The 114,207-nt window shown below is 49.4% G+C and carries 115 protein-coding genes, 8 tRNA genes, 3 pseudogenes and 1 riboswitch (1 of these 127 running past the window's edge); of the genes and pseudogenes, 74 read left to right on the top strand and 52 right to left on the bottom strand.

Annotation, left to right across the window (positions count from 1 at the left end; translation table 11 throughout):
- The first annotated feature begins 336 nt into the window (after window positions 1-336).
- The 7 genes from pduF (at window position 337) to ldtA (ending at window position 6,697) form a co-directional block, all read left to right on the top strand.
- The gene (pduF, locus tag D9734_RS15465) at window positions 337-1,146 is read left to right on the top strand and encodes a propanediol diffusion facilitator PduF (protein WP_130208653.1); all 810 of its coding nucleotides are present in this window, start codon (window positions 337-339) and stop codon (window positions 1,144-1,146) included.
- A 204-nt stretch (window positions 1,147-1,350) separates the two neighbouring features.
- Window positions 1,351-2,265 (top strand): regulatory protein PocR, encoded by a 915-nt coding sequence (pocR, locus tag D9734_RS15460; protein WP_130208651.1) that lies wholly within the window; start codon window positions 1,351-1,353, stop codon window positions 2,263-2,265.
- 83 nt (window positions 2,266-2,348) lie between these two features.
- Window positions 2,349-2,524: riboswitch (cobalamin riboswitch) on the top strand.
- Window positions 2,525-2,741: 217 nt separating this feature from the next.
- Window positions 2,742-3,176 (top strand): cobalamin biosynthesis protein, encoded by a 435-nt coding sequence (locus tag D9734_RS15455; RefSeq protein ID WP_130208649.1) that lies wholly within the window; start codon window positions 2,742-2,744, stop codon window positions 3,174-3,176.
- Between the two features lie 134 nt (window positions 3,177-3,310).
- Window positions 3,311-3,856 (top strand): bifunctional adenosylcobinamide kinase/adenosylcobinamide-phosphate guanylyltransferase, encoded by a 546-nt coding sequence (gene cobU, locus D9734_RS15450; protein WP_130208647.1) that lies wholly within the window; start codon window positions 3,311-3,313, stop codon window positions 3,854-3,856.
- On the top strand, window positions 3,853-4,596 hold the full coding sequence (gene cobS / locus D9734_RS15445; protein WP_130208645.1) for an adenosylcobinamide-GDP ribazoletransferase: 744 nt from the start codon (window positions 3,853-3,855) through the stop codon (window positions 4,594-4,596). Before cobU ends, cobS begins: the two co-directional genes overlap by 4 nt.
- 24 nt (window positions 4,597-4,620) lie before the next feature.
- A complete protein-coding gene (gene cobT / locus D9734_RS15440; protein WP_130208643.1) occupies window positions 4,621-5,700 on the top strand; it encodes a nicotinate-nucleotide--dimethylbenzimidazole phosphoribosyltransferase in 1,080 nt (359 codons plus the stop codon).
- A 61-nt stretch (window positions 5,701-5,761) separates the two neighbouring features.
- Window positions 5,762-6,697 (top strand): L,D-transpeptidase, encoded by a 936-nt coding sequence (ldtA, locus tag D9734_RS15435; protein WP_130208641.1) that lies wholly within the window; start codon window positions 5,762-5,764, stop codon window positions 6,695-6,697.
- 55 nt (window positions 6,698-6,752) lie between these two features.
- On the opposite strand, the gene D9734_RS15430 is transcribed toward ldtA, so the two are convergent.
- Window positions 6,753-6,828, bottom strand: a tRNA-Asn gene (locus tag D9734_RS15430).
- Between the two features lie 324 nt (window positions 6,829-7,152).
- Here D9734_RS15430 and nac point away from each other — a divergent pair.
- Window positions 7,153-8,070, top strand: coding sequence for a nitrogen assimilation transcriptional regulator NAC (gene nac, locus D9734_RS15425; RefSeq protein WP_130208639.1), 918 nt, complete (start codon window positions 7,153-7,155; stop codon window positions 8,068-8,070).
- A 101-nt stretch (window positions 8,071-8,171) separates the two neighbouring features.
- The gene (gene cbl, locus D9734_RS15420; RefSeq protein WP_130208637.1) at window positions 8,172-9,122 is read left to right on the top strand and encodes an HTH-type transcriptional regulator Cbl; all 951 of its coding nucleotides are present in this window, start codon (window positions 8,172-8,174) and stop codon (window positions 9,120-9,122) included.
- A gap of 36 nt (window positions 9,123-9,158) precedes the next feature.
- Here cbl and D9734_RS15415 read toward each other — a convergent pair.
- Window positions 9,159-9,234 (bottom strand) — tRNA-Asn (locus D9734_RS15415).
- 160 nt (window positions 9,235-9,394) lie between these two features.
- Between D9734_RS15415 and yeeO the strand changes: the two genes are divergently transcribed.
- Together yeeO and D9734_RS15405 are read left to right on the top strand one after the other, a co-directional pair.
- Window positions 9,395-10,852, top strand: coding sequence for a toxic metabolite efflux MATE transporter YeeO (gene yeeO / locus D9734_RS15410; RefSeq protein WP_280954286.1), 1,458 nt, complete (start codon window positions 9,395-9,397; stop codon window positions 10,850-10,852).
- A 130-nt stretch (window positions 10,853-10,982) separates the two neighbouring features.
- Window positions 10,983-11,058, top strand: a tRNA-Asn gene (locus D9734_RS15405).
- A gap of 94 nt (window positions 11,059-11,152) precedes the next feature.
- On the opposite strand, the gene amn is transcribed toward D9734_RS15405, so the two are convergent.
- The 3 genes from amn to D9734_RS15390 form a co-directional block, all read right to left on the bottom strand.
- On the bottom strand, window positions 11,153-12,607 hold the full coding sequence (gene amn / locus D9734_RS15400; RefSeq protein ID WP_130208633.1) for an AMP nucleosidase: 1,455 nt from the start codon (window positions 12,605-12,607) through the stop codon (window positions 11,153-11,155).
- 101 nt (window positions 12,608-12,708) lie between these two features.
- Window positions 12,709-14,025: a shikimate transporter gene (gene shiA / locus D9734_RS15395; RefSeq protein WP_130208631.1), complete on the bottom strand. Its 1,317-nt coding sequence runs from the start codon at window positions 14,023-14,025 to the stop codon at window positions 12,709-12,711.
- Window positions 14,026-14,334: 309 nt separating this feature from the next.
- Window positions 14,335-14,424: transfer RNA gene (locus D9734_RS15390), tRNA-Ser, on the bottom strand.
- A gap of 93 nt (window positions 14,425-14,517) precedes the next feature.
- Between D9734_RS15390 and mtfA the strand changes: the two genes are divergently transcribed.
- Window positions 14,518-15,315, top strand: coding sequence for a DgsA anti-repressor MtfA (gene mtfA, locus D9734_RS15385; RefSeq protein ID WP_130208629.1), 798 nt, complete (start codon window positions 14,518-14,520; stop codon window positions 15,313-15,315).
- 100 nt (window positions 15,316-15,415) lie between these two features.
- Window positions 15,416-15,491, top strand: a tRNA-Asn gene (locus D9734_RS15380).
- An 83-nt stretch (window positions 15,492-15,574) separates the two neighbouring features.
- Here D9734_RS15380 and D9734_RS15375 read toward each other — a convergent pair.
- Window positions 15,575-16,639 carry a glycosyltransferase family 9 protein gene (locus D9734_RS15375; RefSeq protein WP_130208739.1) on the bottom strand — a complete coding sequence of 355 codons (1,065 nt, stop codon included), beginning with the start codon at window positions 16,637-16,639 and terminating at the stop codon, window positions 15,575-15,577.
- A gap of 291 nt (window positions 16,640-16,930) precedes the next feature.
- Entirely contained in the window at window positions 16,931-17,782 is an 852-nt protein-coding gene (gene hchA / locus D9734_RS15370; protein ID WP_130208627.1) for a glyoxalase III HchA, read from the bottom strand.
- A gap of 691 nt (window positions 17,783-18,473) precedes the next feature.
- Here hchA and D9734_RS15365 point away from each other — a divergent pair.
- Window positions 18,474-18,878 carry a universal stress protein gene (locus D9734_RS15365; protein WP_130208625.1) on the top strand — a complete coding sequence of 135 codons (405 nt, stop codon included), beginning with the start codon at window positions 18,474-18,476 and terminating at the stop codon, window positions 18,876-18,878.
- Window positions 18,879-18,967: 89 nt separating this feature from the next.
- On the opposite strand, the gene ompC is transcribed toward D9734_RS15365, so the two are convergent.
- Window positions 18,968-20,149 (bottom strand): porin OmpC, encoded by a 1,182-nt coding sequence (ompC, locus tag D9734_RS15360; RefSeq protein ID WP_130208623.1) that lies wholly within the window; start codon window positions 20,147-20,149, stop codon window positions 18,968-18,970.
- A gap of 648 nt (window positions 20,150-20,797) precedes the next feature.
- On the opposite strand from ompC, the gene drpB reads away from it, so the two are divergent.
- The 4 genes from drpB to D9734_RS15340 are packed head-to-tail and all read left to right on the top strand — an operon-like array spanning window position 20,798 to window position 23,750.
- Entirely contained in the window at window positions 20,798-21,079 is a 282-nt protein-coding gene (drpB, locus tag D9734_RS15355; protein WP_246769576.1) for a cell division protein DrpB, read from the top strand.
- Between the two features lie 39 nt (window positions 21,080-21,118).
- Window positions 21,119-21,838 carry a phosphohydrolase gene (locus D9734_RS15350; RefSeq protein WP_130208619.1) on the top strand — a complete coding sequence of 240 codons (720 nt, stop codon included), beginning with the start codon at window positions 21,119-21,121 and terminating at the stop codon, window positions 21,836-21,838.
- A 42-nt stretch (window positions 21,839-21,880) separates the two neighbouring features.
- Window positions 21,881-23,299, top strand: a complete 1,419-nt coding sequence (gene dcm / locus D9734_RS15345) for a DNA-cytosine methyltransferase (RefSeq protein ID WP_130208617.1) — start codon at window positions 21,881-21,883, stop codon at window positions 23,297-23,299.
- Window positions 23,280-23,750: a very short patch repair endonuclease gene (locus D9734_RS15340; protein ID WP_130208615.1), complete on the top strand. Its 471-nt coding sequence runs from the start codon at window positions 23,280-23,282 to the stop codon at window positions 23,748-23,750. Before dcm ends, D9734_RS15340 begins: the two co-directional genes overlap by 20 nt.
- Here the strand turns inward: D9734_RS15340 and yedA are convergent.
- Window positions 23,739-24,659, bottom strand: a complete 921-nt coding sequence (yedA, locus tag D9734_RS15335) for a drug/metabolite exporter YedA (RefSeq protein ID WP_130208613.1) — start codon at window positions 24,657-24,659, stop codon at window positions 23,739-23,741. The two genes, D9734_RS15340 and yedA, sit on opposite strands and share 12 nt — an antisense overlap.
- Before the next feature lie 171 nt (window positions 24,660-24,830).
- On the opposite strand from yedA, the gene D9734_RS15330 reads away from it, so the two are divergent.
- The 3 genes from D9734_RS15330 (at window position 24,831) to dgcQ (ending at window position 28,019) form a co-directional block, all read left to right on the top strand.
- The gene (locus D9734_RS15330) at window positions 24,831-25,748 is read left to right on the top strand and encodes a DUF808 domain-containing protein (protein ID WP_130208611.1); all 918 of its coding nucleotides are present in this window, start codon (window positions 24,831-24,833) and stop codon (window positions 25,746-25,748) included.
- 78 nt (window positions 25,749-25,826) lie between these two features.
- Window positions 25,827-26,009 (top strand): DUF2158 domain-containing protein, encoded by a 183-nt coding sequence (locus D9734_RS15325; RefSeq protein WP_130208609.1) that lies wholly within the window; start codon window positions 25,827-25,829, stop codon window positions 26,007-26,009.
- A gap of 315 nt (window positions 26,010-26,324) precedes the next feature.
- On the top strand, window positions 26,325-28,019 hold the full coding sequence (gene dgcQ / locus D9734_RS15320; RefSeq protein WP_130208607.1) for a cellulose biosynthesis regulator diguanylate cyclase DgcQ: 1,695 nt from the start codon (window positions 26,325-26,327) through the stop codon (window positions 28,017-28,019).
- On the opposite strand, the gene D9734_RS15315 is transcribed toward dgcQ, so the two are convergent.
- Window positions 28,016-28,831 (bottom strand): mannosyl-3-phosphoglycerate phosphatase-related protein, encoded by an 816-nt coding sequence (locus tag D9734_RS15315; protein ID WP_130208605.1) that lies wholly within the window; start codon window positions 28,829-28,831, stop codon window positions 28,016-28,018. The genes dgcQ and D9734_RS15315 overlap by 4 nt on opposite strands.
- Window positions 28,832-29,127: 296 nt before the next feature.
- A complete protein-coding gene (yodD, locus tag D9734_RS15310) occupies window positions 29,128-29,355 on the bottom strand; it encodes a peroxide/acid resistance protein YodD (protein WP_000844800.1) in 228 nt (75 codons plus the stop codon).
- Between the two features lie 168 nt (window positions 29,356-29,523).
- Here yodD and dsrB point away from each other — a divergent pair, with 168 nt between their 5' ends.
- Window positions 29,524-29,712 (top strand): protein DsrB, encoded by a 189-nt coding sequence (gene dsrB, locus D9734_RS15305; protein WP_000867217.1) that lies wholly within the window; start codon window positions 29,524-29,526, stop codon window positions 29,710-29,712.
- Between the two features lie 43 nt (window positions 29,713-29,755).
- Here the strand turns inward: dsrB and rcsA are convergent, their stop codons facing one another.
- The 14 genes from rcsA to fliF form a co-directional block, all read right to left on the bottom strand.
- On the bottom strand, window positions 29,756-30,379 hold the full coding sequence (rcsA, locus tag D9734_RS15300) for a transcriptional regulator RcsA (RefSeq protein ID WP_130208603.1): 624 nt from the start codon (window positions 30,377-30,379) through the stop codon (window positions 29,756-29,758).
- A 289-nt stretch (window positions 30,380-30,668) separates the two neighbouring features.
- Window positions 30,669-31,454 carry a flagellar biosynthetic protein FliR gene (fliR, locus tag D9734_RS15295; RefSeq protein WP_130208601.1) on the bottom strand — a complete coding sequence of 262 codons (786 nt, stop codon included), beginning with the start codon at window positions 31,452-31,454 and terminating at the stop codon, window positions 30,669-30,671.
- 8 nt (window positions 31,455-31,462) lie between these two features.
- Window positions 31,463-31,732, bottom strand: a complete 270-nt coding sequence (gene fliQ / locus D9734_RS15290) for a flagellar biosynthesis protein FliQ (RefSeq protein WP_000187358.1) — start codon at window positions 31,730-31,732, stop codon at window positions 31,463-31,465.
- Window positions 31,733-31,741: 9 nt separating this feature from the next.
- Window positions 31,742-32,479 (bottom strand): flagellar type III secretion system pore protein FliP, encoded by a 738-nt coding sequence (gene fliP / locus D9734_RS15285; protein WP_130208599.1) that lies wholly within the window; start codon window positions 32,477-32,479, stop codon window positions 31,742-31,744.
- Window positions 32,479-32,844 carry a flagellar biosynthetic protein FliO gene (gene fliO / locus D9734_RS15280; protein WP_130208737.1) on the bottom strand — a complete coding sequence of 122 codons (366 nt, stop codon included), beginning with the start codon at window positions 32,842-32,844 and terminating at the stop codon, window positions 32,479-32,481. Before fliO ends, fliP begins: the two co-directional genes overlap by 1 nt.
- 2 nt (window positions 32,845-32,846) lie before the next feature.
- A complete protein-coding gene (fliN, locus tag D9734_RS15275; RefSeq protein ID WP_130208597.1) occupies window positions 32,847-33,260 on the bottom strand; it encodes a flagellar motor switch protein FliN in 414 nt (137 codons plus the stop codon).
- Window positions 33,257-34,261 carry a flagellar motor switch protein FliM gene (fliM, locus tag D9734_RS15270; RefSeq protein ID WP_024212474.1) on the bottom strand — a complete coding sequence of 335 codons (1,005 nt, stop codon included), beginning with the start codon at window positions 34,259-34,261 and terminating at the stop codon, window positions 33,257-33,259. Before fliM ends, fliN begins: the two co-directional genes overlap by 4 nt.
- A gap of 4 nt (window positions 34,262-34,265) precedes the next feature.
- Window positions 34,266-34,730, bottom strand: a complete 465-nt coding sequence (fliL, locus tag D9734_RS15265) for a flagellar basal body-associated protein FliL (protein WP_130208595.1) — start codon at window positions 34,728-34,730, stop codon at window positions 34,266-34,268.
- Window positions 34,731-34,834: 104 nt separating this feature from the next.
- On the bottom strand, window positions 34,835-35,962 hold the full coding sequence (locus tag D9734_RS15260; RefSeq protein ID WP_130208593.1) for a flagellar hook-length control protein FliK: 1,128 nt from the start codon (window positions 35,960-35,962) through the stop codon (window positions 34,835-34,837).
- Window positions 35,959-36,402: a flagellar export protein FliJ gene (gene fliJ, locus D9734_RS15255; protein ID WP_130208591.1), complete on the bottom strand. Its 444-nt coding sequence runs from the start codon at window positions 36,400-36,402 to the stop codon at window positions 35,959-35,961. The genes D9734_RS15260 and fliJ overlap by 4 nt, the downstream gene beginning before the upstream one ends.
- 21 nt (window positions 36,403-36,423) lie before the next feature.
- Complete coding sequence (gene fliI / locus D9734_RS15250) at window positions 36,424-37,794, bottom strand: flagellar protein export ATPase FliI (RefSeq protein ID WP_130208589.1); 1,371 nt, start codon at window positions 37,792-37,794, stop codon at window positions 36,424-36,426.
- A complete protein-coding gene (gene fliH, locus D9734_RS15245; protein ID WP_130208587.1) occupies window positions 37,794-38,480 on the bottom strand; it encodes a flagellar assembly protein FliH in 687 nt (228 codons plus the stop codon). The genes fliI and fliH overlap by 1 nt, the downstream gene beginning before the upstream one ends.
- Window positions 38,473-39,468 carry a flagellar motor switch protein FliG gene (gene fliG / locus D9734_RS15240; RefSeq protein ID WP_032184453.1) on the bottom strand — a complete coding sequence of 332 codons (996 nt, stop codon included), beginning with the start codon at window positions 39,466-39,468 and terminating at the stop codon, window positions 38,473-38,475. The genes fliH and fliG overlap by 8 nt, the downstream gene beginning before the upstream one ends.
- Window positions 39,461-41,119, bottom strand: a complete 1,659-nt coding sequence (gene fliF / locus D9734_RS15235) for a flagellar basal-body MS-ring/collar protein FliF (protein ID WP_130208585.1) — start codon at window positions 41,117-41,119, stop codon at window positions 39,461-39,463. The genes fliG and fliF overlap by 8 nt, the downstream gene beginning before the upstream one ends.
- 214 nt (window positions 41,120-41,333) lie before the next feature.
- On the opposite strand from fliF, the gene fliE reads away from it, so the two are divergent.
- Window positions 41,334-41,648, top strand: a complete 315-nt coding sequence (gene fliE, locus D9734_RS15230; protein WP_130208583.1) for a flagellar hook-basal body complex protein FliE — start codon at window positions 41,334-41,336, stop codon at window positions 41,646-41,648.
- 111 nt (window positions 41,649-41,759) lie between these two features.
- Here fliE and D9734_RS15225 read toward each other — a convergent pair whose 3' ends face one another.
- The 4 genes from D9734_RS15225 to yedE all read right to left on the bottom strand — a co-directional run bounded on the left by D9734_RS15225 (window position 41,760) and on the right by yedE (window position 44,674).
- Window positions 41,760-42,239, bottom strand: a complete 480-nt coding sequence (locus tag D9734_RS15225) for a GNAT family N-acetyltransferase (protein ID WP_130208581.1) — start codon at window positions 42,237-42,239, stop codon at window positions 41,760-41,762.
- 405 nt (window positions 42,240-42,644) lie between these two features.
- Window positions 42,645-43,049 (bottom strand): DUF1398 domain-containing protein, encoded by a 405-nt coding sequence (locus D9734_RS15220; RefSeq protein ID WP_130208579.1) that lies wholly within the window; start codon window positions 43,047-43,049, stop codon window positions 42,645-42,647.
- Window positions 43,050-43,238: 189 nt separating this feature from the next.
- Window positions 43,239-43,472 (bottom strand): sulfurtransferase-like selenium metabolism protein YedF, encoded by a 234-nt coding sequence (yedF, locus tag D9734_RS15215; protein WP_000790504.1) that lies wholly within the window; start codon window positions 43,470-43,472, stop codon window positions 43,239-43,241.
- Window positions 43,469-44,674 (bottom strand): selenium metabolism membrane protein YedE/FdhT, encoded by a 1,206-nt coding sequence (gene yedE / locus D9734_RS15210; RefSeq protein ID WP_130208577.1) that lies wholly within the window; start codon window positions 44,672-44,674, stop codon window positions 43,469-43,471. Before yedE ends, yedF begins: the two co-directional genes overlap by 4 nt.
- A 185-nt stretch (window positions 44,675-44,859) precedes the next feature.
- On the opposite strand from yedE, the gene yedD reads away from it, so the two are divergent.
- Window positions 44,860-45,273, top strand: a complete 414-nt coding sequence (yedD, locus tag D9734_RS15205) for a lipoprotein YedD (protein WP_064529329.1) — start codon at window positions 44,860-44,862, stop codon at window positions 45,271-45,273.
- 120 nt (window positions 45,274-45,393) lie between these two features.
- Here the strand turns inward: yedD and amyA are convergent, their stop codons facing one another.
- From amyA to fliD, 4 genes are all read right to left on the bottom strand, one after another.
- The gene (gene amyA / locus D9734_RS15200) at window positions 45,394-46,881 is read right to left on the bottom strand and encodes an alpha-amylase (RefSeq protein WP_130208575.1); all 1,488 of its coding nucleotides are present in this window, start codon (window positions 46,879-46,881) and stop codon (window positions 45,394-45,396) included.
- A gap of 70 nt (window positions 46,882-46,951) precedes the next feature.
- A complete protein-coding gene (fliT, locus tag D9734_RS15195; protein WP_130208573.1) occupies window positions 46,952-47,350 on the bottom strand; it encodes a flagella biosynthesis regulatory protein FliT in 399 nt (132 codons plus the stop codon).
- The gene (gene fliS, locus D9734_RS15190) at window positions 47,350-47,760 is read right to left on the bottom strand and encodes a flagellar export chaperone FliS (RefSeq protein WP_130208571.1); all 411 of its coding nucleotides are present in this window, start codon (window positions 47,758-47,760) and stop codon (window positions 47,350-47,352) included. Before fliS ends, fliT begins: the two co-directional genes overlap by 1 nt.
- 15 nt (window positions 47,761-47,775) lie before the next feature.
- Complete coding sequence (gene fliD, locus D9734_RS15185; RefSeq protein WP_130208569.1) at window positions 47,776-49,191, bottom strand: flagellar filament capping protein FliD; 1,416 nt, start codon at window positions 49,189-49,191, stop codon at window positions 47,776-47,778.
- A 246-nt stretch (window positions 49,192-49,437) separates the two neighbouring features.
- Between fliD and D9734_RS15180 the strand changes: the two genes are divergently transcribed.
- The 4 genes from D9734_RS15180 (at window position 49,438) to tcyJ (ending at window position 53,291) form a co-directional block, all read left to right on the top strand.
- Window positions 49,438-50,769, top strand: a complete 1,332-nt coding sequence (locus D9734_RS15180; protein WP_130208567.1) for a FliC/FljB family flagellin — start codon at window positions 49,438-49,440, stop codon at window positions 50,767-50,769.
- 317 nt (window positions 50,770-51,086) lie between these two features.
- Window positions 51,087-51,806, top strand: a complete 720-nt coding sequence (fliA, locus tag D9734_RS15175; RefSeq protein WP_064529323.1) for an RNA polymerase sigma factor FliA — start codon at window positions 51,087-51,089, stop codon at window positions 51,804-51,806.
- Window positions 51,807-51,851: 45 nt separating this feature from the next.
- A complete protein-coding gene (gene fliZ / locus D9734_RS15170; RefSeq protein WP_130208735.1) occupies window positions 51,852-52,403 on the top strand; it encodes a flagella biosynthesis regulatory protein FliZ in 552 nt (183 codons plus the stop codon).
- Between the two features lie 87 nt (window positions 52,404-52,490).
- Complete coding sequence (gene tcyJ / locus D9734_RS15165; protein ID WP_130208565.1) at window positions 52,491-53,291, top strand: cystine ABC transporter substrate-binding protein; 801 nt, start codon at window positions 52,491-52,493, stop codon at window positions 53,289-53,291.
- Between the two features lie 21 nt (window positions 53,292-53,312).
- Here tcyJ and D9734_RS15160 read toward each other — a convergent pair.
- The 3 genes and pseudogenes from D9734_RS15160 to D9734_RS23550 all read right to left on the bottom strand — a co-directional run.
- Window positions 53,313-53,558, bottom strand: a pseudogene (locus D9734_RS15160) (integrase core domain-containing protein); the annotation flags it as partial.
- Window positions 53,559-53,581: 23 nt separating this feature from the next.
- Entirely contained in the window at window positions 53,582-57,556 is a 3,975-nt protein-coding gene (locus tag D9734_RS15155; protein ID WP_130208563.1) for an autotransporter outer membrane beta-barrel domain-containing protein, read from the bottom strand.
- A gap of 444 nt (window positions 57,557-58,000) precedes the next feature.
- Window positions 58,001-58,117: pseudogene (locus D9734_RS23550) on the bottom strand (integrase); the annotation flags it as partial.
- Window positions 58,118-58,357: 240 nt separating this feature from the next.
- Here D9734_RS23550 and dcyD point away from each other — a divergent pair.
- The 4 genes from dcyD (at window position 58,358) to sdiA (ending at window position 61,728) form a co-directional block, all read left to right on the top strand.
- A complete protein-coding gene (gene dcyD, locus D9734_RS15145; RefSeq protein ID WP_130208561.1) occupies window positions 58,358-59,344 on the top strand; it encodes a D-cysteine desulfhydrase in 987 nt (328 codons plus the stop codon).
- Window positions 59,345-59,358: 14 nt separating this feature from the next.
- Entirely contained in the window at window positions 59,359-60,027 is a 669-nt protein-coding gene (tcyL, locus tag D9734_RS15140; RefSeq protein WP_130208559.1) for a cystine ABC transporter permease, read from the top strand.
- A complete protein-coding gene (tcyN, locus tag D9734_RS15135; RefSeq protein ID WP_130208557.1) occupies window positions 60,024-60,776 on the top strand; it encodes an L-cystine ABC transporter ATP-binding protein TcyN in 753 nt (250 codons plus the stop codon). Before tcyL ends, tcyN begins: the two co-directional genes overlap by 4 nt.
- A gap of 229 nt (window positions 60,777-61,005) precedes the next feature.
- Complete coding sequence (gene sdiA, locus D9734_RS15130; protein WP_130208555.1) at window positions 61,006-61,728, top strand: transcriptional regulator SdiA; 723 nt, start codon at window positions 61,006-61,008, stop codon at window positions 61,726-61,728.
- 66 nt (window positions 61,729-61,794) lie between these two features.
- Here sdiA and yecF read toward each other — a convergent pair whose 3' ends face one another.
- Entirely contained in the window at window positions 61,795-62,019 is a 225-nt protein-coding gene (gene yecF / locus D9734_RS15125) for a DUF2594 family protein YecF (protein ID WP_000106474.1), read from the bottom strand.
- On the bottom strand, window positions 62,006-62,140 hold the full coding sequence (locus D9734_RS23545) for a hypothetical protein (RefSeq protein WP_240780545.1): 135 nt from the start codon (window positions 62,138-62,140) through the stop codon (window positions 62,006-62,008). The genes yecF and D9734_RS23545 overlap by 14 nt, the downstream gene beginning before the upstream one ends.
- 338 nt (window positions 62,141-62,478) lie before the next feature.
- On the opposite strand from D9734_RS23545, the gene uvrY reads away from it, so the two are divergent.
- The 7 genes from uvrY (at window position 62,479) to yecA (ending at window position 66,881) form a co-directional block, all read left to right on the top strand.
- The gene (uvrY, locus tag D9734_RS15120) at window positions 62,479-63,135 is read left to right on the top strand and encodes a UvrY/SirA/GacA family response regulator transcription factor (protein WP_064529316.1); all 657 of its coding nucleotides are present in this window, start codon (window positions 62,479-62,481) and stop codon (window positions 63,133-63,135) included.
- Entirely contained in the window at window positions 63,132-64,964 is a 1,833-nt protein-coding gene (gene uvrC, locus D9734_RS15115; protein ID WP_130208553.1) for an excinuclease ABC subunit UvrC, read from the top strand. The genes uvrY and uvrC overlap by 4 nt, the downstream gene beginning before the upstream one ends.
- Window positions 64,965-65,020: 56 nt before the next feature.
- Window positions 65,021-65,569 (top strand): CDP-diacylglycerol--glycerol-3-phosphate 3-phosphatidyltransferase, encoded by a 549-nt coding sequence (gene pgsA, locus D9734_RS15110; protein WP_001160187.1) that lies wholly within the window; start codon window positions 65,021-65,023, stop codon window positions 65,567-65,569.
- Window positions 65,570-65,720: 151 nt separating this feature from the next.
- Window positions 65,721-65,796: transfer RNA gene (locus tag D9734_RS15105), tRNA-Gly, on the top strand.
- A 54-nt stretch (window positions 65,797-65,850) separates the two neighbouring features.
- A tRNA-Cys gene (locus D9734_RS15100) sits at window positions 65,851-65,924 on the top strand.
- A gap of 11 nt (window positions 65,925-65,935) precedes the next feature.
- Window positions 65,936-66,022, top strand: a tRNA-Leu gene (locus D9734_RS15095).
- A gap of 193 nt (window positions 66,023-66,215) precedes the next feature.
- Entirely contained in the window at window positions 66,216-66,881 is a 666-nt protein-coding gene (yecA, locus tag D9734_RS15090; RefSeq protein WP_130208551.1) for a UPF0149 family protein YecA, read from the top strand.
- A 93-nt stretch (window positions 66,882-66,974) separates the two neighbouring features.
- Here the strand turns inward: yecA and tyrP are convergent, their stop codons facing one another.
- Window positions 66,975-68,186, bottom strand: a complete 1,212-nt coding sequence (gene tyrP, locus D9734_RS15085; protein ID WP_130208549.1) for a tyrosine transporter TyrP — start codon at window positions 68,184-68,186, stop codon at window positions 66,975-66,977.
- A 189-nt stretch (window positions 68,187-68,375) separates the two neighbouring features.
- Here tyrP and D9734_RS15080 point away from each other — a divergent pair, with 189 nt between their 5' ends.
- Window positions 68,376-68,615 (top strand): YecH family metal-binding protein, encoded by a 240-nt coding sequence (locus D9734_RS15080; protein ID WP_130208547.1) that lies wholly within the window; start codon window positions 68,376-68,378, stop codon window positions 68,613-68,615.
- Between the two features lie 37 nt (window positions 68,616-68,652).
- Here the strand turns inward: D9734_RS15080 and ftnA are convergent, their stop codons facing one another.
- Window positions 68,653-69,150: a non-heme ferritin gene (ftnA, locus tag D9734_RS15075; protein ID WP_000917207.1), complete on the bottom strand. Its 498-nt coding sequence runs from the start codon at window positions 69,148-69,150 to the stop codon at window positions 68,653-68,655.
- 178 nt (window positions 69,151-69,328) lie between these two features.
- Window positions 69,329-69,652, bottom strand: coding sequence for a YecR family lipoprotein (gene yecR / locus D9734_RS15070; protein ID WP_130208545.1), 324 nt, complete (start codon window positions 69,650-69,652; stop codon window positions 69,329-69,331).
- A 253-nt stretch (window positions 69,653-69,905) separates the two neighbouring features.
- On the opposite strand from yecR, the gene azuC reads away from it, so the two are divergent.
- Together azuC and yecJ are read left to right on the top strand one after the other, a co-directional pair.
- Window positions 69,906-69,992 carry a stress response protein AzuC gene (gene azuC / locus D9734_RS15065; RefSeq protein ID WP_010723106.1) on the top strand — a complete coding sequence of 29 codons (87 nt, stop codon included), beginning with the start codon at window positions 69,906-69,908 and terminating at the stop codon, window positions 69,990-69,992.
- A 115-nt stretch (window positions 69,993-70,107) separates the two neighbouring features.
- Complete coding sequence (gene yecJ / locus D9734_RS15060) at window positions 70,108-70,359, top strand: DUF2766 family protein YecJ (RefSeq protein WP_064529310.1); 252 nt, start codon at window positions 70,108-70,110, stop codon at window positions 70,357-70,359.
- An 82-nt stretch (window positions 70,360-70,441) separates the two neighbouring features.
- On the opposite strand, the gene D9734_RS15055 is transcribed toward yecJ, so the two are convergent.
- Window positions 70,442-70,945, bottom strand: coding sequence for a non-heme ferritin-like protein (locus D9734_RS15055; protein WP_130208543.1), 504 nt, complete (start codon window positions 70,943-70,945; stop codon window positions 70,442-70,444).
- A 791-nt stretch (window positions 70,946-71,736) separates the two neighbouring features.
- On the opposite strand from D9734_RS15055, the gene araF reads away from it, so the two are divergent.
- From araF to otsA, 5 genes are all read left to right on the top strand, one after another.
- A complete protein-coding gene (araF, locus tag D9734_RS15050; RefSeq protein ID WP_130208541.1) occupies window positions 71,737-72,726 on the top strand; it encodes an arabinose ABC transporter substrate-binding protein AraF in 990 nt (329 codons plus the stop codon).
- A 70-nt stretch (window positions 72,727-72,796) separates the two neighbouring features.
- Window positions 72,797-74,311, top strand: a complete 1,515-nt coding sequence (araG, locus tag D9734_RS15045; RefSeq protein WP_130208539.1) for an arabinose ABC transporter ATP-binding protein AraG — start codon at window positions 72,797-72,799, stop codon at window positions 74,309-74,311.
- Between the two features lie 14 nt (window positions 74,312-74,325).
- Window positions 74,326-75,312, top strand: a complete 987-nt coding sequence (araH, locus tag D9734_RS15040; RefSeq protein ID WP_130208537.1) for an arabinose ABC transporter permease AraH — start codon at window positions 74,326-74,328, stop codon at window positions 75,310-75,312.
- A gap of 162 nt (window positions 75,313-75,474) precedes the next feature.
- Complete coding sequence (gene otsB, locus D9734_RS15035) at window positions 75,475-76,278, top strand: trehalose-phosphatase (protein WP_130208535.1); 804 nt, start codon at window positions 75,475-75,477, stop codon at window positions 76,276-76,278.
- Window positions 76,253-77,677 carry an alpha,alpha-trehalose-phosphate synthase gene (gene otsA, locus D9734_RS15030; protein WP_130208533.1) on the top strand — a complete coding sequence of 475 codons (1,425 nt, stop codon included), beginning with the start codon at window positions 76,253-76,255 and terminating at the stop codon, window positions 77,675-77,677. The genes otsB and otsA overlap by 26 nt, the downstream gene beginning before the upstream one ends.
- 6 nt (window positions 77,678-77,683) lie before the next feature.
- Here the strand turns inward: otsA and uspC are convergent, their stop codons facing one another.
- Window positions 77,684-78,112 carry a universal stress protein UspC gene (gene uspC / locus D9734_RS15025; protein WP_130208531.1) on the bottom strand — a complete coding sequence of 143 codons (429 nt, stop codon included), beginning with the start codon at window positions 78,110-78,112 and terminating at the stop codon, window positions 77,684-77,686.
- A gap of 780 nt (window positions 78,113-78,892) precedes the next feature.
- On the opposite strand from uspC, the gene flhD reads away from it, so the two are divergent.
- From flhD to flhe, 15 genes are all read left to right on the top strand, one after another.
- Window positions 78,893-79,243, top strand: a complete 351-nt coding sequence (flhD, locus tag D9734_RS15020; protein WP_130208529.1) for a flagellar transcriptional regulator FlhD — start codon at window positions 78,893-78,895, stop codon at window positions 79,241-79,243.
- Window positions 79,244-79,245: 2 nt separating this feature from the next.
- Window positions 79,246-79,824: a flagellar transcriptional regulator FlhC gene (gene flhC / locus D9734_RS15015; RefSeq protein ID WP_064529301.1), complete on the top strand. Its 579-nt coding sequence runs from the start codon at window positions 79,246-79,248 to the stop codon at window positions 79,822-79,824.
- A gap of 125 nt (window positions 79,825-79,949) precedes the next feature.
- On the top strand, window positions 79,950-80,837 hold the full coding sequence (gene motA / locus D9734_RS15010) for a flagellar motor stator protein MotA (protein WP_130208527.1): 888 nt from the start codon (window positions 79,950-79,952) through the stop codon (window positions 80,835-80,837).
- On the top strand, window positions 80,834-81,760 hold the full coding sequence (gene motB, locus D9734_RS15005; protein WP_130208525.1) for a flagellar motor protein MotB: 927 nt from the start codon (window positions 80,834-80,836) through the stop codon (window positions 81,758-81,760). Before motA ends, motB begins: the two co-directional genes overlap by 4 nt.
- A 4-nt stretch (window positions 81,761-81,764) precedes the next feature.
- A complete protein-coding gene (cheA, locus tag D9734_RS15000; RefSeq protein ID WP_130208523.1) occupies window positions 81,765-83,729 on the top strand; it encodes a chemotaxis protein CheA in 1,965 nt (654 codons plus the stop codon).
- Between the two features lie 21 nt (window positions 83,730-83,750).
- Entirely contained in the window at window positions 83,751-84,254 is a 504-nt protein-coding gene (cheW, locus tag D9734_RS14995; protein ID WP_130208521.1) for a chemotaxis protein CheW, read from the top strand.
- A 145-nt stretch (window positions 84,255-84,399) separates the two neighbouring features.
- Window positions 84,400-86,055, top strand: coding sequence for a methyl-accepting chemotaxis protein II (tar, locus tag D9734_RS14990; RefSeq protein ID WP_130208519.1), 1,656 nt, complete (start codon window positions 84,400-84,402; stop codon window positions 86,053-86,055).
- Entirely contained in the window at window positions 86,055-86,192 is a 138-nt protein-coding gene (locus D9734_RS23250) for a hypothetical protein (RefSeq protein WP_165383289.1), read from the top strand. The genes tar and D9734_RS23250 overlap by 1 nt, the downstream gene beginning before the upstream one ends.
- Window positions 86,189-87,049, top strand: coding sequence for a protein-glutamate O-methyltransferase CheR (gene cheR, locus D9734_RS14985; protein WP_130208517.1), 861 nt, complete (start codon window positions 86,189-86,191; stop codon window positions 87,047-87,049). The genes D9734_RS23250 and cheR overlap by 4 nt, the downstream gene beginning before the upstream one ends.
- A 2-nt stretch (window positions 87,050-87,051) precedes the next feature.
- Window positions 87,052-88,101: a protein-glutamate methylesterase/protein glutamine deamidase gene (cheB, locus tag D9734_RS14980; protein ID WP_130208515.1), complete on the top strand. Its 1,050-nt coding sequence runs from the start codon at window positions 87,052-87,054 to the stop codon at window positions 88,099-88,101.
- Window positions 88,102-88,115: 14 nt separating this feature from the next.
- On the top strand, window positions 88,116-88,505 hold the full coding sequence (gene cheY, locus D9734_RS14975; protein ID WP_000763855.1) for a chemotaxis response regulator CheY: 390 nt from the start codon (window positions 88,116-88,118) through the stop codon (window positions 88,503-88,505).
- A 10-nt stretch (window positions 88,506-88,515) separates the two neighbouring features.
- Complete coding sequence (cheZ, locus tag D9734_RS14970; protein ID WP_130208513.1) at window positions 88,516-89,160, top strand: protein phosphatase CheZ; 645 nt, start codon at window positions 88,516-88,518, stop codon at window positions 89,158-89,160.
- A gap of 207 nt (window positions 89,161-89,367) precedes the next feature.
- Complete coding sequence (flhB, locus tag D9734_RS14965; protein WP_130208511.1) at window positions 89,368-90,516, top strand: flagellar biosynthesis protein FlhB; 1,149 nt, start codon at window positions 89,368-89,370, stop codon at window positions 90,514-90,516.
- Window positions 90,509-92,587, top strand: coding sequence for a flagellar biosynthesis protein FlhA (gene flhA, locus D9734_RS14960; protein WP_130208509.1), 2,079 nt, complete (start codon window positions 90,509-90,511; stop codon window positions 92,585-92,587). Before flhB ends, flhA begins: the two co-directional genes overlap by 8 nt.
- On the top strand, window positions 92,587-92,982 hold the full coding sequence (gene flhe, locus D9734_RS14955; protein ID WP_130208733.1) for a flagellar protein FlhE: 396 nt from the start codon (window positions 92,587-92,589) through the stop codon (window positions 92,980-92,982). The genes flhA and flhe overlap by 1 nt, the downstream gene beginning before the upstream one ends.
- Before the next feature lie 52 nt (window positions 92,983-93,034).
- Here flhe and argS read toward each other — a convergent pair whose 3' ends face one another.
- Entirely contained in the window at window positions 93,035-94,768 is a 1,734-nt protein-coding gene (argS, locus tag D9734_RS14950; RefSeq protein WP_130208507.1) for an arginine--tRNA ligase, read from the bottom strand.
- Between the two features lie 215 nt (window positions 94,769-94,983).
- On the opposite strand from argS, the gene D9734_RS14945 reads away from it, so the two are divergent.
- From D9734_RS14945 to torZ, 4 genes and pseudogenes are all read left to right on the top strand, one after another.
- A complete protein-coding gene (locus D9734_RS14945; RefSeq protein ID WP_130208505.1) occupies window positions 94,984-95,550 on the top strand; it encodes a VOC family protein in 567 nt (188 codons plus the stop codon).
- Between the two features lie 13 nt (window positions 95,551-95,563).
- Window positions 95,564-96,310 (top strand): copper homeostasis protein CutC, encoded by a 747-nt coding sequence (cutC, locus tag D9734_RS14940; RefSeq protein ID WP_130208503.1) that lies wholly within the window; start codon window positions 95,564-95,566, stop codon window positions 96,308-96,310.
- Window positions 96,311-96,697: 387 nt separating this feature from the next.
- On the top strand, window positions 96,698-97,798 hold the full coding sequence (locus tag D9734_RS14935; protein WP_130208501.1) for a NapC/NirT family cytochrome c: 1,101 nt from the start codon (window positions 96,698-96,700) through the stop codon (window positions 97,796-97,798).
- 24 nt (window positions 97,799-97,822) lie between these two features.
- Window positions 97,823-100,252: pseudogene (gene torZ, locus D9734_RS14930) on the top strand (trimethylamine N-oxide reductase TorZ).
- A gap of 164 nt (window positions 100,253-100,416) precedes the next feature.
- Here torZ and cmoB read toward each other — a convergent pair.
- The 5 genes from cmoB to D9734_RS14905 are packed head-to-tail and all read right to left on the bottom strand — an operon-like array spanning window position 100,417 to window position 103,998.
- Entirely contained in the window at window positions 100,417-101,388 is a 972-nt protein-coding gene (cmoB, locus tag D9734_RS14925; protein ID WP_000564757.1) for a tRNA 5-methoxyuridine(34)/uridine 5-oxyacetic acid(34) synthase CmoB, read from the bottom strand.
- On the bottom strand, window positions 101,385-102,128 hold the full coding sequence (cmoA, locus tag D9734_RS14920; RefSeq protein WP_130208500.1) for a carboxy-S-adenosyl-L-methionine synthase CmoA: 744 nt from the start codon (window positions 102,126-102,128) through the stop codon (window positions 101,385-101,387). The genes cmoB and cmoA overlap by 4 nt, the downstream gene beginning before the upstream one ends.
- Window positions 102,129-102,168: 40 nt before the next feature.
- Window positions 102,169-102,564 carry an MAPEG family protein gene (locus D9734_RS14915; RefSeq protein WP_130208499.1) on the bottom strand — a complete coding sequence of 132 codons (396 nt, stop codon included), beginning with the start codon at window positions 102,562-102,564 and terminating at the stop codon, window positions 102,169-102,171.
- 52 nt (window positions 102,565-102,616) lie between these two features.
- Window positions 102,617-103,435, bottom strand: coding sequence for a DUF72 domain-containing protein (locus D9734_RS14910; protein ID WP_130208498.1), 819 nt, complete (start codon window positions 103,433-103,435; stop codon window positions 102,617-102,619).
- On the bottom strand, window positions 103,432-103,998 hold the full coding sequence (locus D9734_RS14905) for a hydrolase (RefSeq protein WP_130208497.1): 567 nt from the start codon (window positions 103,996-103,998) through the stop codon (window positions 103,432-103,434). The genes D9734_RS14910 and D9734_RS14905 overlap by 4 nt, the downstream gene beginning before the upstream one ends.
- 310 nt (window positions 103,999-104,308) lie before the next feature.
- Here D9734_RS14905 and aspS point away from each other — a divergent pair, with 310 nt between their 5' ends.
- From aspS to ruvC, 4 genes are all read left to right on the top strand, one after another.
- Window positions 104,309-106,081 (top strand): aspartate--tRNA ligase, encoded by a 1,773-nt coding sequence (gene aspS, locus D9734_RS14900; RefSeq protein ID WP_130208496.1) that lies wholly within the window; start codon window positions 104,309-104,311, stop codon window positions 106,079-106,081.
- Window positions 106,082-106,198: 117 nt separating this feature from the next.
- Window positions 106,199-106,651, top strand: a complete 453-nt coding sequence (gene nudB / locus D9734_RS14895) for a dihydroneopterin triphosphate diphosphatase (RefSeq protein WP_130208731.1) — start codon at window positions 106,199-106,201, stop codon at window positions 106,649-106,651.
- Between the two features lie 28 nt (window positions 106,652-106,679).
- Complete coding sequence (locus D9734_RS14890; protein ID WP_000907234.1) at window positions 106,680-107,420, top strand: YebC/PmpR family DNA-binding transcriptional regulator; 741 nt, start codon at window positions 106,680-106,682, stop codon at window positions 107,418-107,420.
- A gap of 34 nt (window positions 107,421-107,454) precedes the next feature.
- A complete protein-coding gene (gene ruvC, locus D9734_RS14885) occupies window positions 107,455-107,976 on the top strand; it encodes a crossover junction endodeoxyribonuclease RuvC (RefSeq protein ID WP_010350951.1) in 522 nt (173 codons plus the stop codon).
- Between the two features lie 4 nt (window positions 107,977-107,980).
- Here ruvC and D9734_RS14880 read toward each other — a convergent pair whose 3' ends face one another.
- On the bottom strand, window positions 107,981-108,580 hold the full coding sequence (locus tag D9734_RS14880) for a YebB family permuted papain-like enzyme (protein ID WP_130208495.1): 600 nt from the start codon (window positions 108,578-108,580) through the stop codon (window positions 107,981-107,983).
- A gap of 273 nt (window positions 108,581-108,853) precedes the next feature.
- Here D9734_RS14880 and ruvA point away from each other — a divergent pair, with 273 nt between their 5' ends.
- Both ruvA and ruvB read left to right on the top strand, forming a co-directional pair.
- Entirely contained in the window at window positions 108,854-109,465 is a 612-nt protein-coding gene (gene ruvA, locus D9734_RS14875) for a Holliday junction branch migration protein RuvA (protein WP_000580323.1), read from the top strand.
- Between the two features lie 8 nt (window positions 109,466-109,473).
- Window positions 109,474-110,484 carry a Holliday junction branch migration DNA helicase RuvB gene (ruvB, locus tag D9734_RS14870; RefSeq protein WP_000568522.1) on the top strand — a complete coding sequence of 337 codons (1,011 nt, stop codon included), beginning with the start codon at window positions 109,474-109,476 and terminating at the stop codon, window positions 110,482-110,484.
- A gap of 338 nt (window positions 110,485-110,822) precedes the next feature.
- Here the strand turns inward: ruvB and znuB are convergent, their stop codons facing one another.
- Both znuB and znuC read right to left on the bottom strand, forming a co-directional pair.
- Window positions 110,823-111,608, bottom strand: coding sequence for a zinc ABC transporter permease subunit ZnuB (gene znuB / locus D9734_RS14865; protein WP_130208494.1), 786 nt, complete (start codon window positions 111,606-111,608; stop codon window positions 110,823-110,825).
- Window positions 111,605-112,360 (bottom strand): zinc ABC transporter ATP-binding protein ZnuC, encoded by a 756-nt coding sequence (gene znuC, locus D9734_RS14860; protein WP_130208493.1) that lies wholly within the window; start codon window positions 112,358-112,360, stop codon window positions 111,605-111,607. The genes znuB and znuC overlap by 4 nt, the downstream gene beginning before the upstream one ends.
- A gap of 78 nt (window positions 112,361-112,438) precedes the next feature.
- Between znuC and znuA the strand changes: the two genes are divergently transcribed.
- Both znuA and mepM read left to right on the top strand, forming a co-directional pair.
- Window positions 112,439-113,371, top strand: coding sequence for a zinc ABC transporter substrate-binding protein ZnuA (gene znuA, locus D9734_RS14855; RefSeq protein WP_074399578.1), 933 nt, complete (start codon window positions 112,439-112,441; stop codon window positions 113,369-113,371).
- 15 nt (window positions 113,372-113,386) lie between these two features.
- On the top strand, window positions 113,387-114,207 hold the 5' portion of the coding sequence (gene mepM, locus D9734_RS14850; RefSeq protein WP_130208492.1) for a murein DD-endopeptidase MepM. 502 nt of this gene lie beyond the right edge of the window; the window shows 821 of its 1,323 coding nt (coding positions 1-821); its start codon is at window positions 113,387-113,389; its stop codon lies off the right edge, out of view.

Raw genomic sequence — 114,207 nt, 5'->3', positions numbered from 1 at the left:
TTGCGTTGGCTGAAGGGTTTAATCGCGAATAATATTTCGTTGGGTTTGGTTCGCGGAAAGGAACTGTGATATTTGTTTAAATTTTATTATGTCATGATGACAATTTTTTATTGTGAAAGTTTGGCGGTAATTATTACTTTCAACACTGATTAACGCTGTGTTGCATGCTTCTGCAATGACAATAATTTGCTATGTCAGCACGATTTTTCCACGAGTCTGTCATGCATGTTGGCAATATTTTCCGCAGAGCAATTTTTATAGTTGCGCTCGATATACACAACAATCAGCAATTCTGTTGGCTGATGAAGAAACAAACTCCGCAAAGAAGGTGTCACTATGAATGATTCACTCAAGGCGCAATGCGTTGCCGAGTTTTTGGGCACCGGACTGTTCCTCTTTTTTGGCATTGGTTGTTTGTGTGCCCTCAAACTTGCTGGGGCAAGTCTGGGGCTGTGGGAAATTTGTATTATTTGGGGGTTAGGGATTTCGCTTGCTGTTTACCTTACGGCAGGTATTTCCGGTGCTCATCTCAACCCGGCAGTTACCATTGCTCTGTGGCTGTTTGCCTCTTTCCCAGCCCGTAAAGTGCTGCCATTTTGTGTGGCGCAATTAGCGGGTGCCTTTGGTGGTGCGGTTCTGGCATATTTTTTATACAGCAATTTGTTTACCGATTTTGAATCTGCCCACAATATGGTTCGTGGAAGTGCAGAAAGTTTACAACTCGCCAGTATCTTCAGTACTTACCCGGCAGCGGCAATAAATGTATGGCAGGCGGCACTGGTTGAAATAGTCATCACGTCTATGTTGATGGGATTGATTATGGCGTTGACCGATGACGGCAACGGTGTACCGAAGGGGCCTCTTGCACCTTTACTGATTGGTATTCTGGTTGCTGTTATTGGTGCTTCTACTGGACCATTAACCGGTTTTGCCATGAATCCAGCGCGTGATTTTGGGCCAAAAATTTTCACCTGGCTTGCGGGTTGGGGAGAAATAGCGATGACTGGCGGACGCAATATTCCTTATTTTATTGTACCCATTATTGCCCCGGTCATTGGTGCCTGCGTTGGTGCGGCGATTTATCGCTTTCTCATTGCACAAAATTTACCTGTCAATAGTGTTACGCCTAAAGATATCCGCGAATAGCGAAATAATCTGGCGGTTATAAACGTTTATTTTTTTACTGTTTGTGATCTGCTTTCCGAACTTATTAAAAAGTCTCCCGCTTCATGGAGGCTTTTGTTATTGTCCTTTGTGCTTCTCGTCAGTAAATCATCAGGGATGATGTGAAGATTAAATGTAAAACAATTGTTTTTTACAATAACAATAAATTAACTGGGAGGTTTTATCATGATTTCTGCGGCGACACTTAATTCAGAACTCATTAATAAAATCGCGCAGGATTTTGCGCAGGCGACCAGCCTTGCGGTTGTCGTGGTCAATATCCATGGTGATGAAATTTCCGAACTTTTTAACTTCACCCCGTTTTGTCAGATGATGCGGCAACATCCACAGCTTAGCACTCGCTGCCGCATGAGCGATCGTTGTGGAGGCCTGGAAGCTTCTAAATCCGATCAACCTTGTATTTACCGTTGCCATGCAGGATTAACCGATTTCTCTATTCCTTTGGTGATTGCCGGGCATTTAGTCGGCTTTGTGTTGTGTGGACAAGTCCGCCTGCGTAATGGTGATGTCGATTTGATCGATATTCTGAATGTCGATGATCGTTGGCAAGCAGATCCCGAATTACTTAATGAATTTCGCAAAGTCCCGGAGATGGATTACTCGCGAGTTATGGCCTCTGCTGATTTGTTGAAGTTGATTGTGGAAAATTGCCTCAAAAAGCAACTCAATTTTGTCGTTATTAAAGAGAATAAACCTCATTCGGATTCAGTTCGTCAGACCCGTGCGTCTAATCCCCACGATAATAAAATGAAAAAAGCATTGCGCTATATTGATGCGCATTTATCAGACGATTTACGCCTGGAGGATGTTGCCTCGCATGTTTATCTAAGCCCTTATTATTTCAGTAAATTGTTTAAGAAATATCATGGGATTGGTTTTAATGCATGGGTAAACCAACAACGCATGGCCAGCGCCCGTGAGTTGCTGTGCCATAGTGACTGGAGCATCGCCAGCATTGCGCGTAATTTAGGCTTCTCTCAAACCAGTTATTTTTGCAAAGTTTTTCGACAGACCTATCAGGTAACGCCGCAGGTTTACCGTCAGCAAATTAGCGAAAATATGGCTGCGGAAACGGCATAAATTCAATGTAAAAAATGAGGGATGATTAAATATACTCTGGCAGTAATAATTCATTTACGTGTTATGGGAAAATTGAAATCAGCTCATAACATACGCTGACAGGTTTGGCACATTTGTGCCTGGGAAGAGGGTGGAAATCCCTCGCAGCCCCCGCTGCTGTAATGCTGACAACCCCGAAAATGCCACTGATCGTGAGATCGGGAAGGTCGGGGGAGGATGACGCTAAGCCAGAAGACCAGCCTGTCAGTTAATACCAACAACTTCGGTGGGAAGTGGGTTGTCTGGAAGCGCCCGGTTGAGCACTGGCGCGTCTTTATACCCCTACCACCCTGAAAGGATCAGGGGATGGCGGCAGCATTTATTTCATTCATCGTCGTGTCGACAGGCACCAGGGCTGCACTTATGGTGTGGCAATCTTTTTTTGTGGCATATCAACCTGACCGTTATTACAGGAAACTAAGCGGAGGGTGGTGGTCATGAAAACGATAAAACCTGAATCGATAGCTCTTTTTTGCCTCTCATCTGGCGATATTGAACTCGCTAAACATCTGGCTGAAATGTTGCCTATTACCTGTTTTGTCGGTGAGGATTGGCAGCAAGGTTTCCTGCCTTTTAACGGGGGGCCAGAACAATCATTATCAGATGCGTATAGCGATTATTCAGTGCTGTTATTGATTGCTGAAAGCGAGACGCTCATCCCAGAAAGGCTCCCTCTGCCTGATGGCGTGACGGTAATCTTAATAGCAGAGCACAATGCTCGTTTGCTGAATGGCACGGCTGGTGGGGCTGTAGCGTTACTCCATTATCTGAATGAAATGTGTCAATTCAGAGAAACCGTTGCTAATGACACATTTTGTCGGTCGTTAACGCAGGAGAATTGGGCTATTTCACAATGCCTCCCCCATTCGTAATGGATTGAGAATGCTGGATTTTTATTTTTAATACGCGCAGTATTAATCGAAGAAATGTTATTACGGTCAGTAACAGTGGAACATCCATTGCTCTGGTCAATGAATACCATCATACAATTGAACCGGGAGTCCGTATGATGATTTTGGTGACGGGGGGCGCACGGAGCGGGAAGAGCCGGCACGCCGAGGCGCTTATTGGGGACACTCCACAGGTCCTGTATATCGCTACTTCGCAAATTTTTGATGATGAGATGGCCGCACGGATTGAACACCATCGGCAAGGCCGCCCGGCGCACTGGCACACGGTGGAACGCTGGCAAAATCTTGATGAGTTAATTAACACAGACATTAACCCGCAGGCTGCCGTATTGCTGGAATGCATTACAACAATGGTGACTAATCTTTTGTTTGAATATAGCGGCGATAAAGATTCTGAAAAATGGGATTATGGCGCGATGGAGCAGGCGATTAACGGTGAGATTCAGTCGTTGATTGCCGCCTGTCAACGTTGTACTGCAAAGGTCGTATTAGTGACCAATGAAGTGGGCATGGGGATTGTGCCGGAGAATCGTCTGGCGCGACATTTTCGTGATATTGCCGGGCGGGTAAATCAGCAGCTGGCCGCTGCGGCAGATGAAGTATGGCTGGTGGTTTCGGGTATTGGAGTAAAAATCAAATGAGTAAATTATTTTGGGCGATGCTCTCTTTTATTACGCGTCTGCCTGTACCGCGTCGTTGGTCCCAGGGGCTGGATTTCGAGCATTATTCTCGCGGTATCATTACTTTTCCCTTAATTGGTTTATTGCTTGGCGCCATTAGTGGACTGGTCTTCATGGCGTTGCAGGCATGGTGTGGCATACCGCTGGCGGCACTGTTTAGCGTGCTGGTGCTGGCGCTGATGACAGGGGGATTCCACCTGGACGGCCTTGCAGATACCTGTGATGGCGTATTTTCTGCACGTAGCCGCGATCGCATGTTGGAAATCATGCGTGATAGCCGTTTGGGTACTCACGGTGGTCTGGCGCTGATTTTTGTGGTTCTGGCAAAGATTCTGGTGCTAAGCGAGTTGGCACTGCGTGGCGAACCGATCCTTGCATCGCTGGCGGCTGCATGTGCGGTTAGCCGTGGGACTGCCGCATTGTTGATGTATCGTCATTGTTATGCCCGGGAAGAAGGGCTTGGTAATGTGTTCATTGGCAAAATTGACGGGCGACAAACCTGTGTCACCCTCGGTTTAGCCGCTATTTTTGCTGCCGTATTATTGCCGGGTATGCATGGTGTGGCTGCTATGGTGGTGACGATGGTGGCGATTTTCGTCCTCGGCCAGCTTCTCAAACGGACTCTGGGCGGGCAAACCGGCGATACGCTAGGAGCAGCCATAGAACTTGGTGAACTGGTCTTCCTGCTGGCACTGCTATAAGACTGATTACCGAAGAGACGCTACATGCAAACACTCGCCGAATTATTGAATACGATCCCTGCCATCGATCCTGCCGCTATGTCGCGTACCCAACGGTATATTGATGGGTTACTCAAACCTGTCGGTAGTCTGGGAAGACTGGAGGCGCTTGCCGTACAACTGGCAGGAATGCCGGGACTGAATGGTGTGCCTCATGTGGGCCAAAAAGCAGTGCTGGTTATGTGTGCCGATCATGGCGTCTGGGATGAAGGTGTCGCTATTTCTCCGAAAGCAGTGACAGCCATCCAGGCTGAAAATATGACACGTGGAACAACTGGTGTGTGTGTGCTGGCAGCACAAGCGGGCGCTAAAGTTCACGTGATTGATGTTGGGATTGATACCGTTGAGCCTATCCCTGGGCTTATTAACATGCGTGTCGCACGAGGTAGCGGTAATATTGCCTCGGGTCCGGCAATGAGCCCCTGTCAGGCTGAAGAGTTGCTTTTGGACGTCATACAATATACGCGCGAGTTAGCGAGAAATGGCGTCACGCTGTTTGGTGTGGGTGAACTGGGGATGGCAAATACCACACCGGCAGCGGCGATAGTCAGTGCGATTACTGGACGCGATCCTGAAGAAGTGGTCGGTATTGGCGCAAACCTGCCGACAGATAAACTGGCTCATAAAGTTGATGTTGTTCGTCGGGCAATAACATTGAATCAACCGAATCCACTGGATGGTATTGATGTGCTGGCCAAAGTCGGTGGGTTTGATTTGGTCGGAATGGCTGGCGTAATGTTAGGTGCCGCTTCCTGCGGTTTACCCGTGTTGCTGGATGGATTTCTTTCTTACGCCGCTGCACTTGCCGCCTGCCGGATGTGTCCTGCAATCAAACCGTATCTCATTCCTTCTCACCTGTCGGCAGAAAAAGGGGCGCGTATAGCGCTGTCACATTTGGGGCTGGAGCCTTATCTCAATATGGAAATGCGTTTAGGTGAGGGGAGTGGCGCAGCGCTGGCGATGCCCATCATCGAAGCCGCCTGCGCGATATACAGCAACATGGGAGAACTTGCCGCCAGTAATATTGTTCTACCGGGGAAGACGACTTCTGAATTGAACAGTTAAAAACGAAAAGTCAGATAAAAGCTATAATTATCGGATAGCTTTCGCGACTTAGGAAAGGGACATGATGCGTCGTGTAAATATTCTTTGTTCATTTGTTCTGCTTTTTGCCAGCCATAATAGTCTGGCGGTAACTTATCCACTCCCTCCAGAGGGTAGCCGTTTAGTCGGGCAACCACTGACAATAACGGTTCCTGATCACAATACCCAGCCGCTGGAAACCTTTGCTGCACAGTATGGGCAAGGTCTGAGTAATATGCTGGAAGCGAATCCGGGCGCTGATGTTTTCTTGCCGAAGTCTGGCTCGCAACTCACCATTCCGCAGCAACTGATTTTGCCCGCCACTGTTCGTAAAGGGATTGTGGTTAACGTTGCTGAGATGCGTCTTTATTACTACCCGCCAGACAGTAATACTGTGGAGGTCTTTCCTATCGGTATCGGTCAGGCCGGGCGCGAAACACCGCGCAATTGGGTGACTACCGTTGAACGCAAACAAGAAGCACCAACCTGGACACCGACCCCTAATACTCGCCGTGAATATGCAAAACGAGGGGAGAGCCTGCCCGCATTTGTCCCTGCGGGTCCCGATAATCCTATGGGGCTTTATGCCATCTATATCGGTCGGCTTTATGCCATCCACGGTACTAATGCCAATTTTGGCATTGGCTTACGGGTGAGTCAGGGCTGTATTCGTCTGCGCAATGATGACATAAAGTATTTGTTCGATAATGTTCCAGTCGGGACGCGCGTGCAAATTATCGATCAGCCGGTGAAATACGCAACGGAACTGGATGGCTCAAAGTGGCTGGAAGTTCATGAACCGTTATCGCGCAATCGGGCGGAATATGAGTCCGACAGAAAAGTGCCATTGCCGGTAACACCTTCATTGCAGGCGTTTATCAACGGACAAGAAGTTGATGTAAATCGCGCAAACGCAGCTTTGCAGCGTCGTTCAGGAATGCCAGTGCAAGTTAATTCTGGGGCGAGGCAGATGTTTTAAAATAGTTGTTACGTAGAAAGCAAAAAGCCTGCTTGAAAGCAGGCTTTTTTGAATTTGGCTCCTCTGACTGGACTCGAACCAGTGACATACGGATTAACAGTCCGCCGTTCTACCGACTGAACTACAGAGGAATCGTGTGAACGGGGCGCATATTAATGGCAGCGTTCCGCGATGTCAAAGGGGGAAATGCATTTTTTTGTTCGTTTGCTGGCAATTTCGACAAAGCGATGAACATTCAATCTTTTTTGTAATGTTCCATTGTAGTGCATGCCATCCTTTTATGGGGCAATGAACGCTCGTTCTGTAACCCGAACGAAAGGACAAAACAATCATAATCTCTTATTTGACAGGCGATTAGCTTTCGCATTAGTGCCAAACTTAAACTGGCAAGCATCTTGCAATCTGGTTGTGAGTAATACCGGCACTTGGGCCGATTCTTAAAAACCGGAGGCAACATGAACTTCAGACGCCTGAAATACTTCGTAAAAATTGTAGACATTGGTAGCCTGACTCAGGCTGCTGAAGTGTTACATATCGCGCAGCCTGCGCTCAGTCAGCAGGTCGCCACACTGGAAGGCGAGCTGGATCAACAACTTTTGATTCGCACTAAACGTGGCGTTACTCCAACAGATGCCGGAAAAATTCTCTATACCCATGCGCGGGCAATTTTACGTCAGTGTGAACAGGCCCAACTGGCAGTTCATAACGTAGGTCAGACATTATCGGGTCAAGTCTCAATTGGCTTTGCGCCAGGAACCGCCGCGTCGTCTATCACCATGCCCTTATTACAGGCGGTACGTGCTGAATTTCCGGAAGTGATTATCTATCTACATGAAAACAGCGGCGCTGTTCTTAACGATAAACTTATAAATAGCCAGCTTGATATGGCGATAATTTACGAGCATTCCCCTGTGGCAGGTGTATCCAGCCAGGCTTTATTAAAAGAAGATCTTTTTCTTGTCGGCACTCAGGATTTTCCAGGGCAAAGCGTTGATGTTAATGCTATAGCGCAAATGAATCTCTTTCTTCCCAGCGATTACAGTGCCGTAAGACTCCGCGTTGATGAGGCTTTTTCTTTACGGCGACTCACGGCAAAAGTCATCGGTGAAATTGAGTCTATCGCCACGCTTACCGCAGCGATTGCCAGCGGCATGGGGGTTGCAGTGTTACCCGAATCAGCCGCGCGCTCGTTATGTGACGCAGTTAACGGATGGATGTCACGTATTACCACACCGTCAATGAGTCTCTCTTTGTCATTAAATTTACCTGCCAGAGCAAAACTGTCGCCACAGGCACAAGCAGTGAAAGAGCTGTTATTGTCAGTGATCACTCCTCCAGTCATGGAAAAAAGACAATGGCAATTGGTTAGCTAAACGTTATATCTGGATGGAATAAGATGCGGGTTTTTATTATTTGTTATGCCGGGCGTTAGACTTTAACAATAGCGGAATGTCTGATCTGCCCGGAGTTTACCGTGAATTTCCAACAACTAAAGATAATCCGCGAGGCTGCACGTCAGGATTACAACCTGACAGAGGTTGCGAATATGCTTTTTACCTCACAGTCAGGTGTCAGCCGTCATATTCGAGAGCTGGAGGATGAGCTTGGTATAGAAATATTCGTTCGTCGGGGAAAACGACTGCTTGGTATGACTGAACCGGGCAAAGCATTGCTGGTAATTGCAGAACGCATTCTGAATGAAGCCAGTAATGTTCGTCGACTTGCCGATCTCTTTACCAACAATACATCTGGCGTTCTCACTATCGCAACGACGCATACTCAGGCACGCTACAGCTTGCCAAAGGTCATTAAAGCCTTTCGCGAACTTTTCCCGGAAGTGCGGCTTGAGCTTATCCAGGGAACACCACAGGAAATTGCGACGTTGCTGCAAAATGGCGGGGCCGATATTGGCATCGCCAGTGAGCGTCTGAGCAATGATCCGCAACTCGTCGCCTTCCCATGGTTTCGTTGGCATCATAGTTTGCTCGTTCCAGATAATCATCCCTTAACAAAAATTACGCCATTGACGCTGGAATCAATAGCGAAGTGGCCGTTGATCACTTACCGACAGGGGATTACTGGTCGCTCGCGGATTGATGACGCATTTGTCCGCAAAGGTTTGCTGGCAGATATTGTATTGAGTGCGCAGGATTCTGATGTTATCAAAACCTACGTAGCCCTTGGCCTGGGGATTGGATTGGTCGCCGAACAATCCAGTGGCGAACAAGAGGAAGAGAATTTAATCCGTCTGGAAACGCGCCATCTTTTCGATGCTAATACCGTCTGGTTGGGACTAAAACGAGGACAATTACAGCGTAACTATGTCTGGCGTTTTCTGGAACTGTGCAATGCAGGACTGTCGGTTGAGGATATTAAGCGACAGGTGATGGAAAATAGTGAAGAGGAAATTGATTATCAGATATAGCAAAAAGCCCGCTATAAAGCGGGCTTTTCAGAAATTTGGCTCCTCTGACTGGACTCGAACCAGTGACATACGGATTAACAGTCCGCCGTTCTACCGACTGAACTACAGAGGAATCGCTGTTGAGGCACATCTTAACGGCGAAAAATCTTTTGTCAAACCTGATTTTTAAATTTCTCAACCGTTTGCCGTTTCTATCAACAGTTTGTTGCATTTGCAGACAATTTGCTGGCGAAAATCTTTGCAGCTTTGCTGATTCTCCCTCATTATTTGAAATGTGGTTTCACTTTCTGCAATTAAGGTCAGTTTTGAATATCTCCTCAGCTTTACGCCAGTTTGTTCACGGCACTCGCTGGCACGCAAAACGTAAGAGCTACAAGGTGTTGTTCTGGCGTGAGATAACCCCGCTTGCTGTTCCTATCTTTATGGAGAATGCCTGTGTCCTGTTGATGGGCGTACTGAGCACGTTTCTGGTCAGTTGGCTGGGAAAAGATGCGATGGCAGGCGTTGGATTGGCGGACAGTTTTAATATGGTCATTATGGCTTTTTTTGCAGCTATCGACCTTGGTACTACAGTCGTTGTGGCATTTAGTCTCGGTAAGCGTGATCGACGGCGAGCGAGGGTAGCGACACGGCAGTCATTAGTGATCATGACATTGTTTGCCGTACTGTTGGCAGCGCTTATTCATCATTTTGGTGAGCAAATTATCGATTTTGTTGCAGGTGAGGCCACACCGGAGGTAAAAGCACTGGCGCTGACTTATCTGGAGCTGACAGTCATCAGTTATCCTGCGGCGGCAATCACCTTGATTGGCAGCGGAGCACTTCGCGGCGCAGGGAATACGAAAATACCGCTTCTTATAAATGGTAGTTTGAATATCCTTAATATCATCATTAGCGGCATATTGATTTACGGTCTTTTCTCCTGGCAGGGGTTAGGGTTTGTCGGGGCAGGACTGGGATTAACTATTTCCCGTTATATTGGCGCAGTCGCCATTTTGTGGGTTCTGGCGATTGGTTTTAATCCTGCGCTACGGATCTCGTTAAAAAGCTATTTTAAGCCATTGAATTTCAGCATTATCTGGGAAGTCATGGGGATTGGTATTCCTGCAAGTGTGGAATCCGTATTATTTACCAGTGGCCGGTTATTAACACAAATGTTCGTTGCCGGGATGGGGACGAGTGTTATTGCCGGGAATTTTATCGCTTTTTCGATTGCAGCTCTTATCAATTTACCAGGAAGTGCACTTGGATCTGCTTCTACAATCATTACGGGTCGAAGGTTGGGGGTAGGGCAGATAGCACAAGCAGAAATTCAATTGAGGCATGTTTTCTGGCTGTCCACTATTGGATTAACGGCAATAGCCTGGTTAACCGCCCCCTTTGCCGGGATTATGGCGTCGTTTTATACCCAGGATCCGCAGGTTAAACATGTCGTTGTGATTCTGATTTGGTTGAATGCTTTATTTATGCCGATTTGGTCCGCCTCCTGGGTACTACCTGCTGGTTTTAAAGGTGCTCGAGATGCTCGCTACGCCATGTGGGTTTCTATGCTGAGCATGTGGGGATGCCGGGTGGTAGTCGGTTATGTGCTGGGAATTATGCTTGGCTGGGGCGTGGTTGGCGTTTGGATGGGGATGTTTGCCGACTGGGCCGTGCGGGCGGTGCTGTTTTACTGGCGAATGGTGACAGGGCGATGGTTATGGAAATACCCTCGTCCTGAGCATAAATAGTATGAAAAAAAGCCAGATGTGTCGGAATAAACGACAAAGCGCAGATTATTTCAGCAAACGAATTCAAAATTAAAAAACAGGCTTTGACATTGTGGATGGGCATCGTTAATATTCGCCCCGTTCTCGCGATTCCTCTGTAGTTCAGTCGGTAGAACGGCGGACTGTTAATCCGTATGTCACTGGTTCGAGTCCAGTCAGAGGAGCCAAATTTCTGAAAAGCCCGCTTTTATAGCGGGCTTTTTGCTTTGTTACTTAATCAAATCCTTCACATCTTTTCCTGACGCAAAGGATCTGAACTCATTATCGGAACGGTGGTTCATTAAAGGTCCGCAGTTTACGCGAATGCAGTCGGTCGCCTTCTGCGCGCAGCAAGTCTATCGCCCGAATGCCAATTTGCAGGTGCTCGGAAATTGCGCCTTCATAAAAACGGTTAGCCTGACCGGGAAGTTTAATCTCACCATGCAACGGTTTATCTGAAACACACAGTAGCGTCCCGTATGGTACGCGGAAACGATATCCTTGTGCTGCAATGGTGGCACTTTCCATATCAATCGCCACGGCCCGACTTAAATTAAAACGAAGTGCAGAAGCTGAGTAGCGTAGCTCCCAGTTCCTGTCATCAGTGGTTACTACAGTTCCAGTGCGTAGCCGCTGTTTAACTTCCTCACCCGGCCTGCCGCTGACGAGTTTGGTGGCGTCATAAAGTGCACGTTGTACTTCAGCAATGCTCGGAATAGGAATATCGGGAGGCAGAACCGCATCAAGCACGTGGTCATCGCGTAAATAAGCATGCGCAAGTACGTAATCTCCAATAGCCTGGCTTTCACGTAATCCTCCGCAGTGACCAATCATCAACCAGACATCCGGGCGCAGCACCGCCAGATGATCGCAGATAGTTTTGGCATTTGACGGCCCCACGCCAATATTAACCAGAGTAATACCCTGACCATCGGTAGTGATTAAATGCCATGCGGGCATCTGGTGTTTTTTCCATGCGAGGTCGGAAATTGCTTCTTCAGGTGCTTCGGTTTCAGCGGTGATCCAGTTCCCGCCAGCACAAGAAAGGGCAATGTAGGGGCTATGAGGATCAAGGATCTGGCTGCACCCCCAACGTACGAATTCATCCACATAACGTGTGTAGTTGGTAAACAAGACGAACGGCTGAAAATGTTCGACTGGCGTACCCGTATAATGGCGTAACCGTGCTAGGGAAAAATCTACCCGGCGTGCATCAAAATGCGATAGCGGGGAGAATTCCGTTGGATGATAAATGCCGTCTGCCGTTTCATCGCCAATTTGTGCCAGTTCGGTTGTCGGGAAATAACGAGTTAATCCGGCGCTCATTGAGCGATCAAGCGTCAGCTCTGAGCCGTCGATGACATAGGGATAAGGAATTTCATGCTCTGACGGTTGCACGGAAATATGTGCACCATAATCCTGGTACAGCAGAGTTAATTGTTCATTAAGATATGAACGAAAGAGAGCAGGGCGGGTGATGGTGGTCGTGTAGCTGCCAGCGTGAGTAAAACGACCAAACGCGCGTGTTTTGGGAGGGTTTGTTGCGCTACCGTCCCAGGTCACGGTCAGCGATGGATAGACAAAAAGGCCGTGTTTTCGGGCGTTTTCATCAGGCAGTTCGCCACTTTTAATATATTTGCCAATGGCGTTGCGTAAAGCGACTACAGATTTTTCATATAGCGCGTCAAGTTTATCCAGTGCCTGAGCAGGGGTCAGACCGGAGCCCTTATTATTCATACGTCTCTCCTGTTCCATACAATTACCGCATTTCCGATAGTATGTCACAGGAATGTGAAACAAAAGTGTAAGGCGAAGATCGGACGATCTTCGCCAGGCTATCAAGCGTGTTGATTGTCTTTCATTAACAACGCAGTTATTGCGGAAATCAGGCAGCCTGCCAGCAAATAAATGGCGACGCTATGCCAGTCTCCTGCAAAATAAGTAATCAGAGCAGCAGCAATAAAAGGTGTAAATCCACCGCCTACCACGCTGGCAACCTGATATCCGACGCCAGCGCCGCTGTAGCGATAACTGGCACCAAACATCTCGGTGAACATCGGCTGTTGCACGCAAACCACCATGTCATGCGCAATGTTCGCCAGCATAATGGAGAAGAAAACGATCCAGAAAATGGACTGTGCCTCAAGCGCTATAAAAAAAGGAAATGCGCTTAACGTTCCGATTATTGCGCCGCTGATATAAACCCTACGGCGACCAAAACGATCGGCAAGCCAGGCAAAACAGGGAATTGTCAGGCAGCTTAATCCACCCACCAGCAAACCAATATTGAGGAATAATTCGCGCGGCAGCCCCATATTCTGGGTCGAATAGTTAAGTGCAAAGGCGGTAACGATATACATCGTCAGCAACTCGCACAGTCGCAGTGCAATAATCTTAAGGAAAGCACCGGGATGTCGTAACAGAGCTTCGATAACCGGGATGCGTTTTTGCACCGCCGCTTGATTATGCTGCTGTTGTTCAAATTCAGCGGACTCCTCCATGCCATTGCGCACCCACAATGCACCCAGCACCAGTACGATGCTAAACAGGAAAGGAATGCGCCAACCCCAGCTCAAAAATTGCTCGTCAGTTGTCGTCATACTGATCAATGAAACCAGTCCGGTTGAAAGGAGTAGACCTACTCCGTAACCAACCTGCACGCCGCTACTGTAAAAGGCTTTTTTGTTTTTTGGCGCGCTCTCAACGGACAGCAACGCAGCGCCTCCCCATTCTCCGCCAACAGCAAATCCCTGAATAGCTCGCAGTATCACCAGCAAAATTGGTGCCCACCAGCCAATAGTTGAAAACGAAGGGAGAATGCCGATCAATGCTGTGGCGATGCCCATCATCCAGACGGTAAGCATCAACATGCGTTTACGCCCCAGTCGGTCGCCGAAATGGCCGAAAATGACACCACCGAGCGGACGAAAAAGGAAACCGACACCAAAGGTAGCAAATGCAGCGAGCGTTCCCATTGCCGGGCTTACCTGCGGGAAAAACTCGCGATTAAACACCAATGCGGCAGTAATGCCATAGAGTAAAAAATCATACCAGTCGACGACGGCACCCGCGAAACTGCCTAACGCAGCGCGTCGGGCGCGACTTAACGAAAGCGTTCCTTCATCGGGACGCGTGGAGATGAGCGTGGAGTCCATAGTGATCCTGTTTGTACTGTCTTTTTATAATTAGTATGGAAAAGGTAACTCACATTGCCGTCGATCTATAAACGAACCTTATGAGACTACCGCGACAGAAAGCATCTGCAAATGTTTTTATGCCAGGAACTGAGGATGAAGGGCTGGGAGGGGGGCAGTTACATATCACAACCGCGTTGAACAGAAAAATGTGAACGCTAAAGCCGCAACGCATGCTCGGCTGATGCTATTTTTCTCTGATGGATTTTTTTGAATTTTCCTAATGGGATTTGTGTCACTGACACCAGGCGAGCTAATTGCTTGAATGATTGGCGGAGAGAGGGGGATTTGAACCCCCGGTAGAGTTGCCCCTACTCCGGTTTTCGAGACCGGTCCGTTCAGCCGCTCCGGCATCTCTCCGTTCAGATGGTTGCCATGATGCCAGGAAATTTGGCATTTTAACAGTCCCTGTCCGTGCAATTTTGTTCAAGTGACGAGTTTGCGAGCAAAACGATGATTAAGTGGCCCTGGAAAGTACAAGAAACAGATCATGAAGATACGCTGCCATGGAAGGAAGCTCTGGCGATACCTCTTTTGACATGTCTGACAGAGCAGGAGCAAAGCAAACTAGTCACTCTTGCCGAACGTTTTTTGCAGCAAAAAAGACTGGTCCCGCTGCAAGGATTTGAACTTGATGCATTGAAAAGTAGTCGCATCGCCTTACTTTTCTGCTTGCCTGTTCTGGAGCTTGGACTGGAATGGTTGGATGGTTTTCATGAAGTGCTAATTTACCCTGCGCCATTTGTGGTAGACGATGAATGGGAAGACGATATAGGGCTGGTGCATAATCAACGTATCGTTCAATCAGGACAAAGCTGGCAGCAAGGCCCAATCGTGCTGAACTGGCTCGATATACAAGATTCTTTCGATGCCTCGGGCTTTAATCTGATTATCCACGAAGTTGCACATAAGCTGGATACACGAAATGGCGATCGCGCCAGTGGGGTTCCCTTCATTTCTTTGCGTGAAGTCGCTGGATGGGAACACGATCTTCATGCGGCGATGGATAACATTCAGGAAGAAATTGAGTTAGTGGGCGAAAATGCCTCCAGCATCGATGCTTATGCTGCTAGTGACCCTGCAGAATGTTTTGCCGTACTTTCCGAATACTTTTTTAGTGCACCGGAACTTTTTGCGCCACGCTTCCCCTCGCTGTGGCAACGTTTCTGCCAATTTTATAAGCAGGATCCATTACAACGGCTACGAAATGCCAATGGGCGAGACACCAATTCAGTACAAAATGTTCATTAAATATAAATTTTGTTGCTTAATTAACCGATTGAAATGACTTACGAATTTTAGTGTTGACACTCGCTGCGCTGCTAAGTAATATTCGCCTCGTTCTCACGATTCCTCTGTAGTTCAGTCGGTAGAACGGCGGACTGTTAATCCGTATGTCACTGGTTCGAGTCCAGTCAGAGGAGCCAAATTCAAAAAAGCCTGCTTTCGAGCGGGCTTTTTGCTTTTCTGCAAACGTGCTTTAGTGTTTGAATTTTTGTTAGAGCTTTCATTACGCTGTGACTGAAATTTTCGCGATAATCCTTTTCAGCGTATTGCTGAATTCATCCAAATTTAGATGATCAATAGCCTTTCCTACCACAATCGTCTCTGAAATGTCGGCCATGGCAGGCCAGCGAGTCTTATAATCAGCATACACGGCGATGACAGGAACATTATAAGCACTTGCCATGTGTAAAATAGATGTGTCTGGCGTTATTGCAAGGAAGGCATCTCTTATGATTGCTGCAGACCGCATTATTGAAGGTGATAACGACAAATGATAAACGTTATCAAAATGCCGGGTTAGTTCCAGGGCTGTTTCCGAACCTTTCGGACCATGAACAATGACAATTGGCATGTCTGATTGCATTTTAATCATCTCAATGATTTTTTGTGCCATTGTTAATGAAAATGTTCTCTCTTGCACGCTACCTTCTAAATTAAGAGCAATATATGAACCTAATGAATGCATCTCACAACGTACTTCTTTTAGCACTATTTCGCTGAGGGGCAATTCAAATATGGGCGGGGGCGCCGGAAATCCTACTTCTCGCATCATGAAGGCCCATGTCAGCGGTACTGGGGCGCGTAGTGACTGATCCATTTTCGACGCTGACTTACATATCGGTGAATAACATTTCATTGTTAAACCCACAACCTGTAAATTTGTATTGGCTCGTAAATGGCTAATAAATAGCATCGTCTTCAGGTTTTTCTTGCGCATTGCTTCAATACAAAGATCAGGAGTTCCATATTGTTCATTGATGTTTTTTGCTAATTTTTTTATTTCTTTAATACTGGCATGATCCTGCATTGTCATACTGATCAATGTTAATTTTGTTTGTTCCAGATGAAGTGCATCAAAAACAGATTTATTAATTGTTGATGTGACAATTAATAAGTGTTTTATTTTATGCATTTCAAGCGATCGGATTATTGGGTAAATAGCCATTGCATCCCCAATTTGATCGGGAATGTGAATAACTACGAATTCACTTTTAGCAATATCAGTATTTTTGCAGCGATAATCATAATACGCAAATGCAATACGTCTGAAAAATGATACAAATGACATTTCCAACCTCGCTTCCATTCTGGTTAAAACGTGGTGAAGTTTAACAGAAATGATTGATTTCTAAAATCGATAAATAATAACGTGGAATATGCTATATATTTATTGTTTATGTGTTAATCATTTTCGAGAATTATCATTTTGTTTAAAAACAGCTTGTGTCGCATTCTTCAGTCTGGGGTGCATAAAGTGAAGGGAAGCGTTAAAACGTCAGTAATTGGAGGTGGTCGTTTTCATGTTTGTTAAGTGGGGGAGAGTTACCCCCACTTTTATTCCACAGTAAGTGTCAGCCGATTAACCTACGTATGCGGCCAGCATCTCCTGTGCTGCCAGTTTGCCTAACGCATTTGCTGCGAAAGGACTGTCACCGGTTAAAAGTTTACGATCTTTGTGTACCCGGCCGGTAATATCATCATTGACGATGTTCATGCCCATTTTCTTCAGTTCTTCACCAAAGTACCAGGTCAGATGACCCGGCATGTAGCCAATCTCTGGTGTTTGTTTGTCTGCAGCGTCAGGGAATGCGCAAATTGAATAACCATTTAATGGGTTATCGCCGTGGCGAAGCGCCAGAAAGGCTGCCGGACCGTGGCAAAGAGAGATAACAAAACGGTCATTTTCGATTGCCCACCGCAGAGCGGCAGCCACATCTTTGCTTTCTGGTAAACCAATGAGTGCACCGTGACCGCCAGGAACAAAGATTGCTGCGTACTCGCTGTCTGCGTTGAGGCTGGCGACAACATCTGCCAATTTTTTCGGATTGCGGAACAGAGATTTGTGCTGCTCAAAGAATGGCATCACTTTTTCATCTTTACTCGGCATAGCCCAATATTCAAATTTTGTCATCAGGCCAGAAAGCGTCGCAACCTCGAACTCGAAACCAGCAGCATGCAGATGATATAACGGCAGCAACGTTTCAATCGGATGGTTTCCTGTTGAGAAGAGCTTACCATTATCAGTTGGCAAATAGCGTTCATCGGCGGCGATTACCAGAATTTTTTGCTTTCCGCTATACGATTTTGGATAGTCTACCCCATCAAGATCAGAAATCGGGCTGGTATATTGGCCTAACGAATATTCTGACGGGAAGAAAGCATTATCTTCAGCCATATCGATTTGCGGATTCTTACTTTGTTGAACAGTCATAGTGTATTCCTTGTTGTTACTTATGTAGGTTAGTCACTATATTCGCGACTGAGCTGGTTGCTATTTTTAACCAGGTGGTAAATTGGAGTCAATATATCGAAAGCGGTATGCAAGGGGGGAATGTGCGATGGTTATGCTGCACTTGTGTCGAATATTAATCATGCCGATTTCTCCTTATTGCGTAAAGTGGTCGTAATTGGTGTTAATTTATTTTAGTCTATTTTTCAGAAATCAGGATATTGATTCACGGTAGCACAATTTTTAATTGTGGTGATTTTTTGTGCTCACGTGAAGTTTAGAGCGGCGCCAGATGTGCCTACAATAGGAGGATTCGCCTGAGGCCTGCTTAAAACAGGTAAATGCTGAAGCGAAGAATCTCGCCGGGCCATGCCATGAGAGTGTAAGTTAAGAAAATGAGATTATTAGCAAAAAAATAATCGTAAAACTGTCTGGCATGAGAGATTATCGCGAAAGAATGATGATCCAGATTAAGGTTTAACTGATGACAGATATGATTAATTACTTGTCATCAGATGTACTCTTTGCACAATTTGTCAGAGGGAATGGCCTGGAGACTAAAGTGGGGCAGCAACGATAACTTTTCCAAAAAAACGACTTAAATATAGTATTAGAAATATGCACTAATAATTCAAGTGCAGTTGATTGTATTGAATTTTTTCAGGGAATACCTATGTACCGAAATATTGTTATTCCGGTGAATGTTTTTTCTCGGGATGATAGAGAGCAAGCGTTTTTGCACGCGCAATTTTTCGCCAATGTTTCTTCTGGACATGTTCACTTACTTGGCTTTATACCGGAATATTTAAGAGTTCTCGAGCGTGGGTATATTTCTGATATGCATCGTTTTAAAGAAGGTCTACGTGGGCAGGCTGTGTGCCGTTTAGCTCATATAGCAGAACAACTGGTTTTGCCTGAAGGATTTATTCATACATATGTTCATTTCGGCACTCTTCCGGAAGGGATAAAGGAACTTGCTGAACAACAACTGGCTGATGTTATTGTGCTGGGAGCTACGCAGGAATTAGGGTTTATCGACATGCTACGGCAGTTTAGCGTGCCGCTGTTGGTGATTTGATGTGGGATATAAAAAAGCCTGAATTCGATGAGGGACGAACTCAGGCCGATATTATGTTTTACAGTTACGTGCCGCGGCGCGTTGGCGGATTAGAACTGGTAGACTAAGCCCACAGCAACGATATCGTCGGTCGCGATGCCGTTTTCTTTGTAGAAGTCGTCGCCGTTGTCCAGCAGGTTGATTTTATAATCAACATAGGTGGACATATTTTTGTTGAAATAGTAGGTCATACCGATATCAACATATTTAACCAGGTCTTTGTTGGTGTAATGATGATTACCCTGGCTGTCAAAGTTATCACTATTTACACCGCCTAAATCCTTACCTTTTGATTGCAGGTAAGCGATGGACGGACGCAGACCGAAGTCGAACTGATACTGAGCAACAACTTCGAAGTTTTGGGTTTTGTTAGCGATAGCATCAGCATCACCGTAACCAGTCATGTTACGGGTTTCAGCATACATGGCTGCTAAGTAAACGTTATTAGCGTCGTATTTTGCACCAACGGTCCATGCTTCTGCTGTTTGACCGCCAGCAGTTGCATCGAAGCGATCCCCGTAACGAGTATCATGCAAACCTTTGTGAACCTGGTTATCGGTACGGTCAGAGTTAGAATATGCAGCACCCAGACTTAAACCGAAGTCGAAGTCATAGGAAGTTGACATACCGAAACCATCACCATTTTCTTTGGTAATGCTACGTCCCTTACCAGAACCTTCCTGACCGAATGGTCCACTGCTTTCATTATTACTCTGATATTGCAGAGCAAAGTTCAGGCCATCAACCTGACCAAAGAAACCATTGTTACGGTAGGTTGCAACACCATTAGCACGACCGTTCATGAAGTTGTCGGCACCAGCGTAGGTATCGCCACCAAATTCTGGCAGCATATCGGTCCATGCTTCAACGTCATATACGACACCGTAGTTACGACCATAGTCGAAAGTACCGTTCTGACCGAAACCTAAGCCTGCAAATGCCAGACGAGTTGCGGTATTGCCCTTGTCGCTCTCAGCGCCATTTGCGCCAATGTTAAACTCCCACTGACCATAGCCAGTGAACTGGTCAACGATCTGGGTTTCACCTTTGAAACCGATACGGGCATATGACATGTCGCCATCACTGCCAGAGTCATCAGAGAAGTAGTGCAGACCTGCTACTTTTCCGTATAAATCCAGTTTATTACCATCTTTATTATAGACTTCAGCCGCATTTGCTGCGCCAGCAACTAATAACGCCGGGACCAGCATTGCCAGAACTTTTCTTTTCATTATGTATTCCCTTGTGATTATAATCTTCATGAATATATCAATAAGTGCCGTTATCCAAAAAAAAGCACATTTGGATACTATTCTATGAAGTTCATTTTATTTTAAAGATTACATGTAACAAATGTATTTAAAAGATTTCAAAATGTTTCTATTCTATTTAATATAATTCATAATTATGAATTTCAGACATAAGTATTCATCATATTTATATTTGTATATCAATTGGTTATTGTTCTTTTGGAAGGATGGATTACATCAATGATTGTTGAACTAAAGACTGAGTGTGATCTACTGCACATTAATGAACGCATAAAAAAAGCCGGCATCATGCCGGCCCAAAAAATATAAACAAGACGATAAAAGGCTAATAACGTAGTCATCATGACACAGAAAACAAAAAAGGTATAATTGTATTCAATGCCAATATATTCAAAATATGAATTAATCAATTATGCCCAAACAAAAAACAAATGCCTTCCGACTTGTTTTTTCTGCACATAATGTCAGTGGTTAAGATTCATATATTTGTTCAAAAAATGAGTGAGACTTGACTGGCTCGACCGATGTGGAAAAATGTGACTTTTATCACATAACAGTATAAGTCTGAATTTTCCGGGTTATCTCAAAATGGAGTATGGTTCGACAGCAATGGAAGAAAGACTCTCTCGTAGCCCTGGCGGCAAACTGGCTTTATGGGCTTTCTATACCTGGTGTGGTTATTTTGTCTGGGTAATGGCGCGTTACATCTGGGTAATGAGCCGCATCCCCGATGCCCCCGTGTCTGGATTTGAAAGTGATTTAGGTTCAACTGCGGGGAAGTGGCTAGGTGCGTTAGTGGGGTTTTTGTTTATGGCCATGGTCGGTGCGTTGTTAGGCGGCATTGCCTGGTACACGCGACCTCGCCCCGTACGTAGCAGACGCTATGAGTAAAAACTGCTAAGGTTGCGGCTCTTTGGCAGCGGAGCGCATATGGACTTACAACACTGGCAGGCACAATTCGAGAACTGGTTGAAGAGCCATCATCAGTATCAGGACGCGGCCCATGACCTGTGTCATTTTCGCCGCGTCTGGGCGACGGCACAAAAACTGGCGGTAGATGAAGACGTGGACATGCTGGTGATTTTAACCGCCTGTTATTTTCACGATATCGTGAGTCTGGCGAAAAATCATCCGCAACGGCAGCAATCTTCAATGCTGGCAGCAGAAGAGACGCGTCGCCTGCTATGTGAAGAGTTTGCGCAATTTCCAGCGGAGAAAATAGAGCCCGTTTGTCATGCTATTGCCGCACACAGTTTCAGTGCGCAAATTACGCCCTTAACGGCGGAAGCTAGAATCGTGCAGGATGCGGACCGGATGGAAGCATTAGGCGCGATTGGCCTGGCGCGTGTGTTTGCGGTTTCAGGCGCGTTAGGTGTGGCGCTGTTTGATGGCGAAGATCCGTTCGCGCAGCATCGCCCGCTCGATGATAAACGTTACGCGCTGGACCACTTCCAGACCAAGCTGCTAAAACTACCTCAAACGATGCAAACCACAAAAGGTAAACAACTGGCGCAACACAACGCCCGTTTTCTGGTGGAGTTTATGGCCAAACTTAGTGCTGAACTGGCGGGGGAGAATGAAGGTATCGATCACAACGTGATTGATGCGTTTTCGCCAGCTGACTGCGCGCGTGGCCCTAAACCGAGGTAATTATGTTAACCTGTCGGCCATCTCATATGGCCGGTTAAATCTATGCAGGAAAATATTTCAGTAACCGATTCATACAGCACCGGGAATGCCGCACAGGCAATACTGGAGAAACTGCTGCAAATTTATGATGTTAAAACGCTGGTGGCGCAACTTAATGGTGTGGGTGAGAACCACTGGAGCGCGGCGATTTTAAAACGTGCGCTGGCGAATGATTCGGTATGGCACCGTTTAAGTGAAAATGAGTTCGCCCACCTGCAAACGTTGCTACCCAAACCGCCAGCACATCATCCGCATTATGCGTTTCGCTTTATCGATCTCTTTGCCGGGATTGGTGGTATCCGTCGCGGTTTTGAGTCAATTGGCGGTCAGTGCGTATTTACCAGTGAATGGAATAAACATGCGGTGCGCACCTATAAAGCCAACCATTATTGCGATCCGGCAACTCATCATTTTAATGAAGATATCCGCGACATTACCCTGAGCCATAAAGAGGGCGTAAGTGATGACGCGGCGGCGGAACATATCCGTCAGCACATTCCTGAACACGATGTTTTACTAGCCGGTTTTCCTTGCCAGCCGTTTTCACTGGCTGGCGTATCGAAAAAGAACTCGCTTGGGCGGGCGCACGGTTTTGCCTGCGATACCCAGGGGACGTTGTTCTTTGATGTGGTGCGCATCATCGACGCTCGTCGTCCGGCGATTTTTGTGCTCGAAAACGTTAAGAACCTGAAAAGCCACGACCAGGGTAAAACGTTTCGCATCATCATGCAGACGCTGGACGAACTGGGCTATGACGTTGCCGACGCAGAAGATAACGGCCCGGACGATCCGAAAATCATCGATGGCAAACATTTTCTACCGCAGCACCGTGAGCGCATCGTGCTGGTGGGCTTCCGTCGCGATCTTAATCTGAAAGAAGATTTCACCCTGCGTGATATTAGCGATTGTTTCCCGGTGCAGCGAGTGACGCTGGCGCAGTTGCTGGACCCGATGGTCGAAGCGAAATATATCCTGACGCCGGTGCTATGGAAGTATCTCTATCGCTATGCGAAAAAGCATCAGGCGCGCGGTAACGGCTTCGGTTATGGGATGGTTTATCCGAACAATCCGCAAAGTGTCACGCGCACGCTTTCTGCCCGTTATTATAAAGACGGCGCGGAAATCTTAATCGATCGCGGCTGGGATATGGCGACAGGTGAGAAAGACTTTGACGATCCGCAGAATCAGCAACATCGCCCACGCAGATTAACGCCTCGCGAATGCGCGCGTCTGATGGGCTTTGAAGCGCCGGGAGAAGCGAAATTCCGTATACCGGTTTCTGATACGCAAGCCTATCGTCAGTTCGGTAATTCGGTGGTAGTACCGGTTTTTGCCGCGGTGGCAAAACTGCTCGAGCCAAAAATCAGACAAGCGGTGGCGTTGCGTCAGCGAGAAACACAGCATGGCCGACGTTCACGATAAGGCCACGCGCAGCAAAAATATGCGCGCGATTGCCACGCGCGATACGGCAATCGAGAAACGTCTCGCCAGCCTGTTAACTGAGCAGGGGCTGGCGTTTCGTGTTCAGGAAGCCAGTCTTCCCGGACGTCCGGATTTTGTCCTTGATGAATTTCGCTGTGTGATATTTGCCCACGGTTGCTTCTGGCACCATCACCATTGCTATCTGTTTAACGTCCCCGCCACGCGAACAGATTTTTGGCTTGAGAAGATAGGTAAAAATGTCGAGCGCGATCGGCGCGATATCAGTCGTTTGCAGGAACTCGGCTGGCGTGTGTTGATTGTCTGGGAATGTGCGTTACGCGGGCGGGAGAAATTAACGGACGCGGGACTTACCGAGCGTCTGGAAGAGTGGATCTGCGGCGAGGGCGCCAGCGCGCAGATCGACACTCTGGGGATTCATTTACTCGCTTGATGCATCCTGAATGACGGGAGCGACAACGGGTTTAGCCGGAAAGAGATATTTCCCCAACGTGACCAGTACCACGGCGAAAACAATCACTCCTAGCGCCAGCCATTCAATCTTCGACAGCGTTTCGCCGCCCAGACTCGTACCCAGCAATACCGCGACCACGGGATTAACATAGGCGTAGCTGGTGGCCAGAGCCGGACTGACATTGCGGATTAAATACATATAAGCGTTGATGGCGATAATCGAGCCAAACAGCGTCAAATAGCCGACTGCAAGGAAACCAGAAAGCGAAGGGACTGCTGTCAGTTTTTCACCCGCAATCATCGACGCAATCATTAACACTACGCCTGCTGCCAGCATCTCAATGGCGCCTGCCATCATCCCTACCGGCAAGGTAATGCGCGAGCCATAAACCGACCCAAACGCCCAGCTAATTGAGCCGATTAAAATCAGCATTGCACCCCACGGGTTACCGCTTAAATTACCGCCACTATTGAGCATGATGATCCCGGCAAGCCCAATGGCGATACCCACCCATTCCAGTTTGCGCGTTTTAATGCCAAACAGGCGGCTGAAGCAAAGAGTAAAGAGTGGCACCGTTGCTACCACCACGGCGGCAATGCCGGAAGGGACGTTTTGATGTTCGGCAACCGTCACCATACCGTTACCGACAGCCAGCAGTAACAGGCCAATAAGCGCGGCGTTGAGCAGGGGACGTAGCGGCGGCAATTTGTGCCCACGCAGCAGTAAAAATGCCATCAATAAAAGACCTGCTGCCAAAAATCGCACCCCCGCCATCATTAACGGTGGCCAGCTTTCAACGCCAATCCGAATGACAAAATAGGTCGAGCCCCAAATGATATACAACGCAAACAGCGCGCCAAAAAGCGGTAACAACTGGCGGAAACGTATAATCCCTCACGGTGGAAATAAAAAGGTGGTTCATAGTAAACGTGAAAATCATTCTGCTGGCGAGAGATATAATTGTGCTTGATTGTTAAAAAAATGTTGACCTGTGAAGCACAGTATCAGGCAAGCGGATTTTGCTTCATACTTAGCGCGTCAACGAAAAAATGAGAGGGAATGCTTTTGGCCGGGAGTAGTTTATTGACGTTGCTCGATGATATCGCCACTTTGCTGGACGATATCTCCGTGATGGGCAAGCTGGCGGCGAAGAAAACCGCTGGCGTATTAGGGGATGACTTGTCGCTCAACGCGCAACAAGTTTCAGGTGTGCGTGCCAACCGGGAACTTCCTGTGGTCTGGGGCGTGGCGAAGGGATCGCTAATCAACAAAGTGATTCTGGTGCCGCTGGCGCTGATCATCAGTGCATTTATCCCGTGGGCAATTACGCCACTGTTGATGATTGGTGGTGCGTTTCTCTGCTTTGAAGGGGTAGAGAAAGTGCTACATATGCTGGAGGCGCGTAAACACAAAGAGGATCCGGCGCAGAGTCAGCAGCGTCTGGAAAAACTGGCGGAGCAAGACCCGCTCAAGTTTGAAAAGGACAAAATAAAAGGGGCCATTCGCACCGATTTTATTTTGTCTGCGGAAATTGTCGCCATCACGCTGGGCATAGTGGCGGAAGCGCCGCTGATTAATCAGGTGCTGGTGCTCTCAGGGATAGCTCTGGTGGTAACGATTGGCGTGTATGGCCTGGTGGGGATTATCGTTAAGATTGATGACCTGGGCTACTGGCTGGCAGAAAAGTCCAGTACGTTGATGCAGGCGTTGGGTAAGGGGCTGTTGATTATCGCGCCCTGGCTGATGAAAGCATTATCGGTTGTCGGCACGCTGGCGATGTTTCTGGTTGGTGGCGGCATTGTGGTGCATGGCATCGCGCCGCTGCATCATGCCATTGAACATTTTACCGAACAGCAGAACGCGCTGGTGGCGATGATATTACCGACTGTTTTAAATCTGATTCTTGGATTTATCATCGGTGGCATCGTGGTGCTGGGAGTGAAAGTGGTAGCGAAAATGCGCGGCCAGGCACATTAAAATTCACATTGGCTGTTATGCAAAATTCGCCATCCTCGACTAAGGTGAACAAGTTTCACTCGAAAAAAGGAGGCGAGTATGAGCTTTATGGTTAGTGAGGAAGTCACGGTAAAAGAGGGCGGCCCGCGGATGATTGTCACCGGGTATTCCAGCGGTATGGTTGAGTGCCGGTGGTATGACGGTTATGGGGTCAAGCGGGAAGCTTTTCATGAAACCGAGCTTGTTCCGGGGGAGGGGAGTTGTTCGTCGGAAGAAGTTTGAAAATGTGTAATTAACACCAGGCCGGATGTGGCGTTCACGCCGCATCCGGCAGTTGTGCCAGCGTCTGTATGGAGTGCCTGATGCGACGCTGTCGCGTCTTATCATGCTTGGGTTATACAAATAATCGATATCTGGCGATAGAATCAAAAGTAGGCCGGATAAGGCGTTCACGCCGCATCCGGCAGTCCTGCCAGCGTCAATATCGAAGGCCTGATGCCTCGTATCATGCCAACATTATAAAATTATCGTTGTTTGGCGGTACGCTATCGCCAGGTTATGCCAGAATCATTAAAAAGCAGGTTGGGAGTCGTCAGGGTGCAGCACGAGACAAAAATGGAAAACCAGAGCTGGCTAAAAAAACTCGCGCGCCGCCTGGGGCCAGGTCATGTCGTTAATCTGTGTTTTATCGTGGTGTTGATCTTCTCCACTTTGCTCACCTGGCGTGAAGTCGTGGTGCTGGAAGACGCCTATATCTCCAGTCAGCGTAATCATCTGGAAAACGTTGCCAACGCGCTCGATAAGCAATTGCAATATAACGTCGATAAACTGATTTTTTTGCGTAATGGAATGCGTGAAGCCCTTGTTGCGCCGCTGGATTTCACCTCTATGCGTAACGCTGTTGTCGAGTTTGAACAACATCGCGACGAGCACGCCTGGCAAATCGAACTCAACAGACGACGCACTCTGTCAGTAAACGGTGTCTCGGATGCGTTAGTGAGCGAGGGAAATCAGCTTTCTCGCGAAAATGAATTACTCGACAATGAAATTACTGCCGCACTGGAAGTCGGCTACTTACTACGACTGGCGCACAACTCTACTTCGATGGTTGAACAGGCAATGTATGTCTCACGCGCCGGATTCTACGTTTCGACGCAGCCGACGTTGTTTACCCGAAATATCCCTACGCGTTACTACGAATTTGTCACACAACCCTGGTTTATCGGCCAATCAGAACGAGAAAATCGTCAACGTGGCGTACGATGGTTTACCTCTCAGCATGACCATAACAATGTTACTGAACCGCAGGTCACCGTAAGCGTACCGGTCGACAGTAATAATTACTGGTATGGCGTGTTGGGAATGAGTATCCCTGTGCGCTCGATGCAGCAATTTCTAAAAAACGCTATTGATAAAAAACTGGATGGAGAATACCAGCTCTACGACAGCAAACTAAAATTATTGACTTCATCTAACCCGGAACACTCGGCGGAGGACCTTTTTGATCCTCGAGAGCTGGCATCTCTGGCGCAGGCTATGGAACACGATACGCGCGGTGGTATTAGGATGAACAGTCGCTATGTTAGCTGGGAGCGACTGGACCATTTTGACGGCGCATTAGTGCGCATTCATACGCTTAGTGAAGGTGTGCGTGGTGATTTCGGCAGCATCAGCATTGCGTTAACCCTTCTGTGGGCGCTCTTTACGACGATGTTACTTATCTCATGGTATGTGATTCGCCAGATGGTCAGCAATATGTATGTCCTGCAAAGCTCGTTGCAGTGGCAGGCGTGGCATGACACCTTAACGCGCTTGTATAACCGTGGCGCATTGTTCGAAAAAGCGCGTCCGCTTGCCGAATTGTGTCAGATACACAAACATCCGTTTTCTGTCATACAGGTCGACCTTGACCATTTTAAAGCGATTAATGACCGCTTTGGTCATCAGGCAGGCGATCGTGTGCTGTCGCATGCTGCCGGATTAATCAGTCGTTCATTGCGTTCACAGGACGTTGCAGGCCGCGTGGGCGGCGAGGAGTTTTGTGTGATTCTGCCTGGCGCTAACCTGGCGCAGGCAACGGAAGTGGCCGAACGTATTCGCCTGAAGCTGAATGAAAAAGAGATGTTGATCGCCAAGAGCACGACCCTACGCATCAGTGCTTCGCTGGGGGTGAGTAGCAGCGAGGAAACCGGCGATTATGATTTTGAGCAATTACAGTCTCTGGCCGACCGGCGGTTGTATCTCGCAAAACAAGCGGGGCGCAATCAGGTCTGCGCGAGTGATAGCCTTTAACTGGCCGTGAAAAAGTGATCCAGCCCTTCGCACCAGCCTTCCGGTCCTTCTCGCTGTGTCCGCCAGACACGGGCCGGATCCTCATTTTGCAAATGCACGCCTTCCCGGTTTAGCCCTTTTACGATCACCGCATAATCCATCACTTCCAGTAATGGTGCGTCATTTGGGCCGTCGCCTAAGCCAAGCGTGGTCGGACGTTTTCCACGCGATTGCTGATATGCCGCAATGATCCAGTTGGCTGCCTGATCTTTCCCGGCTGAGACATCCAGCACATGCCAGAAACGCGCACCTTGCACAAACTGCAAGCCCAGTTCATTCAGGCGAGCGGTAAATTGTGCCATCCGCTCGTCACTGTCGCGCCAGATAAGCGTGACCGAAGCCTCATGCAACTGCGTCAGTGCGGCCTGGCTGCGGCTTAAGCCAGTCCATTCAGCGATGGTTGTATCATCGACGTCATCAAAGGTGGTGAATTTGAAGTGTTCTTTCTCACGCAGCGTATTTAATACCTGGCTGATCTCACTATGAGCAATACCCGAGATGATGCGCGGAAAATCGTCCAAATCCTGCCATTGTTGATCCAGTTGGATCACCGCGCCGTTCTCTGCAATGAGTGACAACCCTTGCAGACCTAACATCTTTTGCAGGTACAGCATTTCAGCCGAGGTTTTACTACTACACAGGATCACGGGGATCTCCGCTTCCCGCAGGCGGATTAACCAGGAGGCGGCAGGTTGCCAGTCATAGCTATGACTGTCCAACAGGGTGCCATCAAGATCGGTGAAAATCAGCAGCGGTTGATGAATTGAAAGCATGATCGCGCAGTACTCCCTTTGCCGGATATTTCTTAAAACAGCACGAATAATAAAAAATCGTTTTTTGGGAGCGATCACGTGAACGCCATAGCCTCCAAGGGGTGACGCGGATCACACTTCCATTCATTAGTGACGTTAATCATTCATATCAAGAATATTTTCTTGTCAGCCTAAAAAATTGCGGATAAGGTGATGAACGCATCAGATTTCCTGGTGTAACGAATTTTTTAAGTGCTTCTTGCTTAAGCAAGTTTGATCCCGACCCCAACAAGGGTCGGGATTTTTTTATCACGCATTTAGCGATTCACTTCAGAGACGCTAAAGTCATGAATATCAAGTTCAAAGGCATCGGCTAATTCACGCCATGTATGATATTCACGGCCATCGACGCTAACGTGTTCCGAATCGTTCTGGCTGCGATGAACTTCGCTTTCGCTAATTTCATTGATCGCCGCCAGCAGGGCATCGACATCGACGCTGACCTCACGTTTTGCGGTATCGCTGTACTCTTTTGCGGTTTTCATCATCTTTCCTCGCAACCGTTGCTTATATGTTGCTGCCGACACGTCACGTCATGTCAGCCAGGCATTTCTTAAGTATAGACCGTTGAGAAAATCAGCACTCGCACGCGCCCGGCGCTGTCAGAAAAACGAAATTGTTCTAAACTGGCACAAAGCCACAGGAGGAAAACGATGAAGGTGAATGATCGGGTAACAGTCAAAACGGATGGCGGTCCGCGTCGTCCTGGCGTGGTACTGGCAGTTGAGGAGTTTAGTGAAGGCACAATGTACCTGGTTTCGCTGGAAGACTACCCGCTCGGCATCTGGTTCTTTAATGAAGCAGGGCATCAGGATGGTATCTTTGTGGAGAAAGCCGAGTAATTTCTGCCAGCCTGACTGGTGGTATCCCACCAGTCAGTATGCCTTAGCGCATGTTAACAAAAATACCATTTGTCACATTATCCGTCAGTCGGACGACATGGTAGATAACCTGTTTATTATGCGTTTTGATCTTACGTTTAATATTGCCTTTATGCGATGAAACGGTCTTGGCTTTAATATTCATTTGGTCAGATATTTGAATCGTTCCCTGGCCAGCCATCCACATTCGCAACATACTTGATTCGGTCCGGCTTAATGATAACGTTGGCATATTTAAAATGCTGGCCATCGTTGTCTCTTTTTTCAGAATATCGCCAAGGATATCATCAAGAGATTCCGGCTTAATCGATTTTGAACTGATCAATAAATTTTTTCTGACCAATAGATATTCATCAAAATGAACATTGGCAATTGCCATAAAGACGATAAATAACGTATTGGGATGTTGATTAATGATGTGCTTGATACGTTGACTGTTAGAAGCATCGTGGATAAAACAGTCCTCATTAATAAACACCACTGAAGGGTGCTGTGAATCACAAGCGATGGCAAGGTCATCAACGGTTTCAATGTCGTTGATTTCTCTTTTTTTCACCCCTCTACTCAACAGATACCCGGTCAAACCCAACCGGGTGTAACTACATAAATCCATAATAATCGTTGACATGGCATACCCTCACTCAATGCGTAACGATAATTCCCCTTACCTGAATATTTCATCATGACTAAACGGAACGACATGGGTCACCTAATGCGCCACTCTCGCGAATTTTCAGGCGGACTTACTATCCCGTAAAGCGTTGTATAATTTGCCTGGAATTGTCTTAAAGTAAAGTAAATGTTGCGATATGTGAGTGAGGTTAAAACAAATATTTCGCCACGGGAGTATCCTGGAAGATGTTCGCTGGTATTATTTTTCGGATAATCCTTAGGATAACAAGATAAACATTAGGGGATCATATTACAGGTAATTCGCTGATAATATCTGCCAGCAAATTAAAAATTTCACTAAATAAATGTTCGCAAAAAGGAGCAATTAACGGCATTAATGCCGCCATTAATGAGATGCCGACAGTCAACGTTAATGGAAAACCAATAACAAAGATTGATAATTGCGGGGCCATACGATTCAGTAAACCTAATGCGAGATTCAGCGTCAGCAACAGGGTAATGAGCGGTAACGCCAGCATCAACCCGTTAAGAAAAATCAAACTCCCTGCCCTGGTGAGTGCCAGAAATGCATTGCTGTTCAGCGGTTCGCTACCAATGGGTAGAGTGTGAAATGTATCGACCAGCAACGAAATCAGCCATAAATGACCGTTAAATGTCAGGAACAACAGTAGCGCCAGCATATCCATAATGCGCGCTAAGACGGGCATATTGAGATGACTACCAGGATCGACAAACGTCGCAAATGACAGCCCCATTTGCAGACCGATAATTTCGCCAGCGGTGCGCACAGCGGCGAAGGCAAATTGCATGGTAAAGCCGAGAGCAATGCCAATCAGGATTTGCTGCACCGCCAGCCATAGGGCATAGAACGAAAAAATAGCCACATCGTTGGCGGGTATTGCCGGAGCAATGGCGAACGTGATCATCATTGCGAGGCCCAGTTTTACCCGTTTTGGCACGCTGCGTTCGCTCAAAATGGGCGCGGTGGAGATCAGCGCCAGCACGCGCAGTAATGGCCAGAAATACAGGCTTAACCAGGAAAGCCATTGATCGCTTGTTACCTGCAACATTACATCGATTACCCGATGATATACGGTAGGTTAGTGAATAAGGTACGAACGTAATCCAGCAACAAGTTGAGCATCCACGGTCCGGCAATAATAATGGCGATAAATACGGCGATGATTTTCGGAATGAACGACAGCGTCATTTCGTTAATCTGCGTGGCGGCCTGCAAAATGCTGATGATAAGACCGGTGACCAGCGCCACCAGCAACAGCGGGGCAGCCAGTGCCAGCGCGACTTTCATCGCTTCTGTCCCCATCATCATGACCGATTCGGGTGTCATTTGGCCTCTCTAGCTGTAAAAGCTTTGTGCCAGCGAGCCGACCAGCAATTGCCAGCCATCCACCAGTACAAACAACATCAGTTTAAACGGCAGGGCAATGGTCGCGGGGGGAACCATCATCATCCCCAATGCCATCAACACACTTGCAATAACCAGGTCGATAATCAAAAACGGAATGAAAATCGTGAAGCCTATCTGGAAGGCGGTTTTCAACTCGCTGGTCACGTAGGCCGGGAGCAAAATGCGCATCGGTACTGCTTCAGGTCCCTGCAACGGGCCGGTATTCGCCAGCCTGGCAAACAACCCTAAATCCGCCTCGCGGGTCTGGCGCAGCATAAACTCACGCAGTGGCTGCGCCCCTTTTTCCAGTGCCTCCTGCATTGAAATTTTCTCTTCGCTGAATGGCTGGTACGCATCGACATAAATTTTGTCGATTACCGGAGACATAATAAAAAAGGTCAAAAACAGCGCCAGCCCCAGCAAAACCTGGTTGGGCGGCGCGGAGGGCGTTCCCAGTGCGTTACGCAATAAACCAAAAACAATGATGATGCGGGTGAAGCTGGTCATCATCAGTAAAATTGCCGGAATAAAAGTCAGCGAGGTGATGAACACCAGCGTCTGCACTGGGAGTGACCAGCTTTGTCCACCGCCAGGCAGCGGCTGGCTGGTGATGCCAGGCAGTTGCGCAAAGGCGAGGGGAGTAAGCAGCCAGAGAAGGGCCGGTGCGACAGACAAGAGACGACGCATCAGGCTCTCCCGCCACGCTTAAGAAAATTTTTCATGACCGACTGAAAATCGGCTTGAGGTAACTCTTCCGTTGGCGCAGAAGGGGGAAGTTTATGCAGCAGATTGATTTGCCCGGCAGTAACACCGAGCACCAGTCGCGCATCTTCCACATCGACCACCACAACCCGTTCACGTGTCCCCAACGAGGCACTAGCGCTGACTTTCAGTCCGTTCGTGCCATTACGTTTGGGAGCAAATCCCAGCCTTTTTATCAGCCAGGCCGCAGCGAGGATCAGGACAATAATGGCAATTAGCGCGCCGCTCACCTGAAGGAGCGGAGCAGCAGAAACCGGCGCGGAAGGTTGTACAGTAGCGTGGTTATTCATCACTAACGGCTCAGGCGGCGCATCCGCTCGGATGGGGTAATGATATCGGTGATCCGCACGCCATATTTATCAGCGACTACGACAACTTCGCCCTGAGCAATTAAATAACCGTTGATCAGAATATCCAGTGGTTCCCCCGCCAGACCGTCCAACGCCACGACTGACCCTTGCGTCAGACGCAACAACTCTTTGATAGTCATTCGTGTGCGGCCCAGTTCGACGGTCAGCTTAACCGGAATATCCATAATCAGGTCGATATCCTGCAATGTTCCACTGACGTCGCCGCCGCCAAGCTGCTGGAACACGGCTTCAGCCGCGCTTTTGCCGCTTGTTGATTTTTGTTCGCCTAACGCTTCAGCCCACAGATCGTCCATTGCGCCGTTGTTGTCATCGGCCGGATTATTCAAGTCACTCATTTGGGCTGTTCCTCGTTCAGAGAATTCAAAATCGGGTTAATCAAATGTTCTATCCGTAACGCATACTGACCGTTGATGGTGCCGTACTGGCTGGTCAGTACCGGAACGCCGTCAACATGGGCGATAATGCGATCGGGTTTTTCTATCGGCAGGACATCGCCGGGCTTCAGCTTTAAAATCTGCGACAGGCGCAGCGAAATATCGGCAAAGTTGGCAACCAGCTCCAGCTGTGAATGCTGAACCTGGCGCACCAGGTTATCGCGCCAGTTCTGATCTTCATTACGCGAGTTTTCCAGCGGCGGGTTAACCAACAATTCCCTCAGCGGCTCGATCATGCTGAATGGCAGGCAGATATTAAATTCGCCGGTCAGATTGCCAATCTCCACATGGAACGGCGTGTTAACCACAATGTCGTTCGGTGAGGTGGTGATATTGGTAAATTTCACCTGCATTTCGGAACGCACGTACTCGACTTCCAGCGGATTAATCGCCTTCCACGCGTCGCTATAGCCTTCAAGTGCCAGCTTCAACATGCGGTTGATGACGCGCTGTTCGGTATGAGTAAACTCACGACCTTCTACTTTGGTAGGGAAGCGACCATCGCCGCCAAACAGGTTATCCACGGCGATAAACACCAGACTCGGCGAAAACACCACCAGCCCTGTGCCGCGCAGTGGTTTCAGATGGATAAGGTTCAGGTTGGTTGGCACCGGCAGGTTGCGGGCAAATTCATGGTACGGCTGAATGCGAATGGCCCCGACGGTAATGTCCGGGCTACGGCGCAGCAGGTTGAACAGCCCCATACGAAAATGGCGGGCAAAACGTTCATTGATGATTTCCAGCGCCTGTAACCGTTCGCGCACAACCCGTCGTTGGGTATTAGGATCGTACGGACGAATGTCACTTTCGCCGCTAACACTAGCCGTCGGTTCGTCTTTGACCTCGCTGTCACCATTCAACAGCGCATCAATTTCAGCTTGAGAAAGAATACTATCGCCCATGTCGTTATCGCAGAATAAAAGCGGTATACAGCACGTCGGTGACATCCTGTTTCGGTTGCCCGGCAACAAGCGGGGGGGAAAGTGTGGCTTTAATTGCGGCAATCAGTTGTTGCTTGCCTTCTTCCGTTGCCAGCACGGCGGCATCCTGGCGCGAAAACAGTAACAGCAAGCGACTGCGGACTTCCGGCAAATACTCGCTCAACCGCGAACGGGTGGCTTCATCTTTCAGTCGCAGCGTTATACCGATATAAAGCACGCGATCTGCATTGCCAAGATTGACCGTAAAAGTGTCTAGCGCATAGAAGACAGGTGAGAGCACGACGTGTTGCTGCGCTTTGTCGCCAGCGGTCACTTGTTGCGAATGCCAGTAGCTGTAACCCGCGCTGGCACAAGCCGCGAGAGTGATGAATACCAGGATCGGGAGCCAAAGCGATCGCCTGCTTTTCTTGCTTATCGCGTAATCAGTCATGTGTTGCGGTCTTCCTGTGTCGCTACTGCTTATCGGCTAATTATCCTGCGTCTTAAGTGTGGCAAAGCGGGGAAAAGACGCGGATTAAGGTGCTACCTCTGACGTTAGGCGAAAATATCGACGCCACCATTGCCCGATGAAACTCTCTGAAGAGTTGTTGGAACTGGCAATGCATCGTCATCCTCGGTTGTCAGGCGTTCATGGCCTGCTGTGCGTGGACTTTGTTGTTGCTCGGAAGCTGCCTGCTGCTGACCGCTAAAACTCTCACCGCTGATATTGCTCTGCCCCAACTGAATTCCGCTTTCTGCCAGTTGTGTGCGCAGTACCGGCAAAGCCGCTTCCAGAGCGGCGCGCACGTGCTGATGCGGTGAAACCATCTGAATTTGCGCCTGGTTGTCATCCACCTTAAGGGAGATTTGCACTTCGCCTAAATCTTGCGGATGCAAACGCAGTTCGGCACTTTGTTGCCCCTGGCGGGTAAACAGCGAAATATGCTGGCTTAAGGATTGTTGCCATTCGTGGGAACCCAGCGGTGCGCTCAAAACAGGCGCTGCGACGGTGGGCAGTGGCTGCGTCTGGTGCGGAGTAATTAGCGGACTGGTGACAGTAGTAACAGGTGAAGGCGTGCTGATGATCTCCGCTTTACTCTGGGCTTCAGCGACCAGCGGTGTTAATGGCTGATCTGGCGCACCAGGGGCGTCGTCAGGTTGTGCTGTTGCGAGTTGCGCGGTAGTCAGTTTTGTTGAGAGTGCTTGCTTCTGCGTCGGTAACGCTGTGACAGGCGCATCAGTCACTTTGGGGGTATTGTCAAAACCGGGCAGCATAGCAAAAAGGGCGCTCAGGCTGGCGACAGCATCTTCATTAAGGTCATCCGTTTTATCGTCGGCGACCGTCTCCTTTTCTGGCATGGCTGCCAGCGTATTAACCAGAGCCGTCGTCAGCGGCGTTGTATCGGGTCGTGCTGCGGTTATTTCAGCCAGCGTTTCGTCAGTAGCGATGTGTAAATCAGACGGCAATACCCCGGCCAGAATTTCGCTGGCGCGTTCTTTACCTTGCGCGTGTGGGGTATCCACTGCAACCTGAAGCAATGGCGAAGCTTTGCCTGGTGCTGCATCTCCTGCTAATGCCCCGCTCAACAACGCAAGAAAATCCTGTGCCGTGTCAGTGGCGCTAGCACCGGGCAATGTGGATGTGTCAACGTCAGCGGTAATCAAGGGCGCTAAACGAATCATTCAGTTTTCCTCATGGCGGCGCGCTGGGCGAACTCGTCCATCTTTTTCTGATCGAGGCGGTTTTCTGCTAACAGGGCCGCCGTGGATTGCCGTTCCTGGAGGGTCTGCCAGGCCTGCAAACGTTGTTTCTTTTCTCGCCAGCTGTTCAGAGCAATGTCAACTTTCTGCGTCCACTGATTAAGCTGCTGGCGGTGCTGGGTAATGGCCTTTTCCAGCGTCTGAATGAACTGCTGGTAGTTGATCCAGCGATTACTGGTCATTCCTGCACTCATGTCGTTGTTCAGGTTGCTGCGATATTCGTTTTGATAATCGATCAGCATTTTGAGTTGTTCTTCCGCCTGCTGACATCCGCGACGCATTTCACCCAGCAGGCGGGCCGCATTATCCACCTCTTTTTCTGCCAGATCTTTCAGGGTCGCCAGGGCGCCATGTTCTGCCATCTGCTGTTATCTCCTGCGTAATCACACCGTCGGAAAAATACGTTCCAGCCCCTGGAGAGAGTCTTCCCAGTCCGCGCGTTCAAAAATGCCTTGTTGCAAATAGCCCTCCAGCTGCGGCCACAAGGCGATAGCTTTATCGAGCATTGGATCGCTGCCTTTGGCATACGCGCCGACGCTGACCAGATCGCGGTTACGTTGAAAACTCGACAACAGCTGCTTGAATGTGCGTACCCGCGCGTAATGCTGCTCGCTGATCAACGCCGTCATTGCACGGCTGATTGAGGCTTCAATATCAATTGCCGGATAGTGCCCGGCTTCCGCCAGACGACGAGAAAGCACAATGTGACCGTCGAGGATCGCCCGCGCGGAGTCGGCAATCGGATCCTGCTGGTCATCGCCTTCGGTGAGCACGGTATAAAACGCGGTAATCGAGCCGCCGCCGCTGATTCCGTTTCCGGCACGTTCGACCAGCGCCGGTAATTTGGCGAATACCGACGGCGGATAACCTTTGGTGGCGGGTGGTTCGCCAATCGCCAGCGCAATCTCACGTTGGGCCATCGCGTAGCGGGTGAGGGAGTCCATAATCAGCAATACATGCTGACCACGATCGCGAAAATCTTCGGCAATGCGCGTGGCATAGGCGGCACCCTGCATTCGCAGGAGCGGAGAAACATCCGCCGGAGCGGCAATCACCACGGAGCGCGCACGCCCTTCGGCACCGAGAATATTTTCAATAAAATCTTTTACTTCTCGCCCACGTTCACCAATCAAACCAACGACGATCACATCGGCTCGGGTGTAGCGTGCCATCATTCCCAGCAGCACACTTTTACCAACGCCAGATCCGGCAAACAGCCCCATACGCTGCCCGCGCCCAACGGTAAGCAGGGCATTAATTGGGCGCACGCCCGTATCCAGCACATGCTCAATCGGTGTACGTTGCAACGGGTTAAACGGCGGGGTAATCAGGGCGCCTGTTTCAGTCGTGTCGGGGGAGGGCAGACCATCGAGCGGTTTACCACCGCCGTCCAGAACGCGACCTAATAACGCCGGACCGAGCGGTAGCTGCTTGCCGCTTTGCAGCCCATCGCCGGAGATATTTCTGGCGTAAACGCGTGCGCCGGGCAGCACGCCTTCCACTTCCTCCAGCGGCATTAAAAACAGCCGTTGACCGTTAAAGCCAACCACTTCGCTTTCTACTTCGTGCGTTTCGGTGCCGTTCTGACGTTCAATGACACAGGTTGCGCCGAGCGGCAGTTGCAATCCGGTGGCTTCCAGCACCAGCCCGGTGGCGCGGGTTAATCGCCCGTAGCGACGCACCGCAGGCAACTGCGCCATTTTGGCTTCGAAGTTATCCAGCGAGGTTAGCCAGCGAGTCAGCCGCGTGGTCATTACACCACTCCTGGCGCTGCCAGACGGCAGAGTTCTTGCCAGCGGGTGGCGACACTGGCGTCGAGATCGCCTTCATCAGCAGAGACTTTACAACCGCCAGGATGCAGGGTCGGGTCGCCGCGCAAGCGCCAGCCATGCAAACTTAAGGTTGCGCCGAGCATCTCATCAACACGTTGCAGATCATCCGGGTGCACGCGTAGCTGCGGTTTGCCGCTGAATAACGGTTCTTGCTGCAACAACTGTTGGATCTGTTTGATCAGTGCCGAGTTGTCCACCGTTGGCGTCTGGCCGATCACCTGACGCGCTGCCTCCAGCGCCATCTGCATCAGGCGTGAAGCAATCACGCTATCCAGCGCGTCAAGGGTGGTCTGAAACTCGCTGACCAGTTGCTGCATCCGGGCATGAATCGGCGCTTGCTGGGATTTTGCTTGTGCCAGCCCTTGTTCCAGCCCCTGAGCCAGACCTTCCTGATAGCCTTGTTTATGGCCTTGCTGGCGACCTTCGGCAATCCCCGCCTGATAACCTTGCTCGTGGGCCTGCATTTGCAGTTGTGCCAGTTGCTGCTCAAGGCTGGGTTCGGCCTCTTCAGTGACGGTTTCTTCTGGCTCCATCAGCGGCACAAACTCCGCCTGTGGTGGCGCGAGATCGTCCGGTGTCCAGGTTTTCCACGGCAGATTATCAGACATAGGTATCCTCGCCGCTGCCAATCACCATCTCGCCGGTTTCGGCAAGGCGGCGCACAATCAGCAGAATCGCTTTCTGTTCGTTTTCCACCTGCGACAGACGCACCGGACCACGGTTGGCGAGATCGTCGCGCAGAATATCGGCAGCACGTTGCGACATATTGCGCAGGAATTTTTCGCGCAGTGGCTGTTCTGCACCTTTCAGCGCGATCAGTAACGATTCGGAATCCACTTCCTGCAACAGACGCTGGATGCTGCGATCGTCGACATCCACCAGATTTTCGAACAGGAACATCTCGTCGATAATTTTCTGCGCCAGCTCGCCGTCAAATTCACGCACGGCGGTAATAACCGCTTCTTCCTGCTGAGTTTTCATCAGGTTGATAATTTCGGCTGCTGTTCTCACGCCGCCCATTTTGCTGCGTTTGAGATTCTGGCCATCGAGCAGGCCATTCAGCACTTCTGTCAGTTCAGCCAGCGCGGCAGGTTGTACGCCGCCAAATGTGGCGATACGTAGCATCACGTCGTGGCGCAGACGTTCATCGAACAACGCCAGAATATCGGCGGCTTGAGCGCGTTTCAGATGCACCAGAATGGTGGCGATAATCTGTGGATGTTCATCGCGAATCAGATCGGCGGCGCTCTGTGGCTCCATAAAGTTGAGCGTTTCAATACCGCTGGCAGTGTCGCGGGTTTCGAGAATATCTTCCAGCAGGCTGGCGGCACGCTCTTCGCCCAGCGCTTTGACCAGCACTGAACGCAGATAATCATTGGCGTTAATATTCAATGCGGCAAACTGTTCGGCTTCTTGTTCAAACTCTGCCAGTACTTCAGTTAATTGTTTGTTGGAGATCTGCGAGACGTTCGCCATTGCCGCGCTCAGGGTTTGCACTTCTCGTTGGGACAGGTGCTTGAATACCTCTGCCGCCCGGTCTTCGCCAATGGTCATCAGCAGAATGACGCTTTTATCGGTGCCTGTCAGGTTACTCATGATCGTTATTTATCCACTGGCGAATGACCAGCGCCACTACGCGCGGATCGTTATCAGACATGTCGCGGATGCGCTGGCTCATTACCTCAGCCCCCAGACGTTGGTTAGCGCGGCGTTGTTGCAGTTGTTCGTCTTTGCTCAGGCGTACTTCCACTGCATCTTCCGTCTCCTGGCAAGTTTGTGTCTGTTGCTGAACGGCTTTCACCACCTCAGCGCGGCGGATTAATTGCGGACGCACCGCTTTACGCCACAGCAGCCACGCCACCAGTATCACCAGCAACCAGCGTCCGGCAGCCAGTAACTGATCGATAAACGCTTGTTGTTGCCAGAACGGCAACTCACCACCACTTTCATCACTACTGGTAAACAGCGAGTTGACGACATTGAGCGAATCACCGCGTTTTTCCGAAAAGCCCATTGCCTCGCGGGTCAGATCATCAATTTGTTTCATCTGTTCGGCGCTCAGTGGCAACGGTTTGCCATCCGGCAGCGTTTTGTAATTCACCACTACCGCGACAGACAGACGTTGCACGTCGCCGACGTTCATTTTGGTATGACGAATGGTGCGATCGACTTCGTAGTTGCTGGTTTCATTACGCTGTGTGCTGCGCGGTCCACTATTGCTGGTGGTACTCGTCTGTTGTTGGCGATTGTTTTGATTTGCCGGAGGCGTACTGATCGGCGCGTTATTTGCGGGCGCGGGCTGATTAGATAATGCCCCCGGCACGCCGCCCGGATAACCGGAACCGCTTTGCTCGCTTTCATTCAGTTGACGGGAACGAAGCGCCGCCTGCGACTCATTGCCATTAGGGCGATACTGCTCTTCTGTTTGCTCTTTACTGGCGAAATCCAGCTGCGCTGTGACTTGCGCATGAATATTGCCGTTGCCGACAATAGGCGACAGAATTGCTTCAATACGACGCTGAATGCGGCCTTCGACATCGCTGGTATATTTCAACTGAACATCATTGAGATCGCGCCCGCTGGTGTTGGACTGGGTTAACAGATGCCCACCTTGATCCACCAGTGTAACGTTACCCGGTGGCAGCCCAGCTACTGCACTGGAAACCAGATGCACAACGGCGCTAATTTGCCCTTCATCCAGCGCACGTCCTGGCAATAAATTCACAGTCACCGATGCGGAAGGGGATTTTTGCTCACGGACAAATAAAGACGGTTTCGGCATCGCCAGATGCACGCGCGCCCCTTTTACCGGGCCGATAGTTTCGATGGTACGAGAAAGTTCGCCTTCCAGCGCTCGCTGATAATTCACCTGTTCGCTGAACTGGCTGATACCAAACTTTTCCTGATCGAGCAGCTCAAAGCCGACCGCTCCGCCTTTAGGTAAGCCTTGCTGCGCCAGACGCAGACGCAATTCGTGAACCTTATCCGCCGGAACTTCAATTGCACCACTGGCTTCACTAAAGCGGTAAGGGATGTTCATCTGCGTCAGTTGGCTGACAATCGCGCCACCATCCTGATCGGAAAGGTTGCTGAATAACGTGCGGTAATCAGGGGCTTTTGCCCATAGAACTAACGCGACTATCACTGCCACTGCAGCGGAACCAGCAACAATCAAAGGGATTCTCGGATTCGCGCGTAGGCGATTAAGCCACTCAAGAGATTTTGTCTGGGCTGCAGTCGTATTCATCGCGCACCTCGCGGCAGATGAAAGACGGCGTTATTGGCAAAGTGGAACAAGACGCACTCCCGGGTCAGCAAACTCGAAAAATTGACGGCCTCATTATTTGTGGTTTTATTTTTTTCTATGCGCCAATTAACCCGGTTTTTTATCGTTATTTAACGCCTTTATCTTATTGACTTACTGTTAATCTCTGCTACCAGAAATGGTCCAGGAGATGAATATGTCAGCCATACAGGGGATTGAAGGGGTTATCAGCCAGTTACAGGCTACGGCGATGAGTGCCCGTGCGCAGGAATCACTACCACAACCTGGCATCAGTTTTGCCGGACAGCTTCATGCCGCGCTCGATCGTATAAGTGATACGCAAACCGCCGCCCGCACCCAGGCAGAAAAATTCACCCTCGGCGAACCCGGCGTAGCGCTAAACGATGTGATGGCCGATATGCAAAAAGCCTCAGTTTCAATGCAAATGGGGATTCAGGTGCGTAATAAGCTGGTGGCGGCGTACCAGGAAATGATGTCCATGCAGGTGTAGGTTTTGTAACTGAGGCGATAAAACAAAAAATGGCCTACGAAACCTGGGGCGGCGGTTAGTGAATGTAAACACATAATCAGCATTCCCTGCCGCAGTTGGTTGGGCTACCAGTCATGACAATTGATGATTTTCATATAAGTTCAAGGTCATAAAACGGCTATTTGGATCCGGTTTATAATCAGCGAAGGGCTCGCAGGCAGTGAAGCCATGTTTGAGATAAAGTTGATGGCAGGCCGTAAATCCAGCATGTGTTCCTGTTTCTAAACTCAGGCGATGAAGGCGTCTGTCATGTGCAACCCGCAAAATATGCCGTAAAATCAGATTTGCAACGCCACGACGTAAAAAGTCTGGCGCAGTACGCATTGATTTCAACTCGCCATGTTCATCATCCAGTAACTTCAGCGCGCCAATTCCGGCGAGTCGATCTCCTTCCCATGCTGACCAGAATGTCACTGCCGGATCACGTAGTTTTTGTACGTCCAAAGCATGGATGCTTTCTGGTGGAGATTGTTCCTGCATACCGGAAATATGGTAATTCACAAATGCTTGTACTGCAGGATGGGAGAGATCATCTGTTTTGACAGTGAACATGATTGTTTCTTGTTGGTTGTCTAATGACAACATACCAACAGGCGAAAACATTTTTGTCTAATAGATGTTTCTTATGACACAGTTCTGTTTGTAAAAAATGACCGCTCACCATTGTATGGAGCCATCGCTGGAAGAACGCTTCGCAGTAACTTGCTTTCAGAATGCCCATCGAGTGATGGGCGTGTATAGGGTATGACACACCGCGGGCTCTACGGTGAACGATGATGCTTGATAATTCACCCCGCCTGTTATCTGGTGCGCCCCAGGGCTTTCTTTGTCATCAACGAAAAATACATGGTCACAGGCATGAACATGAAGGTGTTAGTTAATCGCTATTTCGGAACCGTTCATTTAAAAAATTTTATTAATAACCAGTCACTGTCAGGGCTGAGCTGGCGAGAACAGCTAAATGAGTGGTTTGTTGTTCTCGACATCTTCAATATATAAGAGTGTATTATCGATAGAATAGTAACGCCGCTTATTATCACCAACGTCAGTAACCCACCGGAAAACGCCAGCCTTTGCAAGCGTTATACAATATTCCCGAAATGTTGACTGTCTTGAAATGTGAGTCCGGGCTGCTTTTTTGACTTGCTCAGGATCCTTGATGGCACTGACTTTTAATAGACTTCTGCTCCCTCTGATTAACAAAACATTGTCATCGTGCGTGACGATCCTGATGTTATCTGTGGCAAGATAGTAAATATAATGTGCAATACGATGACGTTTTAACTCAGCATAAAACCAGGAAAAGTTTAGCTCCGTTCTCACTTGCTCAAACATCTTTTGAAAATTAGCAACCTGATCCATCAGGGAAATAATCTCTCGTCAGTTGTGAGGGAGAGTAGTTTGCATGATCGGTGTTATTCCTTCAATCTGGTCCGATCACTTAATGCTGTGTCTGTGTGAATCAATAATAGTCCAACTGCGGTACGGAAAATAGACAACGGAGTATTCGTAGCAAGTGACTCCCGCTGCCTGAAACAGCGGAAGAAAAGATTACTTCTGAATTAGATAACGAATGGTCGGCCCGTCTTGCTGAATATCCAGTACCGTATAGCCGTGATTACGCGCATCCAGCGGAATATTGTTAATCGACTGTGGACAATCGCTGACTACTTCTAGGATCTCGCCTTTTTTTAACTGCGGCATCGCCTCAAGGGTTGCAACCGCCGGGTAAGGGCAGGGCTCGCCCACCATATCAAGACGGTAATCAGGAACGATATTTTTCATGCGATCTCCTTAGCTGTCTGCGGCGCCGCACGGCGGAAGAAGCGTTTTTCCCAACCGATAATCAGCATCAGCGCAGCGAACAATAGTAAATATGTCACTAGCAGGCCGCCCATTGGACCAAAGGTTTTTAGCAGGTTGATTTTGTCCCAGTCGGTTGCCAGTGCCGGGGCGAAATCATCCCAGTAATACGCCAAAATCGTGGAGCCAATAACGTTGCCCAGACCGACCCACCAGTAATGCACCTGGCCTTCCACCGCGCGGTACATCCATCCCGTTTCGCAGCCGCCCGCCAGCACAATACCAAAACCAAACAGTAATCCACCAATTACCGCGTTCGGACCCGCCCACATGATTTTGGGTTCTACGCCTAACTGTACATAACTGAAAATCCCGATGGCACTTACCGCCATACCGAAAATGATCGCTTTCGCCATGTGGGTTCGTCCGGTGATCCACATGTCGCGGAACGCCGAAGTAAAGCAGATTTGTGCACGTTCTATCAGCAAGCCAAAGCCGACACCAAACAGCATCGCCAGCCCCAGCTTTGGTTGGTTCATCGCCGTCAGCAGCGCCCAGCCCAGCATGCCGAAAAAGACCAGCATCCCGAGACGAAAACGGCGCCGCGCCTGATCTGGTTTCTGCGTCAACGGTGAGGCGGCAGAGACTTTCTGCATTTTCACGGGGATACGAAAGACAGGCAGCAGGGTAAAGCGCGCGCCAAACCATGAGCCGATGGCGGTAGCGATGGCAAAGAACCAGGCGTGCAGCGAGAACTGAGGAATGCCGGTAAAGAACGCCGCCAGGTTACAGCCCATCGCCAGACGTGCACCAAAACCAGCAATAATCCCGCCAATAATGGCCTGCATAATGCGGATACGGCTACGCGGCATGCGTAGTTTGACGTTGTTGGCCCATAATGCCGCGGCAAAACAGCCGCCGAACATACCGAGAATCATCATCCCGTCAATGCGGGTTAATGGCGATCCTTCCAGATGGATGATTTTAAAATAGCCCCACTCTTCAGCATGGACGCCAAACAGTTGCAGGAGCTGACCGCCCCAGCGGGTAAATTCACCCGTAACTGCCCAAAAGGTGCCGGTAATGCCAAAATAGTAAGTGGAGAGAATGCCCGCCGCGATGACCGCAGGGATTGGCGCCCAGAATTTAATCAACCAGGCTTGTTTGAATTGCTGCCATGACATGTATGTAGCCTCTGAACTCAGAAGGTTTAAACAAGAGTCGCGAATCATACATCAGGAGAATTTATTTGCGCGGCAATAATTCACAAAAATAATAGTTAGATCAAATTTCTCTTTGGGCCTGGAAAGGGTGGCAGCGTCAGGGCTTTAATGCCACAATCCACTTTTCTTCTCATGCAGGACGAATGATGAAAAAACTCGCAATTGCAGGCGCACTCATGTTGTTGGCGGGCTGTGCCGAAGTCGAAAACTATAATAATGTTGTAAAAACCCCTGCGCCAGACTGGTTGGCAGGGTACTGGCAGACCAAAGGGCCGCAACGTGCGCTGGTCAGCCCGGAAGCGATTGGTAGCCTGATTGTCACTAAAGAGGGTGATACCCTGGATTGCCGTCAATGGCAGCGAGTGATTGCGTTACCGGGTAAGCTGACGCTGATGTCTGATTCTCTCACTAACGTTACTGTGAAACGTGAGCTGTACGAGATTGAGCGTGACGGTAACACTATTGAGTATGATGGCATGACGATGGAACGCGTGGCTCGTCCGACGGCAGAGTGTGCCGCCGCGCTGGAAAAAGCGCCGTTACCGACGCCGCTGCCGTAATGAAATTCCCCTGGCCCAGGGGGATTTTCATGTCAAAAAAAGTGCCCGATACGCAAGCTTATCGGGCCTGGAACTGTAACGGCGCCGCAATAACGATGCGTGTATTGTCAGCGATCGGTTTTAAATCACCTCTTCGATAACCCAAACGCTGACGCTGCCGCCGTTGCAAAAGAATGTCGCTTCGCCATTTTCATCGGTAACTATGCTCTCTTGTCGATTACCGAGGAAATCGCGCCAGGTTTTATTGCCGTAGTTCTCCCCCAGATTAATCGTCTTTTCGCCATCCTCACCGTTCGACATAACCACAACGCAGCCAGGATATTCATCGGTGCCACTGCGACTAAAGGCAATACAGTTCGGATGATCGAAAAATAGCGTCTGTACACCGTGGGCAAAACGCTGGCGGGCGAGGATTAGCTCATCAAGTTGTTCGATTATTGGCATATCGATTGGATAGGTCTGTCCGTCACCACCGACATCTTCGTAATGAGCCCCGTACAGATCAGGGTAAAACACCGAAGGCACGCCATTTTCCCGTAGCAAAATAAGGGCATAAGCCAGTGGCTTAAACCACGGCTCCACCGGAGCTTCAAGGGCTTGTAACGGCTGGGTGTCGTGGTTGGCGACCAGCGTCACAGCGTGGAAAGGATCGACTTCAACCAATGTGCCGCTAAAAATCTCAGTCATATCATAATCACGCCCCATACGAGACGCTTCGTGGAATTTCATCTGCAGCGGTGCATCAAACAGCATGGTTTTACCTTCCACCTGGTCAATATACGTTTGCAGTTTCTCGACCTCGCGCGACCAGTATTCCGCCACAATAAAGAGTGGTTTCGGCGCAACTTCTTGCACATGCTCGATCCACTCTTTATAGAACCACGCCGGAATATGTTTTACCGCGTCGAGACGAAAACCATCGCACTGAGTTTGTTCCATTACCCAGCGCGCCCAGTATTTGAGCTCTTCGGTGACGGCATGGTTACGAAAATCGATATTTTCGCCCATCAGATAATCGAAATTGCCTAATTCATCATCGACCTGATCATTCCAGCCTTCGCCAGTGTAATCGTTGATGATTTTAAAGATGCCATCTTCATGCGGGTTTTCGATATGGTCGATACCGCTAAAACATTTGAAGTCCCATATAAATTGTGAATATTTTCCGGCTCGTGCAGGGAAGGTGTAACGGGTCCAGCCTTCGCATTCGATAATTTCATCATCAATTTGCGTGCGACACTCTTCGTTAACTCGCTGAACGCGAATCGCTTCTTTTTCGTCGGCACCCATTTTGTGGTTCACCACCACATCCAGCAGTACGGCGATGTCGTTGCGTTTAAGCGCGTCGATGGCCGCCAGCAATTGCGCTTTATCACCATATTTCGTCGCGACAGTGCCTTTTTGATCAAACTCGCCTAAATCAAATAAATCATAGGAGTCGTAGCCGACAGAATATCCGCCCGATGCGCCTTTATAGGCAGGTGGTAGCCAGACCATATTGATACCAATATCATTTAAACCGTCGGCGCGCTCGGCAAGCTCGGGCCAGAGCTTGCCGCCTTCAGGGTAATACCAGTGAAAGCATTGCAACAGCGTGGGATTACGCATTCTTCGACTCCACATGAGGGGAACATTAGAAGCGTAGCCGTAATCAGGTTATTCGCGAGTAATCCAACTTTTATGCTTTGCCAAAATGCAGATGGGGAGAAAAATTGACGATATTCTCCTGCGGCGCCAGTACGTAGCCGCCCTGGTCGCCGTAAGCACTTAATACGGATTTTTGCATCGATGACTGACCAACCAGCTTCGCCAGCTCATCCATTCGCCCCTGCAATAACTGCTTAACGTTGCTTTCGTTGTCCAGGACGAGGCGTAGCATCGGTTTGAGTTGTTCCTGCATCATGGCAGAGGGTGCCATCTCTTCCGTCAGGTGTGCGATTTGTTGCACCGCATTCACATAATCCATTTCGCTGGCGATGAGTTCATCCCATCGTCCTTCTGTCGCCAGGCGTAACATGAGCTGGCTTTTTTCGACAAGTTGCTGCCAGGCAAAATACAAGTGCGGTGCATGGTTCATCAGACAGGGTCCTGAATCAAAGAAGGGGAGAGTAAAGTCTCTTTCCAGGCATCGGCAATATTGCGCATCAACGTTTCCACTTCTTCTACTGCGGAGACATCGTTACGCAAATTCGCTTGCAGCAAACGCCTGACCATATAGCTATAGAGCGCAATTAAATTCTGGGTTAATTCATCCTGGCTTTCTTCTTCGAGGCTCACCTTCAGCCCATTCTCAATGATGTTGATAGCTTTCGATAAAGAAACGCCTTTACCTTCCAGGTTGTTGTCCTGCATAAACAGGCGTGCTCTTACCAGCGCACTCAACACGCCGTCAAATAGCATGGTAACCAGTTGCTGTGGACTGGCGCTCATCACGGCGCTCTCAACGCCAATTTGTGCATAGGCCTGCGTGCCTTTTGCGCTGTACATAGTCTCTCCTGAAGATTATTTCGAGCTGCTATTTGAGGTGTCGAATTGCTGTGTCAGATAGCTACTGGTGGAGTTAAGCGAGTTCATTAACACATCCAGTTGGGTGAACTGGGCTTTGTAGCGCGCCATTAATGTATCGATACGTTCACTGGCAGCGTTGTACTGATCCGTCAAATTGTTCAGCGTTTTGCTTACGCCATCTTTTGCAGCCTGGATTATCCCGGTGGAGGAGAGCCAACTGGTCAGGTTGCTGCTAATGCTGGTGGTTACGCCAGTGCTTTTACCGTCACCAATAAACATTTCACCTACGCCAGTGGCATCTTTCTTCAGGGCCGTTTGCAGCTTGTCAGTCGCTATTTCCAGCTTACCGGTACTGGCGTCGGTGGTAATACCGATCTGTGCCAATGTTTTATAGGCCGAACTGCTATGCGTATTGGCAAGCAGCGTTTTTAACTGGGTCTGGATGGTGCGCAGCGTGGAGTCACCGAGTAACGCGCCGTTGCTGGAGTCCTGACTCTCTGCCCCGGCATCGACTGCGGTGTATTTTGTTAAGCTGCTGAACGTATCCTGTAACGTGTTATAGGCATCCACCCACGCTTTAACCGCATTTTCAGCTTTGGAGGTGTCTTTGCTGATGGTGAGGGTCTGATTACCAGTGGTGACGTCATTCAGGTTGAGAGTGATATCTTCCAGCGCGTCACTGATTGTGTTGCTGCTGTTTTCAATCTCAACGTTATTAACCGTCAGTTTGGCGTTCTGCGCGGTGACGCTTTCAATCATGCCATTACTGCTATCACCCGACGTTCCGTTGTAACCCATAAAACTTTGCAGGGCGCTGTCGCCGCTGACGCTCAGTTTCATGGCGTTATCGCTACCGGTATCATTGGCGGTGATAGACAAACGATACTCGCCGTTACCCACATTGATGATACTGGCGCTGACGCCGGCTTTGGCGTTGTTAATTGCATCGCGGATGCCAGAGAGTGACGAGTTAGCCGCGCTGATATCAATCGTGACGGGATCTTTTCCACCGCCTTGCTGGATGGTCAGTACGCTATCGCTGGTGGCGATGGCGGCTTTGTTGTCTTTTTGGCTGTTTTGGGTCGTGAGCGTCTGTGCCTGTGCCAGTTGGCTGACACTAATGGTGTATTTTCCGGCAATCGCGCTGCCCGTGGTGGTGGCGCTAAAAGCCGAGGAACTGCTGGTGGTTGAGGTAGCAGTAAATAAGTCGGCTTTATTCAGTGCCGTGTTGGCGGTCTGAAAACTCTCCAGCGCGCTTTTCAGCGTCCCGTAGGCGCTCAGTTTCGCGGTGTACGAGCTTTGCTGTTTTGATATCGGCGTCAGGGTAGATTTTTCTGCCGCCTCAAGACTGTCGAGGATGCTGCTGAGATCCAGCCCCGACCCAACCCCGAGCGTTGAAATACTAGCCATATATATTCCTTAATCATGCGACATGTAGAACGAATACCGGGGTTATCGGCGCAAGCGGGGCAAAGTTTACGATTTATTTTTGGGCTTAATGACACGAACAGCAACGAGGAAGGGGAGTATTTCGACGGCTAGAAAAAAATTCTAAAGGTTGTGAGTGACCAGACGATAACAGGGTTGACGGCGACGAAGCCGAAGGGTGGAAGCCCAATACTTAAACCGTAGAGCTAAAAAACAGGAATAAAAATTATGGCACAAGTCATTAACACCAACAGCCTCTCGCTGATCACTCAGAACAACATCAACAAAAACCAGTCTGCTCTGTCGACTTCTATCGAACGCCTCTCTTCTGGTCTGCGTATCAACAGTGCGAAAGACGACGCCGCTGGTCAGGCGATTGCTAACCGTTTCACCTCTAACATTAAAGGGCTGACTCAGGCCGCGCGTAACGCCAATGACGGTATTTCTCTGGCGCAGACCGCAGAAGGCGCACTGTCTGAAATCAACAACAACTTGCAGCGTGTGCGTGAGTTGACCGTTCAGGCGACGACCGGCACGAACTCTGATTCTGACCTGTCTTCTATTCAGGACGAAATCAAATCCCGTCTGGATGAAATTGACCGTGTTTCCGGTCAGACCCAGTTCAACGGCGTGAACGTGCTGGCGAAAGACGGTTCGATGAAGATTCAGGTTGGCGCCAATGACGGGCAGACCATCTCTATTGATTTGCAGAAAATTGATTCTTCAACTTTAGGGCTGAATGGCTTCTCAGTTTCTAAAAACTCTCTTAATGTCAGCAATGCTATCACATCTATCCCGCAAGGCGTTGGCAATAAACCTGTTGATGTTAATTTTGGTGATACTGATGAGTCTGCAGCAATTGCAGCTAAATTGGGCGTATCCGATACGTCAAACCTGTCGCTGCACAACATCCTTGATAAAGATGGTAAGCCGACAGCTGATTATGTTGTTCAGTCAGGTAAAGACTTCTATGCTGCTTCTGTTAATGCCACTTCGGGTAAAGTAACCTTAAACACCATTAATGTTACTTATGATGATTATGCGAACGGTGTTGACGATGCCAAGCAAACAGATCAGCTGATCAAAGTTTCAGCAGATAAAGACGGCGCAGCTCAAGGTTTCGTCACACTTCAAGGCAAAAACTATTCTGCTGGTGATGCGGCAGACATTCTTAAGAATGGAGCAACCGCTCTTGCATTAACGGATCTGAATTTAAGTGATGTTACTGATACTAATGGTAAGGTAACTACAACTGCGACTGAGCAATTTGAAGGTGCTTCAACCAACGATCCACTGGCACTTTTAGACAAAGCTATCTCACAAGTTGATACTTTCCGCTCCTCCCTCGGTGCCGTACAAAACCGTCTGGATTCTGCGGTCACTAACCTGAACAACACCACCACCAACCTGTCTGAAGCGCAGTCCCGTATTCAGGACGCCGACTATGCGACCGAAGTGTCCAACATGTCGAAAGCGCAGATCATCCAGCAGGCGGGTAACTCCGTGCTGTCTAAAGCTAACCAGGTGCCGCAGCAAGTTCTGTCTCTGCTGCAGGGTTAATCGCCAAAACCTGACTAACCGATAATGACAGCAAACGCCAAATTGCCTGATGCGCTACGCTTATCAGGCCTACGAGGTGAATCGCAATTAATTAAATTTGCATATTCGTCCGGGCCGGATAAGGCATTTACACCGCATCCGGCAAGATGAAGCGTACGTTGTCAGATCTCTTAACCCCGCGTCCGGCGGGGTTATTTTGCTCATTATTTACCGATCACTCTAAATAACCGCTTATTTCACCCATTAATCGTCCGATTAAAAAACCTGCAGAAACGGATAATTATGCCGATTACTTATATAACGCAGGGTTGTTTATCGTGAAATCACTCTATACCGCTGAAGGTGTAATGGATAAATACTCGCTGTGGCAGCGTTATATCCCGCTGGTGCGTCACGAAGCATTGCGCCTGCAGGTCCGACTGCCCGCGAGTGTAGAACTTGATGATCTCCTACAGGCGGGCGGCATTGGATTACTTAATGCCGTTGAACGTTATGACGCCCTGCAAGGAACGGCATTTACAACTTACGCAGTGCAGCGAATCCGTGGCGCTATGCTGGATGAACTTCGCAGCCGTGACTGGGTGCCACGAAGCGTGCGACGCAATGCGCGTGAAGTGGCGCAGGCAATGGGGCAACTGGAGCAGGAACTTGGCCGTAACGCCACAGAAACTGAAGTGGCAGAACGTTTAGGGATCGAAATCGCCGATTATCGACAAATGTTGCTTGATACTAATAACAGCCAACTCTTTTCCTACGATGAGTGGCGTGAAGAGCATGGCGATAGTATTGAACTGGTAAGTGACGATCATCAGCGCGAAAACCCGTTACAAAAATTACTGGAAAGTAATTTGCGTCAACGGGTAATGGAAGCCATCGAAATGTTGCCGGAGCGTGAACAGTTAGTATTAACGCTCTATTACCAGGAAGAGCTTAATCTCAAAGAGATTGGCGCGGTGCTGGAAGTTGGTGAATCGCGGGTCAGTCAGTTACACAGTCAGGCCATTAAACGGTTACGCACCAAACTGGGTAAGTTATAGCTTAAGTAAATGCCGCACATTAATTTTGAATACCAGGAGTTCTTAATAATGATGCAGCACCAGAAAAGGCGGCCATTGAGTCGCTATCTTAAAGACTTTAAACACAGTCAAACCCATTGCGCATTTTGCCGTAAACTACTTGATCGCATTACGCTGGTTCGCGACGGTAAAATAGTGAATAAAATCGAGATTTCCCGTCTCGATACACTGCTTGATGAAAATGGTTGGCAGGAAGAACAAAAATCATGGTCCGCGTTGTGTCGTTTTTGCGGCGATTTACACTGCAAAACGCAGAGTGATTTTTTTGATATTATCGGCTTCAAGCAGTTTCTCTTTGACCATACTGAAATGAGCCCCGGTACTGTGCGCGAATATGTGGTACGTCTGCGTCGTTTGGGTAATTATTTAAGCGAGCAAGATATTTCCACCGACCTGCTGCAGGATGGTTTTCTTGATGAAAACCTGGCGCCTTGGCTACCCACCACAAGCACCAATAATTACCGCATCGCATTACGTAAGTATCAGTGTTACCAGACGCAAACCCGCGGTGATCTTGCGCAGAATTCCCCCTGCATGTCAGCTTCTGATATATATTAAATAAGAATAAGATGTAGCAGACTTGTTTTTGTGTTTACAAACAATAGCTCTACACTGCAAACCAACAAAACAACATTCGGGGTGAATATGAAACTAGCACATCTGGGACATCAGGCGTTGATGGGCGTTATGGCCGTGGCGCTGGTTGCGGGTATGAGCGTGAAAAGTTTTGCCAACGAAGGCCTGCTCAATAAAGTAAAAGAGCGTGGCACGTTGCTGGTGGGACTGGAAGGGACTTACCCGCCGTTTAGCTTTCAGGGCGATGACGGCAAGTTGACTGGTTTTGAAGTGGAATTTGCCCAACAACTGGCAAAACATCTGGGCGTTGATGCCGCATTAAAACCGACCAAATGGGACGGGATGCTGGCGTCACTGGATTCTAAACGCATCGATGTGGTGATTAACCAGGTCACCATTTCTGATGAACGCAAGAAAAAATACGATTTTTCTACCCCTTACACCATTTCCGGTATTCAGGCGCTGGTGAAAAAAGGTAATGAAGGCACAATAAAAACCGCAGACGACCTGAAAGGTAAAAAAGTTGGTGTTGGTTTAGGCACCAACTATGAAGAGTGGCTGCGTCAGAATGTTCAGGGTGTTGATGTGCGCACCTATGATGACGACCCGACCAAGTACCAGGATCTGCGCGTAGGCCGTATTGATGCCATCCTGGTTGACCGTCTGGCGGCGCTGGATTTGGTGAAGAAAACCAATGATACGCTGGCAGTAACTGGCGAAGCCTTCTCCCGCCAGGAGTCAGGTGTCGCGCTGCGTAAAGGTAACGAAGACTTGCTGAAAGCAGTTAACGATGCCATTGCAGAAATGCAAAAAGATGGAACCTTGCAAGCCCTTTCCGAAAAATGGTTTGGTGCTGATGTGAGCAAATAATCAACGTATTGACTGGTCCTGCTATAAGTTGACAGATTTCTGTCTGTAAAACGCCTGATGAACGTCATCGGGCGTTTTGTCTTTCAGTGCCAGGTGTGGCCGCTCATGGTTATAAATTGCCACGGATTTTTTACTATTATCCGGACCTGCAGGACGCGAGTTTTTCAGGATCTCGTTTATTCGTTCAGCCAGCGCATTCTGGTCGCAGTCATAACCAACGGTCATTGAGCAGGTTATCCCGTCTCTCTCATGCACTGACTGATAAAGCGCTGGCTACTCCACTACCCGGTTCAGAATGTATACTTCGCCCCCAGCATGGCAGAGGCGTCACTGTATCCCTCGTCACCGATCTGTACACCCACATTGCCCCACAGGTTCAGATGGTCATTAATCTGTCCCTCAACACCGGTTTTTACTTCTCCGATATTGCTGGCGCCGTCCTGATGTACCGTCACACCGTTCATGCGGGCGCCAAAATCACGGGTGTTGTGCAGCCAGTTCACTTCAACGAACGGACGGAACTCATGGGATTTGCCGTCATTCATTCTGTTGTGTTCCTTAATCCAGGTTTTCACGCCCAGAAGGGTATGGACGTTACCGTCACCAGTGCTTTCAACACGGGTACCATTGCGTTCATGGTGCTCATCAGCTTTTACGCCCATCCAGATAACCTGAGCCTGAGGCTGGACATACCATTCGTTCAGACTGCCATGGCTACCGGTAAACTCATCGGTTTTCCAGACATAACCGGTTTCCAGTGAGGCTGTCAGACCTTTTGATTTCCAGGATTCCCCCGGTAGTCCGTCACCTTTCACATCGTTATCGAACCAACTGTACTGTGCCCAGCTATCCAGATAAGCCCCGCTATGTGTCTCATCATTAGCATACCAGGTGGCATACAGACCTGTGTTGTATCCTTTCACACTGCCTTTTGAACTGTATCCGGTACGTACAGAATCTGTATTGTTATGGTCATTACCGTAACCAGCCATAACCCCCAGATGCCAGCGGTCAGATCTGTTCCGGCGCCACTGGGCCAGGTCACCGCCCATCTGCAGGACGTAACGGTTACCCTGTGTTTTCAGTTGACCTGTACCGTCACGCCAGCGGTTGTGTCCCCCTTCATGGCGCATCCACATGCTGGTTTCTTTCTGCTCACCGGTAATCACATCGGTGTAATGCATTGGCCCCAGGCGTTCATGAAGACGGGTCACGAACAGAGTGTTTGCGGCAGCAATGTTCGCCGTGTAGGAGCCAGCTTCCGGGCGCAGGTCGTTGTCATGACCACCCGGAGCAGGTTCAGGGGCAGGGGGTTGCATTGCTTTCAGAGCGCGCAGCAGGAACGGAGTGTTTTTACCACTGGTCAGATACCAGTTATCACGGTTGCTTCCCTGACCACGTCCCAGCGTGTAGTCATAAGCCCCGGCGGCAATACGCCCGGCCTGAATAAATGCAGCACTGTCAGCATTTCCGTCGACATGAATCAACTCAATACCGTTCAGTGTCTGTGCTCCGGTACCACCTGCATTTATAACAACCACTCGGGTCTGACTGGAAGCATTGCCTTTAATAACCAGTTTGTCTGTTGCGGAGCTGTCATTCCCCAGAGCGGTGTTCATGAGCAGTAAGCCATTATTACCGGTATAGTTACCTCCGATCGTCAGTACATTACCCGGAGCATCGGCTCTCAGGTCAAGAGTACCGCTGTTGGTTACGTTCCCGGCGACACCACCAGAGCCGGAGAGTGTCCCCTGCTGAGCGATGGTGACCTGGCTGTTGGCAAGCATGACAGGTGCATCAGCCTTGCCCAGAATCAGTGTGCCGGCAGTGTTAACCAAGCCTGTTCCCAGTCCGTCAGTATTAAGCACTTTCACCATTGCCTTTTCTGCGATAGTGGTGGTGGCATTCAGGGCGCGGCTGGTACCAGTAATATCGAACACGCCACCGCTGATGTTCAGGGAGCCAGAGCCGATGAGGGTACCTGCAGACAGGCCTCCACCTGTGAGGGTCAGATTACCGCCATTAATGTTCAGTATGGAACCTGCTGCGCTGTTCAGTTTACCTGCGGTCTGGCTGTGACCGTTCATGTCCAGCATGGTGTCGTCTGCCAGGCGAATCTCGCTGGTCTGCCCCAGTGCACTGTTGCTGTTCATGCGGACATTGCCGCCGCGGATGTCTGTTACACCTGTGTAAGTGTTTTGGGAGGACAGAATCAGTGTTCCTTCGCCGGCTTTGGTCAGCGTTTTTCCATCCCAGCCATGAGATAACTGAACAGCATTGTTATCTGCAAGCCGTACCTTCAGCTCTAACACCGCGCCATATCTCAGGTCAAACGTGCCATATCCATTTCCTGAAGGGTCATTCCACTTCAGGGAAGAACTAACCTCTTTTACTGTCTGCCCGTTACCACTAAGTGATGTTAAAACATAGTCTTCAGCACCATCACTCAGTAGATTATTATGCTGATAAATATTATTTTCAGAGAGCCCTGTTATGCCGTCGGAGGTCGTCAACAAGCCGTACTCATTTTGCTTCCATATTGTCATGGCAGTATCAACATTAAGCACTGCACCGTTATTGAACTGGATATTGTTGGCAGTTAAATGACTGGAACCTGTACTCATATTCAGCGATGAATCTCTGTCAAATACCGAACTTCCGCTAAAGGTGACATCAGCTCCCGAAACGGAAATATGTGTACCTGTACCCGCACTCAGATTGCCTTTGATCTCAGAGCTGGCGGAGTCTTTATTTGTAATGGACAGAGAATTACCATCAGCATTATTTTCGACATTATTCAAAACAATATCACCTTGAATGACAGAACCAGCGAAGAGATTCAACGAGTTAGTTCCACCATTCAGAGATATTGCGGTATCACAATCTTGCCCTCTGTTACCAGATACTCCTCCGGAGAAGATAACGTTACTTTCACCTTCCTGTCCGCCACTCCCAGGCAATATCCTGCCATGATTATTTATCGTGATATTACTCCCGGAGATAGCAGTACCACCATTACCTCCGTTGCCACCATTACCTCCGGCACCAGTTTTATTATTTTCAAGGGAACGCCATCCATCGCCACCATCACCACCAGTGCCGCCATTTCCACCAATAATATTTCCATAATTATTTATTTCCATATTATTTCCAGATATGGCAATCCCCCCGGTGCCACCAATACCACCAGTACCACCAGAACCAAGGGGCGCTGAGTCAGTGTAATCATATTCATCTGTACCACCTCTACCACCTTCACCACCAGTGCCCCCCTGTCCGCCAGTTATATCTCCCGTATTATTTATCTTAATATTATTACCATATATAGCAGACCCTCCAATACCACCACTACCACCGCTACTTCCATTAATATTCTGATCGGTAGTAAATTCGACACTACCTTCACCACCGCGAGCACCATCCCCCCCCTGGCCACCTGTAATGTGATTATTATTTGTTATCTCCATATTATTTCCGGATATTGCCGTGCCTCCATTCCCTCCTGTGCCGGCAGAAGACCCCCATACCGCCCACCAGGCACCACTACTACCTTGCCCGGCAGTGATGTTTCCGTTATTGCTTATTTGAAGATTATTGCCAGATATGGCAGTCCCACCAACAGCAGGAGTCCCAGTTAAACCACTGCTCTTATCGCCATAACCACTGGCTCCAGGCATTCCGCCATTGCCACCCGTAATGCTACCGTTGTTCGTAATGGTAAGATCATCTCCGGAAATAGCGGTACCCGCTTCACCTCCATCGCCCCCGCCATTACCATAACCTCCCCACCCCCCCTTACCACCGGAAATATCACCATAATTAACAAGAGTAAAATTATTTCCAGTAATAGCTGTGCCGCCCTGGCCTCCTGCAGAGCCCATCTTAGTAACATCATCATCACCAGCCCATCCGCCTTCACCGCCACTAATGCGAGCACCGCTGTTAATTGTCAGGATATTTTCATCCTGTAACGAACCAGGTACAACATTAACAATGAGAGCATCTTCACCGGCTTCCCCATCATCATTATTATCTGGTCTGTGATGCGAGGCATCAGCACCAATGATATTTTCAGATATTTCAGCAGGGTTTCCTTCAGAAAGAGTAACTTCCTTTTTAGCTCCCAAAGCAGGCTGAATGGCCAGAGTGGCAGATATAAGGCTGAATAGTAATGTTGTCTTCATTCCCTCTTGCGTTATGCCGAATGTTTTTCTGTTGTTTATATATATATTAAACATTTCTTTTTTATTAATTTTGATTTTCACAAAAGCTCCATTTTTTTGTTTAAGAATGGTGGGTTAAATGTTTTGACTGTGTAATGTCATTGGGAAGTAATATGCATCATCCAATCATCATACAAATGATCGATGCGAGCATTATTGCAAATAAACAGAGAAAATCCATCTCAAGCAATCAGGTTGATTTTTTTTTGGCGAGTAATTTGAAATTGTAATGTTTTCTGGATGTTAGTTTGTTTATTGATTGGTGTAATTTTAGATAGTGAGTGTTTCTCTGCTTTTTTATAAGAAAAGTGCCTGAAAATACCGTCATGGAATATAATATTTTTATCCTAAAAACAGACATGGATATAAATAATAATTAATACAGAGATAATGATTACCATATTAATGAACGGGTATGGATAACCAGGCTTGATCAACCTAAGATGCCAGGAGAAGTTATCCCCATAACCAGGGGACATCAGATTTTACATAAGCAGCCTTTACACCGTTACGTTCCTGATGACCCATCGGACATTCAACAGCATCACGGGACCACAAATCTGATTCTATTAACACACTACCTGCTATCGCCCGGAATCCATGAGTACTACAGTTGCCATATGCTCAACGAAAGACCGAGAAAACTCCAGAGTACGAATCACTCACAGATCGGTTCAACCAGTGTGTTGCATCCCTCGGTTGAACTCACAGTCGGGAACGTGTCAACGCTATTCTGGACGGGGCATAATGACAAAAAAGGGCGCTTTAATCGGTGCATTTTTTATTTATACGTTTCCAGCGTGCATAATAACAAGATTACAACAACACACATCGGAGGCTTTTATGCCATTGCATAATTTAACTCGTTTTCCACGACTGGAGTTTATCGGCGCACCGACACCGCTCGAATATCTGCCACGTTTTTCTGATTATCTCGGTCGGGACATTTTCATCAAACGGGATGACGTCACCCCGTTGGCAATGGGCGGAAATAAGTTACGCAAACTGGAATTTCTCGCAGCAGACGCCTTGCGCGAAGGTGCTGACACACTGATTACCGCCGGAGCGATTCAGTCTAACCATGTGCGCCAGACTGCCGCAGTGGCCGCAAAACTTGGTCTGCATTGCGTGGCGCTGCTGGAAAATCCCATTGGTACTACCGCAGAAAACTATTTAACTAACGGCAACCGCTTGTTGCTGGATCTGTTCAATACTCAGATTGAAATGTGCGATGCGCTGACCGATCCTGATGCCCAACTGGAAGAGTTAGCGACTCGCGTCGAAGCGCAAGGCTTTCGCCCATACGTCATTCCGGTTGGCGGCTCCAATGCTTTAGGGGCGTTGGGCTATGTGGAGAGTGCGCTGGAAATCGCCCAGCAGTGTGAAGGGGCGGTTAACATATCGTCGGTGGTGGTGGCATCAGGCAGTGCCGGAACTCACGCCGGGCTTGCAGTAGGGCTGGAACAACTGATGCCTGAAACAGAACTGATTGGCGTGACTGTTTCACGTTCTGTTGCTGACCAGTTGCCGAAAGTGGTTAGCCTACAACAGGCGATCGCGAAAGAACTGGAGCTGACTGCCTCAGCGGAAATTTTACTCTGGGATGACTATTTTGCGCCTGGCTACGGTGTGCCGAATGACGAAGGCATGGAGGCGGTGAAACTGCTGGCGCGTCTGGAAGGCATTCTGCTTGATCCCGTGTATACCGGAAAAGCGATGGCGGGGCTGATTGATGGTATAAGTCAGAAACGCTTCAAAGATGAAGGGCCGATTCTGTTTATTCATACCGGCGGCGCACCTGCACTGTTCGCCTATCACCCCCACGTTTAGCTCCGGAAACGCTCATGCAAGAAAGCATACAACTGGTTATTGATTCGCTGCCGTTCCTGTTGAAAGGGGCAGGGTATACGCTGCAACTCAGCATTGGCGGCATGTTTTTTGGCTTACTGCTGGGATTTATTCTCGCGCTGATGCGCCTGTCGCCCGTCTGGCCAGTGCGCTGGCTGGCGCGTTTTTATATCTCCATTTTCCGTGGTACGCCACTCATCGCACAGCTGTTTATGATCTACTACGGCTTGCCGCAGTTTGGCATTGAATTAGACCCGATTCCGTCAGCGATGATTGGCCTGTCACTGAACACCGCCGCCTATGCAGCCGAAACGCTGCGGGCAGCGATTTCGTCTATAGATAAAGGTCAGTGGGAAGCAGCTGCCAGTATCGGCATGACGCCGTGGCAAACTATGCGTCGTGCTATTTTGCCACAGGCCGCGCGGGTAGCACTGCCGCCGCTGTCGAACAGTTTTATCAGCCTGGTAAAAGATACTTCTCTGGCTGCGACGATTCAGGTGCCAGAGCTGTTCCGTCAGGCGCAGTTGATTACTTCGCGCACACTGGAAGTTTTCACCATGTATTTGGCGGCTTCGCTCATCTACTGGATTATGGCGACGGTGTTATCGACGTTGCAGAACCATTTTGAGAGTCAACTTAATCGCCAGGAGAGGGATCCAAAATGAGTGCCATTGACGTTAAAAACCTGGTGAAAAAATTCCTCGGTCAGACGGTGCTGCATGGCATAGATCTGGAGGTTAAAACCGGCGAAGTGGTGGCTATTATAGGTCCAAGCGGATCCGGGAAAACCACGTTGCTACGCAGCATAAATTTGCTGGAACAACCAGAAGCGGGGACGATTACCGTCGGGGATATCACCATTGATACAGCGCGTTCGTTAAGCCAGCAAAAATCCCTGATTCGTCAGTTGCGCCAGCACGTTGGTTTTGTTTTCCAGAACTTTAATTTGTTTCCGCATCGTACGGTGCTGGAAAACATTATTGAAGGGCCGGTGATTGTCAAAGGTGAACCTAAAGAGGAAGCCACGGTGCGCGCACGTGAGTTGTTGGCGAAAGTTGGCCTTGCAGGCAAAGAAACCAGCTATCCACGTCGTTTATCTGGCGGTCAACAGCAGCGTGTGGCGATTGCCCGGGCGCTGGCGATGCGTCCCGAGGTGATTTTGTTTGATGAGCCAACGTCGGCCCTGGACCCAGAGCTGGTGGGCGAAGTCCTGAATACTATCCGCCAGCTGGCACAGGAAAAGCGCACAATGGTGATTGTGACACACGAAATGAGCTTTGCCCGAGATGTTGCTGACCGCGCGATCTTTATGGACCAGGGGCGGATAGTAGAGCAGGGCTCGGCGAAAGCGTTATTTGCTACTCCACAGCAGCCCCGTACCCGCCAGTTTCTCGAGAAGTTTCTACTGCAATAATAAGAAAAAATCAGCCCCGGTGAGTTAGTTACCGGGGCGAACCACTCTTCTGAAGACTCAATAAACGGTCAATAAATCAGCATAACTCATTAATAACATAAGAGAATGCGATGTCTTGCAAAAGTAATTCATTATCTGAATAATATAAATTATATATAAATCTTATTTATGTGATAGCTTGAGTTTTCAGTATAAATGATACTCACTCTCAGGGGCATTGCGGTTTACTATGCAGGATACGGATTTTTTTAGCTGGCGTCGCACAATGCTGTCGCGCTTTCAGAGGATGGAGGCCGCAGAAGAGGTCTACCATGAAATAGAGCTTCAGGCTCAGCAGCTCGAGTACGATTACTATTCGTTATGTGTTCGCCACCCGGTGCCATTCACGCGACCCAAAGTGGCTTTCTACACCAATTACCCTGAGTCGTGGGTTAGTTATTATCAGGCAAAAAACTTTCTCGCTATTGATCCCGTGCTCAACCCTGAAAACTTCAGTCAGGGCCATTTATTGTGGAATGATGACTTATTCAGTGAAGCCCAGCCATTATGGGAGGCTGCGCGTGCGCATGGTTTACGCAGGGGAGTCACTCAGTATTTAATGCTACCGAACCGGGCGTTGGGATTTTTGTCATTTTCTCGTAGCAGTACGCGCGAAATACCCGTTCTTAGTGATGAGCTGCAATTAAAAATGCAGTTACTGGTGCGCGAAAGTCTGATGGCGCTGATGCGTTTAAATGATCAAATAGTGATGACGCCGGAGATGAATTTCAGTAAGCGGGAAAAGGAGATTTTGAAATGGACCGCGGAAGGTAAGACATCGGCAGAGATTGCGATGATCTTGTCAATCTCCGAGAACACGGTTAATTTTCATCAGAAAAACATGCAGAAAAAAATCAACGCGCCGAATAAGACCCAAGTTGCCTGCTACGCTGCCGCAACTGGCTTAATATGACCTCTATTACATTCTGCGTGCCAGGTGTAAAACCGGCTGAAAGGTGTGCTTTCAGCCGGTTTTATATTACTGGCGGTAGGCCTGTTTAATTTGCTTAACCGTTTTGGAAAATACCGCAGCCTGGGTTTCGTCTTCGATCAGCGCAAGCTGTTTTTCCATCTTTAACATCACGCGGCCCGCGTCAGCTTGTCCCATCGCCTGCAGCATCAGCGTCAGCATCGCTTTCAGGCAGGAGACTTCATTTGCCAGTTCTTGATTATTCTCGGCAGTAGAAAAATCAGGCGTACTCATTTATTTTCCTCGTCATGTTGCAATGAAAATTTGCAGTAAAAAATGTTAAGGCGGCGGAGTATACCATAAGCTTTACTAAAAATAGCAGTGGTTGTTTTTTGGTCGCTGAATCATCATTGATATTAAATTAGTTAATATAGTGGTTAATAAATATTTATATCATGAATGTTTTTTGTGCGTATTTATTGAGTTAATTAATGTTACATATTCATGCTGATGATTTTTCATTTGTGCTGAATGAAGTCAATTTTTGTCACATTTCAGTCTAACAGACAGGTTACAACGCCCCGGAAGCTTTTTGGTGACGGACGTGATCATAACTGTGGACAATCGAATTATCAAAAATGAGAGAAAAATCGAATACCCACCATTTTTAACGTTTCAAAGTTGCAATAAAACCCGCTAATATACGGATGACTAACTATCAGTAGCGTTATCCCTATTTCTGGAGATATTCCTTTGATCAACGTTCTACTTGTTGATGACCACGAACTGGTGCGCGCAGGGATACGACGCATTCTGGAAGATATAAAGGGTATTAAAGTCGTTGGTGAGGCTTCCTGTGGTGAAGATGCCGTTAAGTGGTGCCGGGCAAATTCCGTCGACGTGGTGCTAATGGACATGAGTATGCCTGGCATTGGCGGCCTTGAGGCGACGCGTAAAATCGCCCGTTCAACCGCAGATGTCAAAATCATCATGCTTACGGTTCACACCGAAAACCCTTTACCAGCAAAAGTCATGCAGGCTGGCGCTGCGGGCTATCTAAGCAAAGGTGCGGCCCCGCAGGAGGTGGTGAGCGCGATTCGTTCTGTCTATTCTGGGCAGCGTTACATTGCTTCTGACATTGCGCAACAAATGGCGTTAAGCCAGATCGAACCAGAAAAAACAGAAAGCCCATTTGCCAGTTTGTCTGAACGCGAATTGCAGATTATGCTGATGATTACCAAAGGCCAGAAGGTCAATGAGATTTCAGAACAGCTTAATCTCAGCCCGAAAACGGTGAACAGCTATCGCTACCGTATGTTCAGTAAATTAAACATTCATGGCGATGTTGAGCTGACTCACCTGGCTATTCGCCATGGTTTGTGTAATGCGGAGACGTTAACAAGTCAGTGAGTGTTCAGTTTGACGCAAAAGCGTTTTTAAAAACCGTCACCAGCCAGCCGGGCGTTTATCGCATGTATGATGCTGGTGGTACGGTTATTTATGTCGGTAAAGCGAAAGACCTGAAAAAACGGCTTTCCAGCTATTTCCGTAGCAATCTCGCTTCGCGCAAAACGGAAGCGTTGGTCGCCCAGATCCAGCAAATCGATGTCACGGTGACTCATACTGAAACCGAAGCATTATTGCTGGAACACAACTACATCAAACTCTATCAGCCGCGTTACAACGTATTGTTACGCGATGATAAATCTTACCCCTTTATCTTCCTCAGTGGCGATACACATCCACGTCTGGCGATGCATCGCGGTGCGAAGCACGCCAAGGGAGAGTATTTCGGCCCGTTCCCGAATGGTTATGCGGTGCGTGAAACTCTGGCGTTGTTGCAAAAGATTTTCCCCATTCGCCAGTGCGAAAATAGCGTTTATCGCAATCGCTCGCGTCCATGTCTGCAATACCAGATAGGGCGCTGTCTTGGGCCGTGCGTGGCCGGGTTGGTTAGCGAAGAAGAGTATGCCCAGCAGGTTGAATATGTGCGCCTGTTTTTATCGGGTAAAGACGATCAGGTGCTTAAGCAACTGATTAGCCGCATGGAAACAGCCAGCCAGAATCTGGAGTTTGAAGAAGCGGCACGTATTCGCGACCAAATTCAGGCGGTGCGACGCGTCACCGAAAAACAATTTGTCTCTAATACGGGCGACGACCTTGATGTTATTGGCGTGGCGTTCGATGCTGGCATGGCATGTGTCCATGTTTTGTTTATTCGTCAGGGCAAAGTGCTCGGTAGTCGTAGCTATTTCCCGAAGGTGCCGGGCGGTACGGAACTGGGCGAAGTCGTGGAAACCTTTGTTGGTCAGTTCTATTTACAGGGCAGCCAGATGCGCACTCTCCCGGGTGAGATCCTGCTCGATTTTAATCTTAGCGATAAAACGCTGCTCGCCGATTCATTATCAGAACTGGCGGGGCGCAAGATAAACATTCAGACCAAACCGCGTGGCGACAGGGCGCGTTACCTGAAACTTGCGCGGACGAATGCAGCAACAGCGTTAACCACCAAACTTTCGCAGCAATCAACCGTTCATCAGCGACTGACAGCGCTTGCCAGCGTGTTGAAATTGCCGGAAGTGAAACGGATGGAATGTTTCGATATCAGCCATACGATGGGCGAACAAACCGTTGCCTCGTGCGTGGTGTTTGATGCTAATGGTCCACTGCGTGCGGAGTATCGGCGCTATAACATCAATGGCATTACGCCGGGCGATGATTATGCGGCGATGAATCAGGTGTTGCGTCGGCGTTATGGTAAAGCCATCGATGACAGTAAGATTCCGGACGTGATCCTGATTGATGGTGGCAAAGGACAACTTGCGCAGGCGAAAAATGTCTTCGCCGAGTTGGACGTCCCCTGGGATAAAAACCATCCGTTGTTACTTGGCGTTGCCAAAGGGGCCGACCGTAAGGCTGGGCTGGAAACATTGTTCTTCGAGCCTGAAGGAGAGGGCTTTAGCTTACCGCCAGATTCGCCTGCGTTGCACGTCATCCAGCATATTCGCGATGAATCACACGATCATGCGATTGGCGGACATCGCAAAAAACGGGCGAAGGTCAAAAATACCAGCACCCTGGAAACCATTGAAGGCGTCGGGCCAAAACGTCGACAAATGTTGTTGAAATATATGGGCGGTTTGCAAGGTTTACGTAACGCCAGCGTCGAAGAAATTGCAAAAGTGCCGGGTATTTCGCAAGGTCTGGCAGAAAAGATCTTCTGGTCGTTGAAACATTGATGTCTCTGTAGCAACATAGGGGTAATCTTACTGACAACAGATAGTTACCCGTCATTATGCAATTTAATATCCCTACGTTGCTCACACTGTTCCGTGTCATCCTTATCCCATTCTTTGTATTGGTTTTTTATCTACCTGTTACCTGGTCGCCGTTTGCTGCCGCGCTCATTTTCTGCGTCGCGGCGGTGACTGACTGGTTCGATGGTTTTCTGGCGCGTCGCTGGAACCAGAGTACCCGTTTTGGTGCCTTCCTTGATCCAGTAGCAGACAAAGTGCTTGTCGCCATCGCCATGGTGCTGGTAACCGAGCATTATCATAGCTGGTGGGTGACATTACCGGCGGCAACGATGATTGCCCGTGAAATTATCATTTCTGCTCTGCGTGAATGGATGGCTGAACTCGGTAAACGTAGCAGTGTGGCCGTATCCTGGATTGGTAAAGTCAAAACGACTGCCCAGATGGTCGCGCTGGCCTGGTTGCTGTGGCGCCCGAATATTTGGGTTGAGTACGCCGGTATTGCCCTTTTCTTTGTGGCTGCGGTGCTGACACTCTGGTCAATGTTGCAATATTTGAGCGCTGCTCGCGCAGATTTGCTTGATCAGTGATCGTTTCGACGCAAATTTCAGCAAACGATCAAAAGTGATGAAAAATATCGTTGACTCAACGCGTCAGGTAAGTAGAATGCAACGCATCGAACGGCGGCACTGATTGCCAGACGATAATAAAATCAAGTAATTAGCTGATTGCTTGATGATTGCGGGAATAGCTCAGTTGGTAGAGCACGACCTTGCCAAGGTCGGGGTCGCGAGTTCGAGTCTCGTTTCCCGCTCCAGTTTAAACGACATCGGCATTAAGCGGGTGTCTGGCTGAAAAGCCTGAAGAATTTGGCGCGTTAACAAAGCGGTTATGTAGCGGATTGCAAATCCGTCTAGTCCGGTTCGACTCCGGAACGCGCCTCCAATTTTTCCCGAGCCCGGATGGTGGAATCGGTAGACACAAGGGATTTAAAATCCCTCGGCGTTCGCGCTGTGCGGGTTCAAGTCCCGCTCCGGGTACCATGGGAAAGATAAGAATAATCAAAGCAATAAGCAGTGTCGTGAAACCACCTTCGGGTGGTTTTTTTGTATGTGCAACTTGTCGTTACACCCTCTCTGATTTTTAATCTCCGGGTAATCCACTCGAAAAGTATCTCTATGCCAGACCGACATGTAAGATAGGCGCTGGCGAGTCGAGATCCACAAGGAAAAGCGTATGAAAACTGGACCGTTAAACGAAAGTGAGTTGGAATGGCTGGATGATATCTTGACCAAATACAACACAGACCACGCCATCCTTGATGTGGCAGAGCTGGACGGTTTGTTGACGGCGGTGTTGAGTTCTCCGCAAGAAATTGAACCAGAACAGTGGCTGGTTGCTGTGTGGGGTGGGGCGGATTATGTGCCGCGCTGGGCGTCAGAGAAAGAGATGACGCGCTTTATGAACCTGGCGTTTCAACATATGGCCGATACTGCAGAGCGCCTCAACGAGTTTCCTGAACAGTTTGAACCGTTATTTGGTCTACGAGAAGTTGACGGTAGCGAGCTGACGATTGTCGAAGAGTGGTGCTTTGGCTATATGCGTGGCGTTGCGCTTTCTGACTGGTCAGCATTGCCTGACTCATTAAAACCGGCGCTTGAAGCGATTGCGTTGCACGGTACTGAGGAAAACTTCGAGCGCGTAGAGAAGATGTCGCCAGAAGCGTTTGAAGAAAGCGTGGATGCCATTCGACTGGCGGCGCTTGATTTGCATGCTTACTGGATGACGCATCCTCAGGAAAAAGCTGTTCAGCAACCGATTAAAGCTGAAGAAAAACCTGGTCGTAACGACCCTTGCCCATGTGGTAGTGGCAAGAAATATAAGCAGTGCTGCCTGCATTAAGAGGCTATATTGGGTGTCAGAATTAACTCTGGCACCCATGTTTTAAGGATGCGGACAAAAATCTGGACTATGTCCATATACACGGCAAAGCATTTATCCCACTTCTGGCAACAATCCTGCCGCAATCAAAAATTGCACGCCAATCACGCCAATGCCACAGATAAACACCAACACCAGTGCGGGACGTCCACCTTTCACCCGATAGCTTGCTTGTGGATTATGCTTCCTGCTCTGCCAGGTCAGCAGTGAAGGAATTATCAACGCTAATACTGCCAGCGCTACGCCAGCATACCCGAGCGCCATTACAAAACCACGTGGATAAAACAGCGCAAACGCCAATGGCGGCAGAAAGGTAATTACACCGGTTTGCAGTCTTCCACCAACGGTATTGGAACGCTGAAACAAATCCGCCAGATAATCAAATAAGCCTAACGCTACGCCCAGGAAAGATGTGGCGAGGGCTAAATCAGCGAATAAATGCACCGCCAACTCGACATGCGGCGAGGCCACCACTTCGCGTAATGCCTGTAACAGCCCATTTAATCCAGCATGATTCGCCAGCAGTCCCATAAAGGTTGTTGAATCAATGCTGCCCAGTGTCGCCAGTTGCCAGAAAATATATGCCACCAGAGGGATCGCGCTACCGGTAATAAACACCCAGCGCAATTTACGAATGTTGCCATCCATATAGCTGACGATGCTCGGTACGCTACCGTGAAAACCAAACGAGGTAAAAATCACCGGAATTGCAGACAATGCCAGACCCTGTTGCAGTGGCAGCGTTAGCAGATTGATTTTATGAATATGTGGTAGCAGCAATACCAGCATTAGCACCAGGAAAATAATCTTGGCGCTGAACAAAAAACGGTTAAACAAATCGACCAGCGACGTCCCAACACAAACCACACCACCGGCAACAAAAGTAAACAACAGCACGCCAGCGGTTGTGGTCATTGAAATGCCTGTCCAGTCGCTGATGCTGGAGGCAAGTAATTCACCGGCACCGCTGATATATGCTGCGGTCAGGGCATACATTAAAAACATCATACTGAAGCCGGTCAGCCACTGACCGTAGCGGCCCAGATAGCGTTTTGCCAGTGTGCCTAAGCCGGTATCTGCAGGGACATGCTGATACACTTCCAGCAGTAACAGCGCGGTGTAACACATCAAGGCCCACAAGCCGATTAACAATGTCAGAGTGACGGTAAAACCGACGCCAGCCGCTGCCAGCGGCATTGCCAGCATACCTGCGCCAATTGTGGTTCCCGCCACGATAAAAACACTTCCCAGAGTTCTGTTTTTCACGCTTTCTTCTGTCCTGACGATCTTTATGAGTGATATCTGCGGCGCAGGTTAAGGCATTATCCATATTTCGTCAAATCGACGTTACATTTGGTGTAAATAAAAATGTACGATAAATGCATTCAGAACTGAGCTGGCGCAAAGCCATAAGGCGCGGGGATCGTTACGCTATGCTTTTTTTGAGGAGGAACGATGGAATCGATTCACGGTCATGAAGTGTTAAATATGATGATTGAATCAGGTGAGCAATATACGCACGCCAGCCTGGAAGCGGCGATCAAAGCGCGTTTTGGTGATCAGACACGTTTTCATACTTGCTCGGCTGAAGGGATGACAGCGGGAGAGTTGGTGGCTTTTCTGGCGGAAAAAGGCAAATTTATTCCCTGCGAAGAGGGGTTCTCAACCGATAAAAGTAAGATTTGTCGTCACTGATCTGAAACGGCGGCAGAAAATCTGCCGCCAGAGAAGATTAGTTTTGTGCGTCGAGGGTAGAGAGTTCTTTATCGATGAAATAAAGTCCTTCGCCGCTTTTCCCCGCCAGGCTCAATTTATCAATAATAGATTTGAACAACTTCTCTTCTTCGTGTTGCTCAGACACATACCATTGCAGGAAATTGAACGTTGGGTAGTCCTGATTAGTCATGGCAGCGTGAGCGAGTTCGTTAATTTTTTGCGTAATTAATTGTTCGTGTTTATAAGTTTCCTGGAATAATTCATCAAGTGAAGAATATTCAGCAAACGGTGATTCAACGGTATTAATTCGCGGTAAATTTCCGGTATCGGTCAGGTAATCAAACAGACGCTGCATATGCGTCATCTCTTCCTGGGCGTGGCGACGCAGAAACGCGGCAGCACCTTCGAAGGTGTGATAGCTGCACCATGCGCTCATTTGCTGATAAAGCAGTGAAGAGTAGAGTTCCAGGTTCATCTGCTCATTAAGTTTTTCAATCATTTCTGGTTTCAGCATGATAGTGCTCCACAAAGGTTATATTTGTTGCTGTGGCGCCACTATAATTTGTTATTTTATTATTTGCAAAAGGTAAAATATTAAATTCAATTATTAAAAATGCGAATGTGAATAAAACGCATTAACGCTATTTGAGATGGTAATTAACCAGCGAAGCCTCCCTCGCTGATTAAAATCTTTATTGATAAGCCGAGGGGGTTAAGTATCGGCACTGATACGACAGTGTAAATTGCGTATTCAGACATAATGATCCTGCAAACAAACTACAGTTACTTACAGGTTGCCCAAACGCAAAGGCGCGGGTAAATCCAACCTGCTGACATGCGCGGTTCGCGATTCCCTGATCGAGATAGTTGTCAGTGCGGGCGTGTTGTAAAAAAGCCTGATTATAAACGAGGCGTACAATGCCACTCGTGGCATCAACATCGCTCAGGTGAGCCTGACGAGTTACGGTACAGCCCGCTACTGTTAAAAGTGAAAAAACAATTATCAGATGTTTCATGTCACAGCCTGAAGAGGGAGAAGAAACAGGTATTGTACTTGTGGACACAGCCAGGTTATGGACAGAAAAGACGACGGATTAGCGCTATTCCTTGCTTTCTTCAGAACGCACACATCTTGTGGTTATCATTTATGTAACATTAAAGGGGTATTTATGTGATTTGCATCACATAAAGATTGATTTTTGTGATGGATGTCATATTATAAGCAGCAAGAACAATAACACCTGCATAACAAATAATCGGAGTGGCGCGATGAAACTGCGTAAGATCCTGAAAAGCATGTTCAATAATTATTGCAAGACGTTCAAAGACGTACCGCCAGGCAATATGTTCAGATAATAAAAAAACCTGCTCCGGCAGGTTTTTTTACACCCTGATGCGGGCTGATGTGACTATCGTTGAGGAAGGGAAGCCGCTACTATAACGGCTTTCAAAATGCTATCAGGAGTTTAGGATGTCCCAGCCGCTGAATGCCGATCAGGAACTGGTTTCTGATGTTGTTGCTTGCCAGTTGGTGATCAAACAAATTCTCGACGTGCTCGATGTGATCGCGCCTGTTGAGGTTCGTGAAAAAATGTCCAGCCAGCTGAAGAATATTGATTTTACCCACCATCCGGCTGCTGCTGACCCAGTCACTATGCGTGCTATTCAAAAAGCCATCGCGTTGATTGAGCTAAAGTTTACCCCACAAAACGAATCCCATTAAAAAACCGCCGCCTCAGCGATGTGAGGCAGCGGTTTTCACCACTTTTTGTGTATTCGGCGCATCTTTTCATGCGCCGATTTTATTAATGTATCTGATGCGACACGACATTCAGAACATGCTGGTCGGTCTGGACAGGGCACATACCGGCCAGTTTCGCACTGCGCACTTCATCAAGAATGGTTTGCAGTAAGAGACCATCGTGCTGCTGTTCTTTTTCCAGATCGCGCAGAAAATCGACAGTAGAATCATCATTCAATTCTTTAGCTTCATTTGCTAATTGCGCCAGCGTGCTTGAACGCTGCTCATATTCTTCCAACGTTTTTTGGAAGAGTTCTTCCAGAGAGTTCAGTTTTTCGCCAGGTACATCAATGGCTTTAACGATGGGCGTCGCTCCGACGCTTTTCATGAAGTTAAACATGCGCATCATTTGAGTCACGTTACTTTGTGCCTGGGAGCGAAGAAAAGTCGCGGTGCCATTCAGACTTTGTTCAGAACACCAGTTGCTCAGGTGGAGGTAGAGATTGGATGCATAAAACTCGCGGTTCATTTGAGTGTTGAGTTTGAGAAGCATTCCAGTGGTTGCCATACCTAATATCCTTATATCCAGAAGACGAGAGGTGCAAGATAAATCAAAACACCGTAATTACTGTTTGCAGAATAATTCCTTTCTGCGGGTCCGAAATGTGATCCTGGAGTCAATTCTGACGATGATCTGAAATAAGCATAACGTCTGAAGCATTATAAGAAAATCCTTAAATCACCAAGTTTATATTTTTTTACATTTCATTGATTAGAGTTATTGATTTGCAATAACTCTCAATGTTGTGAATTTCTGGATGTTATTGATATTAAATGAATTTATCAATTTCATGATGCTATTCTTATATTTTTAGGTATTTTTTCAGTTTTGCGATGATGCTCGCATTATGGATTTATCCTTCATTAATGAAGGTGGTGATAATTAACAGTGAAAGGAATTTTGTCTGGAATTTTTATTCTTCTTACATCATTCACCATTCAGCTGTAATGAGCAGCTTCTTGCCCGAGCAAATTAGATTAAAAAGAAGACACGCCAGAGCTATCAAATGATGCCACAAGGATTTCCAGGCTAATCTTATGGACTAATCTGCTAAGTCATTTCTCATTTGTCATACAATTGACGTCTTCCGTATGTCTTTTATTGCTAAATTCATGCACGTTCTCACTGTAATTCTGCGGTGTGATATTGCTCTCCTATGGAGAATTAATTTCTCGCTAAAACTATGCCAACACAGTCACTTATCTTTTCGCCAAAGGTAATGCTTTGTTTTCCGATTGAATTAACGAAAGTTCTTAGGTTTTGCCCTACACAAAATGATGCTAAAGCTGGAGATAACCATGCACAAATTTACTAAAGCTCTTGCAGCCATCGGTCTGGCTGCCGTTATGTCACAATCCGCTATGGCGGAAAATCTGAAACTCGGTTTTCTGGTGAAGCAACCAGAAGAACCGTGGTTTCAGACTGAATGGAAGTTTGCCGATAAAGCCGGGAAAGATTTAGGCTTTGAAGTTATTAAGATAGCCGTACCTGATGGCGAAAAAACACTGAACGCTATTGATAGCCTGGCAGCCAGTGGCGCGAAAGGTTTTGTTATCTGTACTCCGGACCCGAAACTGGGTGCAGCCATCGTGGCGAAAGCGCGTGGCTACGATATGAAAGTTATTGCCGTGGATGATCAGTTTGTTAATGCCAAAGGTAAGCCGGTTGATACCGTTCCATTGGTGATGATGGCGGCGACGAAAATTGGCGAACGTCAGGGCCAGGAACTGTATAAAGAGATGCAGAAACGTGGCTGGGATGTGAAAGAAAGCGCCGTAATGGCGATTACTGCCAACGAACTGGATACCGCCCGTCGTCGTACCACCGGTTCTATGGATGCGCTGAAAGCCGCCGGATTCCCGGAAAAACAAATTTATCAAGTTCCTACCAAATCTAACGACATTCCAGGGGCGTTTGATGCCGCCAACTCTATGCTGGTTCAGCATCCTGAAGTTAAACACTGGTTGATCGTCGGTATGAACGACAGCACCGTGCTGGGTGGCGTTCGCGCGACGGAAGGTCAGGGCTTTAAAGCCGCAGATATTATCGGTATCGGTATTAACGGTGTGGATGCGGTGAGTGAACTGTCAAAGGCACAGGCTACGGGTTTCTATGGTTCACTGCTGCCAAGCCCGGACGTTCATGGCTATAAATCCAGCGAAATGCTTTACAACTGGGTAGCAAAAGACGTTGAACCGCCAAAATTCACTGAAGTTACCGACGTGGTGCTGATCACGCGTGACAACTTTAAAGAAGAACTGGAGAAAAAAGGTTTAGGCGGTAAGTAATCTGCCGGAAAAATTCCCCTCTGCGTTATGCAGAGGGGGTGTAAAACGACCAGTGATTCACGGAGACGTTATGCAACAGTCTACCCCGTATCTCTCATTTCGCGGCATTGGTAAAACCTTTCCAGGCGTTAAGGCGCTTACGGATATCAGTTTTGACTGTTATGCCGGTCAGGTTCATGCGTTGATGGGTGAAAATGGCGCCGGAAAATCAACACTCTTAAAAATCCTTAGTGGAAACTATGCGCCAACCACGGGTTCTGTAGTGATTAATGGGCAGGAAATGTCCTTTTCCGATACCACCGCAGCACTGATTGCGGGTGTCGCGATTATTTACCAGGAACTGCATCTCGTGCCGGAAATGACCGTCGCGGAAAACATCTATCTCGGCCAGCTTCCTCATAAAGGCGGCATCGTGAATCGTTCACTGCTGAATTATGAAGCTGGGATACAGCTAAAACATCTGGGTATGGATATTGACCCGGATACGCCGCTGAAATATCTCTCCATTGGGCAATGGCAGATGGTTGAAATTGCCAAAGCTTTGGCACGTAACGCCAAAATTATCGCTTTTGATGAACCAACCAGCTCCTTATCCGCGCGTGAAATAGACAATCTGTTTCGCGTCATTCGTGAACTGCGAAAAGAGGGGCGGGTGATCTTATACGTTTCTCACCGTATGGAAGAAATTTTTGCGCTCAGCGATGCCATCACTGTTTTTAAAGATGGTCGTTACGTCAAAACCTTTACCGACATGCAGCAGGTAGATCATGACTCGCTGGTACAGGCAATGGTTGGTCGCGACATCGGCGATATCTACGGCTGGCAACCGCGCAACTACGGCGAGGAGCGCTTGCGTCTGGATGCGGTAAAGGCACCAGGCGTGCGTACGCCAATAAGCCTGGCTGTTCGCAGTGGCGAAATCGTCGGCCTGTTTGGTCTGGTGGGGGCAGGGCGCAGCGAATTAATGAAAGGCATGTTTGGCGGTACGCAAATTACCGCTGGGCAGGTTTATATCGACCAACAGCCGATCGATATCCGTAAACCGGGCCACGCCATTGCCGCTGGCATGATGCTCTGCCCGGAAGATCGCAAAGCGGAGGGCATTATTCCAGTGCATTCGGTGCGCGACAATATCAACATCAGCGCTCGTCGCAAACATGTGCACGGCGGTTGCGTGATCAACAACGGCTGGGAAGCCAATAATGCCGATCACCACATTCGTTCTCTCAACATCAAAACGCCAGGTGCAGAGCAATTGATCATGAATCTTTCCGGCGGTAATCAGCAAAAAGCCATTTTGGGGCGTTGGTTATCCGAAGAGATGAAAGTCATTTTGCTTGATGAACCTACGCGCGGCATCGATGTGGGGGCTAAACATGAAATTTATAACGTGATTTATGCGCTGGCCGCGCAGGGCGTGGCGGTACTGTTTGCCTCCAGTGACCTGCCCGAAGTCCTTGGTGTCGCCGACCGGATCGTAGTTATGCGGGAAGGTGAAATCGCCGGTGAATTGCTACACGAGCAGGCAGATGAGCGTCAGGCACTAAGCCTTGCTATGCCTAAAGTCAGCCAGGCAGTTGCCTGAGTAAGGAGAATAAGATGTCTTCTGTTTCTACATCGGGTTCTGGCGCACCTAAGTCGTCATTCAGCCTCGGGCGTATCTGGGATCAGTACGGTATGCTGGTGGTGTTCGCAGTGCTTTTTATCGCCTGTGCCATCTTCGTGCCGAACTTTGCCACCTTTATTAATATGAAAGGGCTGGGACTGGCAATCTCCATGTCGGGGATGGTGGCTTGCGGTATGTTGTTTTGCCTGGCCTCAGGTGACTTTGACCTTTCTGTCGCCTCGGTGATTGCCTGCGCAGGCGTAACCACTGCAGTGGTTATTAACCTGACCGAAAGTTTGTGGATTGGCGTGGCGGCAGGTTTACTGCTGGGCGTTCTCTGCGGCCTGGTGAATGGCTTTGTTATCGCTAAATTGAAAATCAACGCCCTGATTACCACGCTGGCGACGATGCAGATTGTCCGTGGTCTGGCGTATATTATCTCTGACGGTAAAGCGGTGGGCATCGAAGATGAAAGCTTCTTTGCACTCGGTTATGCCAACTGGTTCGGCCTGCCTGCGCCAATCTGGCTCACTGTGGCTTGCCTGGTCGTCTTTGGTTTGCTGCTGAACAAAACCACTTTTGGTCGTAATACATTGGCAATTGGCGGTAACGAAGAGGCGGCACGCCTCGCGGGTGTACCGGTAGTCCGTACCAAAATTATTATCTTCGTTCTCTCTGGTCTGGTATCGGCGATTGCCGGGATCATTCTGGCTTCTCGTATGACCAGCGGCCAGCCAATGACGTCTATTGGTTATGAGTTGATTGTTATCTCTGCCTGCGTTTTAGGTGGCGTTTCTCTGAAAGGCGGCATCGGAAAAATCTCATATGTAGTGGCGGGTATCTTAATTTTAGGCACCGTGGAAAACGCCATGAACCTGCTTAATATTTCTCCGTTCGCACAGTATGTTGTTCGTGGCTTAATCCTGCTGGCTGCGGTGATCTTCGACCGTTATAAGCAAAAAGCGAAACGCACTGTTTGATGCTTTATACGATAATTATTTAGTTCCAAAATCCTCCACAGCCAACCGCCACAACGGTTGGCTGTTCTTTTTGCCAATGGCGAGCCTCGTCACACTGTCTATACTTACATGTCTGTAAAGCGCGTTCTGCGCGAACAATAAAAAGATAAGGAGGAGTACCGGGTGACAGAACCGTTAACCGAACCCCCTGAACTATCCGCGAATTATGCCTGGTTTTTTGATCTCGATGGAACGCTGGCGGAAATCAAACCGCATCCCGATCAGGTCGTCGTACCTGAAAATATTCTGCAAGGACTCCAGCTGCTGGCAACCGCAAGTGATGGTGCATTGGCATTGATATCAGGGCGCTCAATGGTAGAGCTTGACGCGCTGGCGAAACCTTATCGCTTCCCGTTAGCGGGTGTGCATGGGGCGGAGCGCCGTGACATCAATGGTAAAACGCATATTGTTCATTTGCCGGAAGCGATTGCCCGGGATATTAGCGTTCAACTGCATACGGCTATCGCCAGGCTTCCCGGTGTAGAGGTTGAGGCTAAAGGGATGGCCTTTGCGCTGCATTATCGTCAGGCACCGCAGCATGAGGACGCCTTATTGACATTAGCGCAGCGCATTACCCAGATTTGGCCGCAAATGGCGTTACAACAGGGAAAGTGTGTCGTTGAGATAAAACCGAGAGGTACCAGCAAAGGGGACGCGATTGCCGCATTTATGCAGGAAGTTCCCTTTATTGGCCGCAAGCCTATTTTTTTAGGCGATGACTTAACCGATGAATCTGGCTTCTCGGTCGTTAACAGGCTGGGCGGAATGTCAGTGAAAATTGGCACAGGCGCAACTCAGGCATCATGGCGGCTGGCGGGCGTGCCGGATGTCTGGCGCTGGCTTGAAATGATAACCAACGCATTACAACAACTAAAAAGAGACAATAACAGGAGTGATGACTATGAGCCGTTTAGTCGTAGTATCTAACCGGATTGCACCACCAGACGAGCACGCCGCCAGTGCCGGTGGCCTTGCTGTCGGTATACTGGGGGCGCTGAAAGCCGCAGGTGGACTGTGGTTTGGCTGGAGTGGCGAAACAGGGAATGAGGATCAGCCGCTAAAAAAGGTGAAAAAAGGAAATATCACCTGGGCCTCTTTTAACCTCAGTGAAAAGGATCTCGACGAATACTACAACCAATTCTCCAATGCTGTTCTCTGGCCCGCATTTCATTATCGACTCGATCTGGTGCAATTTCAGCGTTCCGCCTGGGAAGGCTATTTACGCGTGAATGCATTGCTGGCAGATAAATTACTGCCGTTGCTGGAAGACGATGACATTATTTGGATCCACGATTATCACCTGTTGCCATTTGCGCATGAACTCCGCAAACGTGGCGTGAATAATCGCATTGGTTTCTTCCTGCATATTCCTTTCCCGACGCCGGAAATTTTCAACGCGCTGCCGACTTATAACACGTTGCTTGAACAGCTTTGTGATTATGATTTGCTGGGGTTTCAGACAGAAAACGATCGCCTGGCGTTTCTGGATTGCCTTTCCAACCTGACGCGCGTCACGACGCGTAGTTCGCGCAATCATACGGCTTGGGGCAAGGCATTTCGCACCGAAGTTTACCCTATTGGTATTGAACCGGATGAAATAGCCAAACAGGCTGCCGGACCGCTGCCGCCCAAACTGGCGCAATTAAAAGCGGAGCTGAAAAGCGTACAAAATATCTTTTCTGTCGAACGACTGGATTATTCCAAAGGTCTGCCTGAGCGTTTTCTCGCCTATGAAGCCTTGCTGGAAAAATATCCGCAACATCATGGCAAAATACGTTATACCCAGATAGCGCCAACCTCGCGTGGTGATGTGCAGGCGTATCAGGATATTCGTCATCAGCTGGAAAATGAAGCCGGGAGAATTAACGGAAAATATGGGCAATTAGGCTGGACACCGCTTTATTATCTGAACCAGCATTTCGACCGTAAATTACTGATGAAAATCTTCCGCTATTCCGATGTCGGATTAGTGACGCCGCTGCGTGACGGGATGAATCTGGTGGCGAAAGAATATGTCGCCGCCCAGGATCCTGCCAATCCCGGTGTACTGGTACTTTCACAATTTGCGGGGGCGGCGAATGAACTGACGTCAGCGTTAATCGTTAACCCATACGATCGTGATGAAGTCGCGGCGGCGTTGAATCGGGCATTGACTATGTCGCTGGCAGAACGTATTTCCCGTCATGCAGAAATGTTGGAAATTATCGTGAAAAACGATATTAACCACTGGCAGGAGTGCTTTATTAGCGACCTAAAGCTGATAGTTCCGCGCAGCGCGGAAAGCCAGCAGCGCGATAAAGTTGCGACCTTTCCAAAGCTGGCGTAATTGCGCTTAATCTCCCTTAAGCGGAACCAACAGCACATCAACCTCACTTGAGGCAATCACACTTTTCGCAGAGCAGGATGCTCGCGAAAAGAAACTGTGATTATGATTACCGCAAATCACCAAATCGAATTTATGTTTACGGCATACCGCCAGAATATGTTCGCTCAACTCTCCGTAAGCTATAAACTTTTCTTCAACGGGATATCCAGCATCCTGAATTAATTTGTCCAGAAAGTTTTGTGTTTCTTCATGCATCACACTGCGTAAATCCTCAAGCATCGGCGCGGCTAATTGATTGTACATTTCTGGATCGGAAGCGAGGGTGATTAAACTGATACGCCCATTAACGGGACGGGCGATAGATACCGCTTTTGCTAACAGTTGCTGGCTTTCCGGTGAGACAGCAACGGCAACAAGAATATTGGCGTAACTCATAACCTGCTCCTTATTCTATGAACTTCAGGTGAGATCACAGCTTTACCCTGAATGAGCTATAGATGCAATAACAACTTGGTCAAAAATGCAAATGTTAGCATGATAATTAATAAAGATAATTAATCAATATCGTAGTGTTACTATGTAGTCATGCGGGTGATGATGAGGAAGTGGAGAAATTGATTTCTCTCACTAAACAAATGGTTAATATTAATAAAACATCTTGTTAACATTAATATTGTTGGCAGCCTTAATTTTTTTTAAATGGCATATTATTATTTAATTGGCTGTTTTTTTAATGATTTACAGAGATCATAGATATTTATCCCATATCCGGGAGATGGTTATTCACGGTGATTTATATTAACAGTGCGCAACATCTCAATTTTATCCCGCCACATCATTTTTGCTGGCAGATAAGCTGAAAAACTTTTTAACAGAATGAAATATACGCAAAACAAAAGTATGACTTATACATCAATGTTAAGTAATTGAGTGTTTTGTGTGATCCGTATCACACATTGTCGAAAATCGCAGCTCCGCTCCGTTGTATGTATGAGTGGTGACGAGTACAGTTGCGTCGAATTAGGAAAAATCTTAGATAAGTGTAAAAAGCATCACTCTGTGTAAGACGTGTTTCACCTCTTATGATGTCTGTGTGTTTTTTCGTTGATCGCTACTATTCCATTTTTATTTACTTTTTACCGGGATTTCCCGGCGACATCACGGGATGCGGTGATACCGCATAAAAAATAAAGTTAGTTATTCTGGGTGGGAATAATGCATACCTCCGAGTTGCTGAAACATATTTATGACATTAACTTGTCATATTTACTTCTTGCACAGCGTCTGATCGTTCAGGACAAAGCGTCCGCCATGTTTCGTCTCGGTATTAATGAAGAAATGGCTACAACGCTGGCGACGCTGACTCTTCCGCAAATGGTTAAACTGGCCGAAACCAATCAACTGATTTGTCAATTCCGCTTTGACAGCCACCAGACTATTAACCAACTGACGCAGGATTCCCGTGTTGACGATCTCCAGCAAATTCATACCGGCATTATGCTCTCCACGCGTTTATTGAATGATGTTAATCAGCCCGAAGAAGCACAACGTAAGAAAAGGGCCTGATCATGAGTGAAAAAAGCATTGTTCAGGAAGCCCGTGATATTCAACTCGCCATGGAGTTGATAACCCTGGGCGCTCGTTTGCAGATGCTGGAAAGTGAAACACAATTAAGTCGCGGACGCCTGATCAAGCTCTATAAAGAGCTGCGCGGAAGCCCGCCGCCGAAAGGGATGTTGCCGTTCTCTACCGACTGGTTTATGACCTGGGAACAAAATGTCCATGCGTCGATGTTCTGTAATGCATGGCAGTTTTTACTGAAAACCGGGTTATGTAATGGCGTCGATGCGGTAATCAAAGCCTATCGTTTATACCTTGAACAGTGCCCACAAGCCGAAAACGGACCACTGCTGGCGCTAACCCGTGCCTGGACTCTGGTGCGATTTGTTGAAAGCGATTTACTGCAACTTTCCAGCTGCAACTGCTGCGGCGGTAATTTTATCACTCATGCTCATCAACCTGTCGGCAGTTTTGCCTGCAGCTTATGTCAACCGCCATCGCGCGCCGTAAAAAGACGTAAACTTTCTCAGAACCCTGCCGATATTATCCCTCAACTGCTGGATGAACAGAGAATACAGGCTGTTTAACCCATACGGTGTGGCGAAACACTCCAGCAGCGGTAATTAATTGCCGCTGCTTATTTTTCTCCAGCCGTAAGGTAACGTCTGCCGACTGAACATCCTGTCATGGTCAACAGTGAAAGGATGATGTCGTGCTTATCTTATTAGGTTACCTGGTTGTTCTCGGTACAGTTTTCGGCGGTTATTTGATGACCGGTGGAAGCCTTGGAGCACTCTATCAACCCGCTGAACTGGTGATTATTGCCGGTGCAGGCATTGGGTCGTTTATCGTCGGCAATAATGGCAAAGCAATCAAAGGTACGCTTAAGGCGCTGCCATTGTTGTTTCGTCGCTCTAAATATACCAAAGCAATGTATATGGATTTGCTGGCGTTGCTTTACCGTCTGATGGCGAAATCGCGGCAAATGGGCATGTTCTCACTGGAACGCGATATTGAAAATCCACGAGAGAGCGAGATCTTCGCCAGTTATCCGCGCATCCTCGCGGATGCCGTTATGCTGGATTTTATCGTCGATTATCTGCGTCTGATTATCAGCGGCCACATGAATACCTTCGAAATTGAAGCCCTGATGGACGAAGAGATAGAAACGCACGAAAACGAGGCGGAAGTCCCGGCGAACAGCCTGGCGTTGGTCGGAGACTCTCTTCCTGCGTTTGGGATTGTTGCGGCCGTAATGGGAGTGGTGCACGCATTAGGATCAGCCGATCGTCCTGCTGCCGAATTGGGGGCACTCATCGCACATGCGATGGTGGGGACTTTCCTCGGTATCTTATTGGCTTACGGATTTATTTCCCCGTTGGCGAGTGTTTTGCGCCAGAAAAGCGCCGAAACCAGCAAAATGATGCAGTGCGTCAAAGTCACACTGCTTTCTAATCTGAACGGTTACGCACCGCCTATCGCCGTTGAATTTGGTCGCAAAACGCTCTATTCCAGTGAACGTCCGTCGTTTGTTGAACTGGAAGAGCATGTGCGCGCGGTGAAAAATCCGCAACAGCAGACGACAACCGAGGAAGCATGAAGAATCAAGCGCATCCGATTATTGTCGTCAAACGACGCAAAGCGAAATCCCACGGCGCAGCACATGGTTCGTGGAAGATTGCTTATGCTGACTTTATGACCGCGATGATGGCTTTTTTTCTGGTGATGTGGCTTATCTCCATCTCCAGCCCAAAAGAGCTGATTCAGATTGCGGAATACTTCCGTACGCCGCTGGCGACAGCGGTAACGGGCGGCGATCGAATTTCTAATAGCGAAAGCCCAATTCCCGGCGGCGGTGATGATTTCACCCAAAGCCAGGGGGAAGTGAATAAGCAGCCGAACATTGAAGAACTTAAAAAACGCATGGAGCAAAGTCGGCTGCGGAAATTGCGTGGCGATCTCGACCAGCTTATTGAATCAGACCCGAAACTACGGGCGATGCGCCCACATCTCAAAATCGATCTGGTACAGGAAGGTTTACGTATCCAGATAATTGATAGCCAGAATCGCCCGATGTTTAAAACCGGTAGTGCTGATGTCGAGCCCTATATGCGCGATATTCTGCGCGCCATTGCGCCGGTGCTGAACGGTATTCCTAACCGTATCAGCCTTTCCGGTCATACCGATGATTTCCCTTACGCCAATGGTGAGAAAGGTTACAGCAACTGGGAGCTTTCCACTGAACGCGCCAATGCGTCGCGCCGTGAGCTAATGGTGGGAAGTCTGGCTGATGGCAAAATTTTACGCGTTGTCGGCATGGCGGCGACCATGCGCTTAAGCGATCGCGGTCCGGATGATGCCGTTAATCGTCGAATCAGTCTGTTGGTACTGAATAAACAAGCCGAACAGGCCATTTTGCATGAAAACGCCGAAAGCCAGAATGAGCCGGTAAGCGTCCTGGAAAAACCTGGGGTAACACCGCAGGTCAGTGTTTCCACAATGCCATCAGCCGAACCGAGGTGACAGCGTGAGCATGGATATAAGCGATTTTTATCAGACATTTTTTGATGAAGCGGACGAACTGTTGGCCGATATGGAGCAGCATCTGCTGAATTTACAGCCAGAAGCGCCAGATGCCGAACAATTGAATGCCATCTTTCGTGCGGCCCACTCCATCAAAGGAGGGGCGGGAACCTTTGGCTTTAGCGTATTGCAGGAAACCACGCATCTGATGGAAAACCTGCTCGACGAAGCCAGACGCGGTGAAATGCTGCTTAACACCGACATTATCAATCTGTTTTTGGAAACGAAGGACATCATGCAGGAACAGCTCGACGCTTATAAACAGTCGCAAGAGCCGGATGCCGCCAGCTTTGACTATATCTGCCAGGCCTTACGTCAACTGGCAATAGAAGCGAAAGGCGAAACGGCCCCCGCCATGACCCGGTTAAGTGTGGTTGCCAAAAGTGAACTGCAAGATGTGCAGAGTAACAGTGAGTCGCCGCGACGAATTCTACTTTCGCGTCTGAAGGCAGGAGAAGTCGATCTACTGGAAGAAGAGCTGGAGCATCTGACAACGTTGACTGATGTGGTGAAAGCTGCTGATTCTCTTTCGGCAATATTACCGGGCGACATCGCCGAAGATGATATTAAAGCGGTGCTCTGTTTTGTGATTGAGGCCGATCAGATTGCCTTTGAAACAGTAGAATCCACGCCAAAAATATCCCCGCCACCGGTACTTAAACTGGCAGCCGAACAAGCACCAGCAGGGCGAGTGGAACGGGAAAAAACGTCGCGCGGCAGCGAATCTAGCAGCATCCGCGTGGCGGTTGAAAAGGTTGATCAGCTGATTAACCTCGTTGGCGAACTGGTGATTACTCAGTCGATGCTGGCCCAGCGCTCCAGTGAACTGGACCCGGTGAATCATGGGGATTTGATTACCAGCATGGGGCAGTTACAACGTAACGCCCGCGATTTGCAGGAATCAGTGATGTCGATTCGCATGATGCCAATGGAATATGTCTTTAGCCGCTATCCCCGGCTGGTGCGCGACCTGGCGGGTAAACTTGGCAAACAGGTGGAACTGACGCTGGTGGGCAGTTCCACCGAACTCGACAAGAGTCTGATAGAACGCATTATCGATCCTCTGACCCACCTGGTACGCAATAGCCTCGACCACGGTATTGAACTGCCAGAAAAACGACTTGCTACGGGCAAAGATAGCGTTGGAAATTTAATCCTGTCTGCTGAACACCAGGGCGGCAACATCTGCATCGAAGTGACCGACGATGGCGCGGGGCTTAATCGAGAGCGGATTCTGGCAAAAGCCGCCTCGCAAGGTCTGAGCGTTAGCGACAACATGACTGACGACGAAGTGGCGATGTTGATATTCGCCCCTGGTTTTTCCACGGCGGAGCAGGTCACCGATGTCTCCGGGCGCGGCGTCGGCATGGATGTCGTCAAACGTAATATCCAGGAGATGGGTGGCCACGTTGAAATCCAGTCGAAGCAGGGCGTTGGCACCACAATCCGCATTTTACTGCCGCTAACGCTGGCGATCCTCGATGGCATGTCGGTACGCGTCGCTGACGAAGTTTTCATTCTGCCGCTGAACGCCGTCATGGAATCACTACAACCTCGTGAAGCCGATCTCCATCCACTGGCAGGGGGCGAGCGAGTATTGGAAGTGCGTGGTGAATATCTGCCCATCGTCGAACTGTGGAAAGTGTTCAACGTCGCAGGCGCGAAAACCGAAGCTACAGAGGGGATTGTTGTCATTCTGCAAAGTGGCGGTCGCCGCTACGCCTTGCTGGTGGATCAGTTAATTGGTCAACATCAGGTGGTGGTTAAAAACCTTGAAAGTAACTATCGCAAAGTCCCTGGCATTTCTGCTGCAACCATTCTTGGCGACGGCAGCGTGGCACTGATTGTTGATGTTTCCGCCTTGCAGGCGATAAACCGCGAACAACGTATGGCGAATACCGCCGCCTGATTGAGTAAAAAGGGAATAAATATGACCGGTATGACAAATGTAACAAAGCTGGCCAGCGAACCGTCAGGCCAGGAGTTTCTGGTATTTACCCTCGGTGACGAAGAGTACGGCATCGATATTCTGAAAGTGCAGGAGATCCGTGGCTACGATCAGGTTACGCGGATTGCCAATACACCCGCGTTTATCAAAGGCGTCACTAATCTGCGCGGCGTGATTGCGCCAATTATTGATTTGCGTATTAAGTTCAGCCAGGTGGATGTGGAGTACAACGATAACACGGTGGTTATCGTTCTGAATCTTGGGCAGCGGGTGGTCGGCATTGTGGTAGATGGCGTTTCAGATGTTCTTTCGTTGACGACGGAACAAATTCGCCCGGCACCGGAATTTGCTGTGACGCTTTCCACAGAATACCTCACCGGCCTGGGTGCGCTGGGCGATCGCATGCTAATTCTGGTTAATATCGAAAAACTGCTGAATAGCGAAGAGATGGCGCTGTTGGATAGCACGGCATCAGAAGTCGCATAATTTATCCAGCTGTACTCAAATGAAATGAGCCCGATGCCCTGCGCATTGGGTTTTTCATTTTAATATCGCCATGACTGGCATCAGAAATAAAGTTTCCCTCCTTCCTGCCGATAACGAAACCAACTTGTTTTCAGGAAGGTGCCTTATGATTAACCGTATCCGCGTAGTCACGCTGTTGGTAATGGTGCTGGGGGTATTCGCACTGTTACAGCTTATTTCCGGAAGTCTGTTTTTTTCTTCTCTTCACCATAGCCAGAAAAGTTTTGTGGTTTCCAATCAATTACGGGAGCAGCAAAGCGAGCTGACCTCAACTTGGGATTTAATGCTGCAAACGCGCATTAACCTGAGTCGTTCAGCGGTGCGGATGATGATGGATTCATCCAATCAACAAAGTAACGCTAAAGTTGAATTGCTTGATAGCGCCAGGAAAACATTGGCCCAGGCTGCAATCCATTATAAAAAATTCAAAATCATGGCACCGTTACCTGAAATGGTCGCTACCCGTCGTAATATCGACGAAAAATATAAAAACTATCACACAGCATTAACAGAACTGATTGATTATCTTGATTATGGCAATACCGGAGCCTATTTCGCTCAGCCAACCCAGGGAATGCAAAATGCGATGGGCGAAGCCTTTGCCCAGTACGCCCTCAGTAGTGAAAAACGGTATCAAGATATCGTCACTGACAACGCGGATGATTACCGATTTGCCCAGTGGCAACTGGCGGTTATCGCGCTGGTGGTGGTATTGATTCTGCTGGTGGCGTGGTACGGCATCCGCCGCATGCTACTTAACCCGTTAGCGAAGATCATTTCTCACATCCGGGAAATTGCTGGTGGCAATCTGGCGCATACCCTCTGCATTGCTGGACGCAGCGAAATGGGCGACCTGGCACAGAGCGTTTCACATATGCAACGCTCTCTGACTGACACGGTCAACCATGTGCGAGAAGGTTCAGACGCTATCTATGCTGGTACTCGTGAGATTGCTGCGGGGAATACCGATCTTTCCTCCCGTACTGAACAGCAGGCATCGGCGCTGGAAGAAACGGCCGCCAGCATGGAACAGCTCACAGCAACAGTGAAACAGAACGCCGATAACGCCCGTCAAGCCTCGCAACTGGCGCAAAGTGCCTCCGATACTGCTCAGCATGGTGGCAAAGTCGTGGACGGTGTGGTGAAAACCATGCACGAAATTGCCGACAGTTCGCAGAAAATTGCTGACATTATTAGCGTTATTGATGGCATTGCTTTCCAGACCAATATCCTGGCACTGAACGCGGCTGTTGAAGCCGCCCGAGCAGGGGAACAGGGGCGTGGTTTTGCCGTGGTGGCGGGCGAAGTGCGTAATCTCGCCAGTCGCAGCGCCCAGGCGGCAAAAGAGATCAAAGCGCTGATTGAAGATTCCGCCTCCCGCGTTGATACCGGTTCGGTGCTGGTAGAAAGTGCCGGGGAAACCATGACGAATATTGTCAATGCCGTCACCCGTGTTACCGACATTATGGGCGAGATTGCCTCTGCATCGGATGAACAGAGTCGCGGTATCGATCAAGTGGCGTTGGCAGTGTCGGAAATGGATCGCGTCACCCAACAAAACGCATCGCTGGTGCAGGAGTCTGCCGCGGCGGCGGCGGCCCTTGAAGAGCAGGCCAGCCGTTTAACGCAAGCAGTTTCCACATTCCGTCTGGCTGCAAGCTCGCAAACGAATAAACCACAATCCCGTCCAACCACTGAACAACCACCCGCACAGCCGCGACTGCGTATTACTGAACAAGATCCAAACTGGGAAACATTTTGATGAGTATTTACTCACTCGGTCATTTCAGCCAAATGGATCAGGTGATGCAACAAAACGTCGCACTGGCAGAAGAAGCGGCGGCAACGGCACAACGGGTGAATCAGTGGTTTCCTGAAGTGACTGAGAAGGCGCTATGACATCATCTCTGCCCTGCGGGCAAACGTCTTTATTGTTACAGATGACCGAGCGCCTGGCGCTTTCCGACGCGCATTTTCGGCGGATAAGTCAATTGATCTATCAACGTGCGGGGATAGTCCTGGCGGACCACAAACGCGACATGGTTTACAACCGCCTGGTGCGCCGTTTGCGCTCGCTGGGGCTTGCAGACTTCGGCCATTATCTGAATTTACTGGAATCTAATCAGCACAGCGGCGAGTGGCAGGCGTTTATTAATTCGCTGACCACAAACCTGACGGCATTTTTCCGCGAGGGGCATCATTTCCCATTGCTCGCGGAGCACGCCCGCCACAGCTCTGGCGAGTATCGCGTATGGAGTGCGGCAGCATCGACAGGTGAAGAACCCTACAGCATTGCGATGACGCTGGCGGACACGCTGGGCACCGCGCCCGGACGCTGGAAAGTGTTCGCCAGCGATATCGACACCGAAGTGCTGGAGAAAGCCAGAAGCGGCATTTATCGCCATGAAGAGCTGAAAAACCTGACGCCGCAACAACTCCAGCGCTACTTCATGCGCGGTACGGGGCCGCATCAAGGGCTGGTGCGTGTGCGTAAGGCACTGGCGAACTACATCGATTTTTCCCCGCTGAATTTGCTGGCGAAACAGTACGCTGCGCCGGGGCCGTTCGATGCGATCTTCTGTCGTAACGTCATGATCTACTTCGATCAAGCGACCCAGCAGGAGATTTTGCGCCGCTTTGTACCGCTGCTTAAACCCGACGGATTATTGTTTGCGGGTCACTCTGAAAACTTTAGCCACCTTGAGCGCAGCTTCACATTGCGTGGACAGACGGTGTATGCGCTAAGTAAGGATTAACGATGAGCAAAATCAGGGTGTTGTCGGTCGATGACTCGGCACTGATGCGCCAGATAATGACAGAAATCATCAATAGTCATAGTGACATGGAAATGGTAGCGACGGCTCCCGATCCGCTGGTCGCGCGTGATTTGATTAAGAAATTCAACCCTGATGTGCTGACGCTGGACGTCGAAATGCCGCGTATGGACGGACTGGATTTCCTCGAAAAATTAATGCGTTTGCGACCGATGCCAGTAGTGATGGTTTCTTCTCTGACTGGCAAAGGTTCCGAAGTCACGCTGCGTGCTCTGGAGTTGGGGGCGATAGATTTTGTCACCAAACCGCAACTGGGGATCCGCGAAGGAATGCTGGCGTATAGCGAAATGATTGCCGAAAAGGTGCGTACGGCAGCAAGGGCAAGCCTTACTGCGCATAAACCGTTATCGGCACCGACAACGCTGAAGACCGGACCGCTCTTGAGTTCAGAAAAGCTGATTGCGATTGGCGCCTCAACGGGGGGAACTGAGGCGATTCGTCACGTATTGCAACCGTTGCCGCTTTCCAGCCCGGCACTGTTAATTACCCAGCATATGCCGCCCGGTTTTACCCGCTCTTTTGCCGACAGACTTAATAAGCTGTGCCAAATCGGCGTGAAAGAAGCCGAGGACGGAGAACGCGTCTTGCCGGGGCATGCCTATATCGCCCCGGGCGATCGGCATATGGAACTGGCGCGTAGCGGCGCGAATTATCAAATCAAAATTCACGATGGCCCGGCGGTTAATCGCCATCGGCCATCGGTAGATGTGTTGTTTCATTCTGTGGCCAAACAGGCGGGGCGTAATGCGGTTGGGGTGATTCTGACGGGCATGGGCAACGACGGCGCGACGGGAATGTTAGCAATGCGTCAGGCGGGGGCATGGACTCTTGCGCAAAATGAAGCAAGCAGCGTGGTGTTCGGCATGCCGCGCGAGGCCATCAATATGGGTGGCGTCTGCGAAGTGGTCGATCTTAGCCAGGTAAGCCAGCAAATGCTGGCAAAAATCAGTGCCGGACAGGCGATACGTATTTAAATCAGGAGTGTGAGATGGCGGATAAAGAGCTTAAATTTTTGGTTGTGGATGACTTTTCTACCATGCGACGCATCGTGCGTAACCTGCTGAAAGAGCTTGGATTTAATAATGTTGAGGAAGCGGAGGATGGCGCCGACGCTCTCAATAAGTTGCAGGCGGGAGGATATGGTTTTGTTATCTCCGACTGGAACATGCCCAACATGGATGGCCTGGAGTTGCTGAAAACGATTCGTGCTGATGGCGCGATGTCAGCATTGCCGGTGTTAATGGTGACTGCAGAAGCGAAGAAAGAAAACATTATTGCCGCAGCACAAGCGGGGGCCAGTGGCTACGTGGTTAAGCCATTTACCGCCGCGACGCTGGAGGAAAAACTCAACAAAATCTTTGAGAAACTGGGCATGTGAGGATGCGACTATGATGCAACCATCAATTAAACCTGCTGATGAAAATTCTGCTGGCGATATCATTGCGCGCATCGGCAGCCTGACGCGTATGCTGCGCGATAGTCTGCGGGAGCTGGGGCTGGACCAGGCCATTGCAGAAGCGGCGGAAGCCATCCCCGATGCCCGCGATCGTTTGTACTACGTTGTGCAGATGACTGCCCAGGCTGCGGAAAGGGCGCTCAACAGTGTTGAGGCTTCACAACCGCATCAGGATCACATGGAGAAATCAGCAAAAGCGTTAACCCAACGCTGGGATGGCTGGTTTGCCGATCCCATTGATCTTGCCGACGCTCGCGAACTGGTGACCGATACACGGCAATTTCTGGCGGATGTGCCGACGCATACCAGTTTTACCAATGCGCAGTTGCTGGAAATCATGATGGCGCAGGATTTTCAGGACCTCACCGGGCAGGTCATTAAACGAATGATGGATGTCATTCAGGAGATTGAACGCCAGTTGCTAATGGTGCTGCTGGAAAATATCCCGGAACAGGATGCACGTCCGAAACGTGAAAGCCAGAGTTTGCTGAATGGACCACAGGTAGATACCAGCAAAGCCGGTGTGGTAGCCAGTCAGGACCAGGTCGACGATTTGTTGGATAGCCTTGGATTCTGATTTGTATTGCCTGATGTGACGCGGCCGCGTCACATCGATCTTCAAGGTTGGATAAGGCGTTTACGCCGTACCCGACAAACATGTCACCATGCCTGATGTGCTGTGGCAAAAGCCCTAAATCCCGCCTTTTTTACCCCTTACTCAAACCATTGAACGCTTTGCGCTCTGGCATCATTCACGCTTATTACTCTTTCCAGGATTGGCGACGTGTCTGACGAGAGCGACGACAAAACAGAAGCCCCCACACCTCACCGACTTGAAAAAGCGCGGGAAGAGGGGCAAATCCCGCGTTCCCGTGAATTAACGTCGCTGCTGATTTTGTTAGTGGGCGTGTGTGTTATCTGGTTTGGCGGTGTGTCGCTGGCTCGTCGATTGTCGGGCATGCTCTCCGCGGGATTGCATTTTGATCACAGTATTATCAATGACCCGAACCTGATCCTCGGGCAGATTATTTTGCTGATCAGAGAAGCCATGCTGGCGCTGCTGCCGCTGATTAGCGGCGTGGTGCTGGTGGCGCTCATTTCTCCGGTGATGCTGGGTGGGCTGGTATTTAGCGGCAAATCCTTGCAGCCGAAGTTTTCCAAACTCAACCCGCTACCGGGCATTAAACGGATGTTCTCGGCACAGACTGGCGCGGAGTTGCTGAAAGCGATACTGAAATCCATCCTGGTCGGCAGTGTGACGGGGTTTTATCTCTGGCACCACTGGCCGCAGATGATGCGCTTAATGGCCGAGTCTCCGATTACCGCCATGGGAAACGCCATGGATCTGGTTGGGCTATGCGCGTTGTTGGTGGTGCTTGGCGTTATTCCGATGGTGGGATTTGACGTCTTTTTCCAAATCTTCAGCCACCTGAAAAAGCTGCGTATGTCACGGCAGGATATTCGTGATGAGTTCAAACAAAGTGAAGGCGACCCTCATGTCAAAGGGCGAATCCGTCAGATGCAGCGAGCTGCGGCGCGGCGGCGGATGATGGCCGATGTGCCGAAAGCGGACGTTATCGTCAATAACCCAACTCACTACTCAGTGGCTTTGCAGTACGACGAAAACAAAATGAGTGCGCCAAAAGTCGTTGCCAAGGGCGCGGGGCTGGTGGCATTACGCATTCGTGAAATAGCCGCTGAAAATAACGTCCCGACCCTCGAAGCGCCTCCGCTGGCGCGTGCGCTGTATCGACATGCTGAAATCGGTCAACAAATACCTGGTCAACTCTATGCCGCCGTGGCGGAAGTGCTGGCCTGGGTCTGGCAACTGAAACGTTGGCGTCTGGCTGGTGGACAGCGCCCTGTACAACCAACTCATCTTCCGGTGCCGGAAGCCCTGGATTTTATTAACGAGAAACCGACCCATGAGTAATCTGGCCGCGATGCTGCGCCTGCCCGCAAACCTGAAATCGACACAATGGCAGATCCTTGCCGGACCGATTTTGATCTTGCTGATTTTGTCGATGATGGTGCTGCCATTGCCTGCCTTCATTCTCGACCTGCTGTTTACCTTTAATATCGCGTTGTCGATCATGGTGTTGCTGGTGGCGATGTTTACCCAGCGTACGCTCGAGTTTGCCGCCTTTCCGACAATCCTGCTGTTCACCACGCTGTTGCGTCTGGCTCTTAACGTAGCTTCAACCCGTATCATTTTGATGGAAGGGCATACCGGCGCGGCGGCGGCTGGAAAGGTGGTCGAAGCGTTCGGTCACTTCCTCGTTGGTGGCAATTTCGCTATCGGTATCGTGGTGTTCGTCATTCTCGTGATCATCAACTTTATGGTTATCACCAAAGGTGCCGGGCGTATCGCGGAAGTGGGCGCGCGCTTTGTTCTCGATGGTATGCCGGGTAAGCAGATGGCGATTGACGCCGACCTTAACGCTGGATTGATTGGTGAAGATGAGGCGAAAAAACGCCGCTCCGAAGTGACTCAGGAAGCCGATTTTTACGGCTCAATGGACGGGGCAAGTAAGTTTGTTCGCGGCGATGCCATTGCCGGGATCCTCATCATGGTCATTAACGTTGTCGGCGGATTGCTGGTTGGTGTGCTGCAACATGGCATGAGCATGGGGCACGCGGCGGAAAGTTATACGCTATTGACCATAGGCGACGGTCTGGTGGCACAAATCCCGGCACTGGTGATTTCTACCGCCGCGGGGGTCATCGTTACGCGTGTCAGCACCGATCAGGATGTTGGCGAGCAGATGGTGAATCAGCTTTTCAGTAACCCAAGCGTTATGTTGTTAAGCGCCGCCGTGCTCGGTTTACTCGGGCTGGTGCCAGGAATGCCGAACCTGGTATTTTTGCTGTTCACGGCGGGATTGCTCGGGCTGGCCTGGTGGATCCGCGGACGCGATCAAAAAGCGCCAGCCGAACCAAAACCGGTAAAAATGGCAGAGAATAATGCTGTAGTCGAAGCAACGTGGAATGATGTGCAACTGGAAGATTCTCTGGGAATGGAAGTGGGCTATCGACTGATCCCGATGGTTGATTTCCAACAAGATGGCGAGTTGCTGGGCCGTATTCGTAGTATTCGCAAGAAATTTGCCCAAGAAATGGGCTTCCTGCCGCCGGTGGTGCACATTCGCGACAATATGGATCTGCAACCGGCACGTTATCGTATTTTGATGAAAGGCGTAGAGATTGGCAGTGGCGATGCTTATCCGGGGCGCTGGCTGGCAATTAACCCGGGTACCGCTGCCGGGACGTTACCTGGTGAAGCGACCGTCGATCCGGCTTTTGGTCTGAACGCTATCTGGATCGAAAGTGCGCTAAAAGAACAGGCGCAGATTCAGGGGTACACCGTGGTTGAGGCCAGCACAGTGGTGGCAACGCATCTTAACCATCTCATTAGCCAGCACGCCGCAGAGTTGTTTGGTCGCCAGGAGGCGCAACAATTGCTGGATCGCGTCGCCCAGGAGATGCCAAAGCTGACGGAAGATCTCGTTCCTGGCGTCGTCACGCTCACCACGCTACATAAAGTGCTGCAAAATCTGCTCGATGAAAAAGTGCCGATTCGCGACATGCGTACCATTCTCGAAGCGCTGGCGGAGCATGCGCCCATTCAGAGCGTTCCGCATGAATTAACCGCCGTCGTGCGCGTGGCGTTGGGGCGAGCGATTACCCAGCAGTGGTTCCCCGGCAAAGATGAAGTCCATGTTATTGGCCTCGACACGCCGCTGGAACGTTTGTTATTACAGGCGTTGCAAGGCGGGGGCGGACTGGAGCCAGGGCTGGCGGATCGTTTACTGGCGCAAACTCAGGAAGCGCTATCCCGTCAGGAGATGTTGGGTGCGCCGCCTGTATTGTTGGTGAACCACGCGCTGCGACCATTATTGTCTCGCTTCCTGCGCCGCAGCTTGCCGCAGTTAGTGGTGCTGTCGAATCTGGAACTATCTGATAACCGACATATCCGCATGACGGCGACAATTGGCGGTAAATGATGAGAACTTTATTGGCTATGCTGTTGTTTCCGGTGATTGCGCAAGCCGCCGGGGAGGGGATGTGGCAGGCAAGTAGTGTCGGAATTACGCTAAATCATCGCGGTGAGTCGATGTCTTCTGCGCCTCTTTCTTCGCGACAACCTGTTTCAGGATTGATGACGCTGGTGGCGTGGCGTTATCAGCTTATCGGTCCGACCCCCGCGGGACTGCGGGTACGTTTATGCTCACAATCTCGTTGTGTCGAATTAGAGGGGCAGAGCGGAACCACCGTGGCCTTTTCCGGTATAGCGGCAGCAGAACCATTGCGCTTTATCTGGGAAGTGCCTGGCGGTGGGCGGTTAATTCCGCCGCTGAAAGTACAACGTAATGAAGTGATTGTGAATTATCGGCGGTGATAAAAAAGCCGATGTCCGTAACTGCGACATCGGCCTTTGACACATAACGCGATTACATACGCTCTACAGTCTCAATACCCAGCGTATCCAGACCCAGCTTCAGCGTCTTCGCCGTCAGTTGTGCCAGTTTCAGACGGCTGTTACGCACTTCTTCGTTTTCTGCGCTGAGGATCGGGCAGTGCTCGTAGAAGCCAGAGAACAGACCAGCCAGATCGTACAGGTAAGCACACATCACGTGCGGTGTGCCTTCACGGGCAACCACGGTGAGGGTTTCTTCAAACTGCAGCAGACGAGCAGCCAGTTGCGCTTCACGATCTTCACGGATGATTACCGGAGCTGAAGCCAGTTGCTCTTCGTTAATTTCTGCTTTACGGAACACAGACAAAACACGCGTGTAAGCATACTGCATGTATGGCGCGGTATTACCCTCAAACGCCAGCATGTTGTCCCAGTCGAAGATGTAGTCGGTAGTACGGTTTTTGGAGAGATCCGCGTATTTCACCGCGCCGATACCCACCGCATTGGCCAGTTTTTCCAGCTCGTCAGCTGGCATATCCGGGTTCTTTTCTGCCACCAGACGACGTGCGCGCTCCAGGGCTTCATCCAGCAGATCGGCCAGTTTCACCGTACCGCCCGCGCGGGTTTTGAACGGTTTGCCGTCTTTGCCCAGCATCATGCCGAACATGTGGTGTTCCAGCGGTACGGATTCCGGCACATAGCCTGCTTTGCGGACGATCGCCCATGCCTGCATCAGGTGTTGATGCTGACGGGAGTCGATGTAATACAGCACGCGATCGGCATGCAGTGTTTCATAACGATATTTCGCACAGGCGATATCAGTAGTGGTGTAAAGATAGCCGCCATCTTTCTTCTGAATGATCACGCCCATCGGTTCGCCTTCCTTGTTTTTGAACTCATCAAGGAATACGACGGTTGCGCCTTCGCTTTCTACTGCCAGACCTTTGGCTTTCAGGTCCGCTACGATACCCGGCAGCATCGGGTTGTAGAGGCTTTCGCCCATCACGTCATCGCGGGTCAGCGTCACGTTCAGACGATCGTAGGTGATCTGGTTCTGCGTCATGGTGATGTCGACCAGTTTGCGCCACATCTCGCGGAAGTATTCGTCACCGCTTTGCAGTTTTACCACGTAGTTACGTGCGCGCTCAGCGAACTCTTCATCTTCATCGTAATGCTTTTTCGCATCGCGGTAGAAACCTTCAAGGTCAGCCAGTTCCATTTCACCGGCGTTTTCCTGCTGCTGTTTTTCCAGCCACGCAATCAGCATACCGAACTGAGTACCCCAGTCGCCGACGTGGTTCGCGCGAATCACTTTGTGACCGAGGAACTCCAGAGTACGCACTGCCGCGTCACCAATAATGGTAGAGCGCAGGTGACCGACGTGCATCTCTTTCGCCACGTTCGGTGCGGAGTAGTCAACCACAATGGTCTGTTTTTCTGGCGTAGCAACACCGAGACGATCTGACGCCAGCGCCTGCTGAACATGTTCAGCCAGGAATGCCGGATCAAGGAAAATGTTGATAAAGCCTGGACCGGCGATCTCAACTTTGCTGGCGATACCGTTAAGATCCAGATGAGTCAGCACCTGCTCTGCTAATTGTCGCGGTGCCATACCCAGTTTTTTAGCGACTGCCATCATGCCGTTAGCCTGATAGTCGCCGAACTGAACTTTTGCTGACTGACGAACCTGCGGTTCGCAATCCGCAGGCGCGCCTGCCGCAATCATGGCCTGACGGACTTTTTCTGAGAGAAGAGCCTGAATATTCACCGGAATACCTTACATTGATGAAGCGAGCAAAAATTGCCCGCACCAGTTAAAGAAATTAGGGCGGGAGTATACTGCAAATGGCTGTTTTCGTCAGCAACGTGCGCGCGGCGCATTGCCGTTTTTACTATTGCATCAGAAGCGGCGTGAAATCAGCGGTTGGTTGGCGCAGGGCAACAGGGTAAATTAACGCTTTTACTAAAAGACGAAGAGTGATTATGGCGAACTGGCAATCAATCGACGAGCTGCAGGATATTGCATCGGATTTACCGCGATTTACCCACGCATTAGATGAACTTTCCCGCCGTCTGGGATTGGATATCACTCCGCTGACTGCCGATCACATTTCTTTGCGTTGCCATCAAAACGCCACCGCTGAACGCTGGCGTCGCGGGTTTGAACAGTGCGGTGAACTCCTGTCAGAAAATATGATCAATGGCAGGCCGATTTGTCTGTTTAAATTGCATGAGCCGGTACAGGTTGCTCACTGGCAGTTTTCCATTGTTGAGCTACCGTGGCCCGGGGAAAAACGTTACCCGCACGAAGGTTGGGAACATATTGAAATCGTTCTGCCGGGCGAGCCAGAAACGCTGAATGCCCGTGCGCTGGCGTTGCTTTCTGATGAAGGACTCAGCCTGCCGGGGATCTCAGTTAAAACCAGTTCGCCAAAAGGTGAGCATGAGCGATTACCGAATCCGACGCTGGCGGTCACCGATGGCAGAACAACCATTAAGTTTCATCCGTGGTCCATTGAAGAGATCGTCGCCAGCGAGCAGTCGGCATAATTAAGGAGCAAAAATGGCATTACTGGAAATTTGCTGTTACAGCATGGAGTGCGCACTAACGGCGCAGCAAAATGGCGCTGACAGAATTGAATTGTGTGCGGCACCGAAAGAAGGGGGCTTAACGCCGTCGCTGGGCGTGCTTAAATCCGTGCGCCAGCAGATAACGATTCCCGTACATCCGATCATCCGCCCGCGCGGTGGTGATTTTTGCTACAGCGACGGCGAGTTTGCCGCCATTCTTGAGGATGTTCGTACTGTCCGCGAATTAGGCTTTCCGGGACTGGTGACGGGCGTTCTCGATGTTGACGGTAATGTCGATATGCTACGAATGGAAAAAATAATGTCTGCTGCCGGTCCGTTGGCCGTTACTTTTCATCGTGCCTTCGATATGTGTGCTAACCCATTAAATACAATGAATAATCTTGCGGAATTGGGCATTGCCCGGGTACTGACTTCCGGGCAAAAATCAGACGCTCTGCAAGGTTTATCAAAAATTATGGAACTTATTGCCTATGGTGATACTCCAATCATCATGGCCGGAGCAGGAGTTCGCGCAGAAAACCTGCACCACTTCCTCGATGCCGGAGTGCTGGAAGTCCATAGCTCCGCGGGAGCGTGGCAAGCCTCACCGATGCGTTATCGTAATCAAGGATTGTCCATGTCATCAGATGCACACGCGGACGAGTATTCGCGTTATGTCGTAGACGGGGCGGCGGTTGCTGAAATGAAAGGAATCATTGAACGCCATCAGGCCAAATGATTTTTACCGTTGCATCATGTCGCCCAATATGATGCTTGCTCGTACCAGGCCCCTGCAATTTCAACAGGGGCCTTTTTTTATTCCCTGGCAGTATAAAAAACGAACGATTGCTGTGATGTGTAGAACGGGTGACAGTGCGCATAGCGTTGTGCTTAAAATGTTTTATATATTCACATTAATTATGTTATTTAAATTACTAAAACTGACAAATATATATTATAAATAACGGCTGGGTTATTCTTTCGCAATTAATGATTACATTGTAATAAATCATATTCTTTATCGATTATTTCAGGCAGTGTTGTGCCGAATTAAGCAAGTAGTCAATTCGTTGTGTATTTATTTATACAATGATTTCGGTGTCCTGGAATTTAATTAGAGGAATCTATGCGAGGGAAAAAACGCATTGGGTTATTTTTTCTGCTGATAGCGGTTGTGGTTGGTGGCGGCGGGTTATTGCTTGCGCAAAAAGCCTTACATAAAACGTCGGATACAGCATTTTGTCTTTCCTGCCACTCGATGAGTAAACCTTTTGAGGAATATCAGGGAACTGTCCACTTTGCGAACCAGAAAGGTATACGTGCGGAATGTGCCGATTGCCATATTCCAAAGTCAGGGATGGATTATTTATTTGCCAAATTAAAAGCATCTAAAGATATTTATCATGAATTTGTTAGCGGCAAAATAGACAGTGACGATAAGTTCGAAGCGCATCGTCAGGAAATGGCCGAAACAGTATGGAAAGAATTAAAAGCATCGGATTCTGCAACGTGCCGTAGTTGCCATTCTTTTGATGCGATGGATATTGCCTCGCAAAGTGAATCTGCGCAGAAAATGCATACCAAAGCGCAAAAGGAGGGTGAAACGTGTATTGATTGTCATAAAGGAATTGCCCATTTCCCGCCAGAAATAAAAATGGATGACAACGCGGCGCATGAACTGGAAAGTCAGGCTGCCACTTCTGTGACCAATGGCGCACATATTTATCCTTTCAAACCTTCCCACATAGGCGAACTGGCCACTGTGAATCCTGGTACCGATCTCACCGTCGTTGATGCCAGTGGCAAACAGCCGATCGTTCTGTTGCAGGGTTATCAAATGCAGGGCAGTGAAAACACGCTCTACCTGGCGGCAGGTCAACGTCTGGCGCTAGCCACATTAAGTGATGAAGGTATCAAGGCGCTAACGGTAAACGGGGAATGGCAGGCTGACGAATACGGTAATCAATGGCGTCAGGCGTCATTACAAGGGGCGCTAATCGATCCCGTATTAGCGGATCGTAAACCGTTATGGCAATACGCTGAAAAACTCGATGACACCTATTGTGCTGGCTGCCATGCGCCTATTGCCGCTGACCATTACACCGTCAATGCCTGGCCCTCTATCGCCAAAGGAATGGGGGCGCGAACCAGCATGAGCGAAAACGAACTGGACATTTTGACGCGGTACTTCCAGTACAACGCCAAAGATATTACCGAAAAACAGTGATCCTCGTAGATCAGGGAGGAAGTTATGACATTAACAAGACGTGAGTTTATTAAACATAGCGGTATTGCTGCCGGGGCGCTGGTGGTGACATCGGCTACGCCGTTACCCGCATGGGCAGAAGAGAAGGGTGGAAAAATCCTCACCGCGGGTCGTTGGGGAGCGATGAACGTAGAAGTGAAGGACGGTAAGATTGTTTCTTCGACAGGCGCGCTGGCGAAGACTATCCCGAACTCGTTACAGTCTACGGCGGCGGATCAGGTACACACTACGGCGCGTATTCAGCATCCGATGGTGAGAAAAAGTTATCTCGACAATCCACTGCAACCGGCAAAAGGTCGTGGCGAAGACAGTTACGTTCAGGTGAGCTGAGAACAGGCATTAAAACTGATTCATGAGCAACACGATCGCATCCGCAAGGCCAACGGCCCTTCGGCCATTTTTGCAGGGTCTTACGGCTGGCGTTCATCAGGGGTGCTGCATAAAGCGCAAACGCTGATGCAACGTTATATGAATCTGGCGGGGGGATATTCCGGGCATAGTGGCGATTACTCTACCGGGGCTGCGCAGGTGATCATGCCGCACGTTGTCGGTTCTGTGGAGGTCTATGAACAGCAGACTTCCTGGCCGCTGATTCTGGAAAACAGTCAGGTGGTGGTGTTGTGGGGCATGAACCCGCTGAATACCTTAAAAATTGCCTGGAGCAGTACCGATGAACAAGGGCTGGAATACTTCCATCAGCTGAAAAAATCGGGCAAACCGGTGATTGCCATCGACCCTATCCGTTCCGAAACAATCGAGTTCTTTGGCGATAACGCGACCTGGATCGCGCCGAATATGGGGACCGACGTGGCGATGATGTTAGGCATCGCGCATACCCTGATGACTCAAGGCAAACACGATAAAGCCTTCCTTGAGAAATACACTACCGGGTATCCGCAGTTTGAAGAGTATCTGACCGGCAAGAACGATAATACGCCGAAGAGTGCGGCCTGGGCGGCAGAAATTACTGGTGTACCGGAAGCGCAGATTGTCAAACTCGCTGAACTGATGGCGGCGAATCGCACGATGCTGATGGCTGGTTGGGGGATCCAACGCCAGCAATACGGCGAACAGAAACACTGGATGCTGGTGACGCTGGCGGCGATGTTAGGGCAAATTGGTACACCGGGCGGCGGTTTTGGTTTCTCTTATCATTACTCCAACGGTGGCAACCCGACGCGAGTTGGCGGCGTGCTGCCAGAAATGTCTGCGGCGATTGCCGGACAGGCAAGTGAGGAAGCTGATGATGGCGGAATGACCGCGATTCCGGTCGCCCGTATTGTCGATGCGCTGGAAAATCCTGGCGGCAAATATCAGCATAACGGTAAAGAACAAACGTATCCGAATATCAAAATGATCTGGTGGGCGGGTGGCGGTAACTTTACCCATCACCAGGATACTAATCGTCTGATTAAAGCCTGGCAGAAACCGGAGATGATCGTCGTTTCTGAATGCTACTGGACCGCAGCAGCCAAACACGCAGATATCGTATTACCGATCACCACATCGTTTGAGCGCAATGACCTGACGATGACCGGTGATTATAGCAACCAGCATATTGTGCCGATGAAGCAAGCTGTCGCTCCGCAATTTGAAGCGCGTAACGATTTTGACGTGTTTGCCGATCTTGCGGAATTACTGAAACCTGGCGGAAAAGAGATCTATACCGAAGGTAAAGATGAAATGGCGTGGCTGAAATTTTTCTATGATGCCGCCCAGAAAGGTGCGCGTGCGCAACGCGTGACTATGCCAATGTTTAATGCCTTCTGGCAGCAAAATAAACTGCTTGAAATGCGCCGCAGCGAGAAGAACGAGCAATATGTTCGCTATGGCGATTTCCGCGCCGATCCGGTGAAAAACGCGCTGGGTACACCAAGTGGCAAAATTGAAATCTACTCAAAAACACTGGAAAAATTTGGCTATAAGGATTGCCCGGCACACCCGACCTGGCTGGCTCCTGATGAATGGAAAGGTACCGCCGACGAGAAGCAGTTGCAGCTTCTGACCGCGCATCCGGCACATCGTCTACACAGTCAGCTTAACTATGCGGAGCTGCGTAAAAAATATGCGGTTGCCGATCGTGAGCCGATCACAATTCACACCGAAGATGCAGCTCGGTTTGGTATTGCAAATGGCGATCTGGTCCGTGTCTGGAATAAACGTGGTCAGATCCTGACAGGCGCTGTGGTGACTGACGGGATCAAAAAAGGCGTTGTATGCGTGCATGAAGGTGCATGGCCGGATCTGGAAAATGGCTTGTGTAAAAACGGCAGTGCGAACGTGTTAACGGCGGATATCCCCAGCTCGCAGCTGGCGAATGCCTGTGCCGGTAACTCTGCGCTGGTGTATATCGAAAAATATACGGGCAATGCGCCGAAGTTAACGGCGTTTGATCAGCCAGCTATTCAGGCATAAGACGTGAAAAGCGCCCGGAAACGGGCGCTGAGGTTATGCAAACGCAAAACTGCCTGATGTGCTATGCTTATCAGGCCTACATAGTCCCTGCAATATACTGAATTAGCAAGACTTTGTAGGCCGGATAAGGCGTTCACGCCGCATCCGGCAGTATTACCAGACCTTTACGGCTTACGCGCAATTAGCACCGCGCGTTTAGGCGCAGGATAACCTTCTACCGTCTTACCCGGATCATGCGGGTCGAGAAAATCGGCCAGAGACTCGGTGACCATCCATTCAGTGCGTCGCTGCTCTTCTGTAGTGGTGACACTCACATCCGCAATGCGAATATCAACAAAACCACACTTCTTCAGCCAGTTTTTCAGTGCCAGGGCCGACGGGATGAAATAAACATTACGCATTTGTGCGTAACGATCGCCTGGTACCAGCACCGTGTTTTCGTCGCCATCAATAACCAGCGTTTCAAGCACCAGTTCGCCCTCATTCACCAGTTGATCTTTCAACTGCCACAGATGTTCCAGCGGTGAACGACGATGATAAAGCACGCCCATCGAAAAGACGGTATCAAAGGCTTTCAGTGCCGGAAGTTGTTCAATCCCTAACGGCAGCAGATGCGCCCGTTGGTCGTTACCCAACAGTTTACGCACTGCTTCAAACTGGCAGAGGAATAGTTGCGTAGGGTCGATACCCACCGCAAGGTGTGCGCCTGCGCCAATCATGCGCCACATGTGATAGCCGCTGCCGCAGCCGACATCAAGAATGGTGCGCCCGGTTAAATCAGAAAGATGTGGCAGAACACGATCCCATTTCCAGTCGGAACGCCATTCGGTATCGATGTTGACGCCATACAGTGAGAACGGCCCTTTGCGCCACGGCATCAGGTTGCGCATCAGAGTCTCAATGCGCTTAATCTGCCCGGCGCTCAGTGGCTCTTCGCTTTCCGCCGTCACGCTATGCAGTAAATCAAGACGATACGGTTTAATTTCAGGCAGAAATTCCACCGCGTTGGACCACTGTTTAAACAGACCGTGCTGCTGTTCGCGCTGCCAGCTGGCAATCTGCGCGGGCAGGGTTTCCAGCCAGTGTGAAAGATGATTTTTGGCAATCAGAGAATAAAAGTTACCAAAGTCGATCATGCAGCGTCCTCTGCTTTTAATGCCACCAGTGAACCAAAATTAAAGCACTGGAACCACAGCTCGCTATGCTCAAAACCGGCTTTATGCAGGCGTGCCTTGTGGGTTTCCACGGAATCGGTCAGCATGACGTTTTCTAACATGCTGCGCTTCTGGCTGATTTCCAGCTCGCTGTAGCCGTTGGCACGTTTAAAATCGTGGTGCATGTTGAACAGCAGTTCACCAACTTTGGCATCTTCGAAACTAAATTTTTCCGAAAGCACCAGCGCGCCGCCCGGGTTTAGCCCCTGATAAATTTTATCCAGTAACGCCTGGCGCTCGGAAGGTTCCAGGAATTGCAGGGTAAAATTCAGTACCACCATCGACGCGTTTTCAATGGCAATATCACGAATATCACCTTCAATAACATCAACAGGCGTAGGCGCTTTATAGGCGTCGATATGACGGCGGCAGCGTTCAATCATTGCCGGGGAATTGTCGATGGCGATAATTTTACAATTATCATGATGAATGTTGCGACGCACTGAGAGCGTCGCCGCGCCCAAAGAACAGCCCAGATCGTAAATCTGCGTACCCGGTTGAACGAAGCGTTCAGCTAACATACCAATCATTGAAATAATATTGGAGTAGCCGGGAACGGAACGTTGGATCATATCCGGGAAGACTTCAGCTACCCGTTCATCAAAGGTCCAGTCGCCCAGTCTGGCGATAGGGGCAGAAAATAGCGTGTCGCGGTGAGACATAACGTAAAAATCCGGGAAAAAGAAAGTGGCATATTGTGCGCTAACGTAGGGAGAAAACCAACTCCCAGGGCATATACCAAAGATTCGCCAGCACCATCAGCAATAGCGCACACCAGGTGGCGCTCATACCAGAACGTCGCCAGCGAAACAGACGGTGATGGAAACCGTAATAATGCATCAGACGACCAGCGAGCAAAACGAGGCCGCAAATATGCACCATCCAGGTTTCAGCACCATTCATTTCCATAAATAGCATCAATACAATCGCGATGGGAATATATTCCACCGCATTGCCATGAATACGAATAGCGCTTTGTAGTTCGCTAAAACCGCCGTCGCCATAGGCAACGCGATACTGCATTCGCAGGCGAACAACATCAAAAGAGAACTTCATTAATAACAACGCACCTAAAACGGCATACAGCGCGCTTACCATACAAACTCCCTTTAAAATGGCCGATGGCACTTGTCTATGATAGGTGGCAAATTCAGAAAAGAGAAGATTGCTGTGGAATAGCCGGGACTGCTCCGATCTCTGGAAGCATTTTACGTAAGTCTTCCCACAGTGTATGTACCAGTTCCGGGGCCTGAGCAATATCTGGCGTGTGCAGAAAAAGATAAGGCGTGGTGCTCTGCTGCCACTGCGCTAATTTCTGTAACCAGACCTGAAATAATTCCCTGTTTTGCGCCATATCATCGCTGCCGATAAAACGGATCAGCGGATTTGTCGCCGTTAGTACGGCATGTACCGGAACCTTCGGTTTCTTCCGTTGAGCGTCGCGTATGGCTTCATTATGCGGAGGTGCAGCATGAACCGGGCGGCTATCTAAAATCACCCGATTAACGGCGCGCTGATGCAAACCGCGATTAAGGGCTTGTTCCGCTTCCCCTTTGGCGAAAAACAACGGATGACGCACTTCCACGCCATAGGGAAACTCGTCGGGAAGAGTATCGAGAAAATGCCAAAGCGCAGGCAAATCCTGTGGGCCGAAGGTGGCAGGCAGTTGCAGCCAGTATTGCCCAATGCGCGGAGCCAGCGGTGACATACGGGTCAAAAATTCACTGGTTAAATCATCGCAATGACGCAACGCTGCCTGATGCGAAATGGTCGCCGGAAACTTAAAACAGAAGCGGAAGTCATCTGTGGTCTGCTCCCGCCAGCGCAGGACAACCTCGGGTTTCGGCAGGGCGTATAGCGTGGTGTTGCCCTCCACGCAATTAAAGTAGCGGGCATACTCTTCCAGGCTGGTTATCCCCAACCGCACCCATTTAGGATGCGACCATTGTGGCAGACCGATATAAATCATAACGCGTTGATGATCTCTTCCACGCTGCGCACACGGGCGATGCGTGGATAGATATGGTTGATGCTGTTATGGTGCTGCTCGGCACTGGCGGCGCTACAGGCATCTTCGGCAATCACCAGATTAAAACCGAGTTCCCAGGCATTGCGGGCGGTGGACTCAACGCCGATATTGGTCGAGATCCCACATAACACTATTGTATCGATACCTCGGCGGCGTAATTGCAACTCCAGATCCGTACCGTAAAACGCACCCCATTGACGTTTGATGATTTCGATATCGCTGTCGGTTGCACCTAATGCAGCAGGATGTTGCCACCAATTTTCGGGCAACACTTTGGCCGGTGAGGGCGCATCGACCGGCTGTTTTAATGCTTCAGCATAATCGGCAGACCAGCCAACACGCACCAGAAACACGGGCTGACCGCTCGCGCGAAATTTCGCCGCCAGTTTTCCTGCGCGATTCACCACGTCTTCGGCAGTATGCGGACCACCGGCAAAAGGCAAGATGCCTTCCTGTAAATCAATCACAACCAGCGCTGTGGTTTTGGCATTAAGTTCAAGCATGATCACTCCAGATAAAACAAAATCGTGCCTCTCACCTTAATGCGATTAGCCGATGGTGGAACGACAAATTTTGTTAATTTTTATGAGTTCGGGCAACACCTTTATAGCAAACTGGCGTAGAGTCTGATTTCAGGCCCGACATAAAGTGGTAACGAGGCGTTCCAGCGCGGGCCAGGCTCTTACGGTGCGGCAGAATTTCCAGTATAATAGCCGCCTTTTTTCATTCAGTTGTGACATACAGCTAACGCTGCGACTCAGGTCACCTGCACAGCAGGGGACATCCGCCAGCAGCTAAGTTAAGGGATATCTCATGCGTACAGAATATTGTGGACAGCTCCGTTTGTCCCACGTGGGGCAGCAGGTGACTCTGTGTGGTTGGGTCAACCGTCGTCGTGATCTTGGTAGCTTGATCTTTATCGATATGCGCGACCGCGAAGGTATCGTGCAGGTATTTTTCGATCCGGATCGTGCGGACGCGTTAAAGCTGGCCTCTGAACTGCGTAATGAGTTCTGCATTCAGGTCACGGGCACCGTACGTGCGCGTGACGAAAAAAATATCAACCGCGATATGGCGACTGGCGAAATCGAAGTGCTGGCTTCCTCGCTGACCATCATCAACCGCGCAGACGTTCTGCCGCTTGACTCCAACCACGTCAACACCGAAGAAGCGCGACTGAAGTACCGCTATCTTGACCTGCGTCGCCCGGAAATGGCTCAGCGCCTGAAAACCCGTGCGAAAATCACCAGTCTGGTGCGTCGTTTTATGGACGACCACGGTTTCCTCGACATCGAAACTCCGATGCTGACTAAAGCCACGCCGGAAGGCGCGCGTGACTACCTGGTGCCTTCTCGTGTGCACAAAGGTAAATTCTACGCGCTGCCGCAATCGCCGCAGTTGTTCAAACAGCTGCTGATGATGTCCGGTTTTGACCGCTACTATCAGATCGTTAAATGCTTCCGTGACGAAGACCTGCGCGCTGATCGTCAGCCTGAATTTACTCAGATCGATGTGGAAACCTCTTTCATGACCGCGCCGCAAGTGCGTGAAGTGATGGAAGCGCTGGTGCGCCATTTGTGGCTGGAAGTGAAGGGCATTGACCTGGGCGATTTCCCGGTAATGACCTTTGCGGAAGCTGAACGCCGTTACGGTTCTGATAAACCGGATCTGCGCAACCCGATGGAACTGACCGACGTTGCCGATCTGCTGAAATCCGTTGAGTTTGCAGTATTTGCAGGTCCAGCGAACGATCCGAAAGGCCGCGTTGCCGCTCTGCGTGTTCCGGGTGGCGCATCGCTGACCCGTAAGCAGATCGACGAATATGGTAACTTCGTTAAAATCTACGGCGCGAAAGGTCTGGCTTACATCAAAGTTAACGAACGCGCGAAAGGTCTGGAAGGTATCAACAGCCCGGTAGCGAAGTTCCTTAATGCGGAAATCATCGAAGCCATCCTGGATCGTACTGCCGCGCAAGATGGCGATATGATTTTCTTCGGTGCCGACAACAAGAAAATTGTTGCCGACGCGATGGGCGCACTACGTCTGAAAGTGGGTAAAGACCTTGGCCTGACCGACGAAAGCAAATGGGCACCGCTGTGGGTTATCGACTTCCCGATGTTTGAAGACGACGGTGAAGGCGGCCTGACGGCAATGCACCATCCGTTCACCGCGCCGAAAGACATGACGGCGGCAGAACTGAAAGCTGCACCGGAAAATGCGGTGGCGAATGCTTACGATATGGTCATCAATGGTTACGAAGTGGGCGGTGGTTCAGTGCGTATCCATAATGGTGATATGCAGCAGACGGTGTTTGGCATTCTGGGGATCACCGAAGAGGAACAGCGCGAGAAATTCGGCTTCCTGCTCGACGCCCTGAAATACGGTACTCCGCCGCACGCAGGTCTGGCATTTGGTCTTGACCGTCTGACCATGCTGCTGACTGGCACCGACAACATTCGTGACGTTATCGCTTTCCCGAAAACCACGGCAGCAGCGTGTCTGATGACTGAAGCACCGAGCTTTGCTAACCCGACTGCACTGGCTGAGCTGAGCATTCAGGTTGTGAAGAAGGCTGAGAATAACTGATATGACTCAAATACACGAAATCATTCGCGTTGCATCGAGGCGGCAACTGAGTGAACTCCCATGAGCATAGATAACTATGTGAATGGGATGAGCGAAGGCAGTCAACGAAGAGGCAGCGTGAAGGATAAAGTGTATAAGCGTCCCGTTTCGATCTTAGTGGTCATCTATGCACAAGATACGAAACGGGTGCTGATGTTGCAGCGGCGTGACGATCCCGATTTCTGGCAGTCGGTAACCGGCAGCGTGGAAGAGGGTGAAACCGCGCCGCAAGCTGCCATGCGCGAAGTAAAGGAAGAGGTCACCATCGATGTTGTCGCTGAACAACTGACCTTAGTTGACTGTCAGCGCACGGTAGAGTTTGAAATTTTTTCACATTTACGTCATCGCTATGCGCCGGGCGTGACGCGCAATACGGAATCATGGTTCTGTCTTGCGCTCCCGCACGAGCGCCAGATTGTTTTCACTGAACATCTGGCTTATAAGTGGCTTGATGCGCCTGCTGCGGCGGCGCTCACTAAGTCATGGAGCAACCGGCAGGCGATTGAACAGTTTGTTATTAACGCTGCCTGAACAGGCAGGGCTATCTGGAGATATTTTTATGGCAGGTCATAGTAAATGGGCCAACACCAGACATCGTAAAGCTGCGCAGGATGCTAAGCGCGGTAAAATCTTCACTAAAATCATTCGTGAGCTGGTAACCGCGGCTAAGCTGGGCGGTGGCGATCCGGACGCTAACCCGCGTCTGCGTGCAGCAATTGATAAAGCACTGTCTAACAACATGACCCGTGACACCCTGAACCGCGCAATTGCACGTGGTGTGGGCGGTGATGATGATGCAAACATGGAAACCATCATCTACGAAGGTTACGGTCCTGGCGGCACGGCAATCATGATTGAATGTCTGTCTGACAACCGCAACCGTACCGTTGCTGAAGTGCGTCACGCATTCAGCAAATGTGGCGGTAACCTCGGTACTGACGGTTCCGTAGCCTATCTGTTCAGCAAAAAAGGCGTGATCTCCTTCGAGAAAGGCGACGAAGACACCATCATGGAAGCAGCACTGGAAGCAGGTGCTGAAGACGTTGTGACCTATGATGACGGCGCGATTGACGTCTACACTGCATGGGAAGAGATGGGTAAAGTACGCGACGCTCTGGAAGCGGCAGGTCTGAAAGCAGACAGCGCAGAAGTTTCCATGATCCCGTCAACCAAAGCCGATATGGATGCAGAAACTGCACCGAAACTGATGCGTCTGATCGATATGCTGGAAGACTGTGACGACGTGCAGGAAGTTTACCATAACGGTGAGATCTCTGATGAGGTTGCAGCGACCCTCTGATGAGGCCGGCTAAACAACAAAACGGAGACGCGTGATGTCTATTATTCTCGGTATTGACCCGGGTTCGCGCGTTACCGGCTACGGTGTTATCCGTCAGGTGGGCAGGCAACTGTCCTACCTGGGTAGCGGATGCATACGCACCAAAGTGGATGATTTACCGTCTCGTCTGAAACTGATCTATGCGGGCGTGACGGAAATCATCACCCAGTTCCAGCCCGATTATTTCGCAATCGAACAAGTCTTTATGGCGAAGAACGCTGACTCTGCCCTGAAACTGGGGCAGGCACGAGGCGTGGCGATTGTGGCAGCGGTGAATCAGGAATTGCCGGTGTTTGAATATGCTGCGCGTCAGGTGAAGCAAACAGTGGTGGGCATTGGTAGCGCCGAAAAAAGCCAGGTGCAGCATATGGTGCGTACCTTGCTGAAATTACCTGCTAATCCACAGGCGGATGCCGCCGATGCGCTGGCGATTGCCATCACCCACTGCCATGTCAGCCAGAATGCGATGCAGATGAGCGAATCGCGGCTGAACCTGGCGAGAGGGCGACTGCGCTAAATTATCACGCTTCAGTCAGTTCAGGCTGAGGCGTTTCTACTCCCTCCGCATGAATCAACATTAGACTCGGATGATGCCACAAACTCGCTGGCGTAACCGTTTTACGATCCCACGGAATTGCGCCTAAGAACCAGAATTTCCAGAAAGTGAGTTTTGCATTCGGATTGCTATTTAACAATTCTCCAAATGTCTCTATTTCACCCACCGGAATACATAGCGCCTCTTTATAAATATCAAAGACAAATTTTGAACAGAACTGGCGTGAAGATTCGTATTTAAAACCGGTGTGGTAGAGTTTGCGTAGCCGGGAGGGAACCTGTTCAACAATTCGTTGTTTTTGTTGTTCTGTTAGCCCTGCGTCTAATCGTTTTATAGCATAGCGTTGATTAGAAGAACGTTTAATAAAACGGGATAGCGTGGTGATGGTTGAAAGGGGAACCCGGCTTTCTGCAACCAGGAAGTCTTCACCGTTATGACCGATAATGATCCCGACGTGATTACTCCAGCAATTTGATGCTGCTGATATTTGACCAAATAAGGCAGCACCTATGCATGTAAAGACGATATCACCAATTTCATATTCAGCAGGGTAATTAATATTCACGTTGTCATTCCATTGAAATAAATATGAATACACGTAATAACATAAAAAAGTTTATTTTTCAGGAGTCGAAATGTATATTTTTTTACGCATTACCTCACTGAATATGTAATATTCAAATATTTGCTTCCAATATAACCTGTAGAATAAATTATACTGCGCCATTTTTCAGAACATCGGGACGCCTCGCAAGTTTTCTTCATCCTTCGCTGGATATCTATCCAGCATTTTTTTATCATACAGCATTATCTTTGATTCATTACGCAGGAGCGTCATGTGATAGGCAGACTCAGAGGCATCATCATTGAAAAACAACCCCCGCTGGTGTTAATTGAAGTGGGCGGCGTAGGCTATGAAGTGCATATGCCGATGACCTGTTTTTATGAGCTCCCTGAAGCGGGTCAGGAAGCGATCGTTTTCACCCACTTTGTGGTGCGTGAAGACGCGCAACTACTGTACGGTTTTAACAATAAACAAGAGCGCACGTTGTTCAAAGAGTTGATCAAAACCAACGGCGTCGGCCCCAAGTTGGCACTGGCGATCCTCTCCGGAATGTCAGCGCAGCAGTTCGTTAATGCCGTTGAGCGTGAAGAAGTGGGGGCACTGGTGAAACTGCCGGGTATTGGCAAAAAAACCGCCGAGCGTTTAATTGTCGAAATGAAAGACCGATTTAAAGGTTTGCATGGCGATCTGTTTACCCCGGCCGCCGATCTGGTGCTCACGTCGCCTGCCAGCCCGGCAACCGATGATGCTGAACAGGAAGCGGTTGCTGCGCTGGTGGCACTGGGCTATAAACCACAAGAAGCCAGCCGGATGGTGAGCAAAATTGCTCGCCCTGACGCCAGCAGTGAAACATTAATTCGCGAAGCTCTGCGCGCCGCGTTATGAGGTAAAGGATGATTGAAGCAGACCGTCTGATTTCTGCCGGTACGACTTTGCCGGAAGATGTGGCAGATCGCGCCATTCGCCCCAAATTACTGGAAGAGTATGTTGGTCAGCCGCAGGTTCGTTCACAGATGGAGATTTTCATCAAAGCAGCGAAACTGCGCGGCGATGCCCTCGATCATCTGTTGATTTTTGGCCCTCCGGGTTTAGGTAAAACCACGCTTGCTAACATTGTCGCCAATGAAATGGGCGTTAATTTACGCACGACTTCCGGTCCGGTGCTGGAAAAGGCCGGCGATCTGGCAGCAATGCTCACTAACCTTGAACCGCATGACGTGCTGTTTATTGATGAGATCCACCGTCTTTCACCAGTGGTGGAAGAGGTGTTGTATCCGGCAATGGAAGACTACCAACTGGATATCATGATTGGTGAAGGTCCGGCGGCACGCTCCATTAAAATTGATTTGCCCCCGTTTACCCTGATTGGTGCAACCACGCGCGCAGGTTCGCTGACATCACCGTTGCGCGACCGTTTTGGTATTGTGCAACGTCTGGAGTTTTATCAGGTGCCAGATCTGCAATATATCGTCAGTCGCAGCGCGCGCTTTATGGGCCTCGAGATGAGTGACGATGGCGCGCTGGAAGTGGCGCGTCGGGCGCGTGGTACGCCACGTATTGCCAACCGCCTGCTGCGTCGAGTGCGTGATTTCGCCGAAGTGAAGCATGATGGTACCATCTCGGCAGATATCGCCGCCCAGGCGCTGGATATGCTGAATGTCGATGCTGAAGGTTTCGATTATATGGACCGCAAATTGTTGCTGGCGGTAATCGATAAATTCTTTGGTGGGCCTGTAGGTCTGGATAACCTGGCGGCGGCTATTGGCGAAGAACGTGAAACCATTGAGGATGTGCTGGAGCCTTATCTGATTCAGCAAGGCTTTTTGCAGCGTACACCACGCGGGCGTATGGCGACAGTGCGGGCGTGGAACCACTTCGGCATCACGCCGCCAGAAATGCCGTAGTTCAAATAAGGCGCTGCGCCGCATCCGACACTGGCAATGTGCCTGATGCGACGCTGTTCGCGTTTTATCAGGCCTACCCGATATAGCGAACCGTAGGTCGGATAAGGCGTTCGCGCCGTATCCGACACTGGCAATGTGCCTGATGCGACGCTGTTCGCGTCTTATCAGGCCTACTTGGTATAGCGAACCGTAGATCAGATAAGGCGCTCGCGCCGCATCCGATACTGGTAATGTGCCTGATGCGACGCTGTTCGCGTCTTATCAGGCCTGGCATGTATAACGATCCGTAGGTCGGATAAGGCGCTTGCGCCGCATCCGACAAATGTGTTCAGGCGAAATTAGCTGGCCTGTTTTTTCATCATACTCAAAATAAACAACAGCGCAGCGCACAGCACCACTGACGGACCCGCAGGCGTATCGTAAAACGCTGAAAAAGTTAAACCCCCGGTTACAGCAATCATCCCCACCAAAACTGCGACACCTGCCATCTGTTCCGGCGTACGGGCAAAACGACGTGCGGTAGCCGCCGGAATGATCAGCAGCGAGGTAATAATCAACGCTCCGACAAATTTCATTGCCACACCAATCGTCAATGCTGTTACCAGCATCAACAGCAATTTCACGCGCTGTAATTTCACACCATCGACAAATGCCAGATCCGGGCTAATGGTCATCGACAGTAAATTACGCCATTGCCAGAACAGAATTGCCACCACAATGACCACGCCAATGGCGATGGAGATGAGATCTTCCGGCGTCACTGCCAGCAAATCACCGAACAGGTATGCCATCAAGTCAACGCGAATGTTAGACATCAGACTGACAACGACCAGGCCCAGCGACAAGGCACTGTGCGCCATAATTCCCAATAACGTGTCGATCGCCAGCTGTGGACGCTTCTCCAGCCATACCAGACCGCCCGCCAGCAGCAGCGTAACGGCAATCACTGCATAGAAGGGATTCACGTCCAGCAACAGACCAAAGGCCACTCCAAGTAAAGACGCATGGGCCAGCGTATCGCCGAAATAAGACATACGACGCCAGACAACAAAAGAACCCAAAGGACCTGCGGCACAGGCCAGCATAATCCCGGCTAACCAACCGGGAAATAATAATTCAATCATGAGCGATCACTTCCCCGACGCAGAACAATTCGCCCCTGTAAATCGTGGCGGTGATTATGATGATGGCGATAAATACCCAGCTGTTCAGCTCCGCGAGGCCCGAACATCGAAATAAATTCCGGATGCAGGGAAACGACTTCTGGTGTGCCAGAACAACAGATGTGATGGTTCAGGCAAAGTACTTCATCGGTTTTTGCCATCACCAGATGCAGATCGTGAGATACCATTAAAACGCCACAATCCAGTTCGCGACGTAACTGGTCAATAAGGTCATATAACGCCACCTGACCATTCACATCCACGCCCTGGGTGGGTTCGTCCAGAACTAATAACTGGGGTTGATTTAACAATGCGCGCGCGAGTAGTACACGCTGCGTTTCACCGCCAGAGAGCTTTTGCATTGGCGCGTCAATAAGATGCCCAGCCTGAACGCGTTTTAGTGCAGGCAGAATATCTTCCTTATGTGTTCTGGGGCGTAAGCGTAAAAAACGGTTTACGGTCAGTGGTAACGTGGTGTCGAGATACAGCTTCTGCGGCACATAACCAATGCGCAGTTTTCCGTGGCGCTTGATAACACCTTCATCTGGTGTTACCAGCCCGAGAACAACCCGAACCAGTGTCGACTTACCTGCGCCGTTCGGCCCAAGTAAGGTCAAAATTTTACCAGGCTTGAGTTCCAGCGACACATCAGAGAGGACGCGGCGTTGGCCAAATGAAACCGAGACATTTTCCAGGGAAACCAGACTTGTCATGTTAATTTTAGTCTTGCAGTAGTCATGAAATGTTATAATATCACACTTCTTATATTCATTACGATGATTGGTCGCATTATGTTACATAAAAAAACGCTTCTTTTCGCAGCATTATCTGCTGCTCTCTGGGGCAGTGCAACTCAGGTAGCAGAAGCTGCCGTTGTCGCTTCGCTTAAACCTGTTGGATTCATCGCTTCCGCTATTGCTGATGGAGTAACAGAGACGGAGGTGTTACTTCCTGATGGGGCCTCTGAACATGATTATTCACTGCGTCCATCTGATGTAAAACGCTTACAGAACGCGGACTTAGTTGTCTGGGTTGGACCGGAAATGGAAGCGTTTATGCAAAAGCCCGTGAGTAAATTACCCGAAGCGAAGCAGGTAACCATTGCGCAGCTTGAGAGTGTAAAACCGCTGCTGATGAAAAGCATTCACGACGCTGATGATGATCATGACCACGCGGAAAAAAGTGACGAAGATCACCATCACGGCGATTTCAACATGCACGTTTGGCTTTCCCCAGAGATAGCGCGGGCTACAGCGGTTGCAATCCATGGAAAATTAGTGGAACTTATGCCGCAAAGTCGAGCCAAACTTGACGCCAACCTGATGGAATTTGAGGCACAATTAGCTTCAAGTAGGAAACAGGTTGGTAACGAGCTCGCGCCGCTCAAGGGAAAAGGTTATTTCGTTTTTCATGATGCTTACGGCTACTTCGAAAAACAATTCGGACTGACACCGCTTGGTCACTTTACCGTAAACCCAGAGATTCAACCTGGCGCGCAGCGTTTACATCAAATAAGAACACAGTTGGTTGAGCAAAAAGCAACTTGCGTTTTTGCTGAGCCACAGTTCAGGCCTGCGGTCGTTGAAAGCGTCGCACGAGGGACATCCGTTCGTATGGGAACGTTGGATCCCCTTGGGACGAATATCAAACTGGGCAAAACAAGCTATTCAGAATTCCTGAATCAATTAGCTAACCAGTACGCGAGCTGCCTGAAAGGAGATTAATGAGGAAGTGATTACGTGCAACAGATAGCCCGCTCTGTCGCCCTGGCGTTTAATAATTTACCGCGACCACACCGCGTTATGTTGGGGTCGCTCACCGTTCTTACACTGGCCGTCGCTGTCTGGCGGCCTTATGTTTACCACCGAGACGCCTCGCCTATTGTCAAAACCATTGAGCTTGAACAGAACGAAATTCGTTCTCTCTTACCTGAGGCCAGTGAGCCGATTGATCAAGCTGCGCAAGAAGATGAAGCCATTCCACAGGACGAACTGGACGACAAAATCGCTGGTGAAGCCGGCGTTCATGAATATGTCGTTTCTACGGGCGACACGTTAAGTAGCATCCTTAATCAATATGGTATTGAGATGGGTGATATCACCCAACTTGCTGCTGCTGATAAAGATCTGCGTAACCTGAAAATTGGTCAACAACTCTCCTGGACATTAACAGCTGATGGCGAGTTACAGCGTCTGACCTGGGAAGTGTCTCGCCGCGAAACTCGTACCTATGACCGCACCGCTGCTAATGGTTTTAAAATGACCAGCGAAATGCAGCAAGGGGAGTGGGTTAATAGTCTGTTGAAAGGAACCGTTGGGACAAGTTTTGTTGCCAGCGCCCAAAGTGCAGGTTTAACCAGCGCTGAAGTGAGCGCGGTGATTAAAGCAATGCAGTGGCAGATGGACTTCCGCAAAGTGAAAAAAGGTGACGAATTTGCGGTATTAATGTCACGTGAAATGCTTGATGGCAAACGTGAACAAAGCCAACTGTTGGGCGTGCGTTTGCGTTCAGAAGGCAAAGATTACTATGCTATTCGCGCTGAAGATGGCAAATTCTACGA

Source organism: Escherichia sp. E14S1 (assembly GCF_004211995.1).
Taxonomy (GTDB): domain Bacteria; phylum Pseudomonadota; class Gammaproteobacteria; order Enterobacterales; family Enterobacteriaceae; genus Escherichia.
This window is presented reverse-complemented; position numbering and strand designations above follow the sequence as displayed.

Excerpts from the sequence above, each read along its gene's own strand:
- pduF (WP_130208653.1), top strand. The coding sequence starts at position 337 with ATGAATGATTCACTCAAGGCGCAATGCGTTGCCGAGTTTTTGGGCACC.
- pocR (WP_130208651.1), top strand. The coding sequence starts at position 1,351 with ATGATTTCTGCGGCGACACTTAATTCAGAACTCATTAATAAAATCGCG.
- D9734_RS15455 (WP_130208649.1), top strand. The coding sequence starts at position 2,742 with ATGAAAACGATAAAACCTGAATCGATAGCTCTTTTTTGCCTCTCATCT.
- cobU (WP_130208647.1), top strand. The coding sequence starts at position 3,311 with ATGATGATTTTGGTGACGGGGGGCGCACGGAGCGGGAAGAGCCGGCAC.
- cobS (WP_130208645.1), top strand. The coding sequence starts at position 3,853 with ATGAGTAAATTATTTTGGGCGATGCTCTCTTTTATTACGCGTCTGCCT.
- cobT (WP_130208643.1), top strand. The coding sequence starts at position 4,621 with ATGCAAACACTCGCCGAATTATTGAATACGATCCCTGCCATCGATCCT.
- ldtA (WP_130208641.1), top strand. The coding sequence starts at position 5,762 with ATGATGCGTCGTGTAAATATTCTTTGTTCATTTGTTCTGCTTTTTGCC.
- nac (WP_130208639.1), top strand. The coding sequence starts at position 7,153 with ATGAACTTCAGACGCCTGAAATACTTCGTAAAAATTGTAGACATTGGT.
- yeeO (WP_280954286.1), top strand. The coding sequence starts at position 9,395 with ATGTGGTTTCACTTTCTGCAATTAAGGTCAGTTTTGAATATCTCCTCA.
- amn (WP_130208633.1), bottom strand. The coding sequence starts at position 12,607 with ATGAATAATAAGGGCTCCGGTCTGACCCCTGCTCAGGCACTGGATAAA.
- shiA (WP_130208631.1), bottom strand. The coding sequence starts at position 14,025 with ATGGACTCCACGCTCATCTCCACGCGTCCCGATGAAGGAACGCTTTCG.
- mtfA (WP_130208629.1), top strand. The coding sequence starts at position 14,518 with ATGATTAAGTGGCCCTGGAAAGTACAAGAAACAGATCATGAAGATACG.
- D9734_RS15375 (WP_130208739.1), bottom strand. The coding sequence starts at position 16,639 with ATGTCATTTGTATCATTTTTCAGACGTATTGCATTTGCGTATTATGAT.
- hchA (WP_130208627.1), bottom strand. The coding sequence starts at position 17,782 with ATGACTGTTCAACAAAGTAAGAATCCGCAAATCGATATGGCTGAAGAT.
- D9734_RS15365 (WP_130208625.1), top strand. The coding sequence starts at position 18,474 with ATGTACCGAAATATTGTTATTCCGGTGAATGTTTTTTCTCGGGATGAT.
- ompC (WP_130208623.1), bottom strand. The coding sequence starts at position 20,149 with ATGAAAAGAAAAGTTCTGGCAATGCTGGTCCCGGCGTTATTAGTTGCT.
- drpB (WP_246769576.1), top strand. The coding sequence starts at position 20,798 with ATGGAAGAAAGACTCTCTCGTAGCCCTGGCGGCAAACTGGCTTTATGG.
- D9734_RS15350 (WP_130208619.1), top strand. The coding sequence starts at position 21,119 with ATGGACTTACAACACTGGCAGGCACAATTCGAGAACTGGTTGAAGAGC.
- dcm (WP_130208617.1), top strand. The coding sequence starts at position 21,881 with ATGCAGGAAAATATTTCAGTAACCGATTCATACAGCACCGGGAATGCC.
- D9734_RS15340 (WP_130208615.1), top strand. The coding sequence starts at position 23,280 with ATGGCCGACGTTCACGATAAGGCCACGCGCAGCAAAAATATGCGCGCG.
- D9734_RS15330 (WP_130208611.1), top strand. The coding sequence starts at position 24,831 with ATGCTTTTGGCCGGGAGTAGTTTATTGACGTTGCTCGATGATATCGCC.
- D9734_RS15325 (WP_130208609.1), top strand. The coding sequence starts at position 25,827 with ATGAGCTTTATGGTTAGTGAGGAAGTCACGGTAAAAGAGGGCGGCCCG.
- D9734_RS15315 (WP_130208605.1), bottom strand. The coding sequence starts at position 28,831 with ATGCTTTCAATTCATCAACCGCTGCTGATTTTCACCGATCTTGATGGC.
- yodD (WP_000844800.1), bottom strand. The coding sequence starts at position 29,355 with ATGAAAACCGCAAAAGAGTACAGCGATACCGCAAAACGTGAGGTCAGC.
- dsrB (WP_000867217.1), top strand. The coding sequence starts at position 29,524 with ATGAAGGTGAATGATCGGGTAACAGTCAAAACGGATGGCGGTCCGCGT.
- rcsA (WP_130208603.1), bottom strand. The coding sequence starts at position 30,379 with ATGTCAACGATTATTATGGATTTATGTAGTTACACCCGGTTGGGTTTG.
- fliR (WP_130208601.1), bottom strand. The coding sequence starts at position 31,454 with ATGTTGCAGGTAACAAGCGATCAATGGCTTTCCTGGTTAAGCCTGTAT.
- fliQ (WP_000187358.1), bottom strand. The coding sequence starts at position 31,732 with ATGACACCCGAATCGGTCATGATGATGGGGACAGAAGCGATGAAAGTC.
- fliP (WP_130208599.1), bottom strand. The coding sequence starts at position 32,479 with ATGCGTCGTCTCTTGTCTGTCGCACCGGCCCTTCTCTGGCTGCTTACT.
- fliO (WP_130208737.1), bottom strand. The coding sequence starts at position 32,844 with ATGAATAACCACGCTACTGTACAACCTTCCGCGCCGGTTTCTGCTGCT.
- fliN (WP_130208597.1), bottom strand. The coding sequence starts at position 33,260 with ATGAGTGACTTGAATAATCCGGCCGATGACAACAACGGCGCAATGGAC.
- fliM (WP_024212474.1), bottom strand. The coding sequence starts at position 34,261 with ATGGGCGATAGTATTCTTTCTCAAGCTGAAATTGATGCGCTGTTGAAT.
- fliL (WP_130208595.1), bottom strand. The coding sequence starts at position 34,730 with ATGACTGATTACGCGATAAGCAAGAAAAGCAGGCGATCGCTTTGGCTC.
- D9734_RS15260 (WP_130208593.1), bottom strand. The coding sequence starts at position 35,962 with ATGATTCGTTTAGCGCCCTTGATTACCGCTGACGTTGACACATCCACA.
- fliJ (WP_130208591.1), bottom strand. The coding sequence starts at position 36,402 with ATGGCAGAACATGGCGCCCTGGCGACCCTGAAAGATCTGGCAGAAAAA.
- fliI (WP_130208589.1), bottom strand. The coding sequence starts at position 37,794 with ATGACCACGCGGCTGACTCGCTGGCTAACCTCGCTGGATAACTTCGAA.
- fliH (WP_130208587.1), bottom strand. The coding sequence starts at position 38,480 with ATGTCTGATAATCTGCCGTGGAAAACCTGGACACCGGACGATCTCGCG.
- fliG (WP_032184453.1), bottom strand. The coding sequence starts at position 39,468 with ATGAGTAACCTGACAGGCACCGATAAAAGCGTCATTCTGCTGATGACC.
- fliF (WP_130208585.1), bottom strand. The coding sequence starts at position 41,119 with ATGAATACGACTGCAGCCCAGACAAAATCTCTTGAGTGGCTTAATCGC.
- fliE (WP_130208583.1), top strand. The coding sequence starts at position 41,334 with ATGTCAGCCATACAGGGGATTGAAGGGGTTATCAGCCAGTTACAGGCT.
- D9734_RS15225 (WP_130208581.1), bottom strand. The coding sequence starts at position 42,239 with ATGTTCACTGTCAAAACAGATGATCTCTCCCATCCTGCAGTACAAGCA.
- D9734_RS15220 (WP_130208579.1), bottom strand. The coding sequence starts at position 43,049 with ATGGATCAGGTTGCTAATTTTCAAAAGATGTTTGAGCAAGTGAGAACG.
- yedF (WP_000790504.1), bottom strand. The coding sequence starts at position 43,472 with ATGAAAAATATCGTTCCTGATTACCGTCTTGATATGGTGGGCGAGCCC.
- yedE (WP_130208577.1), bottom strand. The coding sequence starts at position 44,674 with ATGTCATGGCAGCAATTCAAACAAGCCTGGTTGATTAAATTCTGGGCG.
- yedD (WP_064529329.1), top strand. The coding sequence starts at position 44,860 with ATGAAAAAACTCGCAATTGCAGGCGCACTCATGTTGTTGGCGGGCTGT.
- amyA (WP_130208575.1), bottom strand. The coding sequence starts at position 46,881 with ATGCGTAATCCCACGCTGTTGCAATGCTTTCACTGGTATTACCCTGAA.
- fliT (WP_130208573.1), bottom strand. The coding sequence starts at position 47,350 with ATGAACCATGCACCGCACTTGTATTTTGCCTGGCAGCAACTTGTCGAA.
- fliS (WP_130208571.1), bottom strand. The coding sequence starts at position 47,760 with ATGTACAGCGCAAAAGGCACGCAGGCCTATGCACAAATTGGCGTTGAG.
- fliD (WP_130208569.1), bottom strand. The coding sequence starts at position 49,191 with ATGGCTAGTATTTCAACGCTCGGGGTTGGGTCGGGGCTGGATCTCAGC.
- D9734_RS15180 (WP_130208567.1), top strand. The coding sequence starts at position 49,438 with ATGGCACAAGTCATTAACACCAACAGCCTCTCGCTGATCACTCAGAAC.
- tcyJ (WP_130208565.1), top strand. The coding sequence starts at position 52,491 with ATGAAACTAGCACATCTGGGACATCAGGCGTTGATGGGCGTTATGGCC.
- dcyD (WP_130208561.1), top strand. The coding sequence starts at position 58,358 with ATGCCATTGCATAATTTAACTCGTTTTCCACGACTGGAGTTTATCGGC.
- tcyL (WP_130208559.1), top strand. The coding sequence starts at position 59,359 with ATGCAAGAAAGCATACAACTGGTTATTGATTCGCTGCCGTTCCTGTTG.
- tcyN (WP_130208557.1), top strand. The coding sequence starts at position 60,024 with ATGAGTGCCATTGACGTTAAAAACCTGGTGAAAAAATTCCTCGGTCAG.
- sdiA (WP_130208555.1), top strand. The coding sequence starts at position 61,006 with ATGCAGGATACGGATTTTTTTAGCTGGCGTCGCACAATGCTGTCGCGC.
- yecF (WP_000106474.1), bottom strand. The coding sequence starts at position 62,019 with ATGAGTACGCCTGATTTTTCTACTGCCGAGAATAATCAAGAACTGGCA.
- pgsA (WP_001160187.1), top strand. The coding sequence starts at position 65,021 with ATGCAATTTAATATCCCTACGTTGCTCACACTGTTCCGTGTCATCCTT.
- yecA (WP_130208551.1), top strand. The coding sequence starts at position 66,216 with ATGAAAACTGGACCGTTAAACGAAAGTGAGTTGGAATGGCTGGATGAT.
- D9734_RS15080 (WP_130208547.1), top strand. The coding sequence starts at position 68,376 with ATGGAATCGATTCACGGTCATGAAGTGTTAAATATGATGATTGAATCA.
- ftnA (WP_000917207.1), bottom strand. The coding sequence starts at position 69,150 with ATGCTGAAACCAGAAATGATTGAAAAACTTAATGAGCAGATGAACCTG.
- yecR (WP_130208545.1), bottom strand. The coding sequence starts at position 69,652 with ATGAAACATCTGATAATTGTTTTTTCACTTTTAACAGTAGCGGGCTGT.
- azuC (WP_010723106.1), top strand. The coding sequence starts at position 69,906 with ATGAAACTGCGTAAGATCCTGAAAAGCATGTTCAATAATTATTGCAAG.
- yecJ (WP_064529310.1), top strand. The coding sequence starts at position 70,108 with ATGTCCCAGCCGCTGAATGCCGATCAGGAACTGGTTTCTGATGTTGTT.
- D9734_RS15055 (WP_130208543.1), bottom strand. The coding sequence starts at position 70,945 with ATGGCAACCACTGGAATGCTTCTCAAACTCAACACTCAAATGAACCGC.
- araF (WP_130208541.1), top strand. The coding sequence starts at position 71,737 with ATGCACAAATTTACTAAAGCTCTTGCAGCCATCGGTCTGGCTGCCGTT.
- araG (WP_130208539.1), top strand. The coding sequence starts at position 72,797 with ATGCAACAGTCTACCCCGTATCTCTCATTTCGCGGCATTGGTAAAACC.
- araH (WP_130208537.1), top strand. The coding sequence starts at position 74,326 with ATGTCTTCTGTTTCTACATCGGGTTCTGGCGCACCTAAGTCGTCATTC.
- otsA (WP_130208533.1), top strand. The coding sequence starts at position 76,253 with ATGAGCCGTTTAGTCGTAGTATCTAACCGGATTGCACCACCAGACGAG.
- uspC (WP_130208531.1), bottom strand. The coding sequence starts at position 78,112 with ATGAGTTACGCCAATATTCTTGTTGCCGTTGCTGTCTCACCGGAAAGC.
- flhD (WP_130208529.1), top strand. The coding sequence starts at position 78,893 with ATGCATACCTCCGAGTTGCTGAAACATATTTATGACATTAACTTGTCA.
- flhC (WP_064529301.1), top strand. The coding sequence starts at position 79,246 with ATGAGTGAAAAAAGCATTGTTCAGGAAGCCCGTGATATTCAACTCGCC.
- motB (WP_130208525.1), top strand. The coding sequence starts at position 80,834 with ATGAAGAATCAAGCGCATCCGATTATTGTCGTCAAACGACGCAAAGCG.
- cheW (WP_130208521.1), top strand. The coding sequence starts at position 83,751 with ATGACCGGTATGACAAATGTAACAAAGCTGGCCAGCGAACCGTCAGGC.
- tar (WP_130208519.1), top strand. The coding sequence starts at position 84,400 with ATGATTAACCGTATCCGCGTAGTCACGCTGTTGGTAATGGTGCTGGGG.
- D9734_RS23250 (WP_165383289.1), top strand. The coding sequence starts at position 86,055 with ATGAGTATTTACTCACTCGGTCATTTCAGCCAAATGGATCAGGTGATG.
- cheR (WP_130208517.1), top strand. The coding sequence starts at position 86,189 with ATGACATCATCTCTGCCCTGCGGGCAAACGTCTTTATTGTTACAGATG.
- cheB (WP_130208515.1), top strand. The coding sequence starts at position 87,052 with ATGAGCAAAATCAGGGTGTTGTCGGTCGATGACTCGGCACTGATGCGC.
- cheY (WP_000763855.1), top strand. The coding sequence starts at position 88,116 with ATGGCGGATAAAGAGCTTAAATTTTTGGTTGTGGATGACTTTTCTACC.
- cheZ (WP_130208513.1), top strand. The coding sequence starts at position 88,516 with ATGATGCAACCATCAATTAAACCTGCTGATGAAAATTCTGCTGGCGAT.
- flhA (WP_130208509.1), top strand. The coding sequence starts at position 90,509 with ATGAGTAATCTGGCCGCGATGCTGCGCCTGCCCGCAAACCTGAAATCG.
- flhe (WP_130208733.1), top strand. The coding sequence starts at position 92,587 with ATGAGAACTTTATTGGCTATGCTGTTGTTTCCGGTGATTGCGCAAGCC.
- D9734_RS14945 (WP_130208505.1), top strand. The coding sequence starts at position 94,984 with ATGGCGAACTGGCAATCAATCGACGAGCTGCAGGATATTGCATCGGAT.
- cutC (WP_130208503.1), top strand. The coding sequence starts at position 95,564 with ATGGCATTACTGGAAATTTGCTGTTACAGCATGGAGTGCGCACTAACG.
- D9734_RS14935 (WP_130208501.1), top strand. The coding sequence starts at position 96,698 with ATGCGAGGGAAAAAACGCATTGGGTTATTTTTTCTGCTGATAGCGGTT.
- cmoB (WP_000564757.1), bottom strand. The coding sequence starts at position 101,388 with ATGATCGACTTTGGTAACTTTTATTCTCTGATTGCCAAAAATCATCTT.
- cmoA (WP_130208500.1), bottom strand. The coding sequence starts at position 102,128 with ATGTCTCACCGCGACACGCTATTTTCTGCCCCTATCGCCAGACTGGGC.
- D9734_RS14915 (WP_130208499.1), bottom strand. The coding sequence starts at position 102,564 with ATGGTAAGCGCGCTGTATGCCGTTTTAGGTGCGTTGTTATTAATGAAG.
- D9734_RS14910 (WP_130208498.1), bottom strand. The coding sequence starts at position 103,435 with ATGATTTATATCGGTCTGCCACAATGGTCGCATCCTAAATGGGTGCGG.
- D9734_RS14905 (WP_130208497.1), bottom strand. The coding sequence starts at position 103,998 with ATGCTTGAACTTAATGCCAAAACCACAGCGCTGGTTGTGATTGATTTA.
- aspS (WP_130208496.1), top strand. The coding sequence starts at position 104,309 with ATGCGTACAGAATATTGTGGACAGCTCCGTTTGTCCCACGTGGGGCAG.
- D9734_RS14890 (WP_000907234.1), top strand. The coding sequence starts at position 106,680 with ATGGCAGGTCATAGTAAATGGGCCAACACCAGACATCGTAAAGCTGCG.
- ruvC (WP_010350951.1), top strand. The coding sequence starts at position 107,455 with ATGTCTATTATTCTCGGTATTGACCCGGGTTCGCGCGTTACCGGCTAC.
- ruvB (WP_000568522.1), top strand. The coding sequence starts at position 109,474 with ATGATTGAAGCAGACCGTCTGATTTCTGCCGGTACGACTTTGCCGGAA.
- znuB (WP_130208494.1), bottom strand. The coding sequence starts at position 111,608 with ATGATTGAATTATTATTTCCCGGTTGGTTAGCCGGGATTATGCTGGCC.
- znuC (WP_130208493.1), bottom strand. The coding sequence starts at position 112,360 with ATGACAAGTCTGGTTTCCCTGGAAAATGTCTCGGTTTCATTTGGCCAA.
- znuA (WP_074399578.1), top strand. The coding sequence starts at position 112,439 with ATGTTACATAAAAAAACGCTTCTTTTCGCAGCATTATCTGCTGCTCTC.